The sequence below is a fragment of the Sinosporangium album genome (assembly GCF_900100605.1).
Classification (GTDB): Bacteria; Actinomycetota; Actinomycetes; order Streptosporangiales; family Streptosporangiaceae; genus Sinosporangium; species Sinosporangium album.
The window spans coordinates 26,476-141,818 of sequence record NZ_FNCN01000006.1 but is presented as its reverse complement, the minus strand read 5'-3'; the positions used below and the strand labels follow the sequence as shown (position 1 = coordinate 141,818).

The 115,343-nt window shown below is 69.9% G+C and carries 93 protein-coding genes, 1 tRNA gene and 1 other RNA gene (1 of these 95 running past the window's edge); 57 read left to right on the top strand and 38 right to left on the bottom strand.

Features of this window, described 5'->3' with window-relative positions:
• The 4 genes from BLQ73_RS08365 to BLQ73_RS08350 all read left to right on the top strand — a co-directional run.
• Nucleotides 1-2,005, top strand: partial view of a hypothetical protein gene (locus BLQ73_RS08365; RefSeq protein WP_143020177.1) — the 3' portion only. 116 nt of this gene lie to the left of the window's left edge; the window shows 2,005 of its 2,121 coding nt (coding positions 117-2,121); its start codon lies off the left edge, out of view; its stop codon occupies nt 2,003-2,005.
• Between the two features lie 314 nt (nt 2,006-2,319).
• A complete protein-coding gene (locus tag BLQ73_RS08360; protein ID WP_093169795.1) occupies nt 2,320-2,577 on the top strand; it encodes a WhiB family transcriptional regulator in 258 nt (85 codons plus the stop codon).
• 315 nt (nt 2,578-2,892) lie between these two features.
• On the top strand, nt 2,893-5,856 hold the full coding sequence (locus BLQ73_RS08355) for a glycosyltransferase family 2 protein (protein WP_093169794.1): 2,964 nt from the start codon (nt 2,893-2,895) through the stop codon (nt 5,854-5,856).
• Nucleotides 5,853-7,364 carry a DUF5719 family protein gene (locus BLQ73_RS08350; RefSeq protein WP_093169793.1) on the top strand — a complete coding sequence of 504 codons (1,512 nt, stop codon included), beginning with the start codon at nt 5,853-5,855 and terminating at the stop codon, nt 7,362-7,364. Before BLQ73_RS08355 ends, BLQ73_RS08350 begins: the two co-directional genes overlap by 4 nt.
• 103 nt (nt 7,365-7,467) lie before the next feature.
• Here the strand turns inward: BLQ73_RS08350 and BLQ73_RS08345 are convergent, their stop codons facing one another.
• Entirely contained in the window at nt 7,468-7,932 is a 465-nt protein-coding gene (locus tag BLQ73_RS08345) for a metallopeptidase family protein (protein WP_093169792.1), read from the bottom strand.
• 219 nt (nt 7,933-8,151) lie between these two features.
• On the opposite strand from BLQ73_RS08345, the gene BLQ73_RS08340 reads away from it, so the two are divergent.
• The 4 genes from BLQ73_RS08340 to BLQ73_RS08325 all read left to right on the top strand — a co-directional run bounded on the left by BLQ73_RS08340 (nt 8,152) and on the right by BLQ73_RS08325 (nt 11,551).
• Nucleotides 8,152-8,517 (top strand): DUF3499 domain-containing protein, encoded by a 366-nt coding sequence (locus tag BLQ73_RS08340; RefSeq protein ID WP_093169791.1) that lies wholly within the window; start codon nt 8,152-8,154, stop codon nt 8,515-8,517.
• Between the two features lie 374 nt (nt 8,518-8,891).
• Entirely contained in the window at nt 8,892-10,250 is a 1,359-nt protein-coding gene (locus tag BLQ73_RS08335; protein WP_093169911.1) for a phosphomannomutase/phosphoglucomutase, read from the top strand.
• On the top strand, nt 10,247-10,429 hold the full coding sequence (locus BLQ73_RS08330) for a Trm112 family protein (RefSeq protein ID WP_093169910.1): 183 nt from the start codon (nt 10,247-10,249) through the stop codon (nt 10,427-10,429). Before BLQ73_RS08335 ends, BLQ73_RS08330 begins: the two co-directional genes overlap by 4 nt.
• 6 nt (nt 10,430-10,435) lie before the next feature.
• Nucleotides 10,436-11,551, top strand: coding sequence for an SIS domain-containing protein (locus BLQ73_RS08325; RefSeq protein ID WP_245690894.1), 1,116 nt, complete (start codon nt 10,436-10,438; stop codon nt 11,549-11,551).
• Nucleotides 11,552-11,647: 96 nt separating this feature from the next.
• On the opposite strand, the gene BLQ73_RS08320 is transcribed toward BLQ73_RS08325, so the two are convergent.
• Nucleotides 11,648-11,986: a MerR family DNA-binding transcriptional regulator gene (locus BLQ73_RS08320; RefSeq protein WP_093169790.1), complete on the bottom strand. Its 339-nt coding sequence runs from the start codon at nt 11,984-11,986 to the stop codon at nt 11,648-11,650.
• 210 nt (nt 11,987-12,196) lie between these two features.
• Here BLQ73_RS08320 and ahcY point away from each other — a divergent pair, with 210 nt between their 5' ends.
• Together ahcY and BLQ73_RS08310 are read left to right on the top strand one after the other, a co-directional pair.
• The gene (gene ahcY / locus BLQ73_RS08315) at nt 12,197-13,624 is read left to right on the top strand and encodes an adenosylhomocysteinase (RefSeq protein WP_093169789.1); all 1,428 of its coding nucleotides are present in this window, start codon (nt 12,197-12,199) and stop codon (nt 13,622-13,624) included.
• A gap of 197 nt (nt 13,625-13,821) precedes the next feature.
• Entirely contained in the window at nt 13,822-15,057 is a 1,236-nt protein-coding gene (locus tag BLQ73_RS08310) for an adenosylhomocysteinase (RefSeq protein WP_093169788.1), read from the top strand.
• A 123-nt stretch (nt 15,058-15,180) separates the two neighbouring features.
• Here BLQ73_RS08310 and BLQ73_RS08305 read toward each other — a convergent pair whose 3' ends face one another.
• Complete coding sequence (locus BLQ73_RS08305) at nt 15,181-15,861, bottom strand: DUF305 domain-containing protein (protein ID WP_093169787.1); 681 nt, start codon at nt 15,859-15,861, stop codon at nt 15,181-15,183.
• A 274-nt stretch (nt 15,862-16,135) separates the two neighbouring features.
• Here BLQ73_RS08305 and BLQ73_RS08300 point away from each other — a divergent pair, with 274 nt between their 5' ends.
• On the top strand, nt 16,136-17,512 hold the full coding sequence (locus tag BLQ73_RS08300) for an LVIVD repeat-containing protein (RefSeq protein ID WP_093169908.1): 1,377 nt from the start codon (nt 16,136-16,138) through the stop codon (nt 17,510-17,512).
• 156 nt (nt 17,513-17,668) lie between these two features.
• Here the strand turns inward: BLQ73_RS08300 and BLQ73_RS08295 are convergent, their stop codons facing one another.
• Nucleotides 17,669-18,616, bottom strand: coding sequence for an RDD family protein (locus BLQ73_RS08295; protein WP_093169786.1), 948 nt, complete (start codon nt 18,614-18,616; stop codon nt 17,669-17,671).
• A gap of 111 nt (nt 18,617-18,727) precedes the next feature.
• Here BLQ73_RS08295 and BLQ73_RS08290 point away from each other — a divergent pair, with 111 nt between their 5' ends.
• A complete protein-coding gene (locus BLQ73_RS08290; RefSeq protein ID WP_093169785.1) occupies nt 18,728-19,723 on the top strand; it encodes a stage II sporulation protein M in 996 nt (331 codons plus the stop codon).
• 97 nt (nt 19,724-19,820) lie between these two features.
• On the opposite strand, the gene BLQ73_RS08285 is transcribed toward BLQ73_RS08290, so the two are convergent.
• The 5 genes from BLQ73_RS08285 to BLQ73_RS08265 form a co-directional block, all read right to left on the bottom strand.
• On the bottom strand, nt 19,821-21,179 hold the full coding sequence (locus BLQ73_RS08285) for a DUF58 domain-containing protein (protein WP_093169784.1): 1,359 nt from the start codon (nt 21,177-21,179) through the stop codon (nt 19,821-19,823).
• Nucleotides 21,180-21,324: 145 nt separating this feature from the next.
• On the bottom strand, nt 21,325-22,314 hold the full coding sequence (locus BLQ73_RS08280) for an AAA family ATPase (RefSeq protein WP_420819998.1): 990 nt from the start codon (nt 22,312-22,314) through the stop codon (nt 21,325-21,327).
• Nucleotides 22,311-23,606 carry a DUF4350 domain-containing protein gene (locus tag BLQ73_RS08275; protein ID WP_245690893.1) on the bottom strand — a complete coding sequence of 432 codons (1,296 nt, stop codon included), beginning with the start codon at nt 23,604-23,606 and terminating at the stop codon, nt 22,311-22,313. The genes BLQ73_RS08280 and BLQ73_RS08275 overlap by 4 nt, the downstream gene beginning before the upstream one ends.
• The gene (locus BLQ73_RS08270; protein ID WP_093169783.1) at nt 23,603-24,238 is read right to left on the bottom strand and encodes a DUF4129 domain-containing protein; all 636 of its coding nucleotides are present in this window, start codon (nt 24,236-24,238) and stop codon (nt 23,603-23,605) included. Before BLQ73_RS08270 ends, BLQ73_RS08275 begins: the two co-directional genes overlap by 4 nt.
• Complete coding sequence (locus BLQ73_RS08265; RefSeq protein ID WP_143020176.1) at nt 24,235-25,545, bottom strand: glycerophosphoryl diester phosphodiesterase membrane domain-containing protein; 1,311 nt, start codon at nt 25,543-25,545, stop codon at nt 24,235-24,237. The genes BLQ73_RS08270 and BLQ73_RS08265 overlap by 4 nt, the downstream gene beginning before the upstream one ends.
• Nucleotides 25,546-25,888: 343 nt before the next feature.
• Here BLQ73_RS08265 and mtrA point away from each other — a divergent pair, with 343 nt between their 5' ends.
• From mtrA to BLQ73_RS08250, 3 genes are read left to right on the top strand one after another with little or no spacing between them, the layout of a single operon-like run.
• Nucleotides 25,889-26,566 carry an MtrAB system response regulator MtrA gene (gene mtrA / locus BLQ73_RS08260; protein WP_093169781.1) on the top strand — a complete coding sequence of 226 codons (678 nt, stop codon included), beginning with the start codon at nt 25,889-25,891 and terminating at the stop codon, nt 26,564-26,566.
• 23 nt (nt 26,567-26,589) lie between these two features.
• On the top strand, nt 26,590-28,344 hold the full coding sequence (gene mtrB, locus BLQ73_RS08255) for an MtrAB system histidine kinase MtrB (protein WP_093169780.1): 1,755 nt from the start codon (nt 26,590-26,592) through the stop codon (nt 28,342-28,344).
• A gap of 28 nt (nt 28,345-28,372) precedes the next feature.
• Nucleotides 28,373-30,097, top strand: a complete 1,725-nt coding sequence (locus tag BLQ73_RS08250; protein ID WP_176955328.1) for an LpqB family beta-propeller domain-containing protein — start codon at nt 28,373-28,375, stop codon at nt 30,095-30,097.
• Between the two features lie 154 nt (nt 30,098-30,251).
• On the opposite strand, the gene BLQ73_RS34510 is transcribed toward BLQ73_RS08250, so the two are convergent.
• Entirely contained in the window at nt 30,252-31,013 is a 762-nt protein-coding gene (locus BLQ73_RS34510; protein WP_093169778.1) for a ComF family protein, read from the bottom strand.
• A gap of 779 nt (nt 31,014-31,792) precedes the next feature.
• Here BLQ73_RS34510 and hpf point away from each other — a divergent pair.
• Together hpf and BLQ73_RS08235 are read left to right on the top strand one after the other, a co-directional pair.
• On the top strand, nt 31,793-32,476 hold the full coding sequence (hpf, locus tag BLQ73_RS08240; RefSeq protein WP_093169777.1) for a ribosome hibernation-promoting factor, HPF/YfiA family: 684 nt from the start codon (nt 31,793-31,795) through the stop codon (nt 32,474-32,476).
• Nucleotides 32,477-32,570: 94 nt separating this feature from the next.
• Nucleotides 32,571-33,272, top strand: coding sequence for a response regulator (locus BLQ73_RS08235; protein ID WP_093169776.1), 702 nt, complete (start codon nt 32,571-32,573; stop codon nt 33,270-33,272).
• Between the two features lie 137 nt (nt 33,273-33,409).
• Here BLQ73_RS08235 and BLQ73_RS08230 read toward each other — a convergent pair whose 3' ends face one another.
• Both BLQ73_RS08230 and BLQ73_RS08225 read right to left on the bottom strand, forming a co-directional pair.
• Nucleotides 33,410-34,624, bottom strand: coding sequence for a winged helix-turn-helix domain-containing protein (locus BLQ73_RS08230; protein ID WP_093169775.1), 1,215 nt, complete (start codon nt 34,622-34,624; stop codon nt 33,410-33,412).
• 208 nt (nt 34,625-34,832) lie between these two features.
• Nucleotides 34,833-35,099: an HGxxPAAW family protein gene (locus BLQ73_RS08225; RefSeq protein ID WP_093169774.1), complete on the bottom strand. Its 267-nt coding sequence runs from the start codon at nt 35,097-35,099 to the stop codon at nt 34,833-34,835.
• A 305-nt stretch (nt 35,100-35,404) separates the two neighbouring features.
• Between BLQ73_RS08225 and secA the strand changes: the two genes are divergently transcribed.
• Entirely contained in the window at nt 35,405-38,203 is a 2,799-nt protein-coding gene (gene secA, locus BLQ73_RS08220) for a preprotein translocase subunit SecA (protein ID WP_093169773.1), read from the top strand.
• Nucleotides 38,204-38,317: 114 nt separating this feature from the next.
• Here the strand turns inward: secA and BLQ73_RS08215 are convergent, their stop codons facing one another.
• The 3 genes from BLQ73_RS08215 to BLQ73_RS08205 form a co-directional block, all read right to left on the bottom strand.
• Nucleotides 38,318-38,767 (bottom strand): Rv3235 family protein, encoded by a 450-nt coding sequence (locus tag BLQ73_RS08215; RefSeq protein ID WP_093169772.1) that lies wholly within the window; start codon nt 38,765-38,767, stop codon nt 38,318-38,320.
• A gap of 442 nt (nt 38,768-39,209) precedes the next feature.
• On the bottom strand, nt 39,210-40,601 hold the full coding sequence (locus BLQ73_RS08210; protein WP_093169771.1) for a PTS transporter subunit EIIC: 1,392 nt from the start codon (nt 40,599-40,601) through the stop codon (nt 39,210-39,212).
• A 36-nt stretch (nt 40,602-40,637) separates the two neighbouring features.
• Entirely contained in the window at nt 40,638-41,378 is a 741-nt protein-coding gene (locus BLQ73_RS08205; RefSeq protein WP_093169770.1) for a GntR family transcriptional regulator, read from the bottom strand.
• Nucleotides 41,379-41,536: 158 nt separating this feature from the next.
• On the opposite strand from BLQ73_RS08205, the gene BLQ73_RS08200 reads away from it, so the two are divergent.
• The 6 genes from BLQ73_RS08200 to BLQ73_RS08175 all read left to right on the top strand — a co-directional run bounded on the left by BLQ73_RS08200 (nt 41,537) and on the right by BLQ73_RS08175 (nt 46,952).
• Nucleotides 41,537-42,571, top strand: a complete 1,035-nt coding sequence (locus BLQ73_RS08200; RefSeq protein ID WP_093169769.1) for an SIS domain-containing protein — start codon at nt 41,537-41,539, stop codon at nt 42,569-42,571.
• A 77-nt stretch (nt 42,572-42,648) separates the two neighbouring features.
• Complete coding sequence (locus BLQ73_RS08195; RefSeq protein ID WP_093169905.1) at nt 42,649-42,885, top strand: PTS sugar transporter subunit IIB; 237 nt, start codon at nt 42,649-42,651, stop codon at nt 42,883-42,885.
• A 105-nt stretch (nt 42,886-42,990) separates the two neighbouring features.
• Entirely contained in the window at nt 42,991-43,437 is a 447-nt protein-coding gene (locus BLQ73_RS08190; protein ID WP_093169904.1) for a PTS sugar transporter subunit IIA, read from the top strand.
• 83 nt (nt 43,438-43,520) lie between these two features.
• Complete coding sequence (locus BLQ73_RS08185) at nt 43,521-43,778, top strand: HPr family phosphocarrier protein (protein WP_093169768.1); 258 nt, start codon at nt 43,521-43,523, stop codon at nt 43,776-43,778.
• Between the two features lie 12 nt (nt 43,779-43,790).
• Nucleotides 43,791-45,560, top strand: a complete 1,770-nt coding sequence (locus BLQ73_RS08180) for a phosphoenolpyruvate--protein phosphotransferase (protein ID WP_093169767.1) — start codon at nt 43,791-43,793, stop codon at nt 45,558-45,560.
• A 66-nt stretch (nt 45,561-45,626) separates the two neighbouring features.
• Nucleotides 45,627-46,952 carry a glycoside hydrolase family 3 protein gene (locus BLQ73_RS08175; RefSeq protein WP_093169766.1) on the top strand — a complete coding sequence of 442 codons (1,326 nt, stop codon included), beginning with the start codon at nt 45,627-45,629 and terminating at the stop codon, nt 46,950-46,952.
• A 96-nt stretch (nt 46,953-47,048) separates the two neighbouring features.
• Here the strand turns inward: BLQ73_RS08175 and BLQ73_RS08170 are convergent, their stop codons facing one another.
• The 4 genes from BLQ73_RS08170 to BLQ73_RS08155 form a co-directional block, all read right to left on the bottom strand.
• A complete protein-coding gene (locus BLQ73_RS08170) occupies nt 47,049-47,750 on the bottom strand; it encodes an HAD family hydrolase (protein ID WP_093169765.1) in 702 nt (233 codons plus the stop codon).
• A 144-nt stretch (nt 47,751-47,894) separates the two neighbouring features.
• Nucleotides 47,895-48,533, bottom strand: coding sequence for an HAD family hydrolase (locus tag BLQ73_RS08165; protein WP_245690892.1), 639 nt, complete (start codon nt 48,531-48,533; stop codon nt 47,895-47,897).
• 66 nt (nt 48,534-48,599) lie between these two features.
• On the bottom strand, nt 48,600-49,106 hold the full coding sequence (locus BLQ73_RS08160) for a DUF6912 family protein (RefSeq protein ID WP_093169763.1): 507 nt from the start codon (nt 49,104-49,106) through the stop codon (nt 48,600-48,602).
• A gap of 179 nt (nt 49,107-49,285) precedes the next feature.
• The gene (locus BLQ73_RS08155) at nt 49,286-50,143 is read right to left on the bottom strand and encodes an HAD family hydrolase (RefSeq protein WP_093169762.1); all 858 of its coding nucleotides are present in this window, start codon (nt 50,141-50,143) and stop codon (nt 49,286-49,288) included.
• A gap of 158 nt (nt 50,144-50,301) precedes the next feature.
• Here BLQ73_RS08155 and BLQ73_RS08150 point away from each other — a divergent pair, with 158 nt between their 5' ends.
• The 3 genes from BLQ73_RS08150 (at nt 50,302) to BLQ73_RS08140 (ending at nt 60,150) form a co-directional block, all read left to right on the top strand.
• Nucleotides 50,302-52,320: an acetoacetate--CoA ligase gene (locus BLQ73_RS08150; RefSeq protein ID WP_093169761.1), complete on the top strand. Its 2,019-nt coding sequence runs from the start codon at nt 50,302-50,304 to the stop codon at nt 52,318-52,320.
• A gap of 146 nt (nt 52,321-52,466) precedes the next feature.
• A complete protein-coding gene (locus tag BLQ73_RS08145) occupies nt 52,467-54,509 on the top strand; it encodes a catalase (protein ID WP_093169760.1) in 2,043 nt (680 codons plus the stop codon).
• Nucleotides 54,510-55,275: 766 nt separating this feature from the next.
• Nucleotides 55,276-60,150, top strand: a complete 4,875-nt coding sequence (locus tag BLQ73_RS08140) for an NAD-glutamate dehydrogenase (RefSeq protein WP_093169759.1) — start codon at nt 55,276-55,278, stop codon at nt 60,148-60,150.
• A 698-nt stretch (nt 60,151-60,848) separates the two neighbouring features.
• On the opposite strand, the gene BLQ73_RS08135 is transcribed toward BLQ73_RS08140, so the two are convergent.
• Nucleotides 60,849-61,922, bottom strand: coding sequence for a DUF8094 domain-containing protein (locus BLQ73_RS08135; protein WP_093169758.1), 1,074 nt, complete (start codon nt 61,920-61,922; stop codon nt 60,849-60,851).
• Nucleotides 61,923-62,010: 88 nt separating this feature from the next.
• Here BLQ73_RS08135 and prfB point away from each other — a divergent pair, with 88 nt between their 5' ends.
• The gene (gene prfB / locus BLQ73_RS08130) at nt 62,011-63,132 is read left to right on the top strand and encodes a peptide chain release factor 2 (protein ID WP_093169757.1); all 1,122 of its coding nucleotides are present in this window, start codon (nt 62,011-62,013) and stop codon (nt 63,130-63,132) included.
• A 99-nt stretch (nt 63,133-63,231) separates the two neighbouring features.
• Here prfB and BLQ73_RS08125 read toward each other — a convergent pair whose 3' ends face one another.
• Complete coding sequence (locus tag BLQ73_RS08125; RefSeq protein ID WP_093169756.1) at nt 63,232-63,423, bottom strand: hypothetical protein; 192 nt, start codon at nt 63,421-63,423, stop codon at nt 63,232-63,234.
• Nucleotides 63,424-63,659: 236 nt separating this feature from the next.
• On the opposite strand from BLQ73_RS08125, the gene ftsE reads away from it, so the two are divergent.
• The 6 genes from ftsE (at nt 63,660) to cutA (ending at nt 69,173) form a co-directional block, all read left to right on the top strand.
• On the top strand, nt 63,660-64,349 hold the full coding sequence (gene ftsE / locus BLQ73_RS08120; RefSeq protein ID WP_093169755.1) for a cell division ATP-binding protein FtsE: 690 nt from the start codon (nt 63,660-63,662) through the stop codon (nt 64,347-64,349).
• A gap of 35 nt (nt 64,350-64,384) precedes the next feature.
• A complete protein-coding gene (ftsX, locus tag BLQ73_RS08115; RefSeq protein ID WP_093169754.1) occupies nt 64,385-65,293 on the top strand; it encodes a permease-like cell division protein FtsX in 909 nt (302 codons plus the stop codon).
• 23 nt (nt 65,294-65,316) lie between these two features.
• Entirely contained in the window at nt 65,317-65,784 is a 468-nt protein-coding gene (gene smpB, locus BLQ73_RS08110) for an SsrA-binding protein SmpB (protein ID WP_093169903.1), read from the top strand.
• Nucleotides 65,785-65,789: 5 nt separating this feature from the next.
• Nucleotides 65,790-67,694 (top strand): penicillin-binding transpeptidase domain-containing protein, encoded by a 1,905-nt coding sequence (locus BLQ73_RS08105; protein ID WP_093169902.1) that lies wholly within the window; start codon nt 65,790-65,792, stop codon nt 67,692-67,694.
• A 449-nt stretch (nt 67,695-68,143) separates the two neighbouring features.
• Nucleotides 68,144-68,530, top strand: a transfer-messenger RNA (tmRNA) gene (gene ssrA / locus BLQ73_RS08100).
• 325 nt (nt 68,531-68,855) lie between these two features.
• Nucleotides 68,856-69,173 carry a divalent-cation tolerance protein CutA gene (gene cutA, locus BLQ73_RS08095; protein WP_245690891.1) on the top strand — a complete coding sequence of 106 codons (318 nt, stop codon included), beginning with the start codon at nt 68,856-68,858 and terminating at the stop codon, nt 69,171-69,173.
• Here the strand turns inward: cutA and BLQ73_RS08090 are convergent.
• Nucleotides 69,154-70,578, bottom strand: coding sequence for a helix-turn-helix domain-containing protein (locus tag BLQ73_RS08090; protein WP_093169752.1), 1,425 nt, complete (start codon nt 70,576-70,578; stop codon nt 69,154-69,156). The two genes, cutA and BLQ73_RS08090, sit on opposite strands and share 20 nt — an antisense overlap.
• A gap of 284 nt (nt 70,579-70,862) precedes the next feature.
• Here BLQ73_RS08090 and BLQ73_RS08085 point away from each other — a divergent pair, with 284 nt between their 5' ends.
• Together BLQ73_RS08085 and BLQ73_RS08080 are read left to right on the top strand one after the other, a co-directional pair.
• A complete protein-coding gene (locus BLQ73_RS08085) occupies nt 70,863-71,270 on the top strand; it encodes an ATP-binding protein (RefSeq protein ID WP_093169751.1) in 408 nt (135 codons plus the stop codon).
• A 448-nt stretch (nt 71,271-71,718) separates the two neighbouring features.
• Nucleotides 71,719-72,951 (top strand): extracellular catalytic domain type 1 short-chain-length polyhydroxyalkanoate depolymerase, encoded by a 1,233-nt coding sequence (locus tag BLQ73_RS08080; RefSeq protein ID WP_245690890.1) that lies wholly within the window; start codon nt 71,719-71,721, stop codon nt 72,949-72,951.
• A gap of 135 nt (nt 72,952-73,086) precedes the next feature.
• On the opposite strand, the gene BLQ73_RS08075 is transcribed toward BLQ73_RS08080, so the two are convergent.
• Nucleotides 73,087-73,614 (bottom strand): hypothetical protein, encoded by a 528-nt coding sequence (locus BLQ73_RS08075; RefSeq protein WP_093169750.1) that lies wholly within the window; start codon nt 73,612-73,614, stop codon nt 73,087-73,089.
• A 90-nt stretch (nt 73,615-73,704) separates the two neighbouring features.
• Nucleotides 73,705-74,817 (bottom strand): S1C family serine protease, encoded by a 1,113-nt coding sequence (locus BLQ73_RS08070; protein ID WP_093169749.1) that lies wholly within the window; start codon nt 74,815-74,817, stop codon nt 73,705-73,707.
• 152 nt (nt 74,818-74,969) lie between these two features.
• On the opposite strand from BLQ73_RS08070, the gene BLQ73_RS08065 reads away from it, so the two are divergent.
• Entirely contained in the window at nt 74,970-75,932 is a 963-nt protein-coding gene (locus BLQ73_RS08065) for a hypothetical protein (RefSeq protein WP_093169748.1), read from the top strand.
• Nucleotide 75,933: 1 nt separating this feature from the next.
• Here BLQ73_RS08065 and BLQ73_RS08060 read toward each other — a convergent pair whose 3' ends face one another.
• Complete coding sequence (locus BLQ73_RS08060; protein WP_093169747.1) at nt 75,934-77,895, bottom strand: hypothetical protein; 1,962 nt, start codon at nt 77,893-77,895, stop codon at nt 75,934-75,936.
• Between the two features lie 90 nt (nt 77,896-77,985).
• Here BLQ73_RS08060 and BLQ73_RS08055 point away from each other — a divergent pair, with 90 nt between their 5' ends.
• The 5 genes from BLQ73_RS08055 to BLQ73_RS08040 all read left to right on the top strand — a co-directional run bounded on the left by BLQ73_RS08055 (nt 77,986) and on the right by BLQ73_RS08040 (nt 86,186).
• Nucleotides 77,986-79,569: an MmpA family trehalose lipid delivery protein gene (locus tag BLQ73_RS08055; RefSeq protein WP_176955327.1), complete on the top strand. Its 1,584-nt coding sequence runs from the start codon at nt 77,986-77,988 to the stop codon at nt 79,567-79,569.
• A 131-nt stretch (nt 79,570-79,700) separates the two neighbouring features.
• Nucleotides 79,701-79,829, top strand: a complete 129-nt coding sequence (locus BLQ73_RS34505) for a hypothetical protein (protein ID WP_275936271.1) — start codon at nt 79,701-79,703, stop codon at nt 79,827-79,829.
• 12 nt (nt 79,830-79,841) lie between these two features.
• Nucleotides 79,842-80,744 (top strand): glycosyltransferase, encoded by a 903-nt coding sequence (locus tag BLQ73_RS08050; protein ID WP_245690889.1) that lies wholly within the window; start codon nt 79,842-79,844, stop codon nt 80,742-80,744.
• A 19-nt stretch (nt 80,745-80,763) separates the two neighbouring features.
• Nucleotides 80,764-82,074, top strand: coding sequence for a glycosyltransferase family 4 protein (locus tag BLQ73_RS08045; RefSeq protein ID WP_093169746.1), 1,311 nt, complete (start codon nt 80,764-80,766; stop codon nt 82,072-82,074).
• A complete protein-coding gene (locus tag BLQ73_RS08040; protein WP_093169745.1) occupies nt 82,044-86,186 on the top strand; it encodes an alpha-(1->3)-arabinofuranosyltransferase domain-containing protein in 4,143 nt (1,380 codons plus the stop codon). The genes BLQ73_RS08045 and BLQ73_RS08040 overlap by 31 nt, the downstream gene beginning before the upstream one ends.
• A gap of 13 nt (nt 86,187-86,199) precedes the next feature.
• Here the strand turns inward: BLQ73_RS08040 and BLQ73_RS08035 are convergent, their stop codons facing one another.
• Nucleotides 86,200-87,624, bottom strand: a complete 1,425-nt coding sequence (locus tag BLQ73_RS08035; RefSeq protein WP_245690888.1) for a DUF2079 domain-containing protein — start codon at nt 87,622-87,624, stop codon at nt 86,200-86,202.
• A gap of 134 nt (nt 87,625-87,758) precedes the next feature.
• The gene (locus tag BLQ73_RS08030; protein ID WP_093169743.1) at nt 87,759-88,499 is read right to left on the bottom strand and encodes a class I SAM-dependent methyltransferase; all 741 of its coding nucleotides are present in this window, start codon (nt 88,497-88,499) and stop codon (nt 87,759-87,761) included.
• A 137-nt stretch (nt 88,500-88,636) separates the two neighbouring features.
• Between BLQ73_RS08030 and BLQ73_RS31060 the strand changes: the two genes are divergently transcribed.
• From BLQ73_RS31060 to BLQ73_RS08020, 3 genes are all read left to right on the top strand, one after another.
• Nucleotides 88,637-88,876 (top strand): hypothetical protein, encoded by a 240-nt coding sequence (locus tag BLQ73_RS31060; RefSeq protein ID WP_143020174.1) that lies wholly within the window; start codon nt 88,637-88,639, stop codon nt 88,874-88,876.
• Between the two features lie 130 nt (nt 88,877-89,006).
• Entirely contained in the window at nt 89,007-89,933 is a 927-nt protein-coding gene (pgfA, locus tag BLQ73_RS08025) for a cell envelope lipid trafficking protein PgfA (protein ID WP_093169742.1), read from the top strand.
• A gap of 265 nt (nt 89,934-90,198) precedes the next feature.
• Nucleotides 90,199-91,203 (top strand): glycosyltransferase family 2 protein, encoded by a 1,005-nt coding sequence (locus tag BLQ73_RS08020; RefSeq protein ID WP_093169741.1) that lies wholly within the window; start codon nt 90,199-90,201, stop codon nt 91,201-91,203.
• A gap of 176 nt (nt 91,204-91,379) precedes the next feature.
• Here the strand turns inward: BLQ73_RS08020 and BLQ73_RS08015 are convergent, their stop codons facing one another.
• Nucleotides 91,380-91,925: an RloB family protein gene (locus BLQ73_RS08015; RefSeq protein ID WP_093169740.1), complete on the bottom strand. Its 546-nt coding sequence runs from the start codon at nt 91,923-91,925 to the stop codon at nt 91,380-91,382.
• Nucleotides 91,897-93,231: an AAA family ATPase gene (locus BLQ73_RS08010; protein ID WP_093169739.1), complete on the bottom strand. Its 1,335-nt coding sequence runs from the start codon at nt 93,229-93,231 to the stop codon at nt 91,897-91,899. The genes BLQ73_RS08015 and BLQ73_RS08010 overlap by 29 nt, the downstream gene beginning before the upstream one ends.
• Nucleotides 93,232-93,456: 225 nt before the next feature.
• Between BLQ73_RS08010 and BLQ73_RS08005 the strand changes: the two genes are divergently transcribed.
• Nucleotides 93,457-93,948, top strand: a complete 492-nt coding sequence (locus tag BLQ73_RS08005) for an NUDIX domain-containing protein (protein ID WP_245690887.1) — start codon at nt 93,457-93,459, stop codon at nt 93,946-93,948.
• 67 nt (nt 93,949-94,015) lie between these two features.
• Here the strand turns inward: BLQ73_RS08005 and BLQ73_RS08000 are convergent, their stop codons facing one another.
• Nucleotides 94,016-95,359 (bottom strand): M20/M25/M40 family metallo-hydrolase, encoded by a 1,344-nt coding sequence (locus tag BLQ73_RS08000; protein ID WP_093169737.1) that lies wholly within the window; start codon nt 95,357-95,359, stop codon nt 94,016-94,018.
• A 291-nt stretch (nt 95,360-95,650) separates the two neighbouring features.
• Between BLQ73_RS08000 and BLQ73_RS07995 the strand changes: the two genes are divergently transcribed.
• Nucleotides 95,651-97,045, top strand: a complete 1,395-nt coding sequence (locus tag BLQ73_RS07995; protein WP_093169736.1) for an aspartate aminotransferase family protein — start codon at nt 95,651-95,653, stop codon at nt 97,043-97,045.
• 144 nt (nt 97,046-97,189) lie between these two features.
• Nucleotides 97,190-98,305: an alanine dehydrogenase gene (gene ald, locus BLQ73_RS07990; protein WP_093169735.1), complete on the top strand. Its 1,116-nt coding sequence runs from the start codon at nt 97,190-97,192 to the stop codon at nt 98,303-98,305.
• Between the two features lie 334 nt (nt 98,306-98,639).
• Here the strand turns inward: ald and BLQ73_RS07985 are convergent, their stop codons facing one another.
• Nucleotides 98,640-100,037 (bottom strand): tetratricopeptide repeat protein, encoded by a 1,398-nt coding sequence (locus BLQ73_RS07985; RefSeq protein ID WP_093169734.1) that lies wholly within the window; start codon nt 100,035-100,037, stop codon nt 98,640-98,642.
• Nucleotides 100,038-100,540: 503 nt separating this feature from the next.
• On the opposite strand from BLQ73_RS07985, the gene BLQ73_RS07980 reads away from it, so the two are divergent.
• The gene (locus BLQ73_RS07980; protein ID WP_245690886.1) at nt 100,541-102,424 is read left to right on the top strand and encodes a gamma-glutamyltransferase family protein; all 1,884 of its coding nucleotides are present in this window, start codon (nt 100,541-100,543) and stop codon (nt 102,422-102,424) included.
• An 8-nt stretch (nt 102,425-102,432) separates the two neighbouring features.
• Here BLQ73_RS07980 and BLQ73_RS07975 read toward each other — a convergent pair whose 3' ends face one another.
• Nucleotides 102,433-103,893, bottom strand: coding sequence for a flavin-containing monooxygenase (locus BLQ73_RS07975; RefSeq protein WP_093169733.1), 1,461 nt, complete (start codon nt 103,891-103,893; stop codon nt 102,433-102,435).
• A 274-nt stretch (nt 103,894-104,167) separates the two neighbouring features.
• Here BLQ73_RS07975 and BLQ73_RS32155 point away from each other — a divergent pair, with 274 nt between their 5' ends.
• The 3 genes from BLQ73_RS32155 to BLQ73_RS07965 all read left to right on the top strand — a co-directional run bounded on the left by BLQ73_RS32155 (nt 104,168) and on the right by BLQ73_RS07965 (nt 105,755).
• Nucleotides 104,168-104,341 (top strand): hypothetical protein, encoded by a 174-nt coding sequence (locus tag BLQ73_RS32155; RefSeq protein WP_176955325.1) that lies wholly within the window; start codon nt 104,168-104,170, stop codon nt 104,339-104,341.
• 159 nt (nt 104,342-104,500) lie between these two features.
• On the top strand, nt 104,501-105,385 hold the full coding sequence (locus BLQ73_RS07970) for an SURF1 family protein (protein WP_093169732.1): 885 nt from the start codon (nt 104,501-104,503) through the stop codon (nt 105,383-105,385).
• Between the two features lie 46 nt (nt 105,386-105,431).
• Entirely contained in the window at nt 105,432-105,755 is a 324-nt protein-coding gene (locus tag BLQ73_RS07965) for a DUF3817 domain-containing protein (RefSeq protein ID WP_245690885.1), read from the top strand.
• Between the two features lie 62 nt (nt 105,756-105,817).
• Here BLQ73_RS07965 and BLQ73_RS07960 read toward each other — a convergent pair whose 3' ends face one another.
• From BLQ73_RS07960 to BLQ73_RS07945, 4 genes are read right to left on the bottom strand one after another with little or no spacing between them, the layout of a single operon-like run.
• Nucleotides 105,818-106,054: a hypothetical protein gene (locus tag BLQ73_RS07960; protein WP_245690884.1), complete on the bottom strand. Its 237-nt coding sequence runs from the start codon at nt 106,052-106,054 to the stop codon at nt 105,818-105,820.
• A gap of 49 nt (nt 106,055-106,103) precedes the next feature.
• Entirely contained in the window at nt 106,104-107,327 is a 1,224-nt protein-coding gene (locus BLQ73_RS07955) for a protein kinase family protein (RefSeq protein ID WP_143020173.1), read from the bottom strand.
• Entirely contained in the window at nt 107,320-108,831 is a 1,512-nt protein-coding gene (locus BLQ73_RS07950) for a serine/threonine-protein kinase (protein WP_093169730.1), read from the bottom strand. The genes BLQ73_RS07955 and BLQ73_RS07950 overlap by 8 nt, the downstream gene beginning before the upstream one ends.
• Nucleotide 108,832: 1 nt before the next feature.
• Nucleotides 108,833-109,483 carry a hypothetical protein gene (locus BLQ73_RS07945; protein ID WP_143020172.1) on the bottom strand — a complete coding sequence of 217 codons (651 nt, stop codon included), beginning with the start codon at nt 109,481-109,483 and terminating at the stop codon, nt 108,833-108,835.
• A 28-nt stretch (nt 109,484-109,511) separates the two neighbouring features.
• Here BLQ73_RS07945 and BLQ73_RS07940 point away from each other — a divergent pair, with 28 nt between their 5' ends.
• Together BLQ73_RS07940 and BLQ73_RS07935 are read left to right on the top strand one after the other, a co-directional pair.
• Nucleotides 109,512-109,691 (top strand): hypothetical protein, encoded by a 180-nt coding sequence (locus tag BLQ73_RS07940; protein ID WP_143020171.1) that lies wholly within the window; start codon nt 109,512-109,514, stop codon nt 109,689-109,691.
• Nucleotides 109,692-109,715: 24 nt separating this feature from the next.
• Nucleotides 109,716-110,012, top strand: coding sequence for a hypothetical protein (locus BLQ73_RS07935; protein WP_093169727.1), 297 nt, complete (start codon nt 109,716-109,718; stop codon nt 110,010-110,012).
• 292 nt (nt 110,013-110,304) lie between these two features.
• Here BLQ73_RS07935 and BLQ73_RS07930 read toward each other — a convergent pair whose 3' ends face one another.
• A complete protein-coding gene (locus BLQ73_RS07930; protein WP_093169726.1) occupies nt 110,305-111,882 on the bottom strand; it encodes a serine/threonine-protein kinase in 1,578 nt (525 codons plus the stop codon).
• A 168-nt stretch (nt 111,883-112,050) separates the two neighbouring features.
• On the opposite strand from BLQ73_RS07930, the gene BLQ73_RS34500 reads away from it, so the two are divergent.
• The 3 genes from BLQ73_RS34500 to BLQ73_RS07920 all read left to right on the top strand — a co-directional run bounded on the left by BLQ73_RS34500 (nt 112,051) and on the right by BLQ73_RS07920 (nt 115,111).
• A complete protein-coding gene (locus tag BLQ73_RS34500) occupies nt 112,051-112,179 on the top strand; it encodes a hypothetical protein (RefSeq protein ID WP_275936270.1) in 129 nt (42 codons plus the stop codon).
• A 750-nt stretch (nt 112,180-112,929) separates the two neighbouring features.
• Nucleotides 112,930-114,138 carry a hypothetical protein gene (locus BLQ73_RS07925; protein ID WP_093169725.1) on the top strand — a complete coding sequence of 403 codons (1,209 nt, stop codon included), beginning with the start codon at nt 112,930-112,932 and terminating at the stop codon, nt 114,136-114,138.
• Between the two features lie 115 nt (nt 114,139-114,253).
• Nucleotides 114,254-115,111, top strand: coding sequence for a maleylpyruvate isomerase family mycothiol-dependent enzyme (locus tag BLQ73_RS07920; protein WP_093169724.1), 858 nt, complete (start codon nt 114,254-114,256; stop codon nt 115,109-115,111).
• Nucleotides 115,112-115,114: 3 nt separating this feature from the next.
• Here BLQ73_RS07920 and BLQ73_RS32150 read toward each other — a convergent pair.
• Nucleotides 115,115-115,207: transfer RNA gene (locus BLQ73_RS32150), tRNA-Gly, on the bottom strand.
• Nucleotides 115,208-115,343: the final 136 nt, after the last annotated feature.

The following is a 115,343-nucleotide window of genomic DNA, read 5'->3' as shown; positions in this document are numbered from 1 at the left end:
CTTCGCCGCTCGCAGCGTCTTCGAGATCAACGCGTTCGTCGCACCGACCAACGTCGCCCTCCTCGTCGGGGCGGCGCTCCTGGCGACGAGGTTCGGGAGCCCGACCCCGAAGGCGGGCACGGTCGTGCGCGGCGCGACCGCCGTCCTCGCCGTCTCCCTGGCGTTCGGCGCGCTCGCCTTCCTCGCCGGCCTCTTCCTCGGCGCGGGGTTCGGCAGCCTGCTCCAGTTCGCTCTCACCAGAGCGCCGCTGCTCGCGCTCGTCGCGATCGCACTTCTCTACGTGATGCCGCTGGCCAAGCAGCCGGCGGGCGGCGCGGCGGCGAAGCAGGGCTCCGCCTACCAGCCGCCCGCAACGCCGCCGGGCGTCCCCCCGGTGCCGGGCCGCGCCAGTGCGCCGGGCGCCTCCACCGGGCGCGGCACGGCGCGCTCCTACACGCCGCCCGACCTGCCGGTGCCGTCCGCACCGCCCGGCCCGCCTCCCCCCGGGGCGCAGGCGGGGCCGGAGCGCCGAGCCGGCGAGCAGGGTCCCGAGCCCGTCGTTCAGGCGGCGCCCGGCCAGCCCGGCCAGCCCGGCCAGCCCGGCCAGCCCGGCCACCCCGACCACATCGTGCAGGTGGCGTCCGATCCCGAGGCCACGCAGCGGGTCGTCCACTCCCAGCCGTCCGCCCCTCTCCCTAGCGAGCCCCAGCCCGACCGCGCGCCCGCCTCCTTCGAGCAGCCCTCCGATCCGGGGCGGCCCGGTTATGGACACGCCGCGCCCGGCGGCCCGGCCCCGGCCCACGGCGCCCCGGCCCACAGCGCCCCGGGCGGCCCCGCCTACGCCGCGTCCGGCCCTGAGCGCGGGCCGTACGGCGAAGCCGGACAGCCGGCCTTCGGCCAGAGCGACCCCGGGCACGTCCCCTTCGGCCAGGGCGAGCCCCACCGGCCCGCCTTCGGCCCGGGCGGCCAGGGACAGCCCACCTTCGGTCAGAGCGACCCGGGACAGCCGGCCGCGGGCCCGGGCGGCCAGGGACAGCCCGCCTTCGGTCAGAGCGACCCGGGACAGCCGGCCGCGGGCCCGGGCGGCCAGGGACAGTCGGCCTTCGGCCAGAGCGACCCCGGCCGGGTGGGTTATGGCCTGCCCGAGCCTCCGCGGCCCGCCCACGGCTCGCCGGAGCCCCCGCGGCACGGCTCGCCCGAGCCGTCGGCGTATGAGGCGTTTCCGCAGCCTCCCGCCCCCGCCGCCAACCCCGACCCGTACGGCCAGGGCCCCACGGGCGTCTACCCCCTCCCGACGCCCGCGCAGAGCTCCGGGCCGCACCTCATGCCCGCGCCGGCGGAGCCGTACGGCCAGGGCGCACCGTCCTATAGGCCGACCGACAGCCGACCGGACATCACGTATCCGACTCCGGACGGCCGGCCGAACAATTCCTACACTTCACAAGATTCTTCCCCGGATGTCTACAAGCCCCAAGATTCCACTCCGGATGCGTACAAACCGCAGGGCACTTACCCCTCGGCCCCGGCGTACGGTCGGCCCGCGCAGGCCCAGGGCCAGGGGAGTTACGGGGAATACGATGACGGGGACGTGTTCGCCGATCGCCCGCCGGCATACGGCTCGCCCTCGCCGCAGCCCTATGAGCAGCCGGCGCAGCCCTATGAGCAGCCGGCGCAGCCGTACGAGCAGTCGGCGCAGCCGCCCGCTGGTTACGCGAGCCACGACTACGGGCAGTTGCCGAATCCGTATCACGAGTCCAGCCCCGGAGACCCGCGCACGCAGCAGCTCGCCCAGGCATATCAGCAGGCCGAGAACTACCAGCAGGCGCATGCGGGCACCCAGCCGGCGCTTCCTTACCCGACCGATGCGCTCGGTTATTCGCCTCGGCCGGCGGTGCCGTACGAGGACGCGCTCGCTCACCCGCGGGGCAACCCCTCCCATCTGCCCACCAGTGGGGATCAGAGCAAGGAGAGGGACGAGCTTATCGATCCCCCAGCTATCTACTCACCTAAGGACCCACGCGCGTAAAGGGCGTGCAATCTCCAGGTAGAGAGAAGGTGTCGCCCGGTCACGTACAGAACATGGGCTGGTACGTTTCCGACCGCTGACCCCGCAGGTCTCTGCGGGACATGGTTGTGCGATGGCCATGCAACCCACCCATCGCGAGCACAGGGCTTTGAACCGGGGCGAGCTGCTCTTTCCCCGGGATACCGGCATGCCGCTTGACTCCACACGTTGGACACGCGTGTAATTACAGACGTGTTGTTACGCCTTCCAAAGGGTGGGTATGAGGAGGGCGATCATGGGGGGCTCCATCGCGGGCGGGCGGCAGGGAGGTGTGCATGACCGAACCGGTCATCGCACAGGCGCTCAGCGCTGAAGATCTGGGCTGGCAGGAGCGCGCTTTGTGCGCGCAGACCGACCCGGAGGCGTTCTTCCCGGAAAAGGGTGGCTCCACACGAGAGGCCAAGAAGGTCTGTCGATCCTGCGAAGTGCGCGCTGAATGTTTGGAATACGCGCTTGAGCACGACGAGAGGTTTGGCATCTGGGGTGGGCTGTCCGAGCGGGAGCGCCGAAGGCTCAAGCGCCAGGCAGGATAGTCGACGGCTCTGATGAGAAGTCGGCGAGAACGAAACAGTCAACGGAAGAGGAAGCCCGGGCAACCGGGATATCACCCATAGAGAGCGGCTTTCGCATTGCTTGGCGATTCGTCGTGGCAGGCCAGAGATGGTCCGTCCGGTGGATCGTGGGGGGCATGAAGAGAGCTCGGCGGCCACGCGGCCTCGCTTACGGCGACCGCGTGGCCGCGTCATTTCTCCGCCCCTGTTCCTCCGTGATTCCCTGACCGGCCGGAGGCCGGGCGGTAAGGTGGTCACGCCGATCACTGGTGTCTGCGAACCCCCCGAAAGCAGTACATGTCGTTCAGCCCCCTCGCTGTTCCGTCCCCTGTGGAACCGGCTGGTTCCTCCTCGCGTCCCCTGGTCACCGTCATCGTCGTCGCCCATGACGCCGCGCGCCGGCTTGAGGGCACGCTCCGCGCGGTGGCCGAGCAGAGCCGGGTGGCCGACCGGGCGTTGGGGGTCGACAACGGCAGCCGCGACGGTGGCGGCGCCTTGCTCACCAGGGCCTTCGGCGCCCACGGAGTGCTGACCCTGTCGCGTTCCACCGGTTTCGGTTCGGCGGTGGCGCGGGCCGTGCGCTCGCTGCCTCCCATGGCGGGGGGCCGGGAGTGGATCTGGCTCCTGCACGATGACTGCGAGCCGGACCGGGAGGCCCTGAACGAGCTGCTCAGAGCCGCGGCGGGGGAGCCGGAGGCGGCCGTTCTCGGACCGGGGCTCCGCGACCATCTCGACCGCGACCTCCTGCTGGAGGCGGGGGTCACCGTGGACCGGGTGGGGCGGCGGCACACCGGGCTCGACCGCGGTGAATACGATCACGGGCAGCGCGACGGAGCCGGCGACGTGCTGGCGGTGTCGACGGCCGGCATGCTGATCCGCAGGGATGTTTGGGATGAGATAGGTGGTTTCGACCCGGGGCTGCCGCTCTTCCGAGATGATCTGGATTTCTGCTGGCGTGTGCGCAACGCCGGATACAAAGTGCTGTTCGTCCCGGCGGCGGTCGCGTGGCACGCCGAGGCCGCGGCGCGAGGGCGCCGCCCCCTCGCCGCGAGCCGGCACCGCCCCCGGAGGCTCGACCGCCGCAACGCCATGTTCGTGGTCCTGGTCAACCTCCCGCTCCTCGCCATGTGGCGGGCGCTGGCGCGCAACACGGCCTGGTCGCTGCTGCGCACGGCGGGGCTCGTGCTGGCCAAGCGGCCCGGAAGCGCCCTCGACGAGATCAGCGCGCTCGGCGCCGTGCTGCTGCGCCCGGTGCGCCTCCTGCGCGGCAGAAGGCGAAGACGCATCGGCCGCAGGGCGCGCTACCGCGAGGTGAAACACCTGCTCGCCCCGCCCGGAGCCGGGCGGCGACGCCTGTTCGGCGCGCTCCGGACACTCGTCTTCGGAACCGACCCGGGTGCCCGCGCGGCTGGCCGCGCGGTCGCCGACCCGGCCACCGGCCGACCCTCGGCGCGGGAACGTGGCAACGGGGGAGGGGAACCGGGCTCGGGAGGCACGCGAGGGTTGCTCGGCAGCCCGGGGGTGCCGCTGGTCATGGCATTGCTCGGCGTGACCGCGGTGGCCGCCCGGGACCTGCTCGGCGGCTCCCTGCTCGGGGGCGGCGCCCTCGTGCCGGTGGCGGGCGACGCCACCGACCTGTGGCGGTTGTACGTCGAGGACCGCCACGCCGCCGAACTCGGCAGCGAATTCTGGGCTCCGCCGTACGTCGCGGTGCTTGCGGGACTGTCGGTGCTGTTCCTCAGCGATGTGCCGGCCGCGGTCGCCGCGCTGCTCATCGGGTGCGTTCCACTCGCGGGGCTTTCGGCCTATCTCGCGCTGCGTTTCATCGTTCCATCGCCCTACGCTCGATTCTGGCTGGGCGCCACGTATGCTCTGCTTCCCGTGGCGACGGGCGCCGTCGCCACCGGGCGACTCGGCACCGCCGTCGTCCTCACGCTCCTGCCCGTCTACGTCGGGCTCGCCGCGGCGATGCTCACGCGGGACCGCCGGGGCTCCCGCCGCGCCGCCTTCGCGCTCGGCCTCGCCCTCGCCGTCGGCAGCGCCTTCGTCCCGCTGGTCTACGCGCTGACGGCCGCCCTGTGCGTGTTCGCCGCCGTCGCCTTCGGCGGCGTACGGCGCGGCGCCGGCGAGGCCCTCGCCATCGTGCTGACCGTGCCGCTCCTGCTGCTGCTTCCGTGGGCGATCCAGCTCGTGGAGCACCCAGGCAGATTCCTGCTCGAAGCCGGACTGCACCGGCCCGCGCTGGTCCACCCCGCGCTTCCCGCCGAGTCGTTCGCGGCCCTGAGCCCCGGCGGCCCCGGGATGCCGCCGCTCTGGGTCACGTCCGGCCTGGTCCTGTCGGCGCTCGCGGCGCTGCTGATACGCCGGCGGCGCATGGTCGTGGCGATCGGATGGGGAGTGGCGATCTTCGGGCTGCTCGTGTCGATCCTGGTCAGCCGGGTCACCACCACCGGCCTGACCGGCGGCGTCGAGGCGCCCGCCTGGCCCGGTGTCCCGCTCGCCTTCGCCGCCATGGGCCTGGCCACGGCGGCGGCGCTGATGTCCCGACCGGTCGCCGAGATGCGCGCCGCCGGTGGCCTGCGCGGAGTGCTCGCCGTCGCCGCCGTCGCGGCGGCCTTCTCCACCCCCGTCCTGGCGGCGGGGTTCTGGATGGCGAACGGCGTCCAAGGCCCCCTGCGCAGCGACGTTCCTCCGCCGTTCCCGGCGGTCGCCGCCGCCGCGGCGGCTCCGGGGGACCGCGCCCTGATGGTGCGTCCCGCTCCGGAACACGGCGGCCTGATCTACACCGTGCTGCCGGGCAGGGCCCCCTTGATCGGCGAGTCCGACCTGCCCGGCACCGAGCCCGACGTGCGGGACCGTGTCGAGCTCGCCGCCGCCGGGCTGCTGTCGGGGCGGGGCGACGGCGACCTGGCGGTCCTCGCGGAGTTCGGCGTGCGGTTCGTCGTGCTGGCCTCCCCTGTCGACCCGCAGCTGATCCGCGCCCTCGACACCCATCCCGACCTGGTCAAGAAGAGCGCGACTCCCGACGCGACCGTGTGGCAGTCGACCCTGCCCGTCGCCCACAGGGACGGGGGTTCCGCCGAGGGGGCGGTGCCGTACCGCTGGTGGCTGTGGGCCCAGGGCGCGCTCGCGCTGGTCGTCTTTCTGCTGGCTCTGCCCGGCGGACGCGGCCGGCGGGGCATCGTGCCGGACTACGACGCGGTCCACACGCCTCCCCTCGCTCCCGCGCGGGCGGGCTTCGCGCGGGTGGGTTCCCGGTGAAGGCCCTGATCGAGAACCGTTTCACCCTCCTCGTGCTCGTCACGGTCGCGCTGCTCGCCACCTGCGGCCTGGCCGCCATGACCCAGCCGATCCGTACGGCCGGAGCCGCCGCGCCCGCCGCCCCCACCAGGGCACCCGTCGAGTCCGTGACCACGGTCTGCCCGCCGCCCGAGGGCGGCGCCGTCAGCGTGGTCGTCCCGTCGCTCCTGCGAGGCACACCCGGCGCACCCGCCGCCGACACTCCAGGCCCGGCGGCGGGCGTGGTCGTCACCGAGCTGGGCAAGCTCGGCGAGGCCACCGTCACCGGGAACGCCCATCGCCTGGCGACTCTGACCAGGCACGGCCAGGTGTGGCAGCGGTCGATGGACGGCGGGGTGCCCGTCCAGATCTCGGGGACGGGGGAGATGGCCGGACTGGAATCGGCCTACACCGCCCTGCGGACCACCGGGAAACGACGCGGCCTGTCCGGAGTGCGCTGCGGCGACGCCGCCTCCGGAACATGGCTGATCGGGCCGGGGCCCGCCGCCGCCGAGGTGACGCTGCACCTGACCAACCCCGGGCCCGCGCCCGCCACGGCGGAGGTCTTCATCTACTCCGGGGACGGGCCGGTCTACGGGGAGATCGACGGCGACACCGCCGTGGCTCTCCGGCCGGGGGAAACGCGTGCGGTCGACGTCGCGGACCTCGCTCCCCGCGCGGTGATCGCCGCACTTTCGGTGCGGGCTGTCAGCGGGCGTGTGGTCGCGGCGGCGGAAGCCGTACTGGACCGGAAGCGTGGAGTGGATTGGCTTCCCGAGGCGGCGGCACCGGCGACACGCGTGGTGGTGCCGGGGGTGCCCGGTGGGGGCGGGGGCAGGGAACTGCTCGTGGCCGCGCCCGGCGAGATCGGGGCGCGGGTCGACGTCCGCGTTCTGACCTCGGATGGGCTCAAGGAGGTGGAGGGCGGGTGGTCTCTCGACGTTCCCGCCGGTTCCGTGGTGGCGATGGATCTGTCCGGCGCCTTCGGCACCAGGTCGGGAGCGGTGGTCGTGACCTCGCAGGTGCCGGTGGTGGCCGGGCTCGTGGCCGTCGGCACGGGGAAGAGGAAGGATGCGGCCTTCACCGCGGGGGCGCTTCCCATCGACTTCGGCAGCATCGTCGCGGACAACAGGACCGGTGGGGAGCCCGCGGGGAGGCAGAGCTCTCACCTCGTGCTCTCGGCGCCGCAGACAGAGGGCCGCCTCTGGCTCCAGTTGGTGCCGAGCGAAGGTCCTCCGACCGATGTGGCCGAGGTCCATATCCCGGCGGCGAGCACCGTCGACGTCGAACTCCCGCACCCCAAGGGCGCCTCCAGCCCGTTTGCTGTAGTTGTCACGCCCCTGCCCGGATCAGGACCGATCTACGGAGGACGGGTCCTAACGGGCCGGGACGAGTCCGGCCTCATGTTCACCGTTCAGCCACTCGCGGCGGCCCGTTCCTGGACCGTGGTGCCAACGCTCACCGAGTCCTCGGCGACGGTGCTGCCGTGAATGTCCTGCCCGGGTATGCCCGGGAAATCGATCTCTCTAACGTGCGGGGGCTCCAGCCGTACGGCTAGCGCCTGTCCCCGGACGTGCGGGCTTGCTTCTGCGGTCAGTGGCGGTCGTCGTAACCGGGGTCGACGGTCTCGGGGGAGAGTCCGAGCAGGCCGGCGACCTGCTCCACGACCGTGTCATGGACGAGGGCGCCCAGGGTTTCGCGGTCGCGGGCCCGCGCCTCAAGGGGGCGGCGGTAGATCACGATCACGGCGGGGGTGGTGCCGCGCGCCTCCTGCGCGCGGCCGAAGGGGATCGGGTTGTCGGCGTCCGCGCCCGGGCCGTCGCCGAGCTCGCTCACCGGGGGCACCTCCTCGACAGAGAACTGCACCGCGGCGAGTTGGGTGTTCCACCTGGACTTGAGCCGGTCGACGGCGTCCAGGACGAGGTCGTCGAACCGCTCGCCCCGCGACCTGGAGATCGGCACGTGCGAGGGGGCGAGCGGCCCGCGCAGCCCGCGGCCGTGCCTGTCACGACGGCGAGGGCCGTGTGGGCGGGGTGCACCGCCGGGTACCGAATTCACAGCGCAAGTCTAGAAGTGCGTGGCTGCATGGGGGCTTCAAGCCTGCTGTGAGCCTTTCATCCGTTTCTTTGATGTTGTTGGGGCCTGTGTCGTGAGCTGGGGTGTCTGGGAATACGGACACGTGTGGATCCGGCCATAGCATGTCCGAATTGCGATGACACGCTCTTTAAGAGCCCTCAGGTAGTGGCGCCTTGGACGCCTAACGGGTACGGTCCCTCCGTGAGCCCCGTCCGACGCTGTTCCCGCACCGCATGCTCCTCGCCTGCCGTCTTCACGCTCACGTACGTTTACGCCGACTCGACAGCGGTCCTCGGCCCTTTGGCGACGTACGCCGAGCCGCACTGCTACGACCTGTGTGCCGAACATGCCGAGCGACTCACCGCCCCCCGGGGTTGGGAGGTCGTGCGTCTCCCCACCGAGGGCGGCCAACCCAGCACGGACGACCTGGAGGCCCTGGCCAACGCCGTGCGGGAGGCCGCGCGGCCCGCGCCCTCCGGCAATGAGCCGGTGGGCCAGGGGGTGGAGGTCGGCCGGCGCGGCCACCTGCGGGTGCTGCGCTCGGCCCAGACCCACCCCGAGCGCTGACGCCCGAAGGGGGGCCGACCGGTCCGAGGCCGACCGTGCGGGAGGCGGCGCGTGCGGGAGGCGGCGCGTGCGAGAGCCGACCCGTCGGCCCGCCAACCCGTCGACCCGTCGGTTCATCGGCGCGTCGGTCGGATCGGCCTGTCGGCCCGCCGGTCGGATCGGCCGTGTTCGACGGGCTCCGCGTCCACGGGGCGGTGTCCGAGCCGCGTCCGAGCCGTGCCCCAAGCATGCCCCAAGCCGCGTCCCAAGCCATGTCCCAAGCCATGTCCCAAGCCATGTCCAAGCCGCGTCCAAGGGGGAAAGGTGGACCCCGCACGCAGTAGGCTCAGGGGACCGACGAATTCGATACAGGCGACCTGAGGGTGGAGCTTTTCGTGGGCGACCTTGCCGGCATCTTCAAGGCATACGACATCCGCGGCGTCGTGCCGGAGGAGCTTGACGAGAGCGTGGCCGAGGCGGTCGGGGCCGCCTTCGTAGAGATCACCGGGGCCTCCTCCGTGGTCATGGCCCACGACATGCGCGCCTCCTCCCCGGTGCTGGCCGCCGCCTTCGCCCGCGGCGCCACCGGACGGGGCGCCGACGTGATCGACACCGGCCTCGGCTCCACCGACCTGCTTTACTACGCGAGCGGCTCGATCGGCCTGCCGGGCGTGATGTTCACCGCCAGCCACAACCCCGCGCAATACAACGGGATGAAGCTCTGCCGGGCCGGGGCCGTCCCCATCGGCATCGACAGCGGCCTGGCCGAGATCCGCGACCGGGCCGCCGAGCTGCTCGCCGAAGGCGGCCCGACCCCCGGGGAGAGGATCGGCGGGATCGAGCGGCGCGACCTGCTCCACGGCTACGCGAGCCATCTGCGCACCCTGGTCGACCTGTCGGGCGTCCGCCCGCTCAAGGTCGTGGTCGACGCGGGCAACGGCATGGGCGGTCACACCGTCCCGGTCGTCTTCGAGGGGCTGCCGCTGAAGGTCGTCCCGCTCTACTTCGAGCTCGACGGCACGTTCCCCAACCACGAGGCCAACCCCATCGAGCCGGCCAACCTGCGCGACCTGCAGAAGGCCGTGCTGGAGACCGGCGCCGACATCGGCCTGGCCTTCGACGGCGACGCCGACCGCTGCTGGGTGATCGACGAGCGCGGCGAGTCGGTCTCGCCGTCCACGATCACCGCTCTGGTCGCCGTCCGGGAGCTTGCCAAGCACCCTGGCGCAACGATCATCCACAACCTGATCACCTCCACCGCCGTGCCCGAGATCGTCGCCGAGCACGGCGGCGCCCCGGTGCGCACCCGCGTCGGCCACTCGTTCATCAAGGCCGAGATGGCCCGCACCGGCGCCGTCTTCGGCGGCGAGCACTCCGCGCACTACTACTTCAAGGACTTCTGGTTCGCCGACTCGGGCATGCTGGCCGCGCTCCACGTGCTGGCCGCGCTCGGAGAGCAGGACCGGCCGCTGTCCGAGCTGCTGGCCGACTACAGCCGCTACGCCGCCTCCGGTGAGATCAACAGCAGGGTCGACGACCAGGCCGCGGCGCTTGAGCGCGTGCGCGCCGCGTTCGCGGGTCGTGCCGGGGTGACCTTCGACGAGCTCGACGGCCTCACCGTGCGGGGCCCCGGCTGGTGGTTCAACCTTCGTCCGTCCAACACCGAGCCGCTGCTGCGGCTCAACGCCGAGGCGGCCGACGAGCAGATGACGGCGCGGATCCGCGACGAGGTCCTGGCCGTGGTGAGGAGCTGACTGTGAAGATCGACGACTGGCTGCTGGAGATCCTTGCCTGCCCGGCCTGCAAGGCTCCGCTACGTGCCGACACCGAGGCGGACGAGCTCGCCTGCACGTCCGAGACGTGCGGCCTGATCTATCCGGTGCGGGACGACATTCCCGTGCTGCTGGTGGACGAGGCGCGCAAGACCGCCTGATCTCCCGTGTCCTCCTTCACCTTCGACGCCGACCGGCTCGACGACCAGACCCACCTCATCGAGGGCGACCCCGCGGGGATGCTGCCGGCGGTCGCCTCGTCGGCCGCCCAGGTGCGGGTGTCCTACCGCGCCTCCGCCGAGGCGGGCCTCGGGCGCCTCGCCGACGACGGCCGCCCGAGGGCGATCGCGGTCGTCGGAATGGGCGGCTCGGGCATCGCCGGCGACATCATGGCGGCCGTGTGCGGCCACGGCTGCGCCGTACCCATCGTGACCGTGCGCTCGCACCGGCTGCCCGGGTGGGTCGGCGCGGCCGACCTCGTGATCGCGGTGTCGTGTTCCGGCGACACCGAGGAGACCCTCGCCGCCGCGGCCGAGGCCGTCCGCCGGGGATGTCGGCTGCTCGCGGTCGGCGCCGCCGGCTCGCGCCTGGCCGATGCGGCGCGGCAGGGCCGGGGACTGTTCGTCCCGGTCGCCTCGTCCGGCCAGCCGAGGGCCCACGTGTGGGCGCTGTCGGTGCCGCTGGTGGTCGCCGCCGCCGCGCTCGGCCTGACCGAGGCCGGCGCGGACACCTTCGAGACGACGGCGCGCAGCCTGGAGGACATCGCCCACCGCTGCCGCCCCGGCAGCGAGTCGTTCATCAACCCCGGCAAGACCCTGGCCTCGGAGCTGGCCGGCAGCCTGCCGATGATCTGGGGGTCCTCGCCGCTCACGGCCGTCGCGGCCTACCGGCTGGCCTGCCAGCTCAACGAGAACGCGAAGTATCCCGCGGTCTTCGGCGAGATCCCCGAGGCCGGACACAACCAGGTGATGGCCTTCGAGGGTCCGCTCGCCACCAGGGACATGTTCGCCGACGAGGAGGCCACGGCGCTGCGGCTGCTCGTGTTCCGCGACACCGACGAGCATCCGAGAGTCACCAGGCAGCGCGAGGCGGCCGTACGGCTGGCGCGCGACCGCGGCGTCCGCGTCAGCGAGATCGTGGCCGAGGGGGCGCACCCGCTGGAGCGGCTCGCCACCCTGGTCGAGATCGGCGACTACGCGAGCGTCTATCTCGCCCTCGGTTACGGCATCGATCCCTCGCCCGTCGCGGCGATCGCCGAGATCAAGGCACGTATCTCACACTGAGGCGGGGCCGGTTCGCCGAGGATGTCCCCGCTCATCGGCGAGGGCGCTGGCACGCGCGTGAGCCCGTGGACCCTCCGGCGCGGGCGGCGAGCGGTCTCAGCGGCGCTCGCCGCGCAGCAGACGCAGGGCCTTCTCCTTCTCGAAGTCCAGCGCCCGGCGCGGGGCCTGGAGGCGGCCGATCCTCAAGCCCAGGTCGCGGACCGCCAGCCCCACGGCCGGTTCCGCGAGGGCCCGCAGCGCGAAGGCCAGCGCCGCGGGAGACACGTCGAATCGGCGCTCCAGCTCCAGGCCCTGGGCCACCGCGGCGAGTTCGTCGTCGCCGAAGCGGCGGTGCGCGCCCCGCTCGCGCACGGGCGGCAGCAGGCCGAGCTCCTCGCGGTAGCGGAGCATCCTCGGAGACAGGCCGAGCCGCCGCGCTGCTTCAGTGATGCGCATTCTCACATTCTTACGTGAGATTCGACCTCGTGGACGTGCACCGCATGCGGGAGCTTGCCTAAACTCCAAAGCGACCACGAGCATATTCGTCCCCCTCGGCCGACGCGCGACGGGGCCGGGGCGGATCCGGCGAGGGGCCCGCCATGAGGGCCGACCGCGCCTCCCGGAAGCGATGAAGACGGCTCACCTACGCGGATGTAGAGGACTCACATGGACTTCAAGGTCGCCGACCTCTCTCTTGCGGCCTTCGGGCGCAAGGAAATCCAGCTCGCCGAGCATGAGATGCCGGGCCTGATGGCGGTTCGCAAGGACTACGCGGCCTCCCAGCCCCTCCGGGGTGCGAAGATCATGGGCTCGCTGCACATGACCATCCAGACCGCGGTGCTCATCGAGACCCTGGTCGCACTCGGCGCCGAGGTCCGCTGGGTGAGCTGCAACATCTTCTCCACCCAGGACCACGCCGCCGCCGCGGTCGTCGTCGGCCCGAACGGCACCGTCGACGACCCGCAGGGCGTCCCCGTCTTCGCCTGGAAGGGCGAGACCCTGGAGGAATACTGGTGGTGCACCGAGCAGGCGCTCACCTGGCCCGGCGGTGACGCCCCGAACATGATCCTCGACGACGGCGGCGACGCCACGCTGCTCGTCCACAAGGGCGCCGAATACGAGAAGGCCGGTGCCGTGCCCACCGCCGACGAGGACGACCCCGAGGAGTGGAAGGTCATCCTCGACCTGCTCCACCGTACGGTGTCCTCCGAGGGCCGCTGGACCAAGATCGCCGAGAGTGTCAAGGGCGTCACCGAGGAGACCACCACCGGCGTGCACCGTCTCTACGACATGCACAAGAACGGGCAGCTCCTCTTCCCGGCGATCAACGTCAACGACTCGGTCACCAAGTCCAAGTTCGACAACAAGTACGGCTGCCGCCACTCCGTGATCGACGGCCTCAACCGCGCCACCGACGTCCTCATCGGCGGCAAGGTCGCCGTCGTCGCGGGCTACGGCGACGTGGGCAAGGGCTGCGCCGACGCGCTGCGCGGCCAGGGCGCCCGGGTCATCGTCACCGAGATCGACCCGATCTGCGCGCTCCAGGCGGCGATGGACGGCTACCAGGTCACCACCCTGGAGGAGGTCGTCGAGACCGCGGACATCTTCGTGACCGCGACCGGCAACTTCAACATCATCACCGCCGACCACATGGCGAGGATGAAGCACCAGGCGATCGTCTCCAACATCGGCCACTTCGACAACGAGATCGACATGGCCGGCCTGGCCAAGATCCCCGGCATCGTGAAGGACGAGGTCAAGCCGCAGGTCCACACCTGGACCTTCCCCGACGGCCGCAACATCATCGTGCTGGCCGAAGGCCGCCTCATGAACCTCGGCTGCGCCACCGGCCACCCGTCGTTCGTCATGTCCAACTCGTTCACCAACCAGGTCATCGCTCAGATCGAGCTGTTCACCAAGACCGACGACTACGAGCTGGGCGTGCACGTGCTGCCGAAGCACCTGGACGAGAGGGTCGCCAGGCTCCACCTCGACGCGCTCGGGGTGAAGCTGACCACCCTCAGCAAGGTCCAGGCGGAATACATCGGCGTCGACGTCGAGGGCCCCTACAAGCCGGACCACTACCGCTACTGAGTCGTCCCTCGGAGCCGCCCCCGTCCCTCAGGAGGGCGGCTCTCCCTTCCGTGATAATCGGCGTGTGCGGTCGCACGCGGAACCGGTCGCGGCGCAGGCGCCGACGGTCCGCGGCACGCGGCACGCGGGCGAGACTTGTGCACAATGCGGCGGGAGCCCCGGCCCGGGGCTCCCGCCGCCGCTACAGAGGGGGCGAGATGGACATCGCCGCTGCGGGAGAACGCCGGATCGGCTGGGCGGCCCGGTCGATGCCGGTCCTGACCGCGCTCGGTGAGCGCTTCGCCGAGAGCCGCCCGCTCGACGGGCTGCGCATCGCCGCCTGCCTCCACGTCACGGCCGAGACCGCCGTGCTTATGGGCGCTCTGCGGGCCGGAGGCGCGCAGATCGCGCTCGCCGCCTCCAACCCGCTCTCCACCCAGGACGACGTCGCCGCGGCCCTCGGCGAGTACGGCCTGGCCGTACACGCCCGCGCGGGTGTCGATCGGGCGACGTACTACCGGCACATCGACGAGGCGCTCGACATCGGGCCCGACCTGGTGCTCGACGACGGATGCGACCTCGTCAACACCCTCCACACCACCCGGCTCGACCTGCTCGACCAGGTGACCGGCGGCTGCGAGGAGACCACCACCGGAGTCATCCGCCTCCGGCAGATGGCCGCCGAAGGCGCGCTGCGCTTCCCCGTCGTCGCCGTCAACGACACGCGCACGAAGCGCATGTTCGACAACAGGTACGGCACAGGCCAGTCCACCCTGGACGGCATCATGCGGGCCACCAACGCCCTGCTCGCCGGCCGCATCGTCGTCGTCGCGGGGTACGGCTACTGCGGGCGGGGTGTCGCCCAGCGGGCGCAGGGGCTCGGAGCCCGCGTCATCGTGACCGAGATCGACCCCGTGAAGGCCCTCGACGCCGCGCTCGAAGGCTACGACGTACGGCCGATGGCCGACGCGGCCGCCGTCGGCGACGTCTTCGTCACCGTCACCGGCAACCGCGACGTCATCCGCGCCGAACACCTCGCCGTCATGAAGGACGGGGCGATTCTCGCCAACGCCGGCCACTTCGACGTCGAGATCGACGTGCGGGCCCTCGCCGACATGGCGGAGACCGTCAACCGCGGGATCAGGCCCAGCACCGACGAATACGTCCTGCCCGACGGTCGGAGTCTGCTCCTCCTCGCCGAGGGCCGCCTCGTCAATCTCACCGCCGCGGAGGGGCACCCCGCCGCCGTCATGGACATGTCCTTCTCGGCCCAGGCCCTCGCCGTCGCCTGGCTCGCCCGCGAACGCCACACCTTGGCCCCCGGTGTCCACGACGTCCCCGACGCCATCGACGCCGAGGTGGCCATGCTCAAACTCGCCGCCACCGGCATCGGCATCGACGACCTCACCCCCGACCAGGAGGCGTATCTCCACTCGTGGAGAGTCGGCTCCTAGGCCGCCCCGGCCGAACGGGCGCTCGCCGACGAGCGGAGCGCCTGGCAGCGTTTCACCTCCGTCATCGGCGCCGTGCTCGATCCGACCGCCACCCGGAGCCGACGCGGGCGGGGAGCCGGGTTCTCAGCCTGTGGCCTGCATCTCGCGCATGCGTTTGATCTCGGACGCCTGGACCGCGATCACGTCGGCGGCCATCTCCTCGATCTGAACGTGCGACCCTTCGGCGAGGGCGGTCTCGGCCATGGTGATGGCCCCCTGGTGATGGCTGATCATCAGCTCCAGGAAGAGCCTGTCGAACTCCTCGCCTGTCGCGTCCTTCAACGCCTCCATGCGTTCGGGGGAGACCATGCCCGGCATGGAGGTGGCGTGGCCGTGGCCGTGGTCGGGCGCGCGGAGCCCTTGGTGCTGGAGCCAGGCGGTCATGGCCTGGATCTCGGGGCCCTGGGTGTCCTTGATGCGGGAGGCGAGCCCTTTGAGCGTGGTGGACACCGCGCGGGACGGCGCCAGCACGCTCATGTCCAGGGCCTGCCGGTGGTGCACGATCATGTCTTGGGCGTAGCGGACGTCGGCCGCGTTGGCGACGGGGGACGGCACCGCCGTACGGAGCGCGTCCGGAGCGAGCGTCGAGGCGCTCTCGCCCGGCTTGCCCGGGGCGATGACGGGCACGGCGGGCGCGGTGGGTGCGGCGGCGGCCTGGGGCTCGGGGGTGCCGCCTGGTTTCTCCGCCGTGCATGCGCCGGTCAGGAGCGTGGCTCCTGCGATCGCCGCGAACACGATCAGGGCCCTGCTCCTCGTGGTCGGCACCCGGCCTCCTTGTCCCGCGGGGTGGGCTGTCAGCACGGCGGATCGTACATCCCTGTCCGCGGCAGGGACACCGCAGCACGATAGCCCGCTACCGGAAGAACGTAAAGACGTCAAATCCGCAGGAACTCCTGACACGATGACATCTAGCTGGTTTCACATGCAGGAGTAAAGATTTCACCATTTAACCCCCCCAACTAGGAGGTCCTCCGTGACGTCCATACGAGGGCGCGGCCGACTCGGCCGCGCGCTTGTGGTCGTGAGCGCGGCCATTGCGATGTTGGCGCCAACCGTTCCTGCTCAAGCGGCGGCCGACATCCCCGCGGTCGATGAGATCGTGAAGAGCCCCAACCTGCAGCATGTGGCGAACCTGCCGAAGCAGACGCCCTTCGACCAGGCCGGTGCCTATGGAACCGACCTGGCCTTCCAGGATGACTACGCCTACGTCGGCAACTACAGCGGTTTCACGATCTACGACATCAGCAAGCCGAAGCGCCCGGTACTGGTCAGCCAGGTGCTCTGCCCCGGATCGCAGAACGACGTCTCCGTCTATCGCAACCTTTTGTTCCTGTCGACCGACTCATCCCGCAGCAACGACTCCTGCAACAGCGTCGGCCAGAGCGCCACGGTGAAGGAGTCGTGGGAGGGCGTCAAGATCTTCGACATCAGTGATGTGCGCAACCCGCGCTACGTCAAGTCCATCGAGACCGACTGCGGCTCCCACACCCACACCCTGGTCCCGGGCAAGGACCGCAGGACGGTCTACCTGTACAGCTCGTCGTACAGCCCCGCCAGCCGGTTCCCCGACTGCCAGCCGCCGCACGACAAGATCTCCATCGTCAAGGTGCCCGTGCGGGCCCCCGAGCAGGCGGCCCTCATCGCGGCCCCGAACATCTTCCCCGACGGCGGCAACCCCGGCGACGGCCAGCCGTACCCCTACGGCACGTCGGCCACCACCGGCTGCCACGACATCACGGTCTACCCGGACAAGGACCTCGCGGCCGGTGCGTGCATGGGCGAAGGCGTACTGCTGGACATCTCCGACCGAGAGAACCCGAAGGTGACCGCGACGGCACGCGATGACGAGCACTTCGCGTTCTGGCACTCCGCCACCTTCAACAACGACGGCACCAAGGTCGTCTTCACCGACGAGCTCGGCGGCGGCGGCACCGCGACCTGCGACGCCACGATCGGCGACAAGCGCGGCGCCAACGGCGTCTACGACATCGTGGATGGGAAACTCGTCTTCCGCAGCTACTTCAAGATCCCCAGGCACCAGGCCACCACGGAGAACTGCGTCGCCCACAACGGCTCGCTCATCCCCGTGAAGGGCAAGGACATCATGGTGCAGGCGTGGTACCAGGGCGGCATCTCCGTCTGGGACTTCACCGACTCCAGCAACCCGCACGAGTTCGCCTACTTCGAGCGCGGCCCCCTCAGTGACACTGCGCTGACCCTCGGTGGTGTGTGGTCGTCGTACTACTACAACGGCTACATCTACAACAGCGACATTGAGAAGGGCCTCGACGTTCTCAGGCTCAACGACAGGCGTACCAACCAGGCGCGAAGCGTCGAGGTGGACATTCTTAACGCCCAGACGCAGTACGCCTACCCGGAGCGGGGACGCGGCCACGACGACGATGACGACGACTGACGACAACTGACGACAACTGACGACGACTGAGAACGACTGACGACCGCTGGCGTGCTCTCTGACGACTGGCGTGGTCTCTGAGTCCTGATCTTCGGCCACCGCGGCGGCCCGCCGCCGCGGTGGCCGAAGCGCCTGCTGAGGACGGCAGGACGGACTTCAGGACGGCAGGACGAACCCACCCGGAGTCGTGCCGGTCGAGTCGGCGTCCGAGTCGTGCCGGGCCGTCTCGCCGGGGGGCGGGCCGTACGGCGACACGCCCGGGGCCGCCTGCCCGGCGGCCGTGCCGTACGGCGGTGCTGGCATGGAGTGCGCTGGGGGCGCTAGCGGCGCTGGGGGCCCTGGGGGCGAGGCCGGGGCGGCCTGGCCGGTGAAGCGGGCGTGGTCGCGGCGGCGGCGCTCGGCGAACACGGCGGAAAGGTAGACCCACGGCGGCACGTTCGGGGGCGGAGGGGGCGACACATAGGCCATGACCTGAGTGGCGATGCGCACGCCCATCTCGTGTTGCACGGGCGGCGAAAGGTGCGGAAGCCGCGACAGGTATTGCCGGGCCGTGCCGGCGAGGTCGAGCGGAAGCTGCGCGAACGTCAGGCTCGCCGCCCACGGCGCGAGAACAGGCGGGATCTCCAGCACCGGCTCGTCGGTGCGCGGGCCGCGCTCGGAGATGACGATGGTGCCGGCGAAGATGTCTCCGAGGCGTTTGCCCTTCTCGGAGATCAGCGATGTGATCAGCGCGGGTGCACCGGTCAGCAGCCAGATCTCCACCACTTCGGCCAGCCCGCGGAACAGCGCCTGCCTGAAGCGTTCGGGGCCGCCGTCGTCGGCGACCACCCGCAGCCCCATGGCGAACTTGCCCGGACTGCGGCCCCTGGTGAGGGTCTCGAACAGCACGGGATAGCCCACGATCACCAGCACGATGAACAGGACGATCAGCGCGGTCGCCATCGCGCCGTCGGTGATCAGCGCCGCGTTGGCGACGAGCATCAGCACGGTGACCATGGTCAGGAGCTGGATGCCCATATCGATGATCAACGCGAGGGCGCGCGTGGGGAGTTGCGCGAGGCGCACCTCGACGACCACGGCCTCACCGGTCACGACATCGGACACGGTTTCCACCCTAGGGGAGCGGACCGGCCTGCCGCGACGTACGGCCACCGCCGGAAAGCCCCGCCCGCGCTCGCCTCCCCGGAGCGCCGATGAAGCCAATAGGCTCACGCTGTGGATGTCGACGCCTTCGTGACCGCGCACCGTGAGACGTGGGACCGCCTGGAGAAGCTGATCGCGAACAGGCGCTCGCTCACCGGCGCCGAGGTGGACGAGCTCGTCGATCTCTACCAGCGCGTGGCGACCCACCTGTCCATTCTCCGGTCGGGCCGGGCCGACGCCGCGCTCGTCGGCCGCCTGTCGGCCCTGGTCGCGCGGGCCAGGTCGGCCGTGACCGGGGCGCACGCCCCCGCCTGGCGGGAGTTCGTGAGGTTCTTCCAGGTCTCGCTGCCGGTGGTGGTCTACCAGGCCCGCTGGTGGTGGCTGGGCACCACGGCGGCCTTCGTCGCGGTCGCCGTGGCCGTCGGGGCGTGGGTGGCCGGCGATCCGGGGGTCCAGGCCGCCATCGCGTCCCCCGACGAGATCAAACAGCTCGTCGAGCACGACTTCGCCAACTACTACTCGGAGAGCCCGGCGGCCTCGTTCGCCGGTCAGGTGTGGACGAACAACGCCTGGATCTCGCTTCAGGTGATCGCGTTCTCGATCCTGCTCGGCATCCCCATCCCGTGGGTGCTCTGGCAGAACGCCGCCAACGTCGGCGTGTCCGGCGGTCTCATGGCCTCGCGGGACAAGCTCGACGTCTTCTTCGGCCTTATCCTCCCGCACGGCCTCCTCGAACTCACCGCCGTGTTCCTCGCCGCCGCCGTCGGCATGCGCCTCGGCTGGACGGCCATCGCGCCCGGCGCCCGCCGCCGGGGCGAGGCCCTCGCCGAACAGGGCAGGGCCGTGGTCAGCGTGGCGATCGGGCTGGTCATCGTCCTGTTCATCTCCGGGCTCATCGAGGCGCTCGTCACCCCGTCGCCGCTGCCCACCTGGGCGCGCGTGGGCATCGGCGTCGTCGCCGAGGCGCTCTTCCTCACCTACGTCCTCGTCTTCGGCCGCCGCGCCGCCCTCGCGGGCGAGACCGGCGACGTGGAGCGCGCCCCCGACCTGGCCCCGACCACCGGCTGACCGCCCGTCTACCGGGGTAGTCGCGCGGCCCGAGCGTCGGCGGTCGCCCGAGCGGTGTGCGGGCCGGGGAAGCCGTCCGGGACTCGAAAGGTCGCGGTCAGAGCCGCCCGGCGGCCTTGAGGGCCAGGTAGGCGTCGGCGAGGGCGGGCGCGATGTCGTCCGGGAGGGCGTCGACCACTTCGACGCCTTGGCGGCGGAGGCGCGCCGTGAGCTTGTGCCGTTCGCTCTGGGTGTGTTCGGCCGCCGCGGCGTCGTAGACCAGCTCGGGGGCGCCCCGCCCGGCCGCCATGGCGGCGACCCTGGGGTCGGCGACGGCGGCGACGAGCACGAGGTGGCGCGACGCGAGCTGGGGCAGGTGCGGCAGCAGCCCCTCGTCGAGGGCCGCCGGGTTGAGGTCGGTGAGCAGGACGACCAGGCATCGGCGTCTGGCCCGGGAGAGCACCTCGGCGACCATGCCCGCCGAGTCGGCCTCGACGAGCTCGGCCTCGATGGGGGCCATGGAGGTGACCAGGGCGGACAGGAGTTCCGTACGGCTGGCGCCCGACACCCACGCGCGCACCGCGCGGTCGTAGGCGAGGAAGTCGACGCGGTCGCCGGCCCGGGCGGCGAGGGCGGCCAGCAGGAGCGCGGCGTCCATGGACCAGTCGAGCCGCGGCCATCCGGGCGCGGGCAGCGCGCCGCCGGCCGGTTGGGGGGCGGCGCCGGCGAGCGGGATGGGGGCTTCGCCGACGCGGCCGGCCGAGGTCCGGCCGGTGTCGAGCACGATGAGCACGCGCCGGTCGCGCTCGGGCCGCCAGGTGCGCACGACGACGTCGCTGCGGCGCGCGGTCGCCCGCCAGTCGATGGAGCGCACGTCGTCGCCGACGACGTATTCCCGCAGGGAGTCGAACTCGGTGCCCTGGCCGCGGACGAGCGCGGGGTGCCGGCCTTCGAGTTCGCGCAGGCGGGCCAGGCGGGACGGCAGGTGTTTGCGGCTGAGGAACGGCGGCAGCACCCGCACCGACCACGGCACGCGGTGGGACCCTTGGCGGGCGGCGAGGCCGAGCGGGCCGAGCGCCCGCACTGTGACGGTGACGGCTTCGCGGTCTCCCCGCCGGGTCGGGGTGAGGGTGGTGACGAGGCGCCGCCGTTCGCCGGGAGGCACATCGAGGCGGTGGTGGCGGGGCGTCCCGCCCGCTGACGGCGGCCAGGCGTCGCGCAGCACGCCGCGCACGCGCCGCCTGCCGGGGTTCTCCACGATCAGGACGGCCTCGACCTGCCCGCCGAGCCGTACGAGCCGTTCGCCCGACCGCTGGAAGCGCAGCTCGCGCACACCGCCGGCGAGCGCCAGGTCGACGGCGATGAGCGCCGCGATGAGGAGGCAGACGCCGAGTACGGCGAGGCCGGGCCGGGGCGCGATCAGCACGAGGAGCGCCCCGAGCGCGGCGAGCAGCCCGGCCCGTCCGGTCAGCGCCACGGTCGGCGACCTCCCGGGTGGGCCGTCCCGGCACGGCTCGTCCCGGTGCCGCCCGTTGTGGTGCCGCCCGTTGTGGCGCCGGTCGTCCCAGGGCCGTTGGTCCCGGCGCGGCCCGTTGTGGCGCCGGTCGTCGCCCCGGGGCCGCTCATCGCGGCACCGGGACGGAGGCGAGGATGCCGTCCAGGATGCCGTCGGCGGTGGCGCCCTCCAGTTCGGCCTCCGGGCGCAGTTGGACCCGGTGCCGCAGGGCGGGCTTGGCGAGGGCCTTGACGTCGTCGGGCGTCACGTATGCCCGGCCGGTGAGCCACGCCCACGCCCGCGAGGCGGCCAGCAGCGCGGTCGCCCCTCGGGGCGACACGCCGAGCTGGAGCGAGGGGGAATGGCGGGTCGCCCGGGCGACGTCCACGATGTAGCCGAGGACCTCGGGGGAGACGTGCACCCGGGCGACCGCGGCCCGGCCTTCGGCCAGGTCGGCCGCACCGGCGACGGGCTTGACATGGGACAGGTCGCGGGGGTCGAAGCCGCGGGCGTGCCGCTCCAGCACCGCGATCTCGTGGTCGCGCGGCGGCAGCGGCACGGTGAGCTTCAGCAGGAACCGGTCGAGCTGCGCCTCGGGAAGCTGGTAGGTGCCCTCGTATTCCACGGGGTTCTGGGTGGCGGCCACGATGAACGGGTCGGGTAGCGGCCGGGCGGCGCCTTCCACGCTGACCTGCCGCTCCTCCATGGCTTCGAGGAGCGCGGCCTGCGTCTTGGGCGGCGTGCGGTTGATCTCGTCGGCGAGCAGCAGGTTGGTGAAGATCGGCCCCTCGTGGAATGCGAACTCGGCCGTCCTGGCGTCGTAGACGAGGGAGCCGGTCACATCGCCCGGCATCAGGTCGGGCGTGAACTGCACGCGTTTGAAGTCGAGGGACAGCGCCGACGACAGGGTGCGCACGAGCAGCGTCTTGGCCACGCCCGGCACGCCTTCGAGCAGCACGTGGCCCCGGCAGAGAAGCGCGATGACGAGACCGGTGACGACGGCGTCCTGCCCGACGACGGCCTTGGCCACCTCGGCTCGGAGCGCCCCGAGCGCGTCCCTGGCCGCGTCCCCCACGCGGGTGTCCACGCGGGTGTCCACGGGTTCGGATGTGCTCACGAGTCCTTAACCTGCCTCTCCAGACTGTCCAGATAGTCGGCCAGGGCGCTCAGCCCGGCGTCGTCGGCGGGCGGCGGGCCGTACAGCGCGGCCCCAACCCTGCCCGTGTCGTGTCCTGTGCGTCCCGCCACGGCGGACACCACAGCCTCCCATCCCGCGCCCGGCGGCAGGCCGAGGCGGGGAGTGATCCGATGCAGTGTGCCCGTCCGCAGCGCGTCGGCGGCGCGGGCCCTGGCCCGCCTGGCCCGGTAGAGCCGGCCCCGCCCCTCGACGGTCTCGGCGGCGCGCACCACGACGGGCAGTTTCTCGGCCACGACCGGGCCGAGCCTGCGTCCCTGCCAGAACGCCACCAGCAGTACCGCCAGGGCCAGCTGCAGCGCGCCCCATTTCACCCCGGCCGGGATCAGGTCGTTGAAGCTTTTGCCCTGGGCGCCAGCGACCTGCGGCGGCTCCGGGGAAGGGACGAGCCAGATCAGTGTGGGGCGGGTTCCCGCGAGGTTGAGCGCGAGTGCGGCGTTGCCGTCCTCGGCGAGGCGCTGGTTGGTCATGAAGTCGCCGCTGCCCACCAAGGTCACCGTGTGCCCGCCCTGGGGGTAGCGCAGCAGCGTGTACGCGTCGCCCGCCGGGTAGCAGCCGATCGCGCCGGCCGGGCCGCTGTACGTCAGGCCCCCGAGGTAGGCGCTGCCGGCCTTCACCGCGGCGGGCAGGAAGCAGCCCGGGTCCCGCGAGCGGGAGATCGCGTCCTGCCCGCCTTCGGGCGTCGTGGCGTCGGGGGCGAGCCGTTCGGCGTACGGCACGGGCCCGACGAGCAGCAGATCCGCTCTCGACGACGCGAGGCGGTCGGCTTCCTGCTCGCTCAGGTAGGCCGTGCCCGTCACGAGCACCTGCGCGTTCTCGCGGGCCGCCCGCACGGAGGCCTCCGCGGCGGCGGCGCTGTCGACCCGGTGGACGGTCACGCCGCGGTCCCGCAGGAGCTGCGCCAAGGCGTGGGAGCCCGCGAGGGAGGTGTCGTCGGGGTCCAGGGGGCGGCCTTGTCGCTGGCCCGATGACAGGAGCAGCGTCACCACGGCCGCGGCGAGGATGATGAGCGCGATGGCGACGATGCCCCGGCCGGAGCGCCACAGGCTTTTCGCCGTGGGGGAGACGGAGGTCGAGGTGGAGGTGGAGGTCGAGGGCCGTCCGGGTGCGGGGGAGTGGATCGCGGGGGAGTGGGTTGCTGTGGTCTGGGGCACGGCGGGCTGGGCCACGGCGGGGTGTGGCACGGCGGGCTGGGGTGCGGGGGGCTGGGTCACGGCGCTCCTCCCGGCTGCCCGGCGGCGGCGACGGGCCGGGCCTGGCGGAGCCGTTCGTCGAGGTCGCGCATGGTCGCGTACCCGTCGCCCGTGCCCGGGACCTCGCCGTAGGTGACGTCGTCGAAGAGGTGGGCGGCGGCGGCGAGGTCCGCCGCGAGCGGCGGGAGGGCCCGCCCGCCGTCGGCGGCGAGTTCGCCTGCCGTACGGCCTGGCATCGCGTCGACGAGCGCCCGCTCTTCCAGGTCGCGGGCGACGGCGCGGAGCCGTTCCTGGATCGCCTCGGTCCAGCGGCCTTCGGCCGCGAGGGCGTCGGCGGCCCGGCGGTGCTCGGCGGCGGTGTGGACGCCCCCTCCGAACAGGTCGCCTGTCGCGACCGCGCGGCGGCCCCTGTCGGCGCGGCGCGCCCACCACAGGAGCAGCCCGGCGAGCGCGAGGAGCAGCGCGACGAGCAGGATCGCGGCGGCGATCCCGCCGACGGTGCCGCCCGTGGCGGAGTCGAGGAGATCGCTGATGAACTCCCGCACGTAGCGCAGGAGGCGCGTCGGCAGCGGCTCGCTCTCGTAGTGCGGTTTGAGCAGCTCCTGTACGGCCTCGCCCCGGGCTTCGCCCCGCTCGGCGTCGACAGGTGTCACGGTGCTCCCGGAGGTGTCCTCTGTGCAGAGTTGTGTGCGGAGTTCGAAGGATGCCAGAGATCGTCGGCGGAGGCGTGGACCCAGCCTTGGCGCTGCTGTTCGATCGCGGCGGTCTGCAGGACCAGGTCGAACGCCTCGGCCCGCATGCGCCGGTCGGCGTAGAGCAGGCCCATCACCCCCGCCTGGAACGGGTAGGCGACGGTGGCGGCGATCGTGGATCCGATGGCGCTCACCAGTGTGGCGATGATCAGGGTCGCCGATGAGGCCCCGCCGGTCAGGGCGATCAGGCCCACGATCATCCCGAACGGGAGGCTGACGAGCGTGTTGAAGAGAAAGACCAAGATCGTGGTCAGCAGAGTGATGCCGAGAATGCGCCAGAACGACCCGGAGGTCAGGCTCCATGAGCGCCTTATGGCGTCCGGGGCGGAACGTCCTTCAAGCACGACCGCGGGCGCCGCCAGGGCGAACTTCGTCTGGAAGAACAGCGCGTAAGGGAGAATGATCGCGATTGACAGCATCAGAAGGCCCAGCGCTGTCATGGGATCGACCACGCCGCTCCACACCGCCGCCATGATCAGAAATATGAGCAATAGCGGGACGACCGTGATGACAAGCGTCGTCAGAACGGCCAGGCCGAACAGCGCGGGCAGCCGTCCCTTGGTGAGATTCCAGGCCTCGCCCATCGTGATGCGGCCGCCGAAGACCGCCCGGCCGAGCACGCGGGTCACGATGCCGCCGAGCACCGTCACGACGACGAAGCTGACGAGCAGCGAGACGCCGAGGCCGGTGAGGCTGCCGAGCATCTCGTCGACCGCGGCCTCGCTGGTCTGCGGAATGGGCGCGTTGAGGGTCTCAAGCTGCCCGGCCTGGGAGAGCGCCGTCGGGATCGACGCGGCGGCGGCGAAGATCGCCGACAGGCCCAGCATGACCCCGGGGTTCGACCGGATCAGTTTGGTCGCGCCGTCGAGGATGTCGCCGAGGCCGAGCGGGCGCAGCGGGATGATCCCTGGGCGCAGGGCCGGCGGAGCCTGGCCGTAGCCTGGGTGCTGCCCGTAAGGTGCCTGCCCATAGGGTGCCTGCCCGTAGGCGCCGTATGGGTTGCCGCCGTAGGGCGGCTGCCCGTGCTGCGGGCTGCCATACGGTTGTCCGGGGTGCTGTTGAGGCGGTGGAACCTGGCCTTGAGGGCCGGAACTCTGAGGTGAGCCGGGTGTGGTCCATGGAGAGGCACGCTCGGCGTCGTAGGGCGGTGGTTGCTGTGGTGCCCAGGCGGGCGGTGGCTCGGGGTTGGAACCGTGACCGTCTGACATATCCCAATCCTGGCATGGTGGGGTGACTGTTTGCGGCGATCATGTGGCCGACTTGAGTGTCTCTGCGTGCAGTTCGGCAGAGGGGATGGCCACAGATGCGCTGTTTACCTCAGACTGATGGATGTCCGCTGCCGCCTGGCATCAGGGTGGGCGGTTGGTATCGGCGGTAGCGGTGTAATTGAGGGCAGAGCTTCGCACGTTCCAATAAATGCGCCTAAAATTTGGCGTTTGGTGGGCCGATCAATGTGTCGTGTATCACCTGGCCGCTGGACGAAGGTAGCCTTCAGCAACCGTGCAGGTTCGCCCAGAATCTCCCACAACGCGAAGTAACGAATGAGGGGCTATGAAAGGACGCGTGCTGGTCGTCGACGACGACGCCGCTCTGGCCGAGATGCTCGGTATCGTGTTGCGCGGAGAGGGCTTCGAACCTTCTTTCGTCTCAGACGGCGACAAGGCGCTCGACGCTTTTCGCGACACCCGGCCGGACCTGGTGCTGCTCGACCTCATGCTGCCGGGCGCCGACGGCATCGACGTCTGCCGGCGCATCCGCGCGGAGTCGGGTGTGCCCATCGTGATGCTCACCGCCAAGAGCGACACGATCGACATCGTGCTCGGGCTGGAGTCCGGGGCCGATGACTACATCGTCAAGCCGTTCAAGCCGAAGGAGCTCGTCGCGCGGGTGCGGGCCCGGCTCCGCCGTACGGACGAGCCGACCCCCGAGATCCTGCAGATCGGCGACATCACCATCGACGTGGCCGGACACTCGGTCAAGCGGGGCGAGGAGACCATCAACCTCACGCCGCTCGAATTCGATCTCCTGGTGGCCCTCGCCCGCAAGCCCCGGCAGGTGTTCACGCGGGAGGTGCTCCTGGAGCAGGTGTGGGGCTACCGCCACGCGGCCGACACCAGGCTCGTCAACGTGCACGTGCAGCGCCTCCGCGCCAAGATCGAAAAGGATCCCGAGCGTCCTGAGATCGTGGTGACCGTCCGCGGCGTAGGGTACAAGGCCGGTCCGGCCTGAGTGCGAGCGAGCACATTTCCGGTATGCCCCCGCCATACGCCACGCAGAAACAGCCGCGCCGCCGGACATTCCGGCAGATCGTCCGCGGTGTCCGTCGGCGTACGCGGCGTGCCGGAGGCAGGGTGCGCCGCGTCTGGCGGCGCTCCCTGCAACTTCAGGTCGTCACCAGCACACTCGTGATCTCGGTCACCGTGGTCGCGGTGCTGGGCGTCTACCTGATGCAGCGCATGATCACCTCGGTCGTGCAGGGCAGACTGGTCGCCGCCACGGCCGAGGCCACCGCCGACCGGGTGCTGATCAGCGGTTATCTCAACCAGTCGATCGACGACCCGTCCAAGCAGTCGGTCAACGAATCCGACAGGGTGGCCAAGAACGCCTCCGACGCGCCCATCGACCGCGCCATCCAGGCGCTCGCCGCCCGGGCCGGCTCACCCGACCGGTATACGGCCATCATCCGCGACACGATGATGCCCGGGGAGTACCGCGCGACCTACAACATCGACCCGCGCAGCATCCCGGCCTCACTCCAGGACAAGGTCCGCAAATCCGACATCAACGCCGCGTCCAGCGTCCCGGTGTCGATCTACTACAAGGGCGCGACGGCGTCGGTGCCGGGCCTGGCCATCGGGGTGCGCGTACAGGGTGTGCCCACGACATATGAGCTCTACCACTTCTTCCCGCTCACCGAGGAAGAGCGGATGCTGTCCTCGGTACGGCAGATGCTCGTCGTCGTCGGCGCTGGACTCGTCCTACTCCTCGCGGCCGTCGCCTACCTGGTGACGCGCCAGGTCGTCACCCCCGTACGGCTCGCCCGCCAGGCCGCCGAACGGCTCGCCGCCGGCCGCCTGGACGAGCGCCTGAAAGTCAGGGGCGAAGACGATCTCGCCCGGCTCGCGACCCAGTTCAACGAGATGGCGGCCAACCTGGCGCTCAAGATCCACCAGTTGGAGGAGCTGTCGCAGGTCCAGCGGAAATTCGTCTCCGACGTGTCGCACGAGCTGCGCACCCCGCTGACCACCGTGCGCATGGCCGCCGACCTGCTCTACGACAACCGCGAGGATTTCGACCCGGTCATCGCCCGCGCCGCCGAACTCATGCAGAACCAGCTTGAGCGGTTCGAATCCATGCTCGCCGACCTGCTGGAGATCAGCAGGTACGACGCTGGCGCGGCCACTCTCGACGTCGACTCGGTCGACGTACGCGACGTGGTCCTGCGGGCCGTCGCCGACTCCGAAGCACTGGCCGAACGTCATTCGACCCGGTTCGATCTGCGTTTGCCGAGCGAGCCGTGCATGGCCGAGATGGACAGCCGCCGGGTCGAGCGCATCCTGCGCAACCTGCTGTTCAACGCCATCGAACACGGCGAGGGCAAGGACGTCATCGTCACCGTGGGAGGCGACCGGGATTCGGTGGCGGTAGCCGTACGCGACCACGGGGTGGGTCTGAAACCGGGCGAGGAGAACATGGTCTTCGACCGGTTCTGGCGCGCCGACCCGTCCAGGGCCAGGACCATCGGAGGCACGGGCCTCGGACTCGCGATCTCCCGCGAGGACGCGATGCTCCACGGCGGCTGGCTCCAGGCGTGGGGATCGCCCGGCGAAGGCTCACAGTTCCGGCTGTCCCTGCCGCGCGTCGCCGGCGCCGAACTGAGAGGATCGCCTCTCTCGCTCGTTCCGCCCGAGATCGAGATGCGGCGCACATGGCGGGGACACATGACGCCGGTGCTCTCACCCGCGTTGGGCGACCCCGGGCTGAACGGGGGGCCGCATGCGGAGTGACGGCCGGAGACGGACCGGGTTCCGCAGGATGACGCGTACGGCTGCCGCCGTCGCCACCCTGGTCGTGAGCTCGGCCTGCGCCATCGTCCCGACCGGGGGCATCCCCGAGTCGGTGAGCGAGGTCAACAAGGGCGACCCGCTGATGCAGCCGTTCACGCGCCTGATCCCCACCCCGCCGCGAGACGACTGGGACCCCGAGGCCGTCGTCCGGGGATTCCAAGCCGCAATGGCGAGCAACGACGACCAAGGCCGCGCGGTGGCACGCCAATACCTCACCAAGGAGGCCGCCCGCGTCTGGCGGTCGGAGGACGGCGTCAGCGTCGTCGCCTCAGCCGACTTCGAATCCGCGCCATTCAGCGAAGACGCTAAAGAAACGCGCGTCACGCTCAAGTCCGCCAAACGCGCGATAATCGACGACGACGGGCGCTACCGCACGGTCAAGGGCGAATCCAGCTGGACCGCCACCCTCGTCAAAGTCGGCAAAGTGTGGCGGATCGCCTCCGTGCCCAACGGCCTGATCATCACCGAGGCCGACGTCCAGCGGGCCTACCGCCCCGTCAACCTCTACTTCCTCGACCAGGTCGGCAGAGGACTCGTCGTCGACCAGGTACGGCTCCCCGTCGCGCCGGACGGCGACTTCGCCAAGACGGTCGTGCAGAGGCTGCTCCAAGGGCCGAGCGGATCGCTCAAAGACGCCGCCATCACCGCCCTGCCGGACCACGTCCGCGTCAACAGCGTCACCACCATGGGCGACACCGTCGTCGTCGACCTGTCAGAACAGGTCCGAGGCGGCGACCCCCTCTACGCGCAGCTCCAATGGACACTGCACGACCTCGCCAAAGACTGGACCATCGAACTGCGCGCCAACGGCGAACCCTTCTCCGGGGCGGGGCTGCGCATCGCCCCCAACGACTTCGCCGACTTCGACCGGCTGCTGCACCCCGGCACCGACATCGCCGGCTACTACCTCCACGACGGCGCGCTCCACATGCTGGGCTCCGACGGCAACGGCACCCCAGTGGCGGGGCCCGTGTGGTACGGCGGCGCCGGCCGCAAACAACTCCTCTACACCGAGCCCGCGCTGTCCATGGACCAGGAACCGAGAGTCGCGGCCAAATCCTCCCAAGGAGGTATCTGGGTCACCTCCCTCGTCGAAGGCGGACGCTGGCAGCAATGGATCGCCGGTTCCGACCTCACCGCGCCCTCATGGGACCGCTACTCGGCCCTATGGGCGGTCGACCGGGTCGGCGAGGCCACCTCCCACGTGCTCCGCCACGACGGAGGCCGCACACGGCGCATCCAGGCCCCCGGCCTGCTGCACACCACCGTCAAAGCCTTCCAGGTCGCCCGAGACGGCGTGCGGGTCGCCGCGGTCGTCGAGGACTCCACCGGAGTCCATGTGCGTCTCGGCGCGATCGTCGGCCAAGGCGACGACATCCGCGTCGACCACCTCCAAACCCTCACCGACGCCAAACCGGGCGAGATCCTGGACATCGCCTGGAAGGACTCCACGACCCTGCTCGTGCTGCTCAAAACCAAGGCGGGCAAACGGCTCGACGCCTACTCCGTCGGGGACGGCGGCCGAACACAGCTCAAAGCCGACGAACGCCTGCACACCATCGCCGCCCTCGGCGACCGCATGCTCGCCGGCACCGAAAAGCACGGCGGCATCCTCCGCTTCGACGCCGGCAAGTCGGAGTGGATCACCGTGGCGAAGCAGGGGGCGGGCTTCCCGGTCTTCCCCCTCGGGTGAGGTGTCGCTCTGGTCGCTGCGCTCCCGGCGCTCCTCAGTCCAAGCACCGGCGCCCCCTCGCACTCCCGGGTCGGCCGACTCCCAAACGGAAACAAGCCAAACGACCGACTCCCGAACGGGGACAGGGCGAAGCGGCCCGCTCCCGAGGCTTGGGTCAGGTGGCGAGAGGGCGGGGGTGGGTGCGGCGGGGGGTGGCGGCGAGGACGGCGGCGGTGGGGACGTGGGCGCCGGCGGCGCGTAGGGTGCGGGCGGCTTCGGTGAGGGTGGTGCCGGTGGTGAGGATGTCGTCTACGAGGACGACGGGGCCGGGGATGCCTGTGGGGGCGGCCCAGAGGGGCGTCAGGGCGGCGCGGGGGGTCGGGCGGAGGCGGAAGGCGTGGGCGAGGTTTGAGGCTCGCTGGCGGGAATTCAGGCCCGCCTGGTCTTCGGGGTGGCGGCGGTGTTCGAGGGGTTGTGCGTATGTGAGGGGGAGGCCGCATTCGCGGAGGCTTGCGACTGCGAGCTCGGCCAGGGTTCCGAGGGGATCGTGGCCGCGTCGCCTTTTGGCCCGGGGGGTGGTCGGGACGGGCACCACTGTGACGTGGGGTGCCGAGCCGCTGTGGGGAGGGGGGTGCCGGTGGTGGGCGGCGAGGGCGGAGGCCACGGCTCGCCAGAGGACGAGGGCCAGGGCGGCGCCGAGGGGAGCGGCGAGGGCGGTCAGGCCGCGCTCCTTGTAGGCGGTCAGGGCGCGGCGCAGGGGGCCGGTGTAGTCGGCGGCCGACCAGCACTCCGGCAACCCGGGAGGGGAAGGCGTGGGCATGCGGACGCCGGGGTCGTGGCACAGCCCGGCAGCGCAGGCCGGGCAGAGCGGGCCGACCCCGGTCGCGCACGCCGCACATCGGGGAGGCAGGAGCACATCGAGGAAGGCCGCCGACATCCTCAGACTCTCTCAGACGCCACCGACAGTGTGCGGCTTGGAAGAACGTGAAGATTCCTCGTATCTGATGCTCATTGCCCCGCAAAATCAGCATCTACCCGGTGGGCACTCCTGGCGAATATCACGCAAAGTGATCCTTTGGCGTAGTTCACGGCTGACATTCGGGCTGGATACAGATAGCGTCTGAGCATGGCACCCGTTCGGGTCCGTGGTTGCGTAGGGTCGGGTCGCCCGGCCCTGCTAGCCGATGCCAGCCGCAGGCCAAACGGTCCACGTAAGGCGACTTTTTGTCGACCGATCACGGTGCGGCTTAGGGGTAAGTCCTGCCTCCCCGGGGGTCCAGATGGCCTCCGCCAGGAGAGAAGGGCAGTAGTGGCGATAGCGCTGCGAGACCCTCAGCAGGCGGATGTGGGGACGAAGACCAGGTCGGCCGGACGGGTGCCATACACGTTCTCGGCATTGGCTGGTCATTTCAGGACAAACAGCATCAAAAGTAGTGACCAACGGATCTCGCTTCGGGGGGTTGGGGGCGGGATACGTTGGGCACGACCCGAGGACAAAGCGTGACCGGAGGGAGGTCGCCATCGGTTTTCACGCGCAGAACGGCGTCGTGAGACGCCGTGGTCCCGGCGGTCTCGACACCGGGCGCGTCACCACCACGGGCACTCTTCACGCGGGCCGGTCGTACCGGCCGCGACACTCACCCGCACCGGCCGCTTCTCGGCCGTGCTGCGGGCGCGGTGAAGAGGAGTCGGTCGAGAGTCGAAGGGGGTTGTTGCATGGACATCATCGTCAAGGGGCGGCACACCGGAGTGAGTGACCGTTTCCGCGACCACGTGACGACCAAACTGGCCAAAATCGAACGGCTGGACAGCAAGCTGATCCGTGTCGACGTCGAGGTCTCCAAGGAGGCCAACGCCCGGATCAGCGACCACCGTGAGCGGGTGGAGCTCACGATTCACTCTCGCGGCCCCGCAGTACGCGCCGAAGCATCGGCCGAAGACCGGTTCGCCGCACTCGATATCGCCCTCGGCAAACTGGAAGGACGCCTCCGGCGGATCAACGACAGACGCAAGATGCATCACGGCAACCATTGCCCTCCGTCCGTCGCCGAACTCACGTCGGTCCTCGCCGACAACGACGATCTTCCACCTGTCGCCGTCAACGGCGCGTCCCCGTCCGAGAAGAAAAAAGCGGGTGCGCCCGCTCCCCGGAAGCAGTCCCCCGCGGACACCGACTACACCGAGCCCGTCGTGGCCATAGAGATGGACGGTGATGGTCCTCTCATTGTCCGTGAGAAGTTCCACCGGGCCGATCCGGTGACCATTGACCAGGCACTTCTCGAAATGGAGCTGGTCGGCCACGACTTCTATCTGTTCCGCGACAAGGAGAGCGGACTGCCGAGTGTGGTCTACCGGCGGCGCGGATACAACTACGGGGTGTTGCGGCTCGTTGAGCCGTAACCATGGCGTTTGAAGATCCTCTCGACCACCCTAGGACCGTGAAAGCCATGTAATCATGGCGGTCCAACGGCTCTGGCCCCCACGAGGAGGAGGCGTGACGCAATCCGACGAGGCCCGCGTGTCCGGGCGCGGCGAGCCGATCCGTGTGCTGATCGTCGACGATCACGCGCTGATCCGTCGCAGTCTGGAGCTGGCGCTGGCCGCGGAGGCGGACATCGAGGTGGTCGGTGAGGCTAGCGACGGTCAGGAGGCGGTCGAGTTGTCAGACCGCCTTCTGCCGGACGTCGTTCTGATGGACGTGCGCATGCCGCGGCAGGGCGGCATCGACGCGACCAGGCAGATCAAGGCGTCGGTCCCCAGCACCAGGATCATCATGCTGACGGTGAGCGACGAAGAGGAAGATCTCTTCGAGGCCATCAAGGCGGGTGCCACCGGATATCTGCTCAAAGACGTGCAGATCGACGAGGTGCCGGACGCCGTTCGCGGCGTCCACGAGGGACAGTCGCTGATCAACCCGGCCATGGCCGCCAAGTTAATCAGCGAGTTCGCGAACATGAGCCGCAAGGAGGCCGAACGCCCACCGCAGCTCCCCGTGCCCAGGTTGACCGACCGCGAGATGGAGGTGCTCCGCCTGGTCGCCAAGGGCATGAACAACCGCGAGATCGCCAAGCAGCTCTTCATCTCCGAGAACACCGTGAAGAACCACGTCCGCAACATCCTGGACAAACTTCAGCTCCACTCCAGGATGGAGGCCGTGGTCTACGCGGTCAGAGAACGCATGCTGGAGATCACCTGACCCATCGCGCCGGGATCTCAGGCCCTCCGCCCGAGGTCCCGGCCACTCCGGGCCCTTCTCCGGCGGCCCGGATATGTGCGGTGGCGCGGTCGGATGTCGCGCATCGCCGCGCTGACGGAGCCGCCGTGTCGGCGGCGTCAGTCGGCGAGGGCCGTGCGGAGATCGTGGACGATGTCGGGGGTGGTCCCGCGTTCCACGCGCACGCTGTCGCAGCCCACCCAGGAGGCGGCCTCCCGCAGCGCCTCGGCGACCGCTTCGAGCGCGACCGGGCGCCGCACGCCGGGCTCCAGGCCGACCTGGCGGGCGATCAGCGTGTTGCCGTCGCGTGCCGGGTCGACCCGGCCGACCAGGCGGCCCTCCGCGAGGACGGGCATCGCGAAGTAGCCGTGAACTCGCTTGGCTTTCGGGACATAAGCCTCAAGTCTGTGGGTGAAGCCGAACACGCGCGCCGTACGCGGCCGGTCCCAGACCAGGGAGTCGAACGGCGAGAGCAGCGTCGTGCGATGGCGCCCGCGCGGTTCGCCGGCGAGCGCCTCGGGATGGGCCCAGGCGTTCGCCTCCACGGCGGCGGACCGGGAACCTGAAGGGCGGGCGGCGGGCCACTCGGGGACGCGCACGGGCTTCAGGCCGGCCGATCCGTCGAACAGTGCCTCGTCGAGCAGGGTGGCCTGGGGGCCGCTCAGCCGGAGGAAGTCGATCAGGTCGGCCCTCGTCGCCACGCCGAGGGCCCTGCCCGCGGCGCCGGCGAGCCGGGTGACGCACGCGCGGTCGTCGAGGTCTTGGGCCAACAGGTCGCCGGGCACGACACGCTCGGCCAGGTCGTAGATCCGCCGCCAGCCGACGCGGCGGGTGCAGACGACCTCGCCGATGTCGAGGAGCCACTCAATGGCGATCTTCGTGTCGGACCAGTCCCACCACGGCCCGCCGTTTTTCGCCCCGCCCAGGTCGGTCGTCGTGAGCGGTCCCTCGTCCCGAACGCGTTCGAGGACCTTGTCGACGGACGGCGGCACCTCATGCCATCGGGATTTCCCCTCGCGGAACGCCCGCCGCCGGAACGCGTAAAGCGGCCAGTGGTCGATCGGCAGGATGCAGGCGGCGTGGCACCAGTACTCGAACGCCGTCGGCGGATTGTGCCAGTAGGCCCGCTCGACGCTCTGCCGAGCCACGGGCCCGAGCCGCGCGTAGGCGATCAGCTCGTGGGAGCGGGCGAGCACCGAGATGGTGTCGAGCTGCACCGCGGCCAGCCGCCGCAGAACCGCCGGCGCTCCGCCTCTGCGGCCTTCGGCCCCGAGGAACCCCTGTGCCTTGAGCACCACTTTGCGCGCCTGATCGGCGCTCATCTCCACGGTCATCGCCCGACCCCCAAGGCGCGGGCAGGGGAGGGGGAGAGGCCCTGAGTACGGCACGGCGAAAGCATGCCCAGACCCTAACCGCTGTCACCGACAAAACCGTTACGCCGGTGAGCCCGGCGGGCTGTGGTGGCGGGGCTCGGGCCGTACGGCGTAAGCGGCGGTGGCCGCCACCGGGGTGGTGGCGGCCACGCGGCGGTGACTCAGGCGGTCAGTGGAGCGAGCGCTGGAACGGCGAGTGGTGTTCGGCGTCGGGCAGGACGCGGGGAGCGTCGACGATGACGTCGGAGAAGATGTCGAAGGCGAGCGCGAGTACGCCGCCGAAGGCGCTGACGCCGGCACCGACCCAGAACAGGGTCCAGTTGGGACCCAGCGTGAGCGCGACCCCGCCCAGTGTGAAGCCGATCAGGATGATCACCACCGAGATCCAGGATGAGGCTCTACCCGCGTGGCTGCCCTGGTACGGACTGGGCTCCATGCGTTTCTCCCTCCCGTGATACCGCGCGCTGAAATAGCGGCCCCCCGGCGGCGCGCGGTATATATCGGCATACCCGCAGATACATCCCATACTCACGGTAATCATGGGGCTTCGTCCTAAGTGCCTGCGGGGATTGGCGGCACCCTCGGCGGACACATCAGGGGGAACTATGAAGAGCGTGACAGCGTTGTTTACGGTGGCTGTGCCGGGTGGTGGAAGCGCCTACGATGGCAGCGGGGAAGTATGTTCTCGACCCTCTGCACCGGCCGGCCCGATGCGGTAGACCTGCGAGGAGCTTTACACCAGTGCCAGCTATTCTTGACAAGATCCTTCGTGCGGGCGAAGGCAAGATCCTGCGTAAGCTGAAGCGGATCTCCGACCAGGTCAACTCGATTGAGGACTCGTTCCGGGAGATGGACGACGAGGAGTTGCGCGACATGACCGCGCAGCTCCGCCAGCGCCATGCCGACGGTGAGAGCCTTGACGACCTGTTGCCCGAGGCTTTTGCGACCGTGCGCGAGGCCGCCAGGCGCGTGTTGGGCCAACGCCCCTTCGACGTGCAGATCATGGGCGGCGCCAATCTTCACATGGGCAACATCTCCGAGATGCGCACCGGTGAGGGCAAGACGCTGACCTGCACCCTGCCCGCCTATCTCAACGCCGTTTCCGGCAAGGGCGTGCACGTCGTGACGGTCAACGACTACCTCGCCAAGCGCGACTCCGACACGATGGGCCGAGTGCACCGCTTCCTGGGGCTCGAGGTCGGGGTGATCCTGGCCAACATGCCCGCCGACGAGCGGCGCAAGGCATATAACGCCGACATCACCTATGGCACGAACAACGAGTTCGGCTTCGACTACCTGCGCGACAACATGGCGTGGTCCATGGATGAGTGCGTGCAGCGCGGGCACAACTTCGCGGTCGTCGACGAGGTCGACTCGATCCTCATCGACGAGGCCCGCACCCCGCTGATCATCTCCGGTCCGGGCGAGCAGTCCGGGAAGTGGTACCAGGAGTTCGCCAAGATCGTGCCGAGGCTCCGCCGGGGCGTCGAGGGCAAGGACGGCGCGGAGAGCACCGGCGACTACGTCGTCGACGAGAAGAAGCGCACCGTCGGCATCCTGGAGTCCGGCGTCGAGAAGGTCGAGGACTGGCTCGGCATCGACAACCTCTACAAGCCCGAGCACACCCACCTGGTGGGCTTCCTCAACAACGCGCTCAAGGCCAAGGAGCTCTACCGGAAGGACAAGGACTACATCGTCGTCGACGGCGACGTCCTGATCGTCGACGAGTTCACGGGTCGAGTCCTCCACGGCCGCCGCTACAACGAGGGCATGCACCAGGCCATCGAGGCCAAGGAGAGCGTGAAGATCAAGGACGAGAACCAGACTCTCGCCACGATCACGCTGCAGAACTACTTCCGCCTCTACGCCAAGCTGGCCGGCATGACCGGCACGGCCGCCACCGAGGCCAACGAGTTCCACCAGACCTACAAGCTCGGCGTGGTGCCGATCCCGACCAACCGCCCGATGGTCCGCAAAGACCAGGCCGACGTGGTCTACAAGACCGAGGACGCCAAGTTCAACGCGGTGGTCGACGACATCAAGGAGCGCTACGAGAAGGGCCAGCCCGTACTGGTCGGCACGACCTCCGTCGCCAAGTCCGAGCGGCTGTCCAAGGCGCTCAAGCGCCACGGTGTGACGCACGAGGTGCTCAACGCGAAGAACCACGCCCGTGAGGCGTCGATCATCGCGGAGGCGGGCCGCAAGCATGCGGTGACGGTCGCCACCAACATGGCCGGTCGAGGCACCGACATCATGCTGGGCGGCAACTCCGAGTTCCGCGCCGACGTCGAGCTGCGCCAGCGCGGCCTCGACCCGACGGAGACGCCCGACGAATACGACAAGGCATACCCCGAGGCGCTGGAGAAGGCCAAGGAGGCCGTGAAGGCCGAGCACGACGATGTCACCGACCTCGGCGGGCTCTACGTCCTCGGCACCGAGCGCCACGAGTCGCGCCGCATCGACAACCAGCTCCGCGGCCGTTCCGGCCGTCAGGGCGACCCCGGCGAGTCGCGGTTCTACCTGTCGCTTGAGGACGACCTCATGCGCCTGTTCAACGCCGCTCGCGTTGAGATGATCATGACTCGGCTCAACATCCCGGACGACGTGCCGATCGAGTCCGGCATCGTGTCCAAGGCGATCGCGAGCGCGCAGCACCAGGTCGAGCAGCAGAACTTCGAGATCCGCAAGAACGTCCTCAAGTACGACGAGGTCATGAACCGCCAGCGCAAGGTGATCTACGCCGAGCGCCACCGGGTCCTCGAAGGCGCCGACCTGCACGACCAGATCACCGGCTTCATCAACGACGTGGTCGCCGAATACGTCAAGGGCGCCACGGCCGAGGGCTTCTCCGAGGAGTGGGACCTCGACAAGCTGTGGAAGGCGTTCGGCCAGCTCTACCCGGTCTCCCACACCATCGACGAGCTCGTCGAGGAGGTCGGCAGCCGCGAGGAGCTCAGCGCCGAGTTCATCGAGACCAAGATCAAGGCCGACGCGCTCGCCGCCTACGCCAAGCGTGAGGAGGAGCTCGGCTCCGAGACCATGCGCGAGCTGGAGCGCCGCGTCGTGCTCTCCGTGCTCGACCGCAAGTGGCGCGAGCACCTCTATGAGATGGATTACCTCCAGGAGGGCATCGGCCTGCGGGCCATGGCCCAGCGCGACCCGCTGATCGAATACCAGCGTGAGGGCTTCGACATGTTCGCCGCGATGCTCGACGGCATCAAGGAGGAGTCGGTCGGCTACCTGTTCAACCTTGAGGTCGAGGTCCAGGCCAACCCGATCGTCGAGGAGGCCGAGACCGAGGACGCGGCGGTCAGCGAGGCCCGCTCGATCATCGCGCGGGGCCTGCGCGGCCCGCAGCGGCCGAGCGAGCTGGAATACACCGCCCCTGGCGAGACCGGCGAGGCGGAGCACACGCGCGTGCGCACCACGCCCGAGGAGCGCGCCGCCTACGGCAACGTCGAGCGCAACGCGCCCTGCCCCTGCGGCTCAGGCAAGAAGTACAAGCGCTGCCACGGCGACCCGAAGCACGTCAGCGCCTGACATGGAAGACGCCTGACATGGAAGACGCCTGACGCGCCTGACGCGGAAGACGCCTGACACGAAGATCGATGAAGCCGCCTTTCAGGGACATGCCCTGAAAGGCGGCTTTGTCGTTCACCGGAACTCCAGGCGGGTGCAGAGCCAGAGCGTGCCGTGCCGTTCCAGGCGCATCGCGAGAGCGTGGGCGCGTTCGCCGCACCACACGGTGAAGCACATCTCGATCGCCTCAGGGGTGGGGTGCTGCACTCGCGGCTCGCCCGCCCGCGGGGCGGGGAGAGCGCCGAGGCTTCCCGCCGCGGCCAGCAGGTCGCCGTAGCCCCGGCCGTTCATCCGGCTCGCCACGACATGGTCGGGGCACCGCCCGGCGAGCACGTCGGCGACGGCCTGGCCGAGCTCCCGCAGCCGACCAAGGCTCGGCGGGCATCCGCGCCACTCCAGGATCTTGCCGTCGAGCTCCTCAGGGAGCCACTGAGGCGCGTCTGACGGGCCGGCGAACGGTGGCTCCGCCGGACGGGCGGAGGCGACGGCGGGCACGTGGACGTTGCGGCGGGGGCGTTGCGGCATGGGATCTCCAGGGCGGTGGGGGAGACGTCACCGCCGAAGGAGTTTCCGGTCCCACGCACGGATACGCGGAATCGGAGCCGCCTGGGCTCAGGGAGGGGTGATCCGGTCATCTGGCGGCCTCGCGCCCCGGACGGCGTTGAATCGGCCGAGCCCGTGAAGGGGTTTCGGTCACCGGCCCCGCCGACGGCGGCCCCTATGCCGTACGGCTTCCGCCTATGGCACGCCGGCCGGGCCACCGCGACCGGGGGCGAGGCCAGGCTGTACGGCTGCCGCCTGCCGCACGTCGGCAGGCTCGTCGCGACCGGGGGCGGGGCCGAGCTGTGCGACGGGCTCGCGGCGTCGGCCGGATCCACGGCGAGGAGGGCCACGGGCCGGGCCGTACGGCGGTGCGGCGTGGCTGGGCTGCCGGATGGGGGACCGGCCGGTATGGCGGTGCCGTACGTCAGGAGGCCGGTTGGGGCGGCGGTTCGGCCTGGTCCGGTGGGGATGGCGAGGATGCCGAGGATGCCGAGGGCGGCGGGGTGGGGGCTTCCCCGGCGTCCTCGTCGGGTTCGGGTTCGCGGCCCGGTGTCATGATGTTCAGCCGTTTGATGAGGAAGGTGAATATAACGTAATAAATCACCCCATAGATCACGCCAAGACCCATGATCAGGCCGAGGTTGTTGGTGTTGCTCTTGCTGGCGTTCATGAGGGCGTCGAGGAGGCCGGCCGAGAAGCCGAAGCCGAGCCAGCCGTCGAAGGCGGCGGTGATGGCGAGGGATGCGCCGGTGAGGACGGCGTGCACGATGAACAGCACCGGGGCGACGAAGACGAAGGCGAACTCGATGGGCTCGGTGATGCCGGTGACGAACGAGACAAGCCCGCTGGAGAGCATGATGCCGCCGACGGCCGCACGGCGGTGGAGCGGGGCGCAGCGCCAGATGGCGACGGCGGCGGCGGGCAGGCCGAACATCATGACGGGAAAGAAACCGCCCATGAACTCACCGGCGCCCACCTGCCCGGCGAAGTAGCACTTCATGTCGCCCGCGGCGTTCTGCACCGAGCCATCGACGCCGGCCTCGCAGCCGGGGATGGTGAACCACACGATGGAGTTGAGCACGTGGTGCAGGCCGAGTGGGATCAGAAGCCGGTTGACCAGACCGTAGATGCCGGTGCCGATGGTGGCGTGGGTGGCGAGCCACTCGCCGAACTGGGTCACCCAGTTGCCCACGGTGGGCCAGATCAGGCCGAACGCGACGCCGAGGATGAGGGCCACGACCGCGGTGACCATGGGGACGAAGCGCCGCCCGCCGAAGAAGGCCAGCCAGGCGGGGAGTTTGACCCGGTGGTAGCGCTGCCACAGGATCGCGGTGACGAGCCCGATGAGGATGCCGCCGAGGACGCGGGTCGGGTTCTCGGCGGAGTAGTCGACCGCCAGGGTCGGCGTGCCGTCCTCCAGGATGGTGTGGGAGACCTGGTGTTGTTCCGTGGAATCGAAGAACATCAGACGGATGACGCGATCCCACACGAGGTAGCCCACGACGGCGGACAGGGCGGTGCTGCCGTCGGACTTCCTGGCGAACCCGATGGCCACTCCGACCGCGAACAGCAGCGGTAGGGCGTCGAACAGCGCGTCTCCGGCCCCGTTCATGATCTTCGCCACCTGGTCGAGCCAGGGGACGTCCCACCGCCCGAGCAGATCGGGCTCCCCGAGCCGCATCAGGAGGGCGGCCCCGGGCAGGGCCGCGATGGGGAGCATGAGGGACCGGCCGATGCGGGAGAGGACGGCGAGGCCGACCGCGAAGGAGGACGTGGTGGTTGGCAGATCCGCGCCCGCGGAGGAAGGGGAACTCATCGGGCGTTTCCTCCAGGGGATGGGGGGTGGGAGGAGTCAGCTTCGCCGTGTGGGTCTCTCTAGCACCGTGCGGAGCTGGTAGCGGTCGGCGCGGTAGGTCGAGACCCCGAGTTCGGCGCACACGCCCCCGGAGAACGACCGCCGCTGCAACAGCAGCACGGCGCCGCCCCGAGGCAGTTTGAGCAGGTCGGCGTCGCTCGGGTCGGCGATCCCGCCGTCGATGGTGAGCTCGCCGCCGTCGAGGACCAGGCCGTATCTCGTTTCGAGCAGCGCGTAGAGCGACCGGTTCGTCAGATCCTGCTCGGCGAGGTCGGGGGCCAGGGCCACCGGGATGTGGGCCCGCTCGATGCACAGCGGTTCACCATCGGCGGTGCGGAGCCGTTCGATGAAGTGAACTTCGTCACCCGGCGGGATGCCGAGCTCGCGGGCGAGGTGGGCGCTGGCGCGCACGATGCGGCGGTCCAGGTCGCGTGAGCCGGGCACCATGCCCCGCGCCCGCATATCGTCACTGGTGGAGGTGAGTTGGAGCGCAAGTTCGATCTTGGGGCGGGCGACGAAGGTGCCTTTGCCGGGCACCCGCTGCAGCCGCCCCTCGGAGACCAGGTGGTCGACGGCCTGCCGCACGGTCATGCGGGACAGCCCGTAACGGTGGCAGAGCTCTCTTTCGGACGGGATGGCCGCGCCGATGGGCAGCTCGTCGCTTTCGATCAGGTCGAGCAAGATCTCGCGGAGCTGGAAGTACTTCGGCACCGGGCTGTCCGGGTCGATCTCCGCCACGGGATCCTCCTCTCGATCTGAACTGCGTCATGGGTTATGGTTCGTACTGGTCTAGTCCGGACTAGACCACAGGCCGGAAATGAGTGTCAATGTATACACCAGCGACGGATCTGTAACGGCCAGATATCGTCGCCGAGCCACCAAGGGATGGGCGCGAGATGACGACCAAGATGCGCAGCGAGATCGCCGAGCAGCCGGCCGCTCTTAGGGCCACACTGGACGCGTTGCTCCCGAGGATCGACGAGGTCAAAACCCTCGGAGAACAGACCAGGCAGCTCTTGTTCATCGCACGCGGCACATCCGACAATGCCGCAGTCTACGGCCGTTACCTCGTTGAGGCACACACGGGCCGACTGGCCACTCTCGCCGCGCCGTCGATCGCGACGACCTACCGGCGCAAGCTCGACTTGAACGGAGTGCTCGCGGTGGCGCTCTCCCAGTCGGGGCGCACCGAGGAGATCGTGGAAACCCTGGCGTGGGCCAAGGACTGCGGGGCCCGGACGGTCGCGATCACGAACGGCGGCCCGCAGAGCCCGCTCGCGGAGGCGGCCGACCTCGCGCTGTGCACGCTGGCCGGCGAGGAGAAGGCGGTTCCGGCCACCAAGACGTACACGACGCAGCTCGCGGCTCTCGCCGTACTCGGCCTGGGGCTCGGTGCGGACGTCGACCGAGGCGACCTGCGGAGGGTGCCCGACGAGGTGGAGAAGCTGGTCGGCGAGCCGGGCGACCTGGCCGAGATCGTCGAGGGCCTCGCGGACAAGCCCGGCGTGGTGGTGTCGGGCCGCGGCCTGGTCTTCTCGACCGCGCTGGAGCTGGCGCTGAAGCTCAAGGAGGCGTGCTACCTCCACGCCATGGGCCTGTCCTACGCCGACCTGCTCCACGGGCCGATCGCGGTCGTCGACGAGGACACTCCGGCGATCCTGGTGGCGGCCGGTGAGGGGCCGACCCTCCCCGGCACGATCTCGCTGGCCGAGCGGGTCGTCGGCGCGGGTGCCGCGGCGTACGGCGTGGGCGGCGGCGACGGGCTCGCCTCGGCCGCCAACGCCTCGCTGCGCGGCCCCGACCTGCCGGAATGGGTGGCCCCGCTGGGCCTGATCGTGCCCGGACAGCTGCTGACCGAGGCCCTCGCGCGCCGCCTCGGCATCGACCCGGACGCCCCGCGCGGCCTGAACAAGGTCACGCAGACCGACTGATCCTCTCAAGCTCTGGTCGTCACCGGGGGCTGGACGCGACCATAATGCGCAGCATTGTTCTTGACAGGGAGGACGACATGGCCGCAGATGCCCAGGCGCTCATCGCCGGACTCGGTGGTGCCGACAACATCATCGAGATCGAGCCCTGCATCACCCGCCTGCGCACGGAGGTGCACGACGCCTCCAAGGTCGATCAGGTCGCCCTCCGGGCGGCCGGTGCCCACGGGGTGATGGCCGCCGGCAATGTCGTCCAGGTGGTGGTCGGCCCGGAAGCCGACACGATCGCCAGCGACATCGAGGATCTCATCGGCTGACCCCCTGCCCGGCGATCCCGGGTGGGACGGTGCGCACCAGAGAGGTGTCATGGCGGAGTGTTCAAGGACAGCCCGGTCCGCACCGGGGCCCGCGCGAGCACGATCATGACAGCGGTCCTCGCCCCCGTGGAGGGCGCGGTGGTCGCTCTGTCCGTCGCACCCGATCCGGTGTTCGCGGCCGGGATGGTGGGGCCGGGTTCGGCCATCGACCCGGCCAGGCGCCCCGGCAGAGCGGTGTCGCCCATCACGGGAAGGATCATCAAGCTCCATCCGCACGCCTATGTGGTGGTGGGCGACGACGGGAGGGGCGTCCTGGTCCACCTGGGCATCAACACCGTGCAGCTCAGAGGTGAGGGGTTCGAGCTGCTGGCGTCCGAAGGCGACCGGGTCGCCGCCGGGCAGCCGGTGGTCGCCTGGGACCCCGCCGTGATCGAGGCCACCGGACGCTCACCGGTGTGCCTGGTCGTGGCGCTGGACGCGCTCGCCGACTCCGTGACCGACCTGGTGCGGGGGCCGGTGCTCGCCGGAGACGAGCTTTTCCGATGGGGATGAGACGCCTGAGCGTGGGAGCGCCGGGCCCGAGACGTCGAACCGGGTGCGTGGAACCACCCGGATGAGGAAGGCGAGGAGGAACCGTGCCCGAACGCAAGGTCATCGTCGAGTCCGAGGTCGGTCTGCACGCTCGGCCGGCCGCTCTGTTCGTGCAGACCGCGGCCAAGGCCTTCATCGAGGTCACCGTGGCGAAGGGCGCGGGCGAACCGGTCAATGCGAAGAGCATCCTGTCGGTGCTGGCTCTGGATGTGCGCCAAGGGGAGGCCATCGTGATCCGGGCCGAGGGTGAGGGCGCGGACGCGCTCCTCGACGAGCTCGCCGCCATCGCCGCGGCCTCCTGAAGGCCGGCACACGTGGAAGCGCTGGCCGGGGCGGGGGTGAGCCCGGGAGTGGGTTTCGGGCCCGTCCACCGGCTGGTCGGCGGCGTTCCGACCCCTCCCGCCGACGCGCGGCACGACGGCGACGCGGCAGCGGCTCGGCGTACGGCGCTCGCCGCGCTCGAACGGGTGGCGGCCGAGCTCGCCTCGCGCGGTTCGAGTGCGGGGGACGAGGTGCGGGCGGTACTCGACGCCGAGGCGATGATGGCCCGCGACCCCAGTCTGGCCGACCGCGTCACGCGGCTGATCGGCGAGGGCATGGCCCCGGCGCTCGCCGTACACCGGGCGTTCGGCGCCTATCGCGAGATGTTCTCGGCCGCCGGAGGCTATGTGGCCGAGCGGGTGGTGGACCTCGACGACGTCCGCGACCGCGCCGTCGCGCTTCTCATGGGCCTGCCGATGCCCGGCGTGCCGCTCGTCGCCGAGGAGCCCTACGTGCTCGTGGCCCGCGATCTGGCCCCGGCCGACACCGCCGTGCTGTCCAAGCACGTGGTGGCGGCGCTGGTGACGGAGGAGGGCGGGCCGACCAGCCACACGGCCATCCTGGCGCGCGCCCTTGGCGTGCCGGCGGTGGTGGCCTGCCCGGGGGCGACAGCCGTACCCGAGGGCACGCCGCTGCTCGTGGACGGCGCCTCAGGCGTCGTACGGCCGGCGCCGACCGCCGAGGAGGTCGACGACGCCAGGAGGCGCGCGGCGGCCCGTGAGGCGGCGCTGGCGCGCAGCAGAGGGCCGGGGGTGACCAAGGACGGCACGGCGGTGCCGCTGCTGGCCAACATCGGCGGCCCCGGCGACATCGCGGCGGCGGTGGCCCACGGCGCGGAGGGGGTCGGGCTGCTGCGCACCGAGTTCCTCTACCTCGGCCGCCGCGACGCCCCGGGGGTCCGGGAGCAGGCGGAGGTGTACCGCGAGGTGCTGGCGGCGTTCCCCGGGGGGCGTGTCGTCGTGCGCACGCTGGACGCGGGGGCGGACAAACCGCTGGGCTTCCTGCCGTCGGCCGAGGAGGCCAACCCCGCGCTCGGGATGCGCGGCATCCGGATGTTCCGCCACGATCCCGGCGTGCTCGCCGACCAGCTCGCCGCGCTCGCGCTGGCGGCTCGGAACGCTCCCGCTCGGCTTGACGCTCCCGCTCGGCTTGACGCTCCCGCTCGGCTTGACGCTCCCGCTCGGCTTGACGCTCCTGCCCGGCCTGATGCTCCCGCTCGGCTTGAGGTGATGGCTCCGATGGTGTCCTCGGGCGCCGACGCCGCCTGGTTCAAGGCCTTGTGCGCCGAGGCGGGGCTGGGGGAGGCGGGGGCCATGGTCGAGGTGCCGGCGGCAGCCGTACGCGCGCGAGAGATCGCGGAGGAGGTCGACTTCCTGTCGATCGGCACCAACGACCTGACGCAGTACGCGTTCGCCGCCGACCGGCAGGTGGGGGCGCTGGCGGGGCTCCAGGACCCGTGGCAGCCCGCCCTGCTCGACCTGGTGGCGATGGCGGCGGACGCCGCCGCGGGCGCGGGTCGGCCCTGCGGGGTGTGCGGGGAGGCCGCGGCGGACCCGGTGCTCGCGTGCGTGCTGGTCGGGCTGGGGGCCACGTCGCTGTCGATGGGCGCTCCGGCGCTGCCCGCCGTACGCGCCGCCCTGGCCCGGCACACCGTGGAGCAGTGCCGCGCGGCCGCGGCCGCCGCGCGGCGGGCCCGTTCGGCGGGGGAGGCGCGTATGGCGGCCCGCCGGCACCTGCCTGACCTGGATGATCTGGGTTTGTAGAGGTATTGGCGGCTTTAGGTAGATACCTTGGTCGGCATGTCTCGGTTCGTGCGCGTGTCAGGATTAATGATCACATTGGTGTTGGCCAGCGGATGCGGAGCGGTCGCAGCGCCGACGCCGTCCGCCGACTCCACCCGCACCGCGGCACCCTCCGACGCCCCGAGCTCCGCCGCGTCCCCGGCAGACCCCCCGGCCGCGTCCCCCACCGAGCCGTCCGCAGGGGGGACGTCGTCGCGCGACCCCGTGCGGACGGTCCTGGAACGCCTCACCGTCGAGGAGAAGGTCGGCCAGCTCTTCATGCCCGTCATGTACGGCGCGACCGTCACCTCCTCCTCCCCGGATAACCAGGCGAAGTTCGGCGTGCCCACGCCGGCCAAGGCGGTCGCGAAATACCGTCCGGGCGGCGTGATCATTTTCCCCTGGGCCGGCAACGTCAAGAACATCAAACAGGTCGTCGCCCTGACCAACGGCCTTCAGGACGCCTCGCCGAAGGTCCCCCTGCTCATCGGCGCGGACCAGGAGAACGGCCGCGTATCCCGCCTGGCCCCCCTCGTCACCCCCCTGCCCGCCGCCAAGGTCATCGGCGACACCAGGGACCTCTCCCTCGCCCGCGCCGCCGCCAAGGTCACCGGCACCGAACTGCGCGCCCTCGGCATCAACCTCGACTTCGCCCCCGTCGCCGACGTCAACATCAACCCCGACAACCCGGTGATCGGCGACCGCGCCTACGGCTCCAACCCCACCCGTGTCGCCTCCATGGTCGGCGCGGCGGTCAAGGGGTTCCACGACGCACGCGTCGCCAGCACCGCCAAGCACTTCCCCGGCCATGGCGACACCAGCGTCGACAGCCACACCGGCCTCCCCGTGATCAACCACACCCGCGCCCAGTGGGAGCGGCTGTCCGCGCCGCCGTTCCGCGCGGCGATCCGCAACGGCGTGGACGCGATCATGAGCGCCCACGTCGTCATGCCCAAGCTCGACCCCACGGGCGACCCCGCCACGCTGTCCAAGCCGATCCTGACCGGCCTGCTCCGGGAACACCTCGGCTTCAACGGCGTGGTGTCCACCGACGCGCTCGACATGGCGGGCGTGCGCGATAAGTACGGCGACGCCGAGGTGGCCGTGCGGGCCATCCTGGCTGGGGTCGACCTCCTGCTGATGCCGCCGGACATGGACAAGGCCTACCAGGGGGTGCTCAGAGCCGTGAAATCCGGACGTATCCCCGCAAAGAGGCTCGATGAGTCGGTCACCCGTCTGCTCAAACTGAAGGCCGCCCGGGGGCTGCTCGCCTCCGCGCCGCGAGCCGACGCCGCAAAGGCCGCGACGGTGCTGCGCTCGCCCGAACACCGGGCCCTCGCCAACAGCCTCGCCAACGGCGCCGGGAGGCGCTGAGCCGTCACAGGCCGGGTTCAGGGGCGCACCCGACCCAGGGGGAGGGGGCCGCGCCGTACGGCCCGTCGGCCCTGAGAGCTGCCGAGGCGGCCCGGGCTACGCCGGCCGGCCCGGCGAGGTGAGGCGCGCTATGGCCGAGACGACCTCGGAGGGATTGCCGAGGTCCGGCAGCACCAGGTCGGCGCCGGCCTCGTGCAGCTCGGCCGCGGTGGAGCGGCCCGAGGCCACCGCCAGCATGGCGGCGCCGCCGATCCTGGCCGCCTGCACATCGCGGGTGGAGTCGCCCACGAACACCGTGTTGGCCGAAGTGAACGGCACGCCGAACCTGTCCTTGGCCCGTCCCTGGGCCACCTGCAGCAGCGTGGCCTTGGGGTAGACCTCCTCGCCGTAGCCGCCGATCGTGAAATCCACGTATTTGTGCAGGCCGAACGCGGTCAGCTTGTGCACCGCGTTGCCCTTCACCGTGCCCGACAGCACCGACTGCACGACCCCGTCGAGCTTGGCCACCGCCTTGAGCGCCTCCTTCGCGCCCGGCATCATGCGCCCCTCCGACGCCAAGCGGCCCTTGCGCGCGGCGAAGGCCGCCGTCAGCGCGTCGAGGAACCGGGGCAGGTGGTCGTCCTCGGCGGGCACGCCGTTGACCGCCAGCGTCTCGAAGACGATCTCGGAGTCGGGGCGGCCGTTCGCCGGGGCGAGCTTGACCAGGGGTCTCCCGGTGACCTGCCGGAACGCCTCGGCGTAGGCGTCCCGGGTGACGATCGCGGTGTCGACCAGCGTGAGGTCGACGTTCCAGAGCACGAGGCGGTTAATCGCGGTCCTCCGATGGGTGATCTCGACCCGCTCAGCGTAAGGCCGCCGTGGCTCCCGGCGAACTCGCCCCGGCTATGCCGTACGGCACATGCCGGACATGCCGGACATGCCGCGGGTGCCGGGTGCGGCGGGTCAGGCGTGCTTGAGGGCGTCGGCGAGGGTGTCGACCACGGGAACGCCCAGGGCCTCAAGGTGGGAGCGGTGGGTGGTGCCGCCGGTGTAGAGAACGGCCCGGGCCCCGATGTGCCGGGCCGCGTGGGCGTCGTCGACGCTGTCGCCGATCACCAGCACGTCGCGTGCCTCGACGCCGAGCACGGCGATGTGGGCGGCCATGTGCTCGGCCTTGTGGCCGCCTGGAGTGCCGATGAGGCCGTCGACCCGGGTGAAGTGCCGGTCGAGGCTCATCTCACGCACCTTCGGGAGCAGCCGGTCGTGGGACCACATCGACAGCAGCGACTGGCTGCCGCCGGAGGCGGTCCAGGCCGCGAGCCCGGTCTCGGCGCCGTCGGAGAGCCCGCATCGCGCCATCATCCGGTGGTAGTGCTCGTGGAAGCCGGTGTCGAGCCGCTCCCACTCGCCGTCGAGAAGGGAACGGCCCAGCATGCGCTCGTAGGTGAGCCAGATGGGACGGGTGTAGACCTCGCGGAAGGACTCCACCGTCAGCATGTCCAGCCCGTAGGAGGCGAATATCGCGTTCGTCGCCTCTACGACCGCATCGATGTCGTGAAAGAGGGTCCCATTCCAGTCCCACACGATATGCGTCACTCGCACCGCCAATCCCCCCATGAGGCCAATGCGTAGACTACCCCGCCGCTGATCGGAGAAAGCGGACCGCCCTCACCGGAGCAGGTCGGGGATCTCCTGTGTGGCATACCACATGAGCTCGTGGGCCTCGGCGCCGTCGACCGTGAACTTGGCGTCGTCGTCGCCCTTGTCGGCGGCGGGCAGCGCGCCGACGGCCGCGTCCACATCGGGCACCGCGGAGAGGTCGTCCACATGCACGGAGGCCACGGCGGAGAGCGGCACCGGGGCGTAGAGGCGGACCCGGGCGCGCTCTTCGAGACCCACGCCCGCCGAGACGGTGTCGTCGCCGACCTCGGCCGCGACCACGACCCGGCGCGAGACGACGTCGAGGCCGTCGCTGCGGTCGGCCGCCAGCATGCGCAGCGAGGCGCGGGCGGCCTCCGTCAGGGCGACGTATTCCAGCTCCTCGGTGTCACCCGAGACATACCACTCGACCAGTGCGGGGGTGACCGCGTAGCCGGTCAGCGGGGCGGGGCCGAGCTCTCCCGCGGCGGCCATCCTGGCGAGCGCGGGAATTGTGCACGGCAGATAGACGCGCATGGCGTTCCTCGTTCTGTTGCGTTCTGCTGCAACGATTCTGATGCGGCTTTCGGTGATGCCCTTGAGTGTGCCAGTCCCGGGCCGTCCCGTGACGGCCAACACGGGTCGCTGGTGTCACAGAGGCCACACAATGCGTGGGTTGAGCCGTTCGTGTGTGCTTGCGGGCGAGAGCCGTACGGTCAGACCACCCTGAGCGGCACGCCGAGCAGGGACTCCAGCTCGCCGATGGTGGTGGTGGCGTCGGTATGGTGCACCCCGGTGATGCCCAGGGCCTCGGCCGCGGCGATGTTGGAGACGATGTCGTCGACGAACACGCATTGGCCGGGGCTGAGCCCGATGACGCCGAGCGTGTGGTGGAAGATCCGGGCCTCGGGCTTGCGCATGCCCACCTCGCCGGAGATCACCACCTCGTCGAAGGCGCCGACCCAGCTCTCGCGGGGATAGTCGTTGCCCCAGGAGTTGGAGAGCAGGCACGTCTTCAGGCCGGCGGCGCGGGCGGTGCGCAGCATCGCGTACATGGGCTCGACCGGTTCGAAGGCCGCGAACATGCGGTTCAGCAGGCCGTCCGCCAGGGGCGGCACGCCGTCCAGCGTGAGCAGCCGCGAGGCCAGGTCGCGTTCGAACTCCCGGGGGTCGATCTCGCCTCGCTCCAGCGCGTGGATCGGGTTGACGGGGGAGTCGAAGCCCGGGCCGTGCCCGCTCCTCGCGCTCGCCGCCACCTCGTCCATGATCGCGCTTTCCAGCGCCGCGACGGTGATCGCGGTGGCGCTCGCGGCGGCGTTCAGGGGCTCTCCGGCGGCCTTCCCGTCGGCCCTGCCCGCGGGCTTCCCGTCGGCCCTGGTGGCGGCCCTGGTGGCGGCCCTGCTGTCGGCCCTGTCGCTGTAGGCGCCCTCGTCGTAGGCGGAGGCGACCATATCGCGCATGACCTCGCGGTAGCGGTTGGCGTCGATGCGGTCGGCGGCAACCCAAGCCATGATCGAGTCGTACATCCCAGTGGTGAGGACACCACCCCAGTCGATCAGCACTCCCTTGTACATATGACCTCCGAGTCCGTCCTTAAAGGGTAGACATCCCCGCGAACCCACTCATCGGGGTGCGGGAGGTCGGCCCTATGTGGGGGGACGACACGCTGTGCGGCCGGGTTATGTGGGGGCCGGGGATGACATTCCGCCGGGGCATCGTGAGGATGGTTGCCATGGTCGAGGAAGGCGCATTGCTCTGGGAGCCCACCCCGGAGGTCGTGAAGAACGCGAGGGTCACTCAGTATGCCGAATGGCTCGGCCGACCGGGTGTGACCTATCAAGATTTGTGGCAATGGTCGGTAGATAATCCGGACGCGTTCTGGGTTTCGATCTGGGACTACTTCCAGGTGCTGGGCCACCGGGGTGACGGGCCGACGATCACGGGGCGCATGCCCGAGGTCGAGTGGTTCGCGGACTCCACGCTCAACTACGCCGCCAACGCGCTGCGCCGAGCCGAGACCGACCCCGACAAACCCGCCGTGATCTCCCGCGACGAGACCGGGGCCCGCCGCACCCTGACCCTCGGCGAGCTGGCCGACGAGGTCGGCCGGGTCCGCGCCGGGCTCGTGCGGCTGGGCGTGGGACGCGGCGACCGCGTCGCGGCCTACATCTCCAACGTTCCGGAAGCGCTGATCGCCTTCCTGGCCACGGCCGCCCTGGGCGCCGTCTGGTCGTCCTGCTCGCCGGACTTCGGGGCCGCGAGCGTGATCGACCGCTTCACCCAGATCCAGCCCAAGGTCCTGATCGCGAGCGCGGGCTACTCCTACGGCGGCCGGTGGTTCGACCGGACCCCCGTCGTGGCCGACATCGCCGCCGCGCTGCCCTCGCTCGCCGCCACCGTGGTCGTCGGGTCGCCCTCGGCCGCGGGACCGTCCTCGACCGCAGGCTCTCCCTCGACCGCGGGCTCTTCCTCGACCGCGGGCTCTTCCTCGGTCGCAGGACCGTCCCCGGTCGCCGGGGCGTCCTCCTGGGAGGAGCTCCGGTCGGTCGCCAAGCCCCTCGCGTTCGAACCCGTGCCGTTCGGACACCCCCTCTGGGTGCTCTACTCCTCGGGCACGACCGGGCTCCCCAAGCCGATCGTGCACAGCCACGGCGGCATCGTCCTCGAACACCTCAAGGCGCTCTCCTTCCACCAGGACCTGGGCGACGACGACGTCTTCTTCTGGTACTCCACGACCGGTTGGATGATGTGGAACTACCTCGTCGGCGGCCTGCTGGTGGGTGCCACCGTCGTGCTCTACGACGGCAGCGCGGTCCATCCCGACACCGCCGCGCTCTGGCGGATCGTGGCGGAGGAAGGCGTGACCTACTTCGGTACGGGCGCGCCCTATTTGACCGCCTCCATGAAGGCCGGGCTCAAGCCCGAGGGCCTCACCGCGCTGCGGGGCATCGGGTCGACGGGCTCACCGCTGCCGCCCGAGGGCTTCGCCTGGGTCTATGACATCAAGCCCGAGGTGCAGCTCGGGTCGTTCTCCGGGGGTACCGACGTGTGCACCGGCTTTGTGGGGGGTGTCCCGCTGCTGCCCGTGCGCGCGGGCGTGATCCCCTGCCGCTGCCTGGGCGCGAAGGTCGAGTCGTACGGCCCCGCCGGCGAATCCGTGACCGACGAGGTCGGCGAGCTGGTGGTCACCCAGCCGATGCCCTCCATGCCGGTCATGTTCTGGAACGACCCGGGCGGCGAGCGCTACCGCGAGAGCTACTTCGCCGACTACCCGGGCGTGTGGCGGCACGGTGACTGGATCAAGATCCAGGCCGACGGCGGCTGCGTGATCTACGGCAGGTCGGACTCGACCCTCAACCGGGGCGGGGTGCGCATGGGCACCAGCGAGTTCTACCGGGTGGTCGAGCGGTTCGACCAGATCGCCGACAGCCTGGTGATCGACACTGGGACACTCGGGAAGGAAGGCCGCCTCCTGCTCTTCGTGGCGATGAAGGAAGGCCACACGCTGACCGACGGGCTGATCATGCAGCTGCGCCGTACGCTCCGCACCGAGCTGTCCCCGCGGCACGTGCCCGACCAGATCCGGGAGGTGCCCGGCGTGCCGCGGACGCTGTCGGGCAAGAAGCTGGAGGTCCCCGTGCGCAAGATCCTCCTCGGCACGCCCCCCGAGCAGGCGGCCAACCTGGACGCGATGGCCAACCCGGAGGTGCTGCGCCACTTCGTGCTCCCTCCCCGCACCGGCGGCAGGTGAATCACCGGCACGCCCGCATGATTGATCCCGACCCGGGCATGGCTTAATGAAAAGGACGAGGCGGTGCCGTACGGCGTGTGCGGCACTCGTGCCTGCGCCGCACACTATGCGGCCATCTTCGAAAAGCTCGACGGGGGCAAGAGACGATGGACGACAAAGATCGCGCATTGGCCGAGGACCGAGTCGATGCCGGTGAGGCTCCGCTCACCACCGACCAGGGAATCCGCGTCGACGACACCGATAATTCGCTGCGCGCCGGGGAGCGCGGCCCGACGCTGATGGATGATTTCCACGCCCGCGAGAAGCTCACGCATTTCGATCACGAGCGCATTCCCGAACGCGTGGTCCACGCGCGCGGCGCCGGGGCTTACGGCCATTTCAAGGTGACCGACCCGCTGACCGACCACACGATCGCGCAGTTCCTGACCGACACCTCGCTGGAGACGCCCGTCTTCGTGAGGTTCTCCACCGTGGCGGGGTCGCGCGGATCCTCCGACACGGTGCGTGACGTGCGGGGATTCGCGGTGAAGTTCTACACCCAGCAGGGTAACTTCGACCTCGTCGGCAACAACTTCCCGGTCTTCTTCATCCAGGACGGGATCAAGTTCCCGGATTTCGTGCACGCGGTGAAACCCGAGCCGCCGAATGAGATCCCCCAGGCGTCCTCGGCCCACGACACCCTGTGGGATTTCGTGGGACTCCAACCCGAGACGACCCACATGATGATGTGGCTCATGTCCGACCGGGCGATTCCGCGGAGCTACCGGATGATGCAGGGATTCGGGGTCCATACCTTCCGACTCGTCAACGCCGAAGGCGTGTCGACATTCGTGAAGTTCCACTGGCGTCCGCTTCTCGGCACCCACTCGCTGGTGTGGGACGAGACGCAGAAGGTGGCGGGAAAGGACCCCGACTTCAACCGCCGCGATCTGTGGGAGGCCATCGAGACGGGCGATTTCCCGGAATGGGAGCTAGGCGTCCAGCTCATTCCCGAGGAGGACGAGGGGAGGTTCGACTTCGATCTGCTCGACGCCACGAAGATCGTGCCGGAGGAGCTGGTGCCGGTGCGGCCGGTGGGTCGCCTGGTGCTGGACCGCAACCCCGACAACTTCTTCGCCGAGACCGAGCAGGTGGCCTTCCACCTGGCGAATCTGGTGCCCGGCATCGACGTCACCGACGACCCGCTGCTCCAGGCGAGGCTGTTCTCCTACCTGGACACCCAGTTGATCCGCCTGGGCGGCCCCAACTTCCCGCAGCTCCCCGTCAACCGGCCGATCGCCGAGGTGCGCAACCACCACCGCGACGGCTACCACCAGAGCGTCATCCACACGGGGCAGGCGTCCTACCACCCGAACACGCTCTCGGGCGGTTGCCCGGTGCTGGCGGGGGAGGGCGCCTACGTCCACTACCCGGAGCAGGTGAACGGCCCGAAGATCCGTAAGCGTGCGGTGAGCTTCGCCGACCACTACAGCCAGGCCACGCTGTTCTGGAACAGCATGTCCGCCTGGGAGCGCGATCACATCGTCGCCGCGTTCCGCTTCGAGCTGGGGAAGGTGCGCCGAGCCCAGATCCGCGCGCAGGTGGTGGCCAACCTCAACAACGTCGACCACGATCTCGCGGTCAAGGTCGCCGAGGGGGTCGGCGTGGATCCGCCGCCGCAGGGGCCGGTCAACCACGGGCGGTCATCGCCCGCGCTGAGCCAGGACCGCCAGCCGCAGAGCGCCGCGACGCGGAAGGTGGCCATCCTGGTGGCCGACGGTGTGTCCGCGGCCGACGTGGCCGCGGTGGCGTCGGCGGTCGACGACATCGGGGCGATCGGCGAGGTGCTCGCGCCGCGGGACGGCATGGTGAGGGCCGCAGACGACGGGAACGTCGGTGTCACGCGGGCCCTGCCGACCGTCGGCTCGGTGCTCTACGACGCGGTCGTGGTGCCCGGGGGCGAGGAGAGCGCGCGGACGCTCGCCAAGGACGGCCTTGCCGTACATTTCCTCGCCGAGGCATTCAAGCACGGCAAGACGGTCGCCACGGTCGGGGCGGGCACCGCGCTGCTGGAGGCGGCCCGGCTCGACACGGGCGAGGGTGTGGTCAGGGGCGAAGGCCCGGCGGACGCCGCGTTCCTGGACGCGCTCACGTCGGCTCTCGCCGTACATCGGCACTGGAACCGGGACGTTGACCGCGTCCCCGCGTGAGGGGCGCCCTGGGCGGAGGTACGGCAGAGGTCATTGTCGTCTCAACTATCACTGATGTCCCATCAGTTTTCCGTTGCCGTGCGTGTCGTGCATGCAGGTAGTTGGCAGAGTTGGTCACATTCTGGTTACCGAATGGCATCTCCGACATCTCAGTACGCCAGCGGAACCGGGGCGGGGGACCGTACGATTGGCCAGGGACGGCGGAGATTCGCCGTATCGCGCCGTATTTGTGTGATGTGTTGTCTGGGATCGCGCGGATGTTGCGTCTGTGGGGTCCAACGGGAGGGGGCGTGCTAGATGAGCGCTCAGTGCGCCCCCACATTGACGTTTGTCGGCATTTCGGGTGATATCAGGTGCGAAGGCGTATGCGCTCAGTCAATGGCGACTGAGTGGATAGGGGGTACCTGGTGTGCATGCGAGCGGTACTGGTGTGCCGCCGTGTCGCAGAAGGGCCCCTATGGGATGCTTATTCCACCGCCTCCTCTGAGCGAGACCTCACCCTCTCCGACCACGAGATCATGAGCTCGCCACGCACTCGATCCCCCCAGACGACGCAACGGATCCGGCGCGGCTCCCCCGCGACGCCACTCCCGGTCTCGGCGCCGAGCTGTCCCCGCGTACCGGGGTGGATCCCCGGCGGCCGGGCGTCCGCGACCAGGCGATGCGGCAAGGTCCGCCATACCGGTTGATGAGCGCTCTCTGATCGGGTCCCACTGTGAATCCACGTGAAATTAGGCAATACCCCTCACAAAGGAGTGAGAGCGACATGCCGCTCGAAGAGGCAAAGGACGAACTGCTGCAGCGCGCCGCCCAGGCGTGCGCGCACGCGGCAGGCAGTGAACACATGACCTCTGAGGAGGCCCTGGCCTTCCTGCGTGTCTACTTTCGGCATGTCGCGCCGGAAGACCTGCTCGACCGCAGCCCCGAGGAGATCTGCGGCCCGGCCGTCCGGCAGCGGATCCACGCCGCGCACCGCCCCCAGGGGCGCGCGCTCGTGCGGGCCTACAACCCCACGTTGGAGGAGGACGGCTGGGAGTCCAGCCGTACCGTGGTGGAGGTCGTCACCGACGACATGCCGTTCCTCGTCGACTCGGTCACGATGGAGATCGACCGGCACGAGATCGGCGTCCACCGGACCCTCCACCCGCGGATGGGTGTGCGCCGGGACCTGACCGGGCGGATGCTCGGCCCCGACCAGGCCGATATGAGCGGGCAGATGCTCGTCGAGTCGTGGATGCACATCGAGATCGACCGGCAGAACGACCCCACCGTGCTCAAGCAGTTGGAGGCCGACCTCCAGCGGGTGCTCGAGGACGTGCGTTACGCCGTGGAAGACTTCGCCAAGATGCGGGCTCTCGCCGTACAGACGGCGGGGGGGCTGCGCAAGGAGCCGCCGGCGCGGCTGGATCAGGTGATGGTGGACGACACCGTTGACCTCCTCGAATGGCTTGAAGACGGGCATTTCACGTTCTTGGGGTATCGCGAGTACCGCCTGGAGGACGACGACACCCTGCTGGCGGTCCCGGGAACCGGGCTCGGCATCCTGCGTCCCGACAAGGCGGGCTCGGATAGCTTCGCGGCCATGTCGGCGGAACTGCGGGCCAAGGCCCGCGACCGGAAGCAGATGCTGATCGTCACCAAGGCCAACACCCGGGCCACGGTGCACCGCGCCGCCTACCTCGACTACATCGGCGTCAAGCTGTACTCCCCCGAGGGCGAGGTGATCGGCGAGCGCCGCTTCCTCGGGCTGTTCACCCACGTCGCCTACAACGAGTCGATCTCCCGCATCCCCGTGCTCAAGCGCAAGCTCGCCGAGGTGCTGGAGCGTGCCGGGCTGCCCGCCGACTCCCACGACGGCAAAGATCTGATCGAGATCCTGGAGACCTACCCGCGCTCGGAGCTCTTCCAGATCTCCGTCGAGGAACTGCTGCCGATCTCCCTCGGCGTGCTGCGGCTCCGCGAGCGCAAGCAGGTCAAACTCTTCCTGCGCCGCGACGACTACGGCCGCTACGTCTCCTGCCTGATCTACCTCCCGCGTGACCGCTACACCACCGAGATCCGGCTCAAGATGCAGGACATCCTGCTCAGCGCCCTCGGCGGCGCCTCCCTGGACTACAGCGCCATGGTCGGCGAGTCCGCCCTCGCCCGCCTCCACGTCGTCGTGCGCGGCGAACGCCGCAGGCCCCTCCTCGCCGAAGACGTCGACGCCGAAGACCTGGAGATCCGCCTCGCCGCGGCGGCCCGCTCCTGGCAGGACGACCTGACGGTCGCGATCGCCGAACTCCGCCCCGAGGCCGCGGCGAGCACCCTCATCAAGCGTTACCACGCGGCCTTCCCCGAGGGATACAAGGTCGACTTCCCGCCCCGGGTGGCCGTCAGAGACCTGCACCGGCTCGAACAGCTTGAGCACGCGGGCCCCGACGAGATCGGAATCAACCTCTACGAACCGGTCGGCGCCCCGGACGGCGAACGCCGCCTCAAGATCTACCGCCTGGGCGAGCCCATCTCGCTGTCCCACATGCTGCCTCTGTTGCAGCGCCTCGGCGTCGAAGTCGTGGACGAGCGGCCCTACGAGATCGACCGCGACCACGACCCCGCGACCAAGAACGCCTGGATCTACGACTTCGGCATCCGCTACACCCCGTCCGACACCGTGGACAAGGCGGACTTCAAGAGCCTCTTCGAAGACGCGCTCCACGCGCTGTGGCGCGGCAGGGTCGAAAGCGACGGCTTCAATGCCCTCGTCCTCTCCGCCGGCCTCACCTGGGAGCAGACCGAGATCCTGCGGGCCTACGCGAAATACCTCCGCCAGGCCGGCAGCACCTTCAGCCAGCGCTACATGGAGAACGTGCTGGGCGGCAACGTACGGCTGGCGCGGCTACTCGTCCGGCTCTTCGAAGCCGCCCACGACCCCCACAGGCCCGACGCCGTGCGTGGCGAACTGCGCGACGCGCTGGTCGAGGAGATCCTCGGCGCCCTGGACGAGGTCGCCTCCCTCGACGAGGACCGCATCCTGCGGGCCTACCTGGAGATGATCCAGGCCACCCTGCGCACCAACTACTTCCAGACGGTGGACGGCGTGCGCAAGCCGTACATCTCCCTGAAGTTCGACCCGCAGGCGATCAGCGTGCTGCCGCTGCCCCGGCCGAAGTTCGAGATCTTCGTCTACTCGCCGAGGATCGAGGGCGTACACCTGCGCTTCGGCAACGTGGCCCGAGGCGGTCTGCGCTGGTCGGACCGCATGGAGGACTTCCGTACCGAGATCCTCGGGCTGGTCAAGGCCCAGATGGTCAAGAACACCGTCATCGTCCCGACGGGCTCCAAAGGCGGCTTCGTCGTGAAGCGGCCGCCCGTGGGCGGCGGGCGCGACGAGCTCATGGCCGAGGGCATCGCCTGCTACCGCACCTTCATTTCCGGCCTGCTCGACATCACCGACAACCTGGTGGACAACGCCGTCGTGCCGCCGCCGGACGTCGTCAGGCACGACGAAGACGACCCCTACCTCGTGGTCGCCGCCGACAAGGGCACCGCGACGTTCTCCGACATCGCCAACAGCGTGTCCAAGGACTACGGGTTCTGGCTCGGCGACGCCTTCGCCTCCGGCGGATCGGTCGGCTACGACCACAAGGCCATGGGCATCACCGCGCGCGGCGCGTGGGAATCGGTGAAGTACCACTTCAGGACCATCGGCCACGACGTGCAGACCACCGACTTCACCGTCGTCGGCGTGGGCGACATGTCCGGAGACGTGTTCGGCAACGGCATGCTGCTCTCGCGGCACATCCGCCTCGTCGCCGCCTTCGACCACCGGCACATCTTCATCGACCCCACCCCCGACGCCGAGCAGTCCTTCGCCGAACGGCTCCGGCTGTTCGAACTGCCGCGCAGCTCCTGGGCCGACTACGACCCCAAGCTGATCTCCAGGGGCGGCGGGATCTGGCCGCGTACGGCGAAATCCATCCAGATCACCCCGCACATGCGTGAGGCGCTCGGCATCGCCGAAGGCATCACCGCCCTCGCGCCGAACGACCTGATCGGAGCCGTACTGCGCGCCCCCGTCGACCTCCTGTGGAACGGCGGCATCGGAACCTACGCCAAGGCGTCCACGGAATCCCACGCCGACGTGGGCGACAAGGCCAACGACAACCTGAGGGTCAACGCCTCCGAACTGCGCTGCAAGGTCGTCGGCGAAGGCGGCAACCTCGGCTTCACCCAGCTCGCCCGCATCGAGTTCGCCCTGAACGGCGGGCTGATCAACACCGACTTCATCGACAACTCCGCAGGAGTCGACACCTCCGACCACGAGGTCAACATCAAGATCCTGCTCGACCGGGCCGTGCGCGACAGTGAGATCACCGACGAGCAGCGCGACCAGGTCTTCATGGACATGACCAACGAGGTCGCCGGGCTGGTGCTGCGCGACAACTACTCCCAGAACGTCGTCCTGGCCGCCGCCCGAGCACAGGCGGCGGAGATGCTCCACATCCACACCCGGCACCTGCGCAGGCTCGAACGCGACGGACTGGTCAACCGGGAGCTGGAATTCCTGCCCTCCGACAAGGCCCTCGCCGAACGCCGCCAAGCCGGGCTCGGACTGACCGCCCCGGAGTTCTCGATCCTGCTGGCTTACACCAAACTCGTCGTCGAATCCGAGCTCCTCGCCTCCGACCTCGCCGACGACCCCTACCTCGCCTCATGGCTTGTGTCCTACTTCCCGACGGCCCTGCGGGAGCGCTTCCGCGACCACATGGACAGCCACCCGCTGCACCGCGAGATCATCACGACCACCATCGTCAACGACCTCGTCAACGCCAGCGGCACCACCTTCATGTTCCGGCTCGGCGAAGAAACCGGCGCATCCACCGCCGACATCACCCGTGCCTACCTCGTCACCCGCGAAGTCTTCGACTTCCCGTCCTACTGGCAGGCCATCGAGGAACTCGACAACGAAGTCGACACCCTGACCCAGCTCGCCATGCTCCTGGAAGGCCGCAAACTCATCGAACGCGGCACCCGCTGGCTCCTCGCCAACCGGCGCCCTCCCCTCGACCTCGAATCCACCGTCAGTCACTTCGCCAAGGGCATGAACGGGCTGATCCCCCACATCCCCGGCCTCCTCGCCGGTCGCGACCTCGTGACCTTCGAAGAGCGGAGAGACAGCTACATCGCCCGAGGAGTACCCGAAGAACTCGCCACCCGCGTCGCCTCCATGGTCCCCGCCTTCTCCACATTCGACCTCGTGGAGGTCGCCTTCCAATCCGGGCGTCCCATCCAAGAAGTCGCCGAGGTCTACTTCGACCTCGCCGACCGCCTCCAACTCGCGCGACTCCGCGAAAGGGTCATCGCCCTGCCGCGCGACAGCCGGTGGAACTCCATGGCCCGCGCCGCCCTCCGCGACGACCTGTACGCCGCCCACGCCCGCATCACGCTCGACCTCCTGACCCGCACCACCTCCGGCCTTACCCCCGAAGAGCGCCTGGTCCAGTGGACCGAATCCAACTCCGCCGCAGTAGCCAGGTCCAGACAGACACTCTCCGAGATCTGGGAAAGCGACAACTTCGACCTGGCCACCCTCTCAGTCGCCCTCCGCGCCATCCGCACCCTCGTCGCCACCAGCAGTCTCCCCGACACCGAAGCCTGACCCGAACCACCCTGGGGGCGGCTAACCCCGCCCCCGCCCTACCCCCTTCGGGAGCCGGCCGTGTCGGCCTGCTCCCGTTTCGGAAGTCGGCTGATTCGCCCTGTTCCTATCCGGAAGTCGCTCGCGTTGGCCTGTTCCCGTTCGGGAATCGGCCGTGTTGGCCCGTTTCTGTTCGGGAGTCGTCCAGCCTGGGAGTGCGAGGGGGCGCCGGTGTCTGGACTGAGGAGCGCCGGGAGCGCAGCGACCAGAGCGACGAGGGAAGACACCGGGTCAAGAGCCCCCTCGCCGCGCGCCGCAGGCGCGCAATCAAATACTGCTTGGCCAACGTGTCGGGAGTCGGCCGTCGCGGCGGGCCAAGGTATCGGGAGCCGCCCGTGTTGGCCTGCTCCCGTTTCGGAAGTCGGTCGATTCGCCCTGTTCCTATCCGGTCGCCCTGTTCCTATCCGGAAGTCGCTCGCCTTGGCCTGCTCCCGTTCGGGATCCGGCCGTGTTGGCCCGTTTCTGTTCGGGAGTCGTCAGGCCTGGGAGTGCGAGGGGGCGCCGGTGCTTGGACTGAGGAGCGTCGGGAGCGCAGCGACCAGAGCGACGAGGGAAAGCACCGGATCAAGAGCCCCCTCGCCGCGACGCGAAGCGTCGCCATCAGATCCGGGTCAAGAGCCCCCTCGCCGCGACGCGAAGCGTCGCCATCAACACGCCCGTCAGTTCTTCGTCGCCCTGACGAGTCCGCCGTCGTAGGCGAGGACGGTGGCCAGGGCTTTGCTGCCCTGCGGCGGGACGGCGCTGACGTATTGGTGGGTCTCCACGGCACGCAGGGTGTCGCGGTAGGTGGGCGCGTCGCGTTCGGAGGGCTCGTCGAGTTCGGCGGCCGGTTCGGTGGCCCAGAGCATCGACTCGGGGATCGGCTTGGGGGCGACTTCGCTGGAGTAGGTTTGCGCGTCCCATGTGCTGGTGCGGGTCAGCCCGTATTGCACCATGGCGCCGCCGTCTTCTGTGCGCAGGGCGTAGACGGGGAACTCCGTGGCGCTGAAGATCGAATCGTAGCTGAGCCCGCGGCCTTTGGCGTCGGCCCGCTCTTTGATGATCGCGGCGAAGTAGTCGGTCGTGTGGGGCCCTGCGGCGATGTGGCCGGAGGAGAAGCCTCCAGGGCCTTGTTCGGCGGCTGTGGCGTGAAGTGGGGCCATGAGGCGGGGTTTGATGAGGACGCTCTCGTCTTCCACGCCGAGCGCGGTTGCGTAGCCGTCGGCGTCCAGTTCGACCTTGGGGAGGTCGGTGCCGGGGTAGAGCAGGCTGGCGAAGCCGAGCTGCCATCTGGACTGCTCGTTCTGCCGGGCGAACGTCATGATGTTCGTCGTGGTGTCGCCGTCGGCGTCGCGCCGTTCGACGATCGCGGTGAACCAGACGGGGAACCGCTCCATGCGCGGGACGATCACTGTGGCATCGCCCCAGGTGCGGCGCGGGGGGGCCAGGTCGTTGGATCGGTAGGCGGCGGCGGTGAGTTGGCGTTGGCCGTCACGGGTGATCTCGGTGGCGAGGCGCTGGTCGCCCGCCGCGCGGAAGGCCGAATCGAGGGCGAGGTAGGAGCGCAGCGCGCTCTTGGCCTCGTCGGGGGTGACTTTGGGCTCAGGGCGCGCTGAGGCGCTTGTGGCGGGGTTGACGGCCGCGGCGAGTGAGGCGGGCCTGGCCGTGTCGCGTGGTGTGCCGGAGCAGGCCGTCAGGCCGAGGAGAAGGCAGAGTCCCGCTGTGAGGACCGCCGGTCGCCCGTATGATCGCACGTATTGCCTCCCCACGCCCCGATAGCGGCCCATGCTAGCCGCTGTCGCGTACCAGACAGGGGTCGGCGGTCGCGTACCCTTAGCAGACGTGGCAGGCATCGATCCGATTGAAGAGATCAACGAGCTCGCGGGCACCCTGAAGGGCATCCAGGATGTGCTCGACCTCGACGCTATGAGGAAGCAGCTCAACGAGTTGGGGGAGCAGGCTGCCGCACCAGACCTGTGGAACGACCCCGAGCAGGCCCAGAAGGTCACGAGCAGGCTGTCCCACCTGCAAGGTGAGCTCAATCGTGTGGAGGGCCTGGTGAGGCGTCTCGACGACCTCGGCGTGCTCTATGAGCTCGCCCAGGCCGAGGACGACGAGGAGACCCGTGAGGAGGCGCTGAGGGAGCTCGCGGCGCTCAGCCGCGATATCGGCGCTCTTGAGGTGCGCACGCTGCTGTCGGGCGAATACGACTCGCGTGAGGCCCTCGTCACGATCAACTCGCAGGCGGGCGGGGTCGACGCGGCCGACTGGGCGCAGATGCTCCTGCGCATGTATCTCCGCTGGGCCGAGCGCAAGGGCTTCTCCACGGAGGTCTACGAGACCTCCTACGCGGAGGAGGCCGGCATCAAGTCGGCCACCTTCACGGTGAAGGCGCCTTACGCCTACGGCACGCTGCGCGGCGAGCACGGCACCCACCGGCTTGTCCGCATCAGCCCCTTCGACAACCAGGGCCGCCGCCAGACGTCTTTCGCGGGTGTCGACATTGTGCCGGTCGTCGAGCAGACCGATCACATCGACATCAACGAGGACGAGCTCCGCGTCGACGTCTACCGCTCGTCGGGGCCCGGTGGCCAGGGCGTCAACACGACCGACTCGGCGGTCCGCATCACCCACCTGCCGACCGGCATCGTGGTCTCCTGCCAGAATGAGCGCTCGCAGCTTCAGAACAAGGCGACCGCGATGGTCGTGCTGCAGGCCAAGCTTCTTGAGCGCAAGCGCCAGGAAGAGGCCGACAAGATGTCGGAGCTTCGTGGCGAGAGCACCACGTCGTGGGGCACGCAGATCCGCAACTACGTGCTGCATCCCTACCAGATCGTCAAAGATCTCAGGACGTCTGTGGAGGCGGGCAATCCGAGCGCCGTGCTCGATGGCGACCTGGACGAGTTCATCGAGGCGGAGATCCGCTGGACGCGCCGCCGGGAGCAGGGCTTGACGGACGACTGAGAGGCGCGGCGGGGGCGTATCGTGGCGCGCGGCCCGCGCCGTCGGCGGTAGCCGTACGGCATGGGCCCGGCGGGCGCGGCGGCCCGCCGCGGGCGGCGGTCAGTAGCCCGCCACGTATTTCAGTGCGAGGGTGAAGATCAGCAGGATGACCAGTGCGGCGATGATGAGGGCGGGCGGCAGCCCGCCGAAGCCTTCCCGCCGCATTCTTTCGAGGGAGGCGCGGCAGACCGCGCAGCGGCCTTCGATGACCGGGTGAGCGCACGCGGCGCAGATGAGATGTTCATAGCTCATGATGTGCTCCGCTCTCCACCGTAGTCGGTATTGTCCAGTAGGTGATAAGGCTGGAATCGTTTTGTTTCCGTTATGGACGTTCCATGCCAGTGTTCCCCTTAGACTGTCCGTTGGCCAACCGGAGTGTCGATCCACGGTAAAGGACCGACGTCGGAAGGCCGCCGACCGATGGGAAGTGGCTCCGTACCACCCCCGCGACTGTCCGACCCCCTAGACTGGCATGCCGTGATGCGCCCGTGATCCATTTCGATAATGTCACCAAGGTCTACGCGAACCAGAACCGGCCCGCTCTGGACCATGTCAGCGTCGACGTTGACAAGGGCGAGTTCGTGTTCCTCGTCGGTCCCTCGGGATCCGGCAAGTCGACCTTCCTACGTCTGGTCCTCAAAGAGGAGCGGCCCAACTCCGGCGCCATCCATGTGGCCGGCAAGGAGTTGTCGCGGCTCTCCAACTTCAAGGTGCCGCACCTGCGCCGCCGTATCGGCTGTGTGTTCCAGGACTTCAGGTTGCTACCCAACAAGAACGTCTACGAGAACGTCGCGTTCGCGCTGGAAGTGATCGGCAAGCCGAGGCGCTTCATTCGCAAGGTGGTACCCGAGGTCATCGAGCTGGTGGGTCTTGAGGGCAAGGCGCACCGCATGCCCGACGAGCTCTCCGGTGGTGAGCAGCAGCGGGTCGCCATGGCGCGCGCGTTCGTCAACCGACCGATGATCCTTCTGGCCGACGAGCCGACGGGAAACATCGACCCCGCGACGAGCATCGGCATCATGAAGGTGCTCGACCGCATCAACAGGACCGGCACGACGGTTGTGATGGCCACGCACGACGCCGCCATCGTCGACTCCATGCGCAAGCGCGTCGTGGAGCTGGAGGACGGCAAGATCGTCCGTGACCAGTCGCGTGGCGTTTACGGCCAGGCGTACTGACCGTCTAGCGAGAGCAACAGGGGACTCCCAACAGCATGCGGGCAAACTTCATCTTTTCCGAGGTCTGGATCGGCCTCCGCCGTAACCTCACGATGACCATCGCGGTGATCGTGACCGTCGCCATCGCCATGGCGCTTCTCGGTGTCGGTCTGATGATCAACGCTCAGGTCACCAGGATGAAGCACTACTGGGCCAGCAGGGTGGAGATCTCTGTCTTCCTGTGCAAGAAGGACGATGCCTTCCCCGTCTGCAAGACCAGCGGGGGCATGGACGACACGCAGAAGAAAGAGATCGAGAACACCATCAAGGCCATGCCCCAGGTGCAGTCGGTCGCTTTCGAAACCTCGGCGCAGGCCTTCGAGATCTTCAAGGCGACCTACGCCGACAACCCCCTCTTCGTGTCGGCGGTCCGCGCCGAGGACATGCCCGAGTCCTTCAGGGTCAAGCTGAAGAACCCCGAGGAGTACAGCGGAGCCGTAGGCACGCTCAAGACGCTCAAGGGCGTCTCCAACGTGATCAACCACCAGGAGATCCTGGATCGTTTCTTCGGGCTGCTCGAACGGCTGCGCTGGGCCGCGCTGGTCGTCGCAGGCATCCTGGTCGTCTCCGCCATCCTGCTGATCGGCAACACGGTACGGCTATCGGCCTACAACCGGCGCCGTGAGACCGGGATCATGCGGCTGGTCGGCGCCTCCAACCTCTACATTCAGCTCCCCTTCGTCATGGAGGGCGTGATCGCGGGATTGCTCGGCGGTGTCGTCGCGGCCGTTCTGCTGATCGTGTCCAAGGTGTTCCTGTTCGAGAGCGTCCAGATCTACCTGGCCGCCAACAGCCAACTCGAATGGAACGACGTGGCCTGGGTGATCACTCTGACCATGATCGTCGGAGTGGTGATCTGTGTGCTCGCGTCGTTCGTGACGCTCCGGCGATACCTGAAGGTGTGACGAGCCCCGGTAGGCTCAACGGCATGCCACGTGAGACCGGGCGCAAGGTCATCGCCCAGAACAAGCGTGCTCGCCACGACTTCCATATCGAGGACACCTATGAGGCGGGCATCGTGCTGCAGGGCACGGAGGTGAAGTCCCTCCGTGCCGGTCGTGCCTCCCTCACAGACGGCTATGCCACGATCAAAGACGGAGAAGCCTGGTTGATCAACGTCCACATTCCCGAATACACCATGGGGACCTGGACCAACCACGCCGCCCGCCGCACCCGCAAACTCCTGCTCCACCGCAAGGAGATCGACAAGCTGCTCGCCAAGACCAAGAAGAGCGGGCTGACGATCGTGCCCCTGGCCCTCTACTTCAAGGACGGCAAGGCCAAGATCGAAATCGGCCTCGGCCGAGGCAAGAAGGACTGGGACAAGCGCCACGCCCTCGCCGAGAAGCAGGCCAAGCGTGAGATGGCGCGCATGCTGCGCCATCGGCACCGGTGAGGCACGTGCGCCGCCGTACCCAGAGGGCTCTCGCCTCGTCCCTCGCCCTCGTGGCGTGCGGGGCGACCCTCACCGCCTGTTTCGAGGAGCCCTCCCCGCACGAGGCCGTCAGGGGCTTCCTGGTCGGCTGGCAGACCGGTGACTACGAGTCCGCGGCCAGGCGCACCGACGGTGACCCCGCCAAGGTCGCCCGGGCCATCGAAGACGTCGGAGTCCACCTCGACGCGGCCTCGTTCCGCTTCCGGATCATGGGCCTACGGCACACCGGGGGCGCCTCGGAGGCCGACTTCAAGGCCGAGGTCGACCTCGGGGAGAACAACCCCCTCTGGGAATACGACGGCAAGCTTCCGCTGCACCTGGTGGACGGCCACTGGAAGGTCCGCTGGTCGCCGAGCGTGCTGCATCCCCAGCTCAAGGAGGGGCAGCGCCTCGCGGTCAGCCCGACCACCGAGGGCCGAAAGCCGATCAACGACCGCAACGAGCGTGCCCTGCAGACCGACGAGGTGCTCCACGTCGCGACCGTGACCCCGTCCAAGCTCGACGATCCGGCCAAGCTCGTCCAGCAGCTCTCCGAGGTGACGGGATTCCCGCAGGACCGGCTGCTGCGCCAGGTCCTGTCGTCGCCCCCCAACGACCCGGTGTCGCTCGTCACCTTCGGCCGGGGGAGATACTCGCAAATCGAATCCAAGCTGCGGGCGCTGGCTCCCCAGGGGCTCAGGATCGAGCGGGTGACCCAGCCGGTCGCCCCCGCCTCTCCGGTGCAGATCGTCGGGAGGGTCAGCGCCGTGACCGCCGAGACGGTGCAGCAGCTCGGCGGGCCGCAGCGCGCCGGGGACTCCGTCGGACAGGGCGGCCTCCAGCAGTACTACCAGGACATGCTCACCGGCTCCACCGGCACCCGTGTGATCACTGTCGATCTCAAGACCAATGAGCAGGTGGCCGAGCTCCACAAGGCGCAGGGGCGGGTCAATTCCTCGGTGTCCACCACCCTTGACACCGGCGTGCAGGCCGCGGCCGACGCCGCCGTCTCCGTCGGCGCCCAGCCCGCGGCCCTGGTCGCCGTGCACGCCCCCACGAGCGAGATCCTCGCGGTCGGCACCAAGGGCATGAACCAGGCGAAGGACGCCCTCGCCGGCAAGTTCCCCGCGGGCACGGCCTTCTCCATGGTCGCCGTCGACTCCCTGGTCAAAGCGGGGATCGACGCCAAGCAGAAGCTCCCGTGCCCGACCGAGCGCAGCGTCGGCGGGGCCCAGTTCCAGCAGGTCGGCGCGGCCGGCGGCGCGCCCACCCTCCAGAGCAACTTCGCGAACGCCTGCGTGACCGCCCTGGCGTCCCTGGCCCGCCGTGTCGACGCCAAGGCCCTCAGCGACAGCGCGGCGGCGTTCGGCATCGGGGCCACGTGGCAGCTCCCCTTGAAGTCGTTTCCGGGCGCCATGCCCAAGGTCAACAGCGACGCCGCCAAGGCCAAGGTCATCGCCGGGCAGAACGTCGAGGTCAGCCCGCTTTCCATGGCGCTTGTCGCCGGGGCCGCGGCGTCCGGCACCTGGAAGCCGCCGGTCCTCGTGACCAAGCCCACCGCGCCGCCACCGGGCGCCGCGGCCACCCCGGCCCCCGTTCCCGCCTCCGAACCCATCCAGCTCGACGCGAAGTCCCTGGAGACCATCAAGTCCTTCATGCGGGCGGGAGTCACCCGCGGCACGGCGCAGGCCGCCGAGGTGCAGGGCGGGCAGCGCGTCCACGGCATCGCCGCCCCGGCCCTCGGCACCCGGGGGAACAACCGCACGAAGTTCGCCTGGTTCATCGGGTGGCGGGGCGACCTGGCCGTCGCCGTGCTCCTTCAGGGCGGCGAACCCGGTGATGCCGCCGCGGTCGCGGGCCGCTTCTTCCAGAACGCCAAAGCGCCCTCCTGACGGGGTTTCCGGCACCTGGGCCGACGGGGCTTCCGGGGCCAGGGTCGACGGGGCTTCCGGCGCCTGGGAAAATTCCTCGCCGCTCAAGCAACCATTCGGGGCCTCGCGAGCGTCTTCCCAGGTGACTGAGCACCGCTTGGGGGGTTGCGGACTCAGTCGCCGTGATGGGACAGGGCTTCATCTCGGGGGAAGCCCTGCCGTCCGGACCGGCTCGACCCTGCCGGTCGGCCCCCGGGGACGCGCGCCTCAGTGCCGTGTCCCCGGGGGTTTCGGCATGCTCATGAAGCACATCTGCCCCTTTTGCCTCTTTTCGGGGTAGGTGCGAGGGCCACCGGGAATCGAGTTGACGTCTGGGGCGTTGCAAACGGTATCTTGGAGGTGCGGTCCCGAGCGGGCCGCGTTGCCTGGCCGGCGGCGCTCCAGCGCCGCACGGTTTTGACAACTCCACAGGGGGTGACCGGTTTCGACTTCGACTTTGCAAGTGAGGAGAAGCGGGCCGAGGACTGCGGACATAACCTCGTTAATCCTGTGACCGCAAACAACAAGTGCCAACTCTAAGCGCACTGAGGTCAGCCAGGCTAACCTGGCCCTCGCCGCCTAAGCAGCGAGGTAGCACCTTGTCAGCCCGGGAGCGCCTCCGGCCCGGACCTGGCATCGCTAGGAGGCTCAACCGACCGACCCGGCCACGGGGGCGGAAGGGAAAACTGACAGTGGCTGAGCCCGTCGGCGACTCGCCTGTGTGATCGCCGGGGCTGAGAAAAGCACAGCAGGCTGCGCCCGGAGAAGCCCTGACTTGGGGTTGAAGGACGCGGGTTCAATTCCCGCCACCTCCACCACCTCGCCGATGCCCCGACCCGCGACCCCGCGGGTCGGGGCATCGGCTTTTTTCGTGGTGCGCCCGCACGGCACGCCCTGGCAATGTCGAACCGATCACCGCTATGACGTGGCTAGGACGGGCCCTCGCTCGATCGCGCCGTCTTCCATGAACACCTCTGACTCGACTCGCTCATATCACGTGAACATGCACGGTCAGACGGGACCGGCTGCGAAAGGGTATGGGGCGTGGCCGTTGGCAGGGTGGGAACTTAGGATGAGATGATCGGATTCCAGGGTGAGAGCTCGGATATCTACGGGTTAGCCGCACATGAACGGAGTGTGGTTGTGGCGGATCATGTCCAGGTTCAGACTACGGTGGACAGCGCGGAAAGCGGGGCGAATCTGGCGCGGAGTATCACCGAGGCGCGGCTCGCGGCATGCGTCCAGATCTCCAGCCCTATCCGGTCGATTTATTGGTGGCAGGGCGAGATCGAAGAGGCCGAGGAGTTCCAGCTTTTCATCAAGACGACCGTCGACCGCCTCGCCGGACTGGAGCGCCATATCAAGGCGAACCATCCCTATGATACGCCCGAGATTATCGTGGTTCCGATCGTCGGTGGAAGCGCTGAATATCTGGGCTGGATCACCGAGGAGACGAGATGAACTGGCGCTTCGTTATGGCGAGGTCTTCCAGGAAGGCCCGTACGGCCGGTTGACGCGGCCAGCGCCGCAGGCCGTTCGCGATGCGTTCGAATCGCGGGAGCCACATGGCGAATTCCGTTTCGCGCACGACGGCGAGTCCGTCCTTGGCGATTTTGGCGGCCTCGCCGACCGAGCCGCGGGACAGATGGGCGCCGGCGATGCCCTCCAAGATGATCGCCGCCTTTTTGCGATCGGGCTGCGTTAATCGCGCGAGTACGGCGGAGGCCGTCTCCTGGGCCTCGTCGAGTTTCCCGAGGCGGGAGAACGTGGTGATCCTGTAGGAATCAAATCTGTTCTGGTCGAGGAAGCGGGTCCAGACGCGGTCCTCCTCGGGGTCGGCGATGCTGAACGCCTCATCGGCGCGGCCCCAGGAGTTGAGCGCGGAGACCGTGTCGCCCAGGGCGGCGCTTTCCTCGGCGTGCCGGGCGGCGAGCCATGACACGGTTCCGGGCGAGGTGGTGGTGGACACCAGTTCCAGGGCGCGGGCGAGCAGCGCGCGGGCGCGGCCGTGAGCCCCCTTGGTGCTGGGGATGTAGCTGCGGTAGCCCATGGCGCAGGCGGCGATTCCGAGGTCGCCGGCCTCTCTGGCGGCCTTCTCCGCGGTTGCGTAGAGATTCCTCGCGGTAGTGGCGTCGCCGATGTCGCTGGCCGCCCAGCCGGTGAGCACGCTGCTTTCCCCGGCGACCACGATCAGGCGCGTCCGCAGTTCGTTGTCCGGGTCGTAGGCCGTGCCGTTGAGAAGAGTGCCGACCTCTCCGAGATGTGCGGTAAGCCCTTTGATCAGAGAGCGCGCCGGCATGACCTCCTCCAGCAGGTGAAAGCCTGTGGACCGTGCCTCCATTTCCCGGACTATTGTCTCGTCCATTGCGTTCGGCTTGGCGATGGCATACGTGAGCCGATCGAGCACCTCGCTCTGCGCGATGGCCGTTGTCGTTCCGATCTGCGCCACCATCGCCAGCATGTCGCGTCGCTTCACGCTGTTGCCCCTCCTTCCGATCTCTTTGGCGAGTAACTGAAGGTCGAACGTGTCGGCGACGGGGATGAGGCCGTCCGTTCTTTTCGCCGCACCGGGACCGCCGTCCGGAGCCAGGCCCAGAGCGCGGCGCAGATGCAGGGGGAGGCCGAGGCCGTCGGCGACTCGTTCAAATGTAGATTTCGCGGAGGGCGATCGCTTTCCTTTTATGTATTCGCTGATGCGGCCCTGGTAGGTCCCGATCAGATTGGCGAGCTGCCCCTGGCTGATCCCATGGTGATTGCAGATGCGCAGGATGGCGCCGAGATCCTGCCGTCGACATGCCTCTTCCATGTCTTGGCGTGCGAAAACGCGGTCGAGGATCTGTTGGACGTTCCGTTGGTCGACCGCCATGGTGTGCGTTCCGTTCCCGTGCCGTAAGCCTGCGAGTCGGTGTCGCTTCTTCAGAGTCAATCACAATGTGAGATGCCATGGCGAGATTCTTCGGATTCTTCCGTCTTGGCAGCGTCCTTCATCGCGTGCTTTTCAGGACGCAGCGTGTGAATGGGCCGGGCATATCGGGTCAGATCCGTATTTTTGCGTATGGGAGAGCAGTGATGCGTAGCGCGGTTGCACGCCAAGCCCAGGGGGCGGTGACTCGGAAGAATGCCGTGGGGCACAGCCTGAGTCTGAATTGTATGGAATTGCCCGCTCATCCGATCGCCGCCTCGCATGCGCGCCGCCTCGCGGTACACACTCTGGCGAGATGGGACATGCAGTGGTCGACGGACATGGCGGAACTGATCATGTCCGAGCTCGTGGCCAACGCCGTCAAGGCGACCGGCGAGCTACGCGACCTCGCCCGAGCCGGCGACGCATCCGGACTGCGGGAGTTCATCAGAGTCGGCCTGTACAGGTTCAGAGGCCGGATCGTGATCGAAGTGTGGGACCGCGGCCGGACACCCCCCAGAACCAAATCCGGGGCGCTCGACGATGAAAACGGCCGGGGATTGCAAATCGTCGATGATTTGGCCGATCAATGGGGCTACCGGTGGCTTGCCACCGGCGGCAAGGTGGTGTGGGCGACTATAACGCCACATGCCTAAGAGGTGAATCATCCAAAAGTCCGTGCCCTACCAGGTGCTGCGAGAACAGGAGGGGTAACTCCTTTGAGAGTCCCGCTCAATAACCGGTGCCGTTCGCCTGAACGGCACCGGTCGAGAGGCTGGAAGCCTACAGGGCCCCCCGAATGAGGTCGCGGGCGGCCGCCCTTGCGCGGCGGGCTTCACGTGCCTAAGGTGATCCTCGCGCAAGAGGTGGGCCCATAGCCTCGTGCGCACCTCGCAGTGTTTTTCCCGTAGTGCTTTTCATCCGTGGGTGGAGGGATGGGGCTCGATCATGAGCCTCATCAAACGCTCGGCCTGTGAAGGGTGCCCGCACCCGCTCGACTCGACCGGCCATGTCCCGTTCTCCGTTCCGCATGGTCGGCCGTGTTTTCGCATGGACCTCTCCCTCTGATCTTTGCCTGAAAACCCCAAGATCAAAGGACTGGTAGTGCTGAGATCCGTTTTCCATGCCTTATGCGGGACCGTTCTTCTCCTCGCCGCGTCGCTGACCTTTACGGCCCCCTCGGCCGCTGCGGCGTCGCTGGTGGAGGTGACGGACTTCGGTCCGAACCCGAGCAATCTCCAAATGCACGTGTATGCGCCTGACAGCGTCGCCGACAGCCCGGCCGTCGTGGTCGCCCTGCACTACTGCACCGGCTCCGGACCCGTTCTCCACCAGGACACCGAGTTCAGGGCCCTCGCGGACCGTTATGGATTCATCGTGGTCTACCCTTCGGCCACCAGGGCCGGCCACTGCTTCGACGCCTCCTCGCCTGAGGCTCTGCGGAGGGGCGGGGGCAGTGATCCCGTGGGAATCAGGTCGATGGTGGCCTTCGCCCAGCGCGAATACGACGGCGACCCGAAGCGCGTCTTCGCGGTCGGGGTGTCGTCCGGCGCGATGATGACCAACGTGCTGCTGGCCAATTATCCCGATGTCTTCGCCGCGGGGGCCGCGTTCATGGGAGTGCCGTACGGCTGTTTCGCCAGCCCGTGGGGTTGGAACGTGGAATGCGCCGGCGGCCGGATCGTCAAGACGCCCGAGCAGTGGGGCGACCTTGTCAGGGCTTCTTATCCCGGATATCGCGGGCGGCTCCCGCGCATACAGCTCTGGCATGGCACGGAGGACGGTGCATTGGCCTACGCCAACCTCGGGGAGCAGGTGAAGCAGTGGACCAATGTCCACGGCGTCGGCCAGAATCCGGTGTCGACCGACAATCCGCAGCCGACCTGGACGCGGACCCGTTACGGCAATGCGGGCGCACGGGCGAAAGTCGAGGCCGTGAGCGTCGCAGGTGTCGGCCATGGGCTGCCCACTCCGGGAATGGCGCAGCACGCCGTTGAATTCTTCGGCCTGACGACTCCCTGCCAGGTCGCCTATCAGACCAACAGTTGGAACTCCGGCTTCACCGCCCGTATTCGGGTCACCAATACCGGTGATTCACCCGTGGAAGGCTGGCGTCTGGCCTTCACGCTGCCCCCGGGCCAGAGCATCACTTCCGGGTGGGGTGCCGCCTATAACGGCGCAAGCGGCCAGATCAGCGCTGAGAACCTGCGCTACAACGCCACGATCGCTCCCGGCCATTCTGCATATCTCGGCCTGGTCGCCACCCACACCGGCGACAGCGGAGAACCCAACGCTTTCACAGTGAACGGCACCGCCTGCGAAATCCAGCCTCGCTAGGGGCATTCCCTGGAAACCGAACAAGTCCACGGGCATCATGCGCCCGGCGCATGATGCTCACCGGAGGCGCTCACACAAGGCCGTACGGCCGGCGCACCGCGGAGGCTTGGGGCATCGGGGCGGTGGTCGCGGCGGCTATACGCGTCCTGCGCGGGAAGGCCAGGCCGCTTCCTCGGCCAGCAGGATGGCCGATAGCGGCCTGTCGCCGGTCAGGTGGGCCGGGACGGGCAGGTTCACCAGCCGCAGGTGGCGGTCGACCAGCACCCGGGCGACGAGCATGCCGAGGCCGAGGAAGACGGCCACCGCTCCGGACAGGCCCGCCAGCATGGTGATGGCGAACTCGCCCGCGGGGTCGCCGACGCCCGGCGGGAGGCTTTCGAGCCAGGCCGATGTGGCCCACGCCTGCGTCACGATGAGGGTGCCGAACAGCAGGGTGACGCCGCCCATGGTGTAGCCGGGCACCTGCAGGTGGCTGCGCTGCTCGGGTACGCCCAGGGCAATGCCGACGAACAGCAAGAGGGGCAGGGTGATGAACTGGCCGAGCAGCATGCCCATCAGCGCAGCCAGGCGGAAGTGGTCGAACCCGTCGCCCTTGACGATCCCGAGGGGGATCCCGGCGACGCTGAGCATGAGGCCGATGGCGATCAGGCGCGCGGTGGTCACGGTACGCATAATCCTGGATAAACCAGGGCTCCGGTCAATGAATACTGAAATTCTGATATGGCACTGCTATCGGGATTTGTCGGTCTAAGCTTACTGGCCAGGCAATTCACCGAGTTTGATGTTGACGCTCTCCTGGCTGCCGTCGGGGTGGCGAATGTCGACCTTGGCCTCTCTACCGACGCTGAGGGTGGCGAGAAGCTCAGACAGGTCCGCCATTGTGGTGATCTTGGTGCCGTTCACGCCGACGATGATGTCGCCCGGCAGGATTCCGGCGCGCTCTGCTCCGCTGTTCGGGGACACCCTGACCACGCCCACTCCCGCGGCGGTGCCGTCCTGGGAGACCACGGTCTGGCCGCTGATGCCCAGGGCCGCGCGGCGGGTGTTGGTGACCTTGCCCTCTTTGATGATCTGGTTGGCGATGTCGACCGCGGTATTGCTCGGGATCGCGAACCCGATGCCGGGAGCCGTGCCCCGGCCGAGGGTGGGGTCGGCGGCGGCCAGCGTGGGGATGCCGATGACCTCGGCGTTCATGGTGACGAGGGCTCCGCCGCTGTTGCCGGGGTTGATGGCCGCCGAGGTCTGGATGGCGTTGGCGATGGTCGCCCCCGTGGACCCTCGGCCGACGGGTTCGGTCACCGTACGGCCCAGCGCGGAGATGATGCCGTTGGTCACGCTGCCGGAGAGCCCCAGGGGGTTGCCCATCGCCAGCACGATCTGCCCCACCCTGGCGTTTCGGGAGTCGCCGAACCTCACCGGGGCCAGTCCGGTGGCGTCCTTCACCTTGATGATGGCGAGGTCGCCCAGGGGATGGGTGGCGACGAGCGTCGCGGCGCGGGGCGTCCCCCCGCTTGGCAGGGTGACCTGGAAGGTGCGCGCGTCCCCGAGCACGTGGGCGTTTGTGATGATGTGGCCGGACGTGTCGTAGACGATGCCCGAGCCGAGGCCGTTCTCGGCGTTGATCTGGACGATGGAGGGCAGGACCTTCCTGATCACGTTCTCGTAGGTCGTCTCCAGGGCCCGCACGGTGCCCGACTCTCCAGCCGCCGTGGGGGCGGTCGCCGCTGTGCCGACGTGGCTCGCGGTCGTGCCGCCGGTCGGTGCGGCCGTCGGCGGCGCGGTGATCCCGCAGCCGCCGAGCGCAAGTGCAAGGGCGAGGGCGCCCAGGGCGAGGGGCGCTCGTCGCTTAGCCGGTGTGGTCCCCATGGGCCGGTACCTTCCCTGAACCGGAACAATGATACGGGGAGTGGGTAAAAGCATACTTTGAGTAGTGCGGTGGGTCTGGCGTGGGTCTGGGGCCTTTCAAAATCGGGTGTGGGACCGGTGCGCTAGTGCGCTGGGTAACGTACTCTGCGGCCATGGAGGAAGACCGCGGCATCCCCTCCAAGGGGGACCGGAAGACGGAAGGCGACAGGCCGACCTCCCCGTTTCCCGCCGTCCGCGACGCCGCCCCGCCCGCTCCGGCTCCGGGCCCGCCGCGAGGGCAGGCCGCCGACGATCCCGGTGAGGTCATCGTTTCCAGCAGCTCTCAGGCCGACGATCACGCCCGGCGCCCCGCCCCCGGGGGCGAGGCACGCGACCCCGGCCTCGACCCGGTGCTCGACCGGGACGACGTGTGGGACCCCGAGCGCGACTTCGAGTCCCCGCTGGACGCGGAGGTCACCCTGATCGACGGGTTCGCCCCGGCGGGAACCGGCGGGCCCCGGCCTGACGAGCCGCGATCCGGCGGGGGGTCCGGCGAGGGGTCCGGCGAGGGGTTCGGCGAGGGGGCCGACTGGAGGCGGGCCGATGAGGTGCCGCCCGAGCATGAGTCCACGCTCGTCGGGGCGCTCCCGCCGTACGTCGGCACCGGCCCCCACGGGGTCCCCTCTCCTCCGCCCGCGGGCGGGGGCGGTTCGGGCGAGCTGACGTCCTGGCCCGCGCGCGAGGTGATCCGGGCCGCCCCGGACGAGGGCGCTCCCGGTTCGGCGCCGCAGCAGGCGTGGCGGGTGCCGTCGCCTCCGAGAAGTCGCGCCAAGGCGCTGCTGCTGAGCCTCGGCGACGTGCCCGTTCGGGTCGTGTACGGCATAGGCGCGACCATCGTCACCGCCATCACCGTGGTGTTGATCTTCGCCCTGTTCTCGGGCGACGAACCGCACAAGCCCGTGCAGAACGTCGACCCTCCCGCCACCACCCCCGCCCCAACGCCGAGCCGCGCCGCCCAGCCCGCCCTGCCCCCCGTGCCGTCCCTTCGCGAGTCGGTGGCGGGCTGGGCGGAACGGCACATCTCAGCCGGGGCCGTACGGGAGACCCCGGGGCGCGACGCCGAGCCCGGCCGCTGACTCACCGTTTCGGTACGGCGACGCCGACGGTGGCGGCGGTCACGCACACGGAGGACCCCGGCGTCTCGATGATGAGCCGCAGCCGTGCGCCGCCGCCGCCGGTCACGCCGAACGTCGTGGCCTTGAGCCCGTGGGGGATGGCCGTGCTGATCCGGCCCCGCCCGAAGGCGATGCTCACCAGGATCTCGCTCTGACTGATGTGTTCGAGCTTGACGATGTGGGTGCTCTCCCCGGCCGCGGTCATGCCGCGGACGGGGATGTCGACCGCGTTGCCTGCCTGCGGCCAGCACAGCCCAGAGGGCGGGGTGCGCCTCGTCCCCCGGACGGACAGCGGCGTGAGCCTGCCGGTGTCGTCGAGGACCAGCGGGTGCTCCGAGGGGGGCTGGGTGCGCATGGTTCGGCGGTGGATGGGTTTGGCGAGGGGGGCGAGCACGTGGGAGGTGTGGGCGTAGGCGCCGAACAGGGGACCGGCCACGTGGGACGGAACGGGCCGGTCGAAGATGTCGGCGTCGTGGGAGGCCGCGGCGAGCTGGGCGCGGGCCGTCTCCACGTAGCCTCGCGCGGGGCGGCCGTCCACCGCGGCCACGAGGCGCGTGCCCGACCACAGCGACGACGCCGTGAACGCGGTCAGCGCCACGGCCGTGACCGGTACGGCGGCGCGGGCCGTGAGCCGGCGTAAAGGCGTGACCCGCCGCTCCGTCCCCTCGACCGGGAGGAAGGCCAGGGACAGGCACAGCATCAGGACGAAGGCGGCGTCGGCCGTGTAGCGGGTCTCGGCCCCGGCAAGGCCCACGGAGCCGGGGCTCAGCCGTCCGAGCGCGATGGGCAGCACGTCGGCGCAGACCAGGTAGCACACGAGCAGCGCCCATGCCCGCCACGCGCCGCGCGACAGCAGCAGGCTCGCCGCGACGACCGCGACCGTCGCGGCGAGCGCGACCCGCAGGTGGGGGGCCGCCGGGGCCGCCAGAGCGTAGCCGCCGGTGCCGACCGGCGACCAGTCCCAGGTCGCGCCGACGGCGGTCGCGGGGAAGGTCTCGGTGATGAGCCGCCGCGCGAACTCCGCCACGTCGCCGAGCGCCGTCACCGAGATCCGGGTGCCCGAGCCGCCGAGCCGCGATAGGTAGACGACCGCGTAGGCGGCGAGCGGCACCGCGTACATCGTCCAGGCGCGGCGGTGCCGCCACACGGTGTCCTTGAGCGCGGCGGCGCCGCCGGTGCCGCCGCGCCCGGCGAACCAGCCGAGGGTCAGGCCGAACAGGATGAGGGGGATCGCGCCCGCCTTGAGGAAGCAGAGCAGCCCGAAGGTGATCCAGCCGGTGGCGGCCCACAGGTGGCCGCGGCACCCGGTGCGCAGATACAGCACGTGGGCGCTGACCGCCATGGGCGCCGCGATCTGCAGCGGGACGAGGTTCAGCGCCGCGGCCCACCACCCCAGCGCGGGCAGCGTCAGCGGCGTGAAGAGATAGACCGCGAGCGGCGCCAGGATCGCGGGCCGGGACCCGAACAGCACCCGCAGCATCCTGAACGCCGCCAGCGCGGCCAGGGCGTGCCCGGCCAGGGTGATCGCGCTCGTCAGCTCCCAGTTGTAGGGCGCGACCCGGGCGAGCAGCCATGCCAGGGCGAATCCCCCCGGCATCAGCTGGCCCCAGTGGACGCGGGTTAGGTAGTCGAGGTCCAGGGCGTTCTCGAACCCGCGGACCGTGTATTCGAAGTCGTCCTCGCGGAAGTAGCCGTTCGAGAGCACGACCCATTTCCAGCAGACGGCGGCGGCGATCAGCACACAGGCAGCGGCGAGCAGGGGGCCGGCCGCCGACCGGGCACGCGGCGCCAAGGCCCCGGTCGTGGCCGTCGGAACGGCGTCGCCGCAGGGCCCGCCGGCCCTGCTTTCGTCTTCCGCCCCGTCGGCGTGCGGTGTGTCCCGCTCGGGGCGGTCACCGTGGCCGGGAGAAGCTCGGAGTGTCACCCCACACCGCCCTCTGCTCGGTCAACGCGGCATGATATTGCACCTGGTGGCCAAGGGAAAGCCTCCGATTCGCCGCGGGGAGGACAGGCGTTGCGGGCACTGCCGAACGGGTGGCGTGGAGCCTGGCCGGCGTTCTGGCCTTACGCGGTCGGCGCGCTCCTCGGCGTTCTCGCCCTGGCGCCCGCGCTGGCTCCGGGGTTCACCCTCGCGTACGACATGGTCTTCGTGCCCGAGCCCGTTCTCCTGCCCTCGACCTTCGGGATGACCGGCACGCTGCCCCGCGCCGTGCCGAGCGACGCCGTGGTGGCGCTTCTCGGCGCGGTGCTGCCGGGCGCGCTGGTGCAGAAGCTGATCCTGCTCGCCGTCTTCGTGCTGGCGTGCGCGGGCCCGGCGAGGCTGCTCGACGGGAGACCGGTCGCGGTACGGCTGGCCGCGGGCGTCTTCTACGCCTGGAACCCGTTCGTCGCCGAGCGGCTGCTGCTCGGCCAGTGGGCGCTGCTGCTGGGCTACGCGGGGCTGCCGTGGGCGGTGCGGGCGGCGCTCGCGGCGGGGGAGAGGTTCGGGTGGGGGTGGGCGGTCGCGTTCGTCCCAGCCGCAGTCGGCGGCTTCATGGCGATGATCATCACGGCGTTGACCGTGCTGCCCGTCGCGGCGCTCGGGCCGGGGCGGCGGCTGCGGGGGCTGTGCCGTACCGGTGTGGTGTGGGTGGTGTTCAGTCTGCCGTGGCTGGTTCCCAGCCTGCTGCGGCAGGGAGAGGTGCCGAGCGACCCGGTGGGGGTGGAGGCGTTCGCGGCGCGGGCCGACACGCCGCTCGGCGGGCTGGGAAGCCTGTTCACACTGTCGGGGGTGTGGAACGCGGAGGTGGTGCCGCCGGGCCTCGACCTGCTGGTGCCGTCGGTGCTGCGGCTGGTGTTCGCGGTGGCGGCCGTGGTCGCGTTCGCCGCCGCCCGGGACATGCCGGCCAAGGCCGGGCTCGCGGTCGCCGCGGCCGTCGGCCTGGCGGTCGCCGCCGTCGGGCTCGGCGAGACCGGGCGGGCCGCGCTCGCGGGGCTGATCGACGTGTGGCCGGGGTTCGCGGTGCTGCGGGACGCGCAGCAGTACGTGGCGCCGCTGGCCCTGCTGACGGCCCTCGGCGCGGGCGCGCTCGCGGCCCTGCTGGGGAGGCCGGGCGCGGTGTCGGCGGTCGCGCCGCTGCTGCTGCTCCCCGGGCTGGCCTTCGGGGCGTGGGGGCGGCTCGCGGCGGTGGACTACCCGGGGGACTTCGAGCGGATCCGGGCGCTGGTGGCCGCCGACCGCACACCCGGCGATGTGCTGCTGCTGCCGTGGGAGTCCTATCGGGCCTACGACTGGAACGGCAGGCGTTCGTCGCTCGACCCGCTGCCCCGTTTCCTGCCCCGCCACGTGGTGTGGAACGACGCCGTGCGCGTGGGCGACCTGGTCATCGGCATGGAGGATCCGCGGGCCAAGGCGCTCGACCCGCTGATCCGGTCGTCCCGGTCGCTGGCCGAGCCGCTGCGGGAGGCGGGGTTCAGGTTCGTGGTGCTCGACGGGGACCGCCGTGAGTGGAACGGGTTCCAGTCGAGGCTGGCGGGCGCCGTACAGGTGCACAGCGGCCCGCATGCGGCGCTTTATGCGTTGAATGTGCCAGATGGGCAGGTCAGCGGATCGCCGTAGGGATCATGTAGAGGTTTGTGGTTGATTTATTGCATTAACGTATATTTGCTGCTTTGGGTGAGGACCACGTTCTAGGATCACGTTCTACCGTCAGGGACGTCGAACGCGGGCCAGGACTAAGGAGTCGAGGAATGCGCCTGCTCATTGCGATCGTGATCGGGGTGCTCCTTGCCGTCGGAGCCAGCGTGAGCGTCGTCACGCTCGCCGCTCCGTCGCCGACGCCGGTCGACAAGCCGCTGTACAACTACGGCACCCGCTGACCGCGCACGCTTGTGTCCCCCCGCCCGGACAGCGGCGCCCGCGCCGAAACCGTGTTGGAGGTCGTCGTCCCCGCCTACAACGAGGAGGGACGGCTGCCCCGCGGACTCGCCCTGCTCTGCGACAAACTCGCCGGGATGCAGATCCCGGCGTCCGTGGTCGTGGTGGACAACGCCAGCACCGACGGCACCTCCCGCATCGTCCGCGAGTGGCCGCGCGGGCCGGTCGAGGTCAGACTCGTGTCCTGCGAACGGCGGGGCAAGGGCGCGGCGGTCCGCGCCGGCCTGATGACCACCACCGCGCCCTTCGTCGGGTTCTGCGACGTGGACATGGCCACCGACCTGTCCGCTCTCGACGCCGTGCTCCCCATGCTCGCCGCCGGATGCCCCGCCGTGATCGGCTCCAGGGCCGACCGCAGGTCCGTTGTCGAAGTGCGCCACAGCCGTTTCCGCCGCGTCGGGGCGCGCGTGTTCCGCGCGATGGCCCGCGTCCTGGTGGGGCCGATCGGCGACACGCAGTGCGGGTTCAAGTTCTTCGCCGGCCCCCGCGTGCGCGAGGCCGCGGCGGACCTGCGGGAGACGGGCTTCGCCTTCGACGTCGAACTGCTGGCGCGCATGCGGGCGAAGGACCTGCCGGTCGTGGAGATCCCGGTGCGCTGGCGGGACGTGGCCGGGTCGACCTTCTCGGTGTCACGCCACAGTCTCGGCGTCTTCTCCCAGCTCTTCATGATCTTCGCCCGCGTCGGCCTGGCGGGCCGCGGCGGGCGCTCCCTGTGGAGGGTACGGCCCGCGCACCCGGCCACCGCGCACCCGGCCACCGCGCGCCCCGCGACCGGGCACCCCGCCACAGCGCACTCGGCCGCCCTCCAGGCGTCCCCGCAGGATGGCTCCGCCCCCGTTTCGTCGTCGGCCGCCTGAGCTTCTACTGTTGACCGGTATGACCGATCCCCCGAGCCGCCGCGTCGCGGTGGTCAACTGGCGGGACCCGTGGCATCCGGCGGCCGGCGGCGCCGAGGTCTACGCCTGGGAGATCGGCCGCAGGCTCGCCGCCTCGGGGGCGCGCGTCACCTTCGTCACCGCGCGCGGCGACGGCCAGTCGGCCGCCGAGCGCAGAGACGGCATCGACATCGTGCGCACGGGCGGCACGTTCAGCGTCTACCCGAAGGTCCTCGGGTGGCTCGCGGCGCGGCGGCGCCGCTTCGACGCCGTGATCGACTGCCAGAACGGCATCCCGTTCTTCACCCCGCTGGTGCTGCCCCGCCGTACGGTCGTGGTGGGCGTCGTCCACCACGTCCACGACAAGCAGTTCGGCGTCCACTTCCCCGGCTGGCTGGCCGCCGTCGGCCGCGCTCTGGAGGGGCCGGTCGCCAGGCGCGTCTACCGGCGGCACGTCACCGCCGCCGTCTCGCCCTCTACCGAGGCCGCGATGCGCGACCGCCTCGGCTGGCTGGGCCCCATCGCGATCGTGCCCAACGGGTGTCTCGCGCCTCCCGCCGACCTCATCGGCCCTGCCGAGTCCGCCGCCCATGCTGCGCATGTCCCCCATGCCGGCCCTGTCGGCCCCGCTGTCGCGCGCTCCGCCTCGCCGTCCCTCGTGTGCGTCGGCCGCCTCGTCGCCCACAAGCGGGTCGAACGGATCGTTGCCCTGGCCCTGGCCCTGCGCGAGCGGTGGCCCGACCTCACGGTGCACGTGGTGGGCCGGGGTCCCGAGGAGGCGCGGATACGCGCCCTGGCCGATGCCTGCGGCACCGCAGGAGGCTCCGGCGGCTCCGGCGCGACGCCGGCCGTCACCTTCCACGGGTACCTGTCCGACCGAGACAAGGCCCGGCTCGTGGCCGGTTCGTGGCTGCACGTGTCCGCCTCCCAGGGGGAGGGGTGGGGGCTGAGCGTGCTGGAGGCCGCCGCCCTCGGGGTGCCGACGGTCGCCTACGACGTCGACGGGCTGCGCGACGCGGTACGGCCCGGCCGTACCGGGTGGCTGGCAGGGCCGGGCGACACCCTGGAAGGCGTGGCGGAAGCGGCGCTGAAGGAGCTGTCGGACCCGGTGCGCCACCCCGAGGTGGCCGCCGCGTGCCGGAGCTGGGCGGCGCGCTTCGACTGGGACGCGAGCGCGGCACGCATGGCGGCGCTCATCTCCTGGCCGGTCTCCGGCCGCGGGGAGATCCCCCCGTGTGACCAGGCATGGGACCACGCATGGGACTCCGCAGATGACCCCCCGTGGGACTCCTCACGGGAATCCTCGTGCTGAAGAGGCCGCCCGCGGCGCCCGCCCCCGACGGCCTCCTGCTCCACCGGCTCCGGCTCGTGCTGTGCTGCGCCGCGCTCGCCGCGCTCGCCCTGCTCACCCACCCCGGACACCTGCTCAACGACACCAAGCTCGACCTCGCCACCGCACCGGCCGCGTTCCTCGGCCGCGCCCTCGACCTGTGGGATGTCAACCAGTTCGGCCAGCTGCAGAACCAGGTGGCGGGCTACCTGTTCCCCATGGGCCCGTTCTTCCTGCTCGGCGACCTCGCCGGGCTGGAGGGCTGGGTCGTGCAGCGGCTCTGGGGCGCGCTGCTGCTCGTGACCGCGTTCCTCGGCGCGGAACGGCTGGCGCGCGCCCTGCGCATCGGCACCCCCGCGACGCGCATCGCCGCCGGGCTCGCCTACGCGCTCGCCCCGCGCGCGCTGGCCCTGGTCGGCGTGCTCTCCTCGGAGTTCGCCCCGGCGGCGATGCTGCCGTGGATCGTGCTGCCGCTCGTGCTCGCCTCCCGCGGCGCCGGCCGGGTCGTCTGCGCGGCGCGTTCCGCGTTCGCCGTGGCCCTCTGCGGCGGCATCAACGCCGCGGCGACCGCGGCCGTGCTCCTGCCGCCCGCCATCTACCTGCTGACCCGGTCGCGCGCCGTGCCGAGGGGGAGGCTGTTCGCCTGGTGGGCCGCGTTCACCGCGCTCGCCACCCTGTGGTGGACCGTGCCGCTCGTGCTGTTCGCCCGCTACGGCTTCTCCTTCCTCGAATACACCGAGAGCGCGGCGGCCATCACCCCCACCACGTCGCTGACCAACACCCTGCGCGGCAGCGCCGACTGGGTGGCGTGGCTCAGCGGGGCGACCGGTCCCGCCCAGCCCGTGGGGCACGCCCTGGCGACCACCCCCGTCTACGCGCTCGCCACCGGGGTGGTCGCCGCGCTCGGCCTCACCGGGCTGCTCCTGCGCGGCCTGCCCGAGCGGCGCTTCCTCACCCTCACCGCCCTCGCGGGTGTCCTCGTGCTGCTGGCCGGGCACATCAGCGTGCTCGAACCCCCGGTCGCCGGGCTGGTGCGCGACCTGCTCGACGGCCCGCTGGCCCCGCTGCGCAACCTTCGCAAGTTCGACCCCGCGATCCGGCTGCCCCTCGCGCTCGGCCTGGCCCACCTGCTGACAGCCGTACGGCTGCCGCGTGCCCGGGCCGCCGCCAGCGCCCTGGCCGCCTGCTCCCTCGGCGTGACCGCGCTGCCCGCCGCCACACTCGGCCTCGCGGGCACGGGCGTGTTCCGCGAGGTCCCGCCGTACTGGCAGGAGGCGGCCCGCTGGCTGAACGCGAGGACGGCCGACCACATGGTGCTGTCGGTGCCGGGGTCGCGCTTCGGCGAGTACACGTGGGGCAGGCCGCTGGACGAGCCCCTGCAGCACCTGTCCACGGTGCGCTGGGCGCAGCGGCAGGTCGCCGCCGCGGGTTCGGTCGGCCTGGTGCGGCTGCTCGACGCGATCGACGCCCGGCTCACCGAGGGGCGGGGCTCGCCCGGCCTGTCCACCGTCCTCTCCCGCATGGGGGTGCGCTACCTGCTGGTCCGCAACGACCTGGACCGAGGCGAACTCGCCGGGGCCTGGCCCGCGCGCATCCACCAGGCGCTGGCCGACTCGCCGGGCGTCTCCAAAGTGGCGGAGTTCGGGCCGCCCGTCGGCGGGAGCTGGGCCTTGGACGACGCGACCGCCGGGCTCGACCCGCTCTACCCCGCGCTCACCGTGTTCGAGGTGGAGGGCGCCGACGAGCCCGTACGGCTGACCGCGCAAAGCGACCTGCTCCGCGTGTTCGGCGGGCCCGAGGCGCTGCTCGACCTGGCCGACCACGGCCTGCTCGATGGCGAACCGGTCGTGCTCAACGACGACATCGCGGCGGGCGCGTCCCCCGGCCGCAGGGTCGTCACCGACTCCCTGCGCAAGCGGCAGCGGCAGTTCGGGGAGCTGCGCCGTTCGGTGTCGCCGACGCTGACGGCCGCCGAACGGCCGCCGCGGCCCGGCGCGGTGGACGACTTCATGGAGGAGGAGTGGCTGCCCTTCCGGACCGTGGCGGAATACCGCGGCATCAAGGGCGTCACGGCCTCGTCCTCAGCGGCGGACCCGGGCGCGATCCCGGCGCTGCACGGCATGGGCTACCTGCCGTACGCCGCCTTCGACGGCGACCTGCGCACCGCGTGGCGCTCGGGCGGGTGGAACGGCGGGGTGGGGCAGTGGCTCCAGGTGGACTTCGTTCGGCGCGTGGACCCCGGCGGCGTGACGGCGGTGTTCGTGCCGGACCCGGCGCTCGGCCCGGCACCGGTTCGGGTCTCGGTGGAGACCGAGGCCGGGGCGGTCGAGCAGGACATCGCCGTCGGCACTCAGCCGCAGTCCCTGCGCACCCCGCAGGGCCGTACCGAGTGGCTGCGGATACGGGTGGTGGACGTCGCGTTCGATCCGTTGATCACCTTCGGGACCGGGGTGGCGATCTCGGAGCTCGCGATCGCCGGGGTCCCCGCCGTACGCACATACGCGCCGCCCGATGTGGCCGACCGGGGGCCCGCCACGCACCTGTTCACGCGGGCCTCGGGGGACCGCCGGGGATGCATGCGCGGGCCGGTGCGGTGGCTGTGCCAGGAGTCGCTCGCCGCGGCGGGGGAAGAGGGGTACGGCTTCGACCGCTCGTTCACCTCGCTGAACGCGAGGAAGACCCGGATCTCGGGGTTCGCCACGCTCCGCGACCCCGATCTCGTCGAACGGTATACGCGCGTCGCGGAATTCCCGAAGGTCGAGGGCAGCGGCGCGGGAGTCCCCGAGCCCGTCGCCGGACCCGGGGCGGCCTTCGACGGCGACGCCGCCACCACGTGGATCACCGGCGCGGGCGACGCCCAGCCGGTGCTGTCCCTCCGCTGGAACAAGGCCAAGGTCATCGACCGCCTCACCGTCGACAGGCCGCCAGGGGCGTCGAGTTCCGCCACGGTGTTCATCACGGGCGGCCGGGGGCAGGTGCGTGGCGGGGTGGTCGCCGCGGACGGCACCGTCACGTTCAAGCCCATGCGCACCGACCGGCTGCGGCTGCGGTTCACCCCGTTCGAGACCCCCATGCAGATCACCGAGGTCACCGTGCCGGGGGTGAAGCCGCTGCCCGACGTGTCGGCGATGCCGTTCCACCTGGAGTGCGGCCTCGGCCCGAGCCTGTCCGTCAACGGCGCCCTGGTGAGAACCGAGGTCGAGGGCACCTTCGGGGACGTGCTGAACGGCAGGCCGCTGCGCTACAGCACGTGCGAGCGGGTGTCCCTCAGGGCCGGGGACAACCGGCTCAGCGTCGCGCCGCTCGACCCGTTCCGGGTCGACTCGGCGTTGACGGGGGGCGCGCCCGCGCGGGCCGAGGCCCGGCCCGGCACGGCCGACGTCGTCGCTTTCTCCCCCTCGTCGCGCACGGTCTCCGTCAACTCCCCGAAGGCGTCCTACCTCACCGTCACCGAGAACTTCAACGCCGGGTGGACGGCGACGATCAACGGGCGGGAGCTCACCCCGCTGCGCCTGGACGGCTGGCGGCAGGCGTGGGCCGTGCCGGCGGGCACGGAGGGCGTGGTCCAGTTGACGTATACGCCCACGGCCGTCTTCCGGATCGTGACCGCGGTCGGTTTCGCCGCGCTTGTGCCCGTGGTGTTCTTCGCCCTGTTCCCGCCGGCCCGGCGGCTCGCGCCGCCGGGGGAGATGGTGTCGCGGGGAACGCCCGGCAGGATCGCCGTGATCGCGCTCGGGGCGGGCGCGGGATTCTGGGTGGCCGGGTTCGCGGGGGCCGTGGTGGTGCCGGCGCTGACGCTCGCCCTCCGGCTTCCGCTCATGCGCAGGTGGGGGCCTGTCGTGCCCGGCGTGTTCCTGCTCCTGTCCTGCGCGCTGCTCGCCTTCGGCCTGGCCGCCGGCGGCGCCGGCCCGCTCCTCGGCGACGCCCTGCCCGCCGTCCTCGCCCTGCCCGCGGTCGCCGGACTGCTCGCGGGAGCCGTACGCGAGCCGGAAAGCACCCCGCCCCTGCCCCCGCCCCTGCCCCCGCCGCCGTCGGCCGAGGCGGCGGAGGGGCTCCTCGATCCCGTGGAAGCTCCCGGCGGCCACAGCGGTTGACCCCGCGATCGGCTCACCTCCCCGGGCGGTTCAGCACGACAAACCCGTCACGCTCGACGACCACCCGATAGCCGCTGCGTTTCAGCAGATCCACCCGGCCCACCTGCTCCTCGCGCGACGTGAACGGGAAGGTCATCCGGCTCGTCTCCGCCACCACCCACGGCGCCCACCTCGGCTCGCGGTCCCACAGCAGCACCCGCGTGCGTGAGGTCAACGCCGGGCCCACATAGTTGGCCGCCTCCACCAGCGCGCCGTCGGGCACGGCGGCGACAGCTTCGGCGGCGGCAGCCGTACGCGGCCCCGGCCACGACAGGCGCCCATAGGCGAAGAACGGCACCAGCGCCGCGGCGACCGCCGCCAACGCGAGCGGAAGCCGGAAACGGGCCAGATCAAACCTGGCGATCCCATCCACCGCCGCGCAGAAGAGCACGACCACCAGGAAGGCGTTGTAGTGGTATTCGGTGCCCCACCAGTTCGGGAAGGAACTCGCCAGCATCCTCGCCGCCAGCAGCGGGACCGCGATCAGCACCATGGGCGACAGCAGGCACAGGAACAGGACCATCGCGCCGAGCATCAGCATCGTGGCCGACTTCACCGGCGGGGTGCCGAGCAGCGCGAGCGCGCCCAGCGGGTCGGTCACGGCGCCAAGCGCCGCCGACGGCAGATCGGGCCCGAGCGCGCCGTACGCCCAGTAGTAGTCGTCGCGGCCCCCGAACGCCGGGATCAGCGCCTTCGTCGCCACCAGCACCGCGCCGACGCCGCCCACCAGCAGGACCGCACCCCAGAGCCACCGCCGGATCGCCAGCAGGAACAGCCCGTAACCCGCCACGAGCAGCCCCATGTCCTCCTTCACACACAGCAGCAGCGCGCCCGCCGCGACCGCCTGCCGCACTTTGCCCGCGTCGTGGCGTTCGATCACGAGCGCGGTGAGCACGGGGGCGAAGGCGACCTCGTGGAAATCGAAGACCACGGCCTCGGCGACGGGCCAGGAGAGCGCATACGCCGCGGCGACGAAGTGCGCCGCCGGAGTGCCGAGGCGGCGGCGGGCGAACACCCACAGCACGGGGATCGCCGCGGCCATGAGCACCGCCTGCAGCACGATCAGCGTCTCGGGCCCGTCGTGGAGCCAGTAGAACGGCGCGAGCAGCGCCAGGATCGGCGACCAGTGGTCGCCGAGGACGGCGAAGCTCCAGCCGAAGTCGTTGTGCACGCCTTTCGCGATGGACACGGGGAGCTCGAAGCGCGAGTACGAGCGCACGGCCTGGTCGAAGATGACCAGGTCATAGGTGCCGAGGCGGAAGCCGTACAACCGCAGCAGGCCGGCCGTCGCGTAGAGGGCGGCGGCGAGTACGGTGATCGCCGCGACGATGGCCGGGTCCCGTGGGGCTCTCCGGCCGGTGCGGGGGAGACCGCCGGGCGGGCTAGGCGCGCTTGTCACGGGAGGCACCCTAGTGGCGGGCGGGGGAGGCGGTCTTCCGCGTGGCCCCGGAGGCCGGGGAAATCGGGCCGGCATCGGGTCGGCATCGGGTCAGTGCCTGTGTGGCATGGGTACGGCGTCGGCGCGGCGTCGGGTCAGCGTCGCCGCAGAACGAGGAGGAGGTTCCAGGTGACGAACTCCCGCAGGCCGGGGACGCGGAGGACGGGCCTGGTCCAGGTCGGCAGGTAGCGGGGGACGGCGTCGACGAGGTGCACGCGGGGGTCCGACCTGGACCACCGCAGGGCGGCGGAGACGGACACGGGGTGGAGGCTCGTGCCGTACAGGTTCTTGGGGGGACGGCCGGTTCTGCGCTCGTAGCGGCGGGCGGCGGCGTGGCCGCCGAGGTAGTGCCAGGGGGAGGTCTCGTGCCCGCCCCAGGGCGACAGCCAGTTGGTGAAGGCGAGGAAGACGATGCCGCCCCTGCGGGTGACACGCGCCATTTCACCGGCCATGCGCCACGGCTCGGCGACGTGTTCCAGGACGTTGGAAGAGAAGCAGATGTCCACGGACTCGTCGCGGAGGGGGAGGGCCAGGGCGCTGCCGAGCACGCCGCCGGGCTCGGGGGTGCCGCTCCCGGCGAGTTCGCCGGCGTCGGCGTCGAGCCGGACGCAGCGGGCCCCCTCGCGGGCGAAGGCGCGCGTGAAGTAGCCGGGGCCACCCCCGACGTCGACGACCGTACGCCCGAGGAGCGGCGCGTAGTGGGTGAGCTGTGCCGTCGTATCGGTGGCCAGCGCGGTGTAGTAGCCGTCCTGGTCGGACTGTTCTGACTGGAATGCGCGAAAGAGCCGAACGGATCTCGCTAGATTGGCCCGGAAAGGCACAGGCCTGTCACCCATGCAACGTATGTTACTGCGCGGTCGGTGGCCCGTTTACAGCGATCTATAACGTGTTTCGATTTGTTATGACATGGCGTGGCCGGTGATGGCGTGGCTCAAGCGCCCCGTCGCCCCGTCGCCCCGTCGCCCTGGACCTCGTGGACCTCGTGGACCTCGTGGGGTCGTGGACCTTGTGGCCGTCGGCGTGGTCACCACGAGCCGCCTCCTCCTCGTCGCCTCCTGGTCGGCGCGTCCTCGTCGCCTCTCGCTCGGCGGTGGGAAGTCGGCGGTGGGAAGCGGCCGAACAGCCGGAGGAACCCGCGTGGAGACACCGCCCGACGCAGATCTCCATCGGGCCGCTCGCGGCCTTACTTCTGATCGCCGTCGAGGTGACCTAGAACTCGTTTCTATCGATTTGGCGGCACCCCGATGACGCAGTGACACGGCGGGCAATACGATACGCGGACACATGACACTCACCAACAACACGTTCCAGTGTCAAAACGGCTGGACCCCGGAGGATTTCTGATGCGGCGCACCAGTGGAGTCGTTCTCATCGCACTCGGGGCGTTCCTCATCACGCTGGCCCCCCTCTTCCGCTTTTACGTGGCGGACAAACTCATCTCTGCGCCCGCCGACCGCTACGGGGTGTCGAGATTCGAGGCCGAGGGGGCGCGCTACTTCTCCGTGCAGGACCTCAAAGTGCTGACCGCCGACCTCGACATCACCGTCACCACGCGCGGCGACGTGGCGGGCGCCACCGGCGACACCGTGGTGTGGGACGAGTTCACCGCCGTCAACGACGTCACCCACAGCCGTCCGCATATCACGCTGACCCAGCGCAGGAGCGCCTTCGACAAGTACACCGGCGAGGCCGTCGACTGCTGCAACGCCAACGTCGACCGGCAGGCCGTCAGGATGCAGGGCCAGCTCTACACGTTCCCCTTCGGCGTCGAGAAGAAGACCTACAGGTACTTCCACTCCTCCACCCGCAAGGCCTTCGACGCCGTCTACGCCGGTGAGGACACCGTCGCCGGGCTGCGCGCCTACAAGTTCGAGGTGCGCGTGCCCGAGACCACCGTTGACACCCTGGAGATCCCCGCCTCCGTCGCCGGCCTCGACCGCAAGGGCGAGGTCGAGGTCGACCGGGTCTACGAGGGTGTGAACACCCTGTGGATCGAGCCCGAGACCGGGTCGCCCGTCAAACAGCAGCAGCAGCGCAACGAGGTCCTCAAGACCAAGGATGGCGTGCAGCGCCTGGACGCGTTCGTCGCCACCGCCGTGATGACCGACGCGTCAGTCGAGGAACTGGTGCGCAACGCCGAGGACGCCAAGTCCCAGATCGCCCTCCTCAAGACCACGATCCCGCTGGTCATGCTGGTGCTCGGCGTGGTGGCGGCCGTGGTCGGCATCGGCATTGCCGTGGTCTCCCGCCGGGCCCGCGCCAGGGGCTGACGCCTCATCGCCCCCTGCGCTGATGCCGTCGGAGGCGTGGTGGATATCACGTTTCAGGGGGACGTTTCAGGGAACCTGAACGCATTGCTGTCCGAAGGATTGTGTTTTCTCCGGACATATGACGATCTTGCATCTCGCCTCCTGGGAAAAGCTAGCGACGATCTTGCCGTCTTCTGGCAGGACGCATGAAGAAATCTCATTCGGCGTCGCCGTGATGGCGCGGCAGTGGCGCGGAATCGGGCATCATGGCTATTCTCGGTCGCCTATGGAGGAACGGCGGCTACGTATTTCCCTTGTGGTCCCCTGCTACAACGAGCGGGAGACCGTGCCGTGTTTTCACCGAGAGGTCACCAGGGAGCTGGCGCTCGCCGACGTCGACTACGAGATCGTCTTCGTCGACGACGGGAGCTCCGATGGCACCCGTGAGATCCTGCGCGGTCTCACCCAGGCCGACAAGCGCGTCCGATTCATCTCCCTGAGCAGGAACTTCGGCCAGGAGGCCGCGATCCTCGCCGGACTGAAGTCCGCGGACGGCGACGCCGTCATCATCATGGACGCCGACCTGCAGCATCCCCCCAAGCTCATCCACACGATGCTCAAGCATTTCCGGGCGGGATGCGACCAGGTCGTCGCCCGGCGCACCCGCACCGGGGAGGGCAGGCTCTACACGCTGGCCGCCCGCGTCTACTACAAGCTGGTCAACCGCCTGCTCGACGTGCACCTGCTCGACGGCGCGAGCGAGTTCCGGCTGATCGGCCGCACGGCGCTCGACGCGCTGCTGTCGCTGGAGGAATACAGCCGGTTCTCACGAGGGCTGTTCACCTGGATCGGCTTCGACCAGGTGGTGATCGACTACGAGAACGTCGTGCGCACCTCCGGAGCCAGCAAGTGGAACCTCCGCAAGAGGTTCGACTACGGGCTCGACGGCATCATGTCGTTCAACAACAAGCCGCTGCGCCTCGCGATCTACATCGGGTTCTTCTTCACGGCCATCGCCGCGCTCTACATGTTCTGGACGGTCGGCGAGGCCATTCTCACCGGTGTCGACTCACCGGGATACACCACTCTGCTGACGGCCATCGTCGGCCTCGGCGGCATTCAGATGGTGATGCTCGGCATTATCGGCGAGTATCTCGGCCGGGTCTATTACGAGACCAAACGCCGGCCGCATTTCCTGATCAGGGAACACGACGGCGAGCGGTCGTGGAACGCCGATTCGACGACGGCCGAGCGCGAGCGCGTCCCCGGTCCGCGCTCCAGCCCTTCTTAGACACGTCTCCTCTTTTTCGGAGCCGATCCGGGCTCATATTCAGGCCCGCAGGCACGCTGCTCCCTCTCGGTTCGATCGCTCGGCGAGCCTGGGGTCGAAGTGCTCGCCATTTCTACAGGGATAGATTGTTTATGGCTGCTGCTCCGGTGTGCTCTCGGCTTGTTTCAGCAGGTCAATCAATTTCCACATGGATGTGGAGGGGTTGGCTTGGGGGGGTCGCCAAGTGATTTTGCTCGGTTAGAGGCATCGAAGACGCCACTCTTGAAGTCTGCGAAATTGAGCATGGTCTTGTCCCATTTTGGAATTATCTTCTTGAGTTCACGACCCACCTCATCTGCGTTCTGAAACGGCTTCTTGCAATCTTTGAGATGTAGGAGTAGCCAGAAGTCGAAGCAGGGTTTCGATAGCGCTAGTCCGACGCCGTAAGCGGTGGCCTGGGCGATGGTGTTGCTATTTACGGCAAAGTTATCGACATTGCTTACACAGAAGACCTCGTCATAGCCTGAGTTGCATTTTTCGGTGTAGCCCCAGTCGAGGAGATCCGCGGGCGCCTTGTTCTTGAATTCCAAAATGAACGGGCGTGTCCAGGACTCGTCTTTCAGTGCCCTGAAATAATCCTGTTCCGTCTTTTTTCCGTTGGCCCCTACTAGAATCGTGGTCTGGCTTTCCCGATACGGTTGTCGGCGGCCGAGTCTAGTCTCTCTCCCTTGCCCCAAGGTCACTCTGTGATTCGTCCTGCCGGTTCACCTCGGGCTCATTCGAGTCCTTCCTTGACAGGGCGGCTCTGCTGAGAAGTTCATCAGAAATATTTGGAATCGCGCCGTAGCTGCCGTTCAGGTAGCGGCGTTGGCGATTTTCCTGTTTTCTGGGGTGAAAGTCTGAGAGTGGAAACAGAGTCGAGGCTCCATCTGCTGCCTTCTCTGCGAACCAGATCTGATCACGATGGAGGATCTCATCGCCCTGCAGCGAGCTGAGGAGGGTGGAGTCGTGGGTCGTGAGTATCAGTTGCCCGCCGCGGCCGTTGGTTTGAGGATTTTGAAAAAGTCGGATGAGCCCGGCCGTCAGAATAGGGTGAAGGCTTGAGTCGATCTCGTCGACCAGGATGCACGCTCCTCGCTTCAGGGCTTGCACCGCCATAACGGCGAGTTCGAACAGCTGCTGGGTTCCCGTTGATTGTTCGGCCCAACTCAGCATGACCTCCCCGGTGGCACCGGCATGGCTGAACAGCAGTCGCTTCGAGGGGTGGCGTTTTATCCGAAGGCGTGTGTCGTCGTCCACGTAGAGGTAGTCTATATCGAAATCGAGAGAATCTCTTTTGTTGTCGGGAATTACGTGTATGTCTCGAAGGCCGAGATCGGCGGCTCGGAGCAGGTTGACTATAAGCCCCCTCTTTTCGGTGTCTTCGATATAGCTGACCGCGTTGTGCGACAGCGTTGGAAAGTTATTGAGCTGTGAAACTATGGTGAGTCTGGTTCGGAACCAGGTGAAGATGGGAATCAGGGGGCCTTGGTTGGCGCGCGCAGCCACTGGCAGGAACAGGACGTTGGGGGCTGTGATATCGATAACCTGTCGCATCGATGTCCGCCCGGATTCTTCTCCGAAGCGAAACTCCTGCCGAGTCCGCTCGAACAGTACCGTCTGTTGTTCCTGAGGGTAGCCATAGAGCCACTCTTCCAGAACCATGTCATCGTCGACGGTGAATCCGTAGGTGTATCGCACGCCTTTAAGGAGAATGTCGGCAACATAGCGCGAGGGCTCTGCCCTTAGCTCTGGGTTCAGCTTAAAATGGGTGCGTTCGACACCTGCGCCTGGGTCTGACATGCGGTCGGACATGGTTGCCATATACCGCATGTAACGAAATGCGCTAGTGATATTGGATTTTCCCGATGCGTTCGCGCCGAAGATTCCGGCGACCGGTACGGCTTCTATGGCGTCGTTCGGTGGAATCGAGTTGTTTTCGGGAGTAAGGTCGAGCTGCTGCTCGTCCCGGAATGAGCTATGGTTTGCGAAGCGGAAACTCAGCAACATGAAACCGTTCCCATTCCGTCCGCGGGGTTTTCCCTTGAATTTGCAGATCTTTTACAAAAAGAAATGTCAATCACGCTCGCGTATATCAAACCACAAGCTCGCGGTGCCGTGCAGGCCGCCTTACCTGTGCTGTCGGGGCGCAGGGTGAGATTCGCGTCTGGGACACACGCACGACCCGTGCCCGATGTGGACAAGAAACGGGAAGGGCGAGGTAGCGTCAACGGGGTGAGAGAGTTCCTCCTCGACCCTTCGGACTGGTATGCCACGCTGCCGACGTTCTACGCCTCGGCCTGCGTGCTGTTCACCGATGTCGACGACCGCGTGCTCCTGGTCAAGCCGAACTACCGCCCGCTGTGGTCGGTGCCCGGCGGGGTCATCGAGGCCGGGGAGACACCCCACGAGGCGGCCGCCCGTGAGGTCGAGGAGGAGATCGGGCTCAGCCTGCCGGTGGGCGGGCTGCTCGTGGTGGACTGGGCGCCGGCCACGGAACCCCGGCCCAGAGCGATGATCAACTTCACGTTCGACGGGGGAGTGCTCCCGGATCCGGGCGCGATCCGACTGCAACGTGAAGAGCTCGACGACATGGGCTTCTTCACCTGGGAGGAGGCCGCCTCCCGGCTTCCTTCCAACGCGAGCGGGCGCATCCCCGCCGCCCGCCGGGCGCGGGAGGACGGGCGCACGGTCTACCTGCCGAAGGATCAGCGAGTGGGAGGGTAGCCCTCCCGCGCCGAAGGCCCCGGCCCGCCCTGACGGCGGGCCGGGAGACCGACGGGCTTACCGGTGGCTACTGGTCGCCGCCGTATTCCTGGAGGAAGACGGCTTCGGCCGTGGCCGTACGGCGGAGCTCCTCGATGTTGAGGCGCTCGTTCGGCGCGTGGATGGCCGCGCCGTCGTCCTCGGCGCCGAACAGCAGGATCTCGGCGGCGGGGAACTGCCTGACCAAGGTGGCGACGAGCGGGATGGAGCCGCCGGCGCCGATGTCGCGCGGGGAGCGGCCGAAGGCCCGCTCCAGGGCCTTGTTGAGCGCGGTGCGGGCCCGCCCCCCGGAGTCGGCGAGGAAGCCGGAGCCGAGGACGACGTCGTCGATGCCGATGCGCACCCCCCACGGGGCCACCTGGTGGAGGAAGGACACGACGGAGTCGATCGTGGTCTTCGGGTCGGCCGCCGGCGGGACGCGGACGGTGACGCGGGCCCGGGCGACCGGCTGGACGGCGTTGATGGCGCCGGCGACGGTGGGGACGTCGATTCCGGTCACCGTGATGGCGTAGCTCGACCAGAGGCGGTCGGCCACCGTGCCGGAGCCGACGAGCGAGACGCCGTCGAGCACCCCGGCGGTGGCCCTGAACTCCTCGTCGCTGGGGCCCGCGCCGAGGAATCGGCCGCGGGGCAGGCCCGGCACCCGAACCTCGCCGTTCTCGTCGTGGAGCGAGGCGAGCATGCGGATGAGGGCCGCGAGCGCGTCGGGGGCGGCGCCGCCGAAGGAGCCGCTGTGCAGGGGCTCCTTAAGGGTGCGGACCTCGATCGTGAAGGCCGCCATGCCCCGCAGCGAGGTGGTGACCGAGGGGTCGCCGACGCGGGGGTTGCCGGTGTCGGCGACGACGATCGCGTCGGCCCGCACCAGGTCGGGGTTCTGGGCGACGAACGCCTCCAGGCGCTCGCCCGCGTATTCCTCCTGGCCCTCGATCAGGACCTTGATCCCCACGGGGAACCGCCCCTGGAAGACGCGCAGCGCGGTGACGTGGGAGATGATGCCGGATTTGTCGTCGGCCGCGCCTCTGCCGTACAGGTTGCCGTCGAGCACCGTCGGCTGGAACGGCGGCGTGCGCCACAGCGACGGGTCGCCGGCGGGCTGCACGTCGTAGTGCGCGTAGAGGAGCACGGTCGGTGTGCCGGGCGGGCCCTGGGCCTCGCCGTACACGGCGGGGAAGCTGCCTTCGACAGGGATCTGCTGGACATGCTGGAGGCCCGTGCTGCGCAGGAGCTCCTCCGTGGCGGAGGCCGCGGCGTAGACAGGCTCCTCGGGGTGGCCGGGGAAGGCCACTGAGGGAATGGCGACGAGCCGCTTGAGGTCCTCCACCGCCTGGGGCATCGCCGCTGCTACGGAGCCCTCGATCTGATCAGGCGTCACGACGTTCCCCCGGATCTCAAATTACTCATAGTCACTCTTCATTGGAGCACAGCCGCCGCGGCCGGGGAGCGACCGCCCCCCGGCACGGGCCGGGCGATTCCGTCACGTGGAACCTGGGGTTGAGGTTCCCGTACGGCTCGGCCCAGGATCGCTGTCGCGGATTTCGTTGTTGTTACATGGTGATTTTGCGGATTCCGAACTTCTTGCAGTTTGCTACCACGTTTTCACTTGTCAAGCTGTGAAGGCCGGATGCAGACTGTGAGGAGCTCAGACCAGCAAGGGAAGATAGCGATGACGCACCCCGACAACACCGACGTGGCCGAGGTTCTCAGAGCCGCGAACGACAATCTCTGGTTGCACTTCACCCGTCACGGAGCGCACGTGGGCGGTGAGGTGCCCACGATCGTCCGGGGCGAGGGAGCATACGTCTACGACATCCACGGCAAGCGTTACCTGGATGGACTGGCCGGACTGTTCGTGGTTCAAGTGGGACACGGCCGCAGCGAGCTCGCCGAGGCAGCGGCCAAGCAGGCCCAGGAGTTGGCCTTCTTCCCGCTGTGGTCCTACGCGCACCCCAAGGCCGCGGAACTGGCCGCGCGGCTGAGCGCGCTCACACCCGGTGACCTCAACCGGGTGTTCTTCACGACCGGCGGCGGCGAGGCCGTCGAAACCGCGTGGAAGCTCGCCAAGCAATACTTCAAGGCCACCGGCAAGCCGCTCAAGCACAAGGTCATCAGCCGCCAGATCGCCTACCACGGCACCCCGCAGGGAGCGCTGTCGATCACCGGCATCCCGGCCTTCAAGCAGGCGTTCGAGCCGCTCGTGCCCGGGTCGGTGCGCGTGCCGAACACCAACTACTATCGCGCCGACGAGATCACCGGTGTCCCCGGCATGACCGAGGAGCAGTACGGCCGGTGGGCCGCCGACAGGGTCGCGAGGGCCATCGAGATGGAGGGGCCGGACACCGTCGCCGCCGTCTTCGTCGAGCCGGTACAGAACGCCGGCGGATGCTTCCCGCCGCCCGCCGGCTACTTCCAGCGGCTGCGCGAGATCTGCGATGAATACGACGTGCTGCTGGTGTCCGACGAGGTCATCTGCGCCTTCGGCCGGCTGGGCACCATGTTCGGCGGGCAGAAGTTCGACTACGTGCCCGACATGATCACCTGCGCCAAGGGCATGACCAGCGGATACTCCCCGATCGGGGCGATGATCGCCCGCGAGGGGCTGTTCGAGCCGTTCAAGGACGGCACTGAGATGTTCGCCCACGGCTACACCTTCGGCGGGCATCCGGTCTCCTCCGCGGTGGCCCTCGCCAACCTGGACATCTTCGAGCGGGAGGACATCCTCGGCCACGTGACCAGGAACGAACCGGTCTTCCGCGCCACGCTTGATCGGCTGCGCGACTTGCCGATCGTCGGTGATGTGCGAGGATCCGGCTACTTCTACGGGATCGAGCTCGTCAAGGACAAGAGCACCAAGGAGACCTTCACCGCGGATGAATCCGAAAGGATTCTCCGCGGTTTTCTGTCTCACGCGCTCTTCGACGCGGGCCTGTACTGCCGCGCCGACGACCGCGGCGACCCCGTCATCCAGCTCGCACCCCCGCTGACCTGCGGACCAAAGGAGTTCGACGAGATGGAGTCGATCCTGCGCTCGGTTCTGACGGAGGCGGTGGGGCTGCTCTAGGAGAGGGGTGCGGCCGTCGGCCGCACCCTCCGCGGCCCCGCCCGACCGGGGCGGGGCCGTACGCCGGAGCCGTGGCGAGCCGTGGTGGCGTCATGCAAGACCCGCGGCACGCTTGAGCTCCCGACTTTCCGAAAGGAAGCGATAATGAAGATCGGCGTTCCGGCCGAGGTCAAGAACCACGAATACCGCGTCGCGGCGACTCCGGCAGGGGTCCACGAACTGGTCCGCGGAGGCCACGACGTGTATGTGCAGCGTGGAGCGGGCCTCGGCTCTCATCTGCTCGACGAGGACTACCTGGCGGCGGGCGCGAAGATCCTCGACACGGCGGACGCCGTGTGGGGCGAATCAGACATGATCCTCAAGGTCAAGGAGCCGATCGCCGAGGAATACCACCGCATGCGCGAGGGTCAGGTGCTCTTCACCTACCTGCACCTCGCCGCCTCCCGAGGCTGCACCGACGCCCTTCTTGAGCACAAGGTCACGGCCATCGCCTACGAGACCGTGCAGGTCGGCCACTCCCTGCCCCTGCTCGCCCCCATGTCCGAGGTCGCCGGACGGCTCGCCCCGCAGGTCGGCGCGTACAACCTGATGCGCTTCAACGGCGGTCGCGGCGTACTGCCCGGCGGCGTGCCCGGCGTCCTGCCGGCCAAGGTCGTCGTCATCGGCGGCGGCGTGTCCGGCCTCAACGCCGCCCAGATCGCCGTGGGCATGGGCGCGGACGTCACGATCCTCGACGTCAACGTCGAACGGCTGCGCTTCATCGACGCCATCTACCAGGGCCGCCTCAAGACCCGAGTCTCCACGGCCTACGTCATCGAGGAGGAGGTGCTCGCCGCCGACCTGGTCATCGGCGCCGTGCTGATCCCCGGCGCCAAGGCCCCGACCCTGGTGACGAACCAGCACGTCTCCCGGATGAAGCCCGGCTCCGTGCTCGTCGACATCGCCATCGACCAGGGCGGATGCTTTGAGGACTCCCGGCCGACCACACACGCGGACCCGACCTACACGGTGCACGGGTCGGTGTTCTACTGCGTCGCCAACATGCCCGGATCGGTGTCGAACACCTCGACCTACGCCCTGACCAACGCTACGCTGCCCTACGCGGTAAAGCTGGCCGGTCTCGGCTGGCAGGAGGCCCTGCGCCAGGACGCACCCCTTGCCCTCGGTCTCAACACCCACGCCGGAGCGCTCACCAGCGCCCCGGTCGCGGTGGCTCACGACCTGCCTTACGCGCAGGTCGAGGCCGTGCTCGCCGCCTGAGCCCGACGGCTCTGACAACAGCATCGTGTACGGCACAGCCCGCTGACCACCCGCCCCGTCCGTCGGGGCCTCCCTATGGGAGCGCTCCCACCGCGACACGGGTGCGGGGCCCGTGTCGCGGTGAGAACCAGGGGCCGCGGATCCTGCCTCCGCGGCCCCTCACCAGGGGCCCGGCGTCCATTCCTCAATCGGCGCCGGGCCCCACCACACCCCGGGGCTCCCAGCGCCCCGCTGAGCGTTGGCGCGCCCTCAGTGGACCCCGAGCCTCAGTGGACCCCGAGCCTCAGTGGACCCCGAGCCTCAGTGGACCCCGAGCCTCAGTGGACCCCGAGCCTCAGTGGACCCCGAGCCGCCGGCGCAGCTCGCGGGCCGTCGTGAGCACCTGCTCGATCTCCGTCGGCGTCGGCCACGGGGCGGTGCCCGGCCGAAGCAGCGTGGCCCGGACCGAGCAGAGATGCTCCACCGCGCTCGCGTGGAGCCCGCTGCGCTCGGTCAGCCACGCCGACACCTCGGCATGGTCGTGCAGGGGCCTGGTGACGAGATCCCACGTGCCGAGGAGCTCGGTCAGGTCGCTCACCTTGAGCAGCTCCCCACCCCTGCGGCCCGTCGCCGCCGCTGCCAGCTCGGCCCGCGCCACCAACTCGGGCTCGGCCATCCTGTCCCAGCTCGGGGCGGGCGGGTTGGCCAGCCAGTCCTCGCACTCGTGCCCCTGGCCGGTGAGCGACAGCAGCGCGACCAGCTCCATCGCGGCCCGGTGGTGCCCATTCTGTGCCGCCTGACGGAACCAGTGCTGCCCGCCCTTGATGTCGCCCCGATCGGCGATCAGCAACAGTCCGTAGTTGAACGCGGACTCAGGGTCACCGCTGGCGGCGGCGCGGCCGAACCAGTGGCTGGCCGCCTGCGAATCGCTCAACTCGACGCAGACGAAGCCCGCCATGCGCTGGTCGTCGACCCGCCCCGACGCCGCGGCCCGCTCGAACCAGGCCCGTGCCGTACGCAGGTCTCGGCGGGACAGCGCGATGCCGCCGAGCTGGGAGGCCGCGCCGGGATGGTCGCTCTTGGCGGCCACGCGGTAGAACGCCTCGGCGCCCTCCGGGTCGCGGCTGGCCTGGAGGAAGAGCCCGAGATGGTAGGCGGCGTCGGCGTGGCCGCCCCGGGCGGCGATCTCCCACCAGTGGACCGTCTCCTCGTCGCTGCCCGAGGCGTAGGCGAGGAACCCCAGGTCATGGGTGGAGGGCAGGTCGCCGTCGAGCGCGGCGGTGCGGTGCCACTCGCGTGCGCCCTGGATGTCTCCGCCGTCCTCGCAGATCAGGGCCAGCCTGCGGGCGGCGGACCGGTTGCCCGCCCTGGCCGCGACCTCGAACCAGCGGCGGGCGGCGGCGATGTCGCCCCGCTGCTCCAGGATCAACGTGGCGAGGTTGACGGCCGCCTCGGCGTCTCCGGTGTCGGCGGCCTTCTCATACCAGCTCAGCGCGTCCGTCAGGTTGCCGTGCTTCTCATGCCAGATGCCGAGGTTGTAGGCGCTGTCGACGCTGCCCGCGGCCGCGGCCCGCTCCCACCAGTGGCGCGCGGCGGCGCGGTCGCCGCGCTGCGCGTAGCCCCTGCCGAGCAGGTGCGCGGCCCGTGCGTCTCCCGCCTCCGCGGCCCACAGCAGCTCGGTCTCGCGCGGTGCCGGCACGGTGGGCCGTGCCTGCGTCGCGGTCGCCTCCACATCGGTGTGCCACCACGTCATATGTCCTCCCCCGGACACCCGCAGAGCGTGCATGTAAGCATACGACTGCGGAGCGTAACCGACCGGTGAGTGTTTCAGCGAGGCGTCATGAGGGGAAGGAGTCAGGGCCAATCAGGACGCATCTCGCCTTGTTTTCCAGGTGATTTACCACTGCCTGGGGTTGATGAGCGGGCGTCCATGCGCAGGCAGGCGGTCTGGCCGCTCGGCGGCCCCCTCACCGGCACGCGATCCGCGTCAGCGCTACGTCAACGTCGGATATCAGCTTGCCAAGGGACGTGAAAGCCGCCGACGCATGAGTCATGCTGGTCGGGTCGATCTCCGCACAGCTAAATCCCGCTATTTCCATCAGCATTGTCCGTCATCGGTATTTCTTGTCATTAGCGCTACCTGTCACCGGCGTTGTCCGCCGGCGCTATCCATGCGCTATCTGTCAGCACCACCTGCCAGCACTATCCGTCAGCGTTATCCGTCAGCGTCCGTGTGAGATCCGCGAGAGGACCGCTATGAGTGCCCGCCGGTTCGCCATGCCTCTGGCCGCCGCATCAGCCTCGACCTCCCTGCTCCTCGCCACCCTGCTCGCACCACCCGCCCTCTCCCGCGCGCCCGCCCCCGCCGAGGGCGCGGGCCCCGCCCCCAGCGTCCCCGCCTCAACTCCCGCCTCGACCCCCGCCCCCGATCCCGCCCCCGATCCCGCCCCCGATCCCGGTCGCGACTCCGCGAAGGTCCCCGTCGCCGAGGGGTACGGCGGAGCCGTCGCGACCGTCGACCTCGACGCCAGCAAGGTCGCCCTGTCGGTGCTGCGCCGCGGCGGCAACGCCGTGGACGCCGCCGTCGCGGCGGCGGCGGCCCTGGGCGTCACCGAGCCGTACTCCGCGGGCCTGGCCGGCGGAGGCTTCCTCGTCTACTACGACGCCAAGCGCCGCAAGATCTTCACGATCGACGGCCGTGAGACCGCCCCCCGCGCCATGACCGCCTCGTCGCTTGAGGGCATCCCCTTCGACGAGGCCGTCACGAGCGGTCTGTCCGCCGGAGTGCCCGGCAGCGTCGCCCAGTGGGACCTCGCGCTGCGCCGGTTCGGCACGATCGGCCTGCGCCGCGCGCTCGAACCCGCCGCGAAGCTCGCCGCCGACGGGTTCACCGTGGACGCCACCTTCCACGCCCAGACCGCCGCCAACGCCGCCCGGTTCAAGGACATCGCCTCCACGGCCGCCCTCTACCTGCCCGGCGGCGCGCCTCCGCCGGTCGGCTCCACGTTCCGCAACCCCGACCTCGCCGCGACCTACCGCGAGCTGGGCCGGCGCGGCCCCTCGTGGCTGTACGGCGGGGGCCTCGGCCGCGACGTCGTCCGTACGGTCAAGCACCCGCCGACCACCCCCGGCGCCACCCGCGTGGTGCGCCCCGGCCTCATGGAGCTCGCCGACCTCACCGCCTACCGCGCCCTTGTCCGCCCCGCCGCGAAGGTCACCTACAAGGGCCTCGACGTGTACGGCATGGCGCCCCCGTCGTCCGGCGCCTCCACCGTGGGCGAGGCCCTCAACATCTTGCAGGCCCTCCCCGAGGTCGGCCTCCACGAATACCTGGAGGCGTCCCGCCTGGCCTTCGCCGACCGGGGCCGCTACGTCGGCGACCCCGCCTTCGTCGACGTGCCCCTGGCGGGCCTGCTGTCCGAGGGCTTCGCCAAGGAACGCGCCTGCCTGATCGGCGAGCGCGCCATGGCGCATCCGGCGGCCCCCGGCACGCCCGACGGCGACTACGGCCCATGCCCGGGACGGCCGGCGGACGACACGAGCGGGGCCCAGTCCCCGGAGGGCCCGGAGACCACGCACCTCGTCGTGGCCGACCGGCACGGCAACGTGGTCGCCTACAACAACACGATCGAGTCCACCGGCGGCAACGGCATCGTGGTGCCGGGCCGGGGAATCCTGCTGAACAACGAGCTGACCGACTTCACCTTCGGCCCTGCCCCGGGCGACCCGAACCTCCCCGGCCCCGGCAAACGCCCCCGTTCCTCCATGGCCCCCACGATCGTCCTCAAGAACGGCGAACCAGTGCTCGCGGTGGGCTCACCCGGCGGCTCGACGATCATCACCACCGTGCTGCAGATCCTGCTGAACCGCTACGACTTCGGCATGTCGCTACCCGAGGCCGTGGCGGCCCCCCGCGCTACCCAGCGCAACACCGCGGCCACCCAGGCCGAGCAGGCGTTCATCGACCGCTACGGCCCCGAACTCACCGCCAGGGGACACACCTTCACCCTCAACCCGGAGATCGGCGCGGCCACGGCCCTGGCGTTCCTGGGCAGGGGCAAGGTGCAGGCCGTGGCCGAGCCCAGCCGCCGGGGCGGCGGGTCGGCCCTGGTCGTGCGTCCCTCGGGCGGGGGGCGGTAGCTCAGCGGCTAGTAGATCAGCTCGTAGGCCGAGGGCTTCACCGTGCGGGTGCGCGCCCAGTACTCGAAGGAGAAGCCCGGCCACAGTGACCGGTTCACTCCGCTGCGGTCGAGATACCAGCTTCGGCAGCCGCCTGCGCTCCACACCGCGTGGTCGAGGCGCTGCCGAAGCCTCCGGTTGTAGTCGTCCTGGGCGCTCCGCAGCACGTCGAGGCCCCTGGCCTTGGTCTTCGACAGCAGGCGCAGGCACTCCAGGATGTAGTGCACCTGCGCCTCGATCATGAAGACCACCGAGTTGTGGCCGAGCCCGGTGTTCGGCCCGAGGAGGAAGAACAGGTTGGGGAAGCCCGAGGTGGTGACCCCGAGATACGCCTCCACGCCGTTCTTCCACGCCTCCTGGATGCGCAGGCCGCCCCGCCCGGTCACGTGCGGCACCGACAGGCCGCCGGTCACGGTGAAGCCCGTGCCGTACACGATCGCGTCCACCTCGTGCTCGCGGCCCGCCGCGTCGACGATCGTGCGCTCGCGGATCTCGGCGACGGGGTCGGTCACCAGGGACACGTTGTCCCGTTGGAGGGCGGGATAGAAGTCGTTGGAGATCAGGATGCGTTTGCAGCCGATCGTGTAGTCGGGGGTGAGTTCGGCGCGCAGGTCCGGGTCGGCCACCTGGCGGGCGAGGTGCCGGCGCGCCAGACGCTCCTGCGGCGCCATCAGCCTCGGGTCGACGGCGAATCCCGCGCCCCGGCTCTCCAACGCCCAGTAGATCGCGTTGCGGAACAGCCTCGCCGCCCCCGGCACCGTGGCGAACAGCCGTTGCGGCAGGTCCCCGTCGGGCTTGGGGTGGATCCACGGGGGTGTGCGCTGGAAAACGGTCAGCGAGGCGGCTTGGGGGGCGATGCGTGGAATGAACTGTACGGCGGAGGCCCCCGTGCCGATCACCGCCACCCTCCGTTCGGCCAGGTCGGCCGTGTGGTCCCACTGGGCGGAGTGGAACGCGGTGCCCTGGAAGCGCTCTCGCCCCGGGATCTTAGGAAATTTCGGGATGTGCAGGGCGCCGGCCGCGGTCACGACCGCCTTGGACGTCAACGTCTCACCGCTCGCCAGGCTGATCCGCCACTCACGTGCCGTGTCGTCGTAGGCGAGCGCCGTGACCGCCGTGTTGAACCGCAGGTGGGGGCGCAAGCCGTACGTGTCGATGCATGAGCGTAGGTAGTCCCAGATCTCCTCCTGGGGGGAGAACATGCGGGACCAGTGGGGGTTGAGGTGGAAGGAGAAGGAATAGAGGTGTGAGGGGACATCGCAGGCGCAGCCGGGATAGGTGTTCTCGCGCCAGGTTCCACCGACGTCGGAGGACTTCTCGACGATCACGAAGTCGTGGAACCCGGCCTCCTTGAGCTTGATCGCCATGCCGAGCCCGGAGAACCCGGAACCGATGATCGTGATCGCCGGGGTGTCGCCGCGAGTCGTCATGCCTCTCCTCGGGGGCGGCCGCATCGCCAGGCACCGTCGGTCCCACCCGAGCGGTCTGGCATGGGCCGGGTGATGTGCCTTGTCTGGCGTGGGGGGTGGGATACCACCCTCAACCCTATGTGTAGGGAGGTCGCCGTTTCTGCGCCGCTGTCCACATGCGGAAATGATCGGATTTATTGGATGTCGCATATCTCCGCCGCTGAGAACCGCGCAGGGGTGCAAAAACCCTCAAATCCCCGCCGAACCGTCAGTGTGCTTGGCTACAGTCGTCGTCATGTCTGAACCGCACATCGATCCGGCGGGGAACACCCAGGCGTTCCGCGCGTTCGCCCAGCGCAACAATGAGCAGGAGGCCGCTCCGCCCAAGAAGTCCTATGCTCTTCCCGCCGTCGGGATCTCCGTCGGCGTGCTGGTCCTCGCTCTCGTGGTCTACCTGCTGCTCAGCTAGCCCACGTGCCTTCGCGGGGCGGTCGGGCTGATCAGGACCTTGATGAGGACGCCGCGGTAGAAATCCCCTGAAACATCCCAGGAAGGGCGTGCCAGGTCGCCGCCTTCGAGCTCCGGGGGCGTGGACGGGACTGCCGCCATTGGCCGATAGCGTGGGGGAATGCTGCGCACGCTGCTTTCTCCTCGCCTCGTGGGGCTCCATGTGCTGCTGGTCGTCGCGCTGATCTCGGCGTGGCTGCTCGGCAGGTGGCAGCTCGGCGTGTTCGAGGAGTCGGGGCGTCCCGTGTCGTCGGGAGACCCGCAAGCCGTGGCCGTGTCCGAGCTGACCCGCCAGGGGCAGCAGATGCGCGCCGAGGCGGTCGGCCGGCTGGTGTCGGCCGAGGGCGTCTACGACGCGCCACGCCAACTGCTCGTCGCCAACCGCGAGCCCGACACCGACACCCCCGGGGGCGTCGTGGCCAAGGGCGCCGGCTACTGGGTGCTCACGCCTCTGATCCTCGACGACGGCACCACGATGCCCATCGTGCGCGGATGGGTGAAAAGCGCCGCAGACCCGGCGACAGCCGTACCCGAGGGCAGGGTCGCGGTCACGGGGCGGATCAAGCCGTCGCAGGGCATCGAGAGCGTGCAGCGCCGGGGAGAGGTGCTGCCGGCCGGTCAGGTGATGACCGTGTCGGCGTCCGAGCTGATCAACGTCTGGCAGGGCGTCAAAGTCAGGGAGGGCTTCGTCGTGGCGACCGAGTCGATCGCGCCGGGGCTGAAGGCCGTCGCGGTGAGGCCGCCGCAGACCGAGCCCGTGCTGACCTGGCGCAACCTCGCCTACGCCGCACAGTGGTGGATCTTCGGACTGTTCGCGGCGTTCATGTGGTTCCACTTCGTGCGCGACTCCCTCCGCTCCCAGCGCGCCGCCGGCGGCGAGGACCCCGGTGAGGGGCCCGGCGAAGGACCCGGCCCCGGCAAGGCTCCCGGCGAGAACGGCTCCTCGCCCGACAGCGGCGGCGCCCTGCCGCTCGACCGGAGCGCCGCTCCGGCGCCTATATCGTGAAGCGACCCCTCATTCGTTCCAGGCCCCCTACCTCAACGACAGGTGCATGACCGTGGAATCCGCCCTCAAGCCCTTCCGGGTGCTCGCCTACATCGTCGGCGTCATGCTGCTGCTGCTCGTCGGCGGCATGGTCCTCAAGTACGTCTTCGACATCCCGGGCCCGGGCACGATCATCTCGCCGATCCACGGGTTCTTCTACATCGTCTACCTCATCGCCGCGCTCAACCTCGGCCTGAAGGCGCGCTGGACCTGGCCCTACACGCTCGGCGTGCTCCTCGCCGGCACCGTGCCGCTGCTGTCGTTCATGATGGAGCGCAAGGTCACCCAGCGGGTGCAGGAGCAGATCACCGCCGCACCCGCCGAGGCGTAAGCGCTTCCCGTCAGCGTTCTCTGTCAGCGTCTCCCGTCGGCGTTCTCCGCCGACGTTCTCCGTCAGCGGTCGATGCCCCTGCGGCGGACCCGCCGCAGCCGTCGCCGCTGGTTCTCGTCCAGCATGAAGTAGGCCGCGACCGGGGCCCCCAGCACGCCGATGATGAGCAGCCACGTGACCACCCAGGGAATCGGCAGGATCATGAACAGCACGGAGGCGATCCCCGCGCCCACGTAGTATTTTCCGAGCGGCGACATGGTCTCGTGCCCTTCCCCTACGGCGAATGGTCTGGCTTCCATTCTTTGCTCCTGATTCAACGAACGCGTGACCTCACGGGGTTCCTAGCGTTCATCGCGAGCGCAGCAGGCTCTCCACCAGCCATCCCGCCGCCTTCATCGCGCCTTGCGCCGCCCGGTCGCCGGTGTCGATGTCCGAGCCCCGGCCGTACTGCGCGGTGACCATGAGATTACCCACCCGAGTGATCACCGACGCGCCGAAGCTCCCGGTCATGATGACCTCGCCCGCGACGGCCTCGCCGCCCACACCCGTCACCGGACGCGGCTTGGTGCGGGTCACACCTTCGCCGGTGCCGGCGCCCCGCGTGGTCTGCTCGGTCAGCTCGAACAGCGCCTTATGGGCCTGATCGGCATCGGAATACCGCTTCACCTTGACGGTGAGCAGGAACTGCATCGATCTTGGGGCATGGGCGAACCGGCTGTGGTGGCCGAAGACGCATTCCTCGCTCCCGACCGTATTGTCGGACACGGTCTCCACGTCCAATTCCTCAAGCTGCACCGGGCTCAGCAGCGTGCACGGGTCGGGGCGCGTCGCGAACGGCGGCGGGTCCACATAGCCCGATGCCGTGCTCGACGCCGCCGCCTGCGGCTTCCGCGGCGCGTCGTCCCCCGGGAGCAGGGCGACCCCGACGCCCACCCCCGCGACAAGCACCGCGAGTACGGCAGAAGCCCACATGACCGGCTTACGCCGTACGGGATGCCGGCGCGGCAGCAGCCTGTCCAGCTCGCCCCGCACCACGTCGGGCGCCAGGCCGGGCTCGGAGATCAGCCTCCCCACCAGCGCCGCCAGGGGGCCCTCGGACACCCCCGACGCGAGCGACAGCACCTCCGCGAGGTCACGCCACCCGTGCCGCGGCGAGGCGGCGAACCACGTCACCACGGCCCAGCCGTCCGGCGTCACGGTGACGGTGTCGGGGCCGACGAGCAGCCACACTCCGGCCCGGTGCGCCGCCTCCAGCGCGCCGAGGAGATCCAGGCCCAGCCGGGCGGCGGCCTCCACCCCGAGCGGCCCCTCCGAGCGCACGACGCGCGCCAGCGGGTGCCCGGGGACCGGCTCGGTCACCACCCACGCCCGGCCGTCCCCCGGCACCACGTCCAGCACCGCCACGACCGAGGGGTGCCGCAGCTCGGGAGACAGGCGGGGGAGCGGCTGCCGCGCGTCGGCCACGGTGACGTCCCGCTGGGCCCGCTCGTCGCGCGCCTGCCAGGTGGTGCCCGCCTGATCCACCCGGCTGAGCAGCCGGTATCTGCCTCCGAGCAGCCGCGGGTCAGCCACGGGCGTCCAGCCTCCGCGCCACCGCACGCGCCATGCGCACCGCGTCGTCGCGCATCCGGGCGAGCGGCCGCTTGTCGTCCTCGGAGACCTCCACCTCGATGATCACGTTGCTCGATCGGAAGGCGACATGGGAGGAGGTGCCCATGGTGCCTCGCACGTCGAACGCGAACGACTCCTCACCGAGCCTCCCCACGTCCCGGATAGGGAGCGTCTCGCCGAACATCCCCGCGCCCACATCGCCAGTGACCTGCCGCCTGGACTGCGCGAAGAACGCCTGCGCCATCTCCGGCGCGGTGCGGCCCCGGGCCGCCGCGTGGTGATCTACCTTCACCCGCAGCTTCCGCGTGCCCGTCGCCGCGCTCCACAGGCAATACGGGCGCTTGTCGGTGGCCCCTTCGCCGTCCTCGGCCTCCGCTCCCGGGGCGACCGTGCGCGCCTGGGCCGTGTCCAGGAGGCCGCACGGCTCGGAGGGCGTGGGGAACCGGCCCGCGGCCGAGGCGGGCACGGCACTGGGGGAGGCGGCCGGTGCGGAGGCGGCCGGGGGCTCGCGGGTCAGGAGTACGGCGGCAGCCGTACCGCCGGCCACGGCCAGCGCCGCGCCCCCCGCGAGCAGCGGCCCCAGGCGCCGGCGCGTCGGCGGAGTCCCCGGTGTCCGCGGCGGCGCGTACGGTTCCGCCTCGGCGGGAAGACCGCGGGCCGCGCGGTCCAGCGCGGCGCGGAACGCCGCCGCCGAGAGGCGCTCGCGCGGATCCTTCGCCAGCATGGCGAGCAGTACGGGAGCCAGGTCGCCGGCCCGCTCCGGGTAGGGCGGCGACTGCGTGAGCACCGCGCCGAGCGCCGCCATCGGCGTGTCACGCTGGAACGGTCCGCGTCCTTCGACCGCGGCGAACAGCGCCGCCGCCAGCGACCACAGGTCCGCCGACGGGCCGTCGCCCTCGCCCCGCAGCCGCTCCGGAGCCATGTAACCCGGCGACCCCACGAGCTGGTCCGACGACGTGATCGCCGGGTCGCCCTCCTGCACCGCGATCCCGAAGTCGGTCAGCAGCGCCCGCCCGTCGTCGGCCAGCATGATGTTCGCCGGCTTGACGTCCCGATGCAGCACCCCGCGGCCGTGCGCGAGGGACAGCGCGTCCAGTACGCCGACGCCCACCGCGGCCACCCGCCGCGCCGGCAGCGGCCCGCCGTGCCGTACGACCTGCTCCATCGACCGGCCGGACACGAGGTCCATCACGATCCACGGCCGCTCGTCCTGGTCGATGACGTCATGCACCGCCACGATCGCCGGATGTGCCAGCCCGGCCGCCGCCCTCGCCTCGCGCAGCGTGCGCTCGCGCAGCTCCGCCCGCGCGGACTCGGGCAGGTTCGAGGTGAACCGCACCTCCTTGACGGCGACGTCCCGCCCGAGCATCTCATCCCTAGCCAGCCAGACCACACCCATACCGCCCGCCCCGAGCGTGTCGAGAAGGCGGTAGCGGTGGGCCAGCCACGTCATTCCGGTCGCCATGTCAGTTCTTCAGCGCGTCCGCGATGAGGCGGGCGACCTTCTCCGCGCCGGTGGCGATCCGGCCGTCCTTGTCCTCCTTCACACCGCCCTGCTCGAACTGGACCTCGGCGTTGAGGTTGCTGGTCCGGAAGTGGACGGCGACCTTGTAGGAGCCTCCGTACAGGTTGAACTTGCTGTACGTCCCCACCATGAACGCCTCCTCCCCGAGATTCCGCAGGTCGCGGGGTCCGTTCGGGGGCGGGGTCGAGGCGGTGCGGGCGACGTCGCCCCTGCGGCCCGTGAAGAACTCGCGCGCCTTGTTCACTTCGAAGCCGTCGGGCTTCTGCGTGACCAGCCGCACGCGCAGGTCGTACTTCGCGGTGCTCGGCTTGGTCCAGTCGGAGATGTTCAGCCAGTTGCATTCGCCCTTGCTGACCTCGGACACCCGGTAGTTCGCGATGAGGTCGGCGAGCTGCTTGTCGTCGAGCAGGCTGCACGCGCGCGGCGGCTCGGCGGCGAAACGGCCCTTCTCCTTCCCGCCCGGCGACGCCGAAGGGGTGGGTGCCGCCCCGGCCTTCGGGTCGCCGCGGAAGGAGGGCGCGAGCAGCACGCCGATGGCGGCGGCCATGCCCACGATCAACACGCCGGTGAGCGCCACGATCGAGCGCGGCACGAGCACGCCTTTCCGGTCGCGTGGGTCCGTGGCCGCCGCGCCGCCCGATGGGGCGGTCGGGGCCGTCTGCGGGCCCGCGGAGGGGCGTGTGGGCGTGCCGGCCTGCGAGGGTGAGGCCGTGGGTGGGAACGTCGGTGAGGTCGGCGACGAGGCTGTGGACGAGGTCATCGATGAGGTCGGCGAGGGCGTCGCCGGAGGGGTGAGGTGAGCGGTCGGCGACAGGGGGGCGGCAGTGTTTCCAGGCTGTGGGCCGTACGGGGAGGTGGCCTGGTACGGCAGCGGCGCGCCCGGCGCGCCCGCTAGGGGCGGCGGCCCCGCGGGCGGCGCGGACGCGTACGGCATGGGCCCGGGCGGCATGGGCCCGGGCGGCATGGGCCCGGACGGCATGGGCCCGGACGGCATGGCCGGTGACGGCGCATGCCCGGAAGGCGCCGACGTGTACGGCATGGAGCCAGGTGGCGTGGCGCTGGACGGTATCAGCCCGGGTGGCGTGGCGCTGGACGGCATGGTGGTCGGCGGCCCGGTCTGAAAGGGCATCGGGCCGGGCATCGGCGATGGCCCGGCCGTGGAGGGCACGTGTCCAGGTGGGCCGGACGGGTACGGCATGGCGCCGGGCTGCACGGAGCCCAGCATCGGCGCCGGGCCGGGGGGTGTGGGCGCCGCGCCGGACGGCATGGGCGCCGCGCCGGACGGCATGGGCGGCGGCTGCCAGGCGCTCGGCGCCTCACCGGCGGGTGGCGCGCCCAGCGGAGGCTCGGCCCCGGTGGGGCCGTGGTTTCCCGCCCGCGGCGGCGTGCCGGGCTGGTTCTGGTCCATGGTGTTCACCCTGTCGGTCGTGCCGTCAGCGCGGACGCGACCAGTGTCGCGATCGTCTGCGCGCCCCGTTGGATGGCCGCGGCGTCCTTCTCTCCGTCGACCACGGCATAGTTGACTTCCAGGACGAGATTGTCCACGCGCAGCGCGACGGTGCTCTGCTCAAGGTTGTCGCTCGTCCGGTTCGCATAGGTGTCGTAGATGAACGCCTCCTCCCCGATGCCGCGCACCAGGCGGGGAGCGGTGACGCGGGCGGACCGGCCCTTGGCCTTGATCTCCGACCAGCTCCAGAAGACGTCGCCGGCGGGGATGGTGGAGTTGCGGAGGTTGATGAAGCGCTCGTGGGCCGACCGGGGGCTCGTGCCCCACTGCTTCTCCTGGCCGATGAGGTGAACGCTCACCCCCTTGCCGTCGGACACCCAGGAGCACCCTCCCGAGTTGGTGGGCTTGCCGGGGAGCTTCACCTCGGGCACCAGCTCGCGCAGCCGTTCGGCCCCCACCAGCGGGCAGATGTCCAGGGGCACGGCGAATCCGCCTGGGCTTTCGCTAAGTTTCGTCGGGGTGGGGGTGGGTTCGGGCTCTTTCATGGCCTCGGCCACGTTGACGGTGAATGCCGTCGCCGCCACCACCGCGGCCACCGTGCCGACCTGCAGCACGGCCCAGAGGGCGGCGCGGCCTTTACGCGTGTCCCGCCGTTTCCGGGGGACGCCCTTCGGCCGCGCTGGTTTCGCGCTCCCCGTCTCTTCTCTCTCTGTCTCTTTCTTGGGCGTACGGCCGAGGGCCGGTTCACTCAGCGCCTCGGCGACCTCGCCAGGTCTAGGGCGGTTCGCCGGGTGCGGGTTCAGCATGCGGGTCAGCAGAGGCGACAGAGATCCCGCCCGCTCCGGCGGGCGCAGTCCACCGGCGAGCACCCGGTTGATGACGTCGACCGGTCTCTCACCGGGGAACGGATCGACGCCTTCGACCGCGTAGTACAGCGTCGCGCCGAGAGCCCACACGTCCGCCGCGGGCCCGTCTCCGTCTCCCCGGAGCCGCTCGGGCGCGATGTAGCTCGGCGCCCCCACCAGGTGCGCCGTACGGTCTCCCGCGACCTCGCCCTCGACGACCGCAAGCCCGAAATCGGTGAGTACGGCGCGGCCCGTCCGCGTGAGGATGACATTGCCGGGCTTCACATCGCGATGCGTGATCCCCGCCGCGTGCGCGGCGGCCAGTGCGCCCGCCACTCCGACGCCCACCCGGGCCACCTGGTGCGGCGGCAGCGGTCCGCCGCGCGCGACGACCTGGTTCAGCGCGTCGCCCGCCAGCAGCTCCATCACGAGCCACGGCCGGCCCTCCTCGACGATCACGTCGTGGACGGTCGCGATGGACGGATGCCGCAGCCTGCCGGCCACGTTGGCCTCGCGCAGCGTCGCCTCGCGGATCTCCGCGAGGCGCGCGGGTGTGACGGAGGGCGGCAGCCGTACCTCTCTGATGGCCACGTCGCGCCGCAACGTGTCGTCGGAGGCCAGCCAGATCGTGCCCGTGGTGCCTTCGCCCAAGGGGTTGAGCAGCCGATATCTTCCGGCCAGGTGGCGTTGGCCGATCATGGAACACTCCCCGTCGTCACCAGTGGGCGCATAGCAACATAGCCACTTACTGGGATACAGGGCTACCCGTAACCTTTATCGGGATGAGCCGGGCCTGAATCCGCCTCTGCACGATAAGTGCACATTTTTCCGCTGATTATTTGCACACTGGCCTCCAAGGCTTCCCCCGTGACCGCCGGCCGCCGCCACGTCCTCGTCGTCGAAGACGACCACACGATCGCCCTCGCCGTACGCGCCCGACTGTCCGCCGACCGCCGCCTAGGACCTGCGCCCTTGCGACCGTCGACGCGCGGCTGAGCACACCCGACGGCTGGGCCGAATGGAACCTCGCCCGCGAACGCACCCGAGACCTGCTCGGCGCGCGGCCTATCAGGCACCGGATCGGTGGCATATGCACGGAAATGAACGCACTCCACGTGTTCGAGCGACCCGCAGGCTCTTAGCTGATCGATCTCGCGCTGTGTCCTCCTGACTGCCCAAGGACCGATAGGGTCATGATGTCCTTGAATGGGTGCTTGAGGGAGAGATACGGGTGCCGCACCGGGCGGACGGGCCAGCGAACGGCGTCGCGCCCAGAGACCACCAAGCCGCCACCGGCCGACCACCGGACCTGAGCCGTCCCCACACCTCCTCACGGGCCCCCGCCCAGCCGCCTTCGCAGGGTTTTCCCCGTTCGCGTTGTACGGCGGCGCGAATATGCCCGATACTCCCCGTGTTCGGGAAGAGACTGTCCGGCGACAGCCGTACCGTGAACACACACGGACAGCACACGAGGAACCAGGACCGGCGAGGGCACGACGCCCACCAAGGCCTACCCTCAACACGACGGGCATCCTCCCCCGGAACCACCCCTCGGCCGGCCCCGGCCGCCGAAACCACGCCTCGGGAACACGCGGTCCCCGAGAGTCCGCGAAACGGGCGCAAGCCGTACGGCTGCTGCAAGGCAAGCTACACGGCGGAGCACACATCGCGGACGGAACCCACAACGGGCCCCACCGGGGCCCCACCATGGCCCTAGACGGCCTCCGAAGTTGAAGGGCGACGACTGTGGACAGTTCGGTATACGTCTTCGTCGAGGATGTGCGCGGCGAAGGACTGGACAAGGTGCTCGACCGGCTGGCCGGCTACAACGTCGCCTCGGTGACCATCGCCGCCGCCTACCACCGCGCCCGCGACGTCACCCCCCACAGTCCCTCCCGCCTCACCCTCCGCGTCGACGGCGTCCACTTCACCCCGCCCGCCGACCTCTTCGACGACCTCCGCCTCGTCCCCCCGGTGCAGCCCGGCGCCGCCGACGAACCCCTCACCGCCCTCCGCCACGCCACCGCCGAACGCGGCATGGGCCTCCACGGCTGGACCGTCTTCCTCCACAACACCACACTCGGCCTCGCCAACCCCGACGTCACCGTGCGCAACTGCTTCGGCGACCGCGGCTCACCCGCCGACCTGTGCCCCGCCCACCCCGACGTACGGCTCTACGCCGTCGCCCTCGCCCGCGCCGTCGCCCGCCAAGGAGTCGACAGCGTCGTCGCCGAAGCCCTCCACTTCGGCACCTTCGGCCACGGCTACCACCACGAACGCTGCTTCGTCGGCCTCGGCCCCATGGACGCCTTCCTCCTCAGCCTCTGCTTCTGCGACCACTGCATGCGCCGCGCCACCGACCTCGGCGTCAACGCCGAAGTCGCTCGCGAAGAATGCGCCCGCATCGCTGGCGCCGTCCTCGACGGCGACCCCCCATCCCAAGGCGAAGTCACCCGCGCCGCCCTCACCGCCTACGCCGGCCCCGACGTCGTCGCCTACGCTCGCGCCCGCTCAGAAACCGTCACCTCCCTCGTCGCCGACGTCTCCGCAGCCGTCACCGCCGAAGGCTCCAAACTCGTCTACATGGACGCCAGCGGAGCCTGCAAAGGCTACTCCGACGGCCTCCCCTCACCCGGCCTCGCCGCCCACGACGCCTGGCAACTCGGCATCGACCTCATCGCCCTCGGCGACCTCGTCCCCTCCTTCAGCGCCCTCGCCTACGCCCGCGACCCCGCCCGCGTCGCCGATGACATCGGCGCCTACGTCCGCTCCGTCGGCAAAGAACGCGAAGTCCGCGTAGTCCTCCGCCCCGGCCTCCCCGACACCGACACCCCCGACCGCCTCGCCGCCAAAGTCCGCGCCGCCCGCGCCTCCGGCGCAGCCGCCGTCGACTTCTACGCCTACGGCCTCCTGCCCTACCCCGTCCTCGACCGCATCCCCACAGCCTTGGCCTAGACGAACAAATCCTCCAGGCCCCGCACCGAGGGGTTCAGGCCGACTCGCCACACGATCGCCCTTGAGCCGGATATTCAGGTAGTCATCGGGGCATTCGGCTGGCAGGCTTCGGTCCATGAACTCCCAACTCGATGACGGACCGAGCCATACCTGGCTCGGTCCACCGATCGACGTCCGCCCTCTGTTCGCCCCCGAACACGCCGCGCTGATGGCCACACTGCGCGGCCTGACGCCCGCCGACTGGGGCAAAGAAGCGGTGCCGGGCTGGACCGTGCGTGATCTCGCCGCGCACCTCCTGGGAGACTTCTACGGACGCCTCGCCCGAGACCGCGACGGCCACAGGGACGGGCCCGCCTTCGCCCCAGGCGAGAGCCTGGAGGCGTTCATCCACCGCATCAACCACGAATGGGTAGACGCCTACGTCCGGGTGAGCCCCGCGGCGCTCACCGACACCCTCGACCTCATCGGCGGACAGATCGCCCGGCACTTCGAAGCCACCAACCTCCACTCCCCGTCACTGGGCGTATCCTGGGCCGGCGTCGACCCGGCGCCGATGTGGCTCGACAGCGCCCGCGACCTCACCGAATTCTGGACCCATCGCCAGCAGATCCGCCACGCCATCGGCCAAGACACCGACCCCGACCCGCGCTTCCTGCCCGTGGTCTTGGACACCTTCCTGCGGGCCCTGCCCCACACCCTGCGCGAAATCGCCGCACCCGTCGGCACACAGATCCAAGTGCACATCGACGGCCCGGCCGGCGGCACCTGGACAGCCACCGCCACCCCGCACCACTGGTCACTGGCCGAGCCGGCCACCGGACACCCCGCCACCATCGTCCACCTGGACGCCGAGACCGCCTGGCGCCTCTGCACCCGCGGCATCCAACCCGACACCGCCCTCGCCCACGCCCGCATCGACGGCGACCACGACCTGGCCGAAGCCGCCTGCCAGATCGTGTCGATCATCTACTGACCGCGGTTGCCCTGAGGGATTCGAACCCCCGGCCGTCGGATTGGAAGTCTGATGCCGGGGGTTGCGTTGTGACCCCTCTCAGGGGCTATGAGAACCGGCTCATCCGTCCGCACGCTGCCGGGTGTGGATCGGGTGTTGTGACCCCTCTCAGGGGCTATGAGAACCGGCTGAGGAGGTCGGCCAGCAGACCTCGGGCGGTCAGGTTGTGACCCCTCTCAGGGGCTATGAGAAC

Bases quoted from the DNA above. Each gene is read 5' to 3' on its own strand.
- BLQ73_RS08360 (WP_093169795.1), top strand. From the start codon at position 2,320: ATGACCGAACCGGTCATCGCACAGGCGCTCAGCGCTGAAGATCTGGGC.
- BLQ73_RS08355 (WP_093169794.1), top strand. From the start codon at position 2,893: ATGTCGTTCAGCCCCCTCGCTGTTCCGTCCCCTGTGGAACCGGCTGGT.
- BLQ73_RS08320 (WP_093169790.1), bottom strand. From the start codon at position 11,986: ATGCGCATCACTGAAGCAGCGCGGCGGCTCGGCCTGTCTCCGAGGATG.
- ahcY (WP_093169789.1), top strand. From the start codon at position 12,197: ATGGACTTCAAGGTCGCCGACCTCTCTCTTGCGGCCTTCGGGCGCAAG.
- BLQ73_RS08310 (WP_093169788.1), top strand. From the start codon at position 13,822: ATGGACATCGCCGCTGCGGGAGAACGCCGGATCGGCTGGGCGGCCCGG.
- BLQ73_RS08300 (WP_093169908.1), top strand. From the start codon at position 16,136: ATGTTGGCGCCAACCGTTCCTGCTCAAGCGGCGGCCGACATCCCCGCG.
- BLQ73_RS08265 (WP_143020176.1), bottom strand. From the start codon at position 25,545: ATGTCAGACGGTCACGGTTCCAACCCCGAGCCACCGCCCGCCTGGGCA.
- mtrA (WP_093169781.1), top strand. From the start codon at position 25,889: ATGAAAGGACGCGTGCTGGTCGTCGACGACGACGCCGCTCTGGCCGAG.
- mtrB (WP_093169780.1), top strand. From the start codon at position 26,590: ATGCCCCCGCCATACGCCACGCAGAAACAGCCGCGCCGCCGGACATTC.
- BLQ73_RS08250 (WP_176955328.1), top strand. From the start codon at position 28,373: ATGACGCGTACGGCTGCCGCCGTCGCCACCCTGGTCGTGAGCTCGGCC.
- BLQ73_RS34510 (WP_093169778.1), bottom strand. From the start codon at position 31,013: ATGTCGGCGGCCTTCCTCGATGTGCTCCTGCCTCCCCGATGTGCGGCG.
- hpf (WP_093169777.1), top strand. From the start codon at position 31,793: ATGGACATCATCGTCAAGGGGCGGCACACCGGAGTGAGTGACCGTTTC.
- BLQ73_RS08230 (WP_093169775.1), bottom strand. From the start codon at position 34,624: ATGACCGTGGAGATGAGCGCCGATCAGGCGCGCAAAGTGGTGCTCAAG.
- BLQ73_RS08225 (WP_093169774.1), bottom strand. From the start codon at position 35,099: ATGGAGCCCAGTCCGTACCAGGGCAGCCACGCGGGTAGAGCCTCATCC.
- BLQ73_RS08215 (WP_093169772.1), bottom strand. From the start codon at position 38,767: ATGCCGCAACGCCCCCGCCGCAACGTCCACGTGCCCGCCGTCGCCTCC.
- BLQ73_RS08210 (WP_093169771.1), bottom strand. From the start codon at position 40,601: ATGAGTTCCCCTTCCTCCGCGGGCGCGGATCTGCCAACCACCACGTCC.
- BLQ73_RS08200 (WP_093169769.1), top strand. From the start codon at position 41,537: ATGACGACCAAGATGCGCAGCGAGATCGCCGAGCAGCCGGCCGCTCTT.
- BLQ73_RS08195 (WP_093169905.1), top strand. From the start codon at position 42,649: ATGGCCGCAGATGCCCAGGCGCTCATCGCCGGACTCGGTGGTGCCGAC.
- BLQ73_RS08190 (WP_093169904.1), top strand. From the start codon at position 42,991: ATGACAGCGGTCCTCGCCCCCGTGGAGGGCGCGGTGGTCGCTCTGTCC.
- BLQ73_RS08175 (WP_093169766.1), top strand. From the start codon at position 45,627: ATGATCACATTGGTGTTGGCCAGCGGATGCGGAGCGGTCGCAGCGCCG.
- BLQ73_RS08160 (WP_093169763.1), bottom strand. From the start codon at position 49,106: ATGCGCGTCTATCTGCCGTGCACAATTCCCGCGCTCGCCAGGATGGCC.
- BLQ73_RS08155 (WP_093169762.1), bottom strand. From the start codon at position 50,143: ATGTACAAGGGAGTGCTGATCGACTGGGGTGGTGTCCTCACCACTGGG.
- BLQ73_RS08150 (WP_093169761.1), top strand. From the start codon at position 50,302: ATGGTCGAGGAAGGCGCATTGCTCTGGGAGCCCACCCCGGAGGTCGTG.
- BLQ73_RS08145 (WP_093169760.1), top strand. From the start codon at position 52,467: ATGGACGACAAAGATCGCGCATTGGCCGAGGACCGAGTCGATGCCGGT.
- BLQ73_RS08140 (WP_093169759.1), top strand. From the start codon at position 55,276: ATGCCGCTCGAAGAGGCAAAGGACGAACTGCTGCAGCGCGCCGCCCAG.
- BLQ73_RS08125 (WP_093169756.1), bottom strand. From the start codon at position 63,423: ATGAGCTATGAACATCTCATCTGCGCCGCGTGCGCTCACCCGGTCATC.
- ftsX (WP_093169754.1), top strand. From the start codon at position 64,385: ATGCGGGCAAACTTCATCTTTTCCGAGGTCTGGATCGGCCTCCGCCGT.
- smpB (WP_093169903.1), top strand. From the start codon at position 65,317: ATGCCACGTGAGACCGGGCGCAAGGTCATCGCCCAGAACAAGCGTGCT.
- BLQ73_RS08090 (WP_093169752.1), bottom strand. From the start codon at position 70,578: ATGGCGGTCGACCAACGGAACGTCCAACAGATCCTCGACCGCGTTTTC.
- BLQ73_RS08085 (WP_093169751.1), top strand. From the start codon at position 70,863: ATGGAATTGCCCGCTCATCCGATCGCCGCCTCGCATGCGCGCCGCCTC.
- BLQ73_RS08070 (WP_093169749.1), bottom strand. From the start codon at position 74,817: ATGGGGACCACACCGGCTAAGCGACGAGCGCCCCTCGCCCTGGGCGCC.
- BLQ73_RS08065 (WP_093169748.1), top strand. From the start codon at position 74,970: ATGGAGGAAGACCGCGGCATCCCCTCCAAGGGGGACCGGAAGACGGAA.
- BLQ73_RS34505 (WP_275936271.1), top strand. From the start codon at position 79,701: ATGCGCCTGCTCATTGCGATCGTGATCGGGGTGCTCCTTGCCGTCGGA.
- BLQ73_RS08045 (WP_093169746.1), top strand. From the start codon at position 80,764: ATGACCGATCCCCCGAGCCGCCGCGTCGCGGTGGTCAACTGGCGGGAC.
- BLQ73_RS08030 (WP_093169743.1), bottom strand. From the start codon at position 88,499: ATGGGTGACAGGCCTGTGCCTTTCCGGGCCAATCTAGCGAGATCCGTT.
- pgfA (WP_093169742.1), top strand. From the start codon at position 89,007: ATGCGGCGCACCAGTGGAGTCGTTCTCATCGCACTCGGGGCGTTCCTC.
- BLQ73_RS08020 (WP_093169741.1), top strand. From the start codon at position 90,199: ATGGAGGAACGGCGGCTACGTATTTCCCTTGTGGTCCCCTGCTACAAC.
- BLQ73_RS08010 (WP_093169739.1), bottom strand. From the start codon at position 93,231: ATGTTGCTGAGTTTCCGCTTCGCAAACCATAGCTCATTCCGGGACGAG.
- BLQ73_RS07995 (WP_093169736.1), top strand. From the start codon at position 95,651: ATGACGCACCCCGACAACACCGACGTGGCCGAGGTTCTCAGAGCCGCG.
- ald (WP_093169735.1), top strand. From the start codon at position 97,190: ATGAAGATCGGCGTTCCGGCCGAGGTCAAGAACCACGAATACCGCGTC.
- BLQ73_RS07985 (WP_093169734.1), bottom strand. From the start codon at position 100,037: ATGACGTGGTGGCACACCGATGTGGAGGCGACCGCGACGCAGGCACGG.
- BLQ73_RS07980 (WP_245690886.1), top strand. From the start codon at position 100,541: ATGAGTGCCCGCCGGTTCGCCATGCCTCTGGCCGCCGCATCAGCCTCG.
- BLQ73_RS07975 (WP_093169733.1), bottom strand. From the start codon at position 103,893: ATGACGACTCGCGGCGACACCCCGGCGATCACGATCATCGGTTCCGGG.
- BLQ73_RS32155 (WP_176955325.1), top strand. From the start codon at position 104,168: ATGTCTGAACCGCACATCGATCCGGCGGGGAACACCCAGGCGTTCCGC.
- BLQ73_RS07970 (WP_093169732.1), top strand. From the start codon at position 104,501: ATGCTGCGCACGCTGCTTTCTCCTCGCCTCGTGGGGCTCCATGTGCTG.
- BLQ73_RS07965 (WP_245690885.1), top strand. From the start codon at position 105,432: ATGACCGTGGAATCCGCCCTCAAGCCCTTCCGGGTGCTCGCCTACATC.
- BLQ73_RS07960 (WP_245690884.1), bottom strand. From the start codon at position 106,054: ATGGAAGCCAGACCATTCGCCGTAGGGGAAGGGCACGAGACCATGTCG.
- BLQ73_RS07950 (WP_093169730.1), bottom strand. From the start codon at position 108,831: ATGGCGACCGGAATGACGTGGCTGGCCCACCGCTACCGCCTTCTCGAC.
- BLQ73_RS07930 (WP_093169726.1), bottom strand. From the start codon at position 111,882: ATGATCGGCCAACGCCACCTGGCCGGAAGATATCGGCTGCTCAACCCC.
- BLQ73_RS07920 (WP_093169724.1), top strand. From the start codon at position 114,254: ATGAACTCCCAACTCGATGACGGACCGAGCCATACCTGGCTCGGTCCA.